The 115,343-nt window shown below is 37.1% G+C and carries 104 protein-coding genes, 6 pseudogenes and 2 riboswitches (1 of these 112 running past the window's edge); of the genes and pseudogenes, 44 read left to right on the top strand and 66 right to left on the bottom strand.

Annotated features, from left to right (window positions below):
- The first annotated feature begins 21 nt into the window (after positions 1–21).
- The 8 genes and pseudogenes from gyrA to radC all read left to right on the top strand — a co-directional run bounded on the left by gyrA (position 22) and on the right by radC (position 10,035).
- The gene (gyrA, locus tag NXS10_RS01405; RefSeq protein ID WP_259136851.1) at positions 22–2,466 is read left to right on the top strand and encodes a DNA gyrase subunit A; all 2,445 of its coding nucleotides are present in this window, start codon (positions 22–24) and stop codon (positions 2,464–2,466) included.
- 13 nt (positions 2,467–2,479) lie between these two features.
- A complete protein-coding gene (locus tag NXS10_RS01400; RefSeq protein WP_259136849.1) occupies positions 2,480–3,229 on the top strand; it encodes a class A sortase in 750 nt (249 codons plus the stop codon).
- A 37-nt stretch (positions 3,230–3,266) separates the two neighbouring features.
- The gene (gloA2, locus tag NXS10_RS01395) at positions 3,267–3,668 is read left to right on the top strand and encodes an SMU1112c/YaeR family gloxylase I-like metalloprotein (protein ID WP_259136847.1); all 402 of its coding nucleotides are present in this window, start codon (positions 3,267–3,269) and stop codon (positions 3,666–3,668) included.
- 101 nt (positions 3,669–3,769) lie between these two features.
- Positions 3,770–4,738 (top strand): DUF1002 domain-containing protein, encoded by a 969-nt coding sequence (locus NXS10_RS01390; protein WP_259136845.1) that lies wholly within the window; start codon positions 3,770–3,772, stop codon positions 4,736–4,738.
- A 143-nt stretch (positions 4,739–4,881) separates the two neighbouring features.
- Entirely contained in the window at positions 4,882–6,138 is a 1,257-nt protein-coding gene (locus NXS10_RS01385) for an NRAMP family divalent metal transporter (protein ID WP_259136843.1), read from the top strand.
- 128 nt (positions 6,139–6,266) lie between these two features.
- Positions 6,267–7,751, top strand: coding sequence for a glycoside hydrolase family 1 protein (locus tag NXS10_RS01380; protein WP_259136841.1), 1,485 nt, complete (start codon positions 6,267–6,269; stop codon positions 7,749–7,751).
- A 387-nt stretch (positions 7,752–8,138) separates the two neighbouring features.
- Positions 8,139–9,296: an AI-2E family transporter gene (locus NXS10_RS01375; RefSeq protein WP_259137332.1), complete on the top strand. Its 1,158-nt coding sequence runs from the start codon at positions 8,139–8,141 to the stop codon at positions 9,294–9,296.
- 52 nt (positions 9,297–9,348) lie between these two features.
- A pseudogene (gene radC / locus NXS10_RS01370) lies at positions 9,349–10,035 on the top strand (RadC family protein).
- On the opposite strand, the gene NXS10_RS01365 reads toward radC, so the two are convergent.
- The 6 genes from NXS10_RS01365 to NXS10_RS01340 all read right to left on the bottom strand — a co-directional run bounded on the left by NXS10_RS01365 (position 10,032) and on the right by NXS10_RS01340 (position 14,773).
- The gene (locus tag NXS10_RS01365) at positions 10,032–10,724 is read right to left on the bottom strand and encodes a gamma-glutamyl-gamma-aminobutyrate hydrolase family protein (protein ID WP_259136839.1); all 693 of its coding nucleotides are present in this window, start codon (positions 10,722–10,724) and stop codon (positions 10,032–10,034) included. The pseudogene radC and the gene NXS10_RS01365 overlap by 4 nt on opposite strands.
- Positions 10,721–11,404: a redox-sensing transcriptional repressor Rex gene (locus tag NXS10_RS01360; protein ID WP_259136837.1), complete on the bottom strand. Its 684-nt coding sequence runs from the start codon at positions 11,402–11,404 to the stop codon at positions 10,721–10,723. The genes NXS10_RS01365 and NXS10_RS01360 overlap by 4 nt, the downstream gene beginning before the upstream one ends.
- Before the next feature lie 153 nt (positions 11,405–11,557).
- Positions 11,558–11,905, bottom strand: a complete 348-nt coding sequence (locus NXS10_RS01355) for a DUF1831 domain-containing protein (protein ID WP_259136834.1) — start codon at positions 11,903–11,905, stop codon at positions 11,558–11,560.
- 2 nt (positions 11,906–11,907) lie between these two features.
- A complete protein-coding gene (locus NXS10_RS01350) occupies positions 11,908–13,035 on the bottom strand; it encodes a cysteine desulfurase family protein (protein WP_259137330.1) in 1,128 nt (375 codons plus the stop codon).
- A 29-nt stretch (positions 13,036–13,064) separates the two neighbouring features.
- Positions 13,065–14,030 carry a ribose-phosphate diphosphokinase gene (locus NXS10_RS01345; RefSeq protein WP_259136831.1) on the bottom strand — a complete coding sequence of 322 codons (966 nt, stop codon included), beginning with the start codon at positions 14,028–14,030 and terminating at the stop codon, positions 13,065–13,067.
- Positions 14,031–14,185: 155 nt separating this feature from the next.
- Positions 14,186–14,773, bottom strand: a complete 588-nt coding sequence (locus tag NXS10_RS01340) for a CYTH domain-containing protein (RefSeq protein WP_259136829.1) — start codon at positions 14,771–14,773, stop codon at positions 14,186–14,188.
- A 106-nt stretch (positions 14,774–14,879) separates the two neighbouring features.
- On the opposite strand from NXS10_RS01340, the gene yjbM reads away from it, so the two are divergent.
- The 5 genes from yjbM to NXS10_RS01315 are packed head-to-tail and all read left to right on the top strand — an operon-like array spanning position 14,880 to position 19,066.
- On the top strand, positions 14,880–15,551 hold the full coding sequence (gene yjbM, locus NXS10_RS01335; protein ID WP_259136827.1) for a GTP diphosphokinase: 672 nt from the start codon (positions 14,880–14,882) through the stop codon (positions 15,549–15,551).
- Positions 15,526–16,368 carry an NAD kinase gene (locus tag NXS10_RS01330; RefSeq protein WP_259136825.1) on the top strand — a complete coding sequence of 281 codons (843 nt, stop codon included), beginning with the start codon at positions 15,526–15,528 and terminating at the stop codon, positions 16,366–16,368. The genes yjbM and NXS10_RS01330 overlap by 26 nt, the downstream gene beginning before the upstream one ends.
- The gene (locus NXS10_RS01325; RefSeq protein ID WP_259136823.1) at positions 16,365–17,258 is read left to right on the top strand and encodes an RluA family pseudouridine synthase; all 894 of its coding nucleotides are present in this window, start codon (positions 16,365–16,367) and stop codon (positions 17,256–17,258) included. Before NXS10_RS01330 ends, NXS10_RS01325 begins: the two co-directional genes overlap by 4 nt.
- Before the next feature lie 11 nt (positions 17,259–17,269).
- Positions 17,270–18,262 carry a phosphate acetyltransferase gene (pta, locus tag NXS10_RS01320; protein ID WP_259136820.1) on the top strand — a complete coding sequence of 331 codons (993 nt, stop codon included), beginning with the start codon at positions 17,270–17,272 and terminating at the stop codon, positions 18,260–18,262.
- A 48-nt stretch (positions 18,263–18,310) separates the two neighbouring features.
- Positions 18,311–19,066: an SDR family NAD(P)-dependent oxidoreductase gene (locus NXS10_RS01315; RefSeq protein WP_259136817.1), complete on the top strand. Its 756-nt coding sequence runs from the start codon at positions 18,311–18,313 to the stop codon at positions 19,064–19,066.
- A gap of 606 nt (positions 19,067–19,672) precedes the next feature.
- On the opposite strand, the gene NXS10_RS01310 is transcribed toward NXS10_RS01315, so the two are convergent.
- Complete coding sequence (locus NXS10_RS01310) at positions 19,673–19,966, bottom strand: hypothetical protein (protein WP_259136815.1); 294 nt, start codon at positions 19,964–19,966, stop codon at positions 19,673–19,675.
- A 358-nt stretch (positions 19,967–20,324) separates the two neighbouring features.
- Here NXS10_RS01310 and NXS10_RS01305 point away from each other — a divergent pair, with 358 nt between their 5' ends.
- Entirely contained in the window at positions 20,325–20,909 is a 585-nt protein-coding gene (locus NXS10_RS01305; RefSeq protein WP_259136812.1) for a hypothetical protein, read from the top strand.
- A 263-nt stretch (positions 20,910–21,172) separates the two neighbouring features.
- Here the strand turns inward: NXS10_RS01305 and NXS10_RS01300 are convergent, their stop codons facing one another.
- Together NXS10_RS01300 and NXS10_RS01295 are read right to left on the bottom strand one after the other, a co-directional pair.
- A complete protein-coding gene (locus tag NXS10_RS01300) occupies positions 21,173–21,355 on the bottom strand; it encodes a protein rep (RefSeq protein ID WP_259136810.1) in 183 nt (60 codons plus the stop codon).
- Positions 21,356–21,399: 44 nt separating this feature from the next.
- A complete protein-coding gene (locus NXS10_RS01295; protein WP_259137328.1) occupies positions 21,400–21,630 on the bottom strand; it encodes a 4-oxalocrotonate tautomerase in 231 nt (76 codons plus the stop codon).
- A 235-nt stretch (positions 21,631–21,865) separates the two neighbouring features.
- Here NXS10_RS01295 and guaC point away from each other — a divergent pair, with 235 nt between their 5' ends.
- The 10 genes from guaC (at position 21,866) to NXS10_RS01245 (ending at position 30,950) form a co-directional block, all read left to right on the top strand.
- Positions 21,866–22,849, top strand: a complete 984-nt coding sequence (gene guaC / locus NXS10_RS01290) for a GMP reductase (protein ID WP_259136807.1) — start codon at positions 21,866–21,868, stop codon at positions 22,847–22,849.
- A riboswitch (purine riboswitch) is annotated at positions 22,839–22,935 on the top strand. (Overlaps the previous gene by 11 nt.)
- Before the next feature lie 57 nt (positions 22,936–22,992).
- A complete protein-coding gene (locus NXS10_RS01285) occupies positions 22,993–23,574 on the top strand; it encodes a xanthine phosphoribosyltransferase (protein ID WP_259136805.1) in 582 nt (193 codons plus the stop codon).
- A complete protein-coding gene (locus NXS10_RS01280; protein ID WP_259136803.1) occupies positions 23,567–24,847 on the top strand; it encodes a nucleobase:cation symporter-2 family protein in 1,281 nt (426 codons plus the stop codon). The genes NXS10_RS01285 and NXS10_RS01280 overlap by 8 nt, the downstream gene beginning before the upstream one ends.
- 110 nt (positions 24,848–24,957) lie before the next feature.
- Entirely contained in the window at positions 24,958–25,542 is a 585-nt protein-coding gene (locus NXS10_RS01275; RefSeq protein ID WP_259137326.1) for a thymidine kinase, read from the top strand.
- Positions 25,543–25,573: 31 nt separating this feature from the next.
- Positions 25,574–26,653: a peptide chain release factor 1 gene (gene prfA / locus NXS10_RS01270; protein ID WP_259136801.1), complete on the top strand. Its 1,080-nt coding sequence runs from the start codon at positions 25,574–25,576 to the stop codon at positions 26,651–26,653.
- A complete protein-coding gene (prmC, locus tag NXS10_RS01265) occupies positions 26,653–27,495 on the top strand; it encodes a peptide chain release factor N(5)-glutamine methyltransferase (RefSeq protein WP_259137324.1) in 843 nt (280 codons plus the stop codon). Before prfA ends, prmC begins: the two co-directional genes overlap by 1 nt.
- Positions 27,473–28,069 carry an L-threonylcarbamoyladenylate synthase gene (locus NXS10_RS01260; protein WP_259136799.1) on the top strand — a complete coding sequence of 199 codons (597 nt, stop codon included), beginning with the start codon at positions 27,473–27,475 and terminating at the stop codon, positions 28,067–28,069. The genes prmC and NXS10_RS01260 overlap by 23 nt, the downstream gene beginning before the upstream one ends.
- A gap of 40 nt (positions 28,070–28,109) precedes the next feature.
- Entirely contained in the window at positions 28,110–29,375 is a 1,266-nt protein-coding gene (gene glyA, locus NXS10_RS01255; RefSeq protein ID WP_259136796.1) for a serine hydroxymethyltransferase, read from the top strand.
- Positions 29,372–30,349 carry a nucleoid-associated protein gene (locus NXS10_RS01250; RefSeq protein WP_259136793.1) on the top strand — a complete coding sequence of 326 codons (978 nt, stop codon included), beginning with the start codon at positions 29,372–29,374 and terminating at the stop codon, positions 30,347–30,349. Before glyA ends, NXS10_RS01250 begins: the two co-directional genes overlap by 4 nt.
- A 1-nt stretch (position 30,350) precedes the next feature.
- Positions 30,351–30,950, top strand: a complete 600-nt coding sequence (locus NXS10_RS01245) for a lysozyme family protein (protein ID WP_259136791.1) — start codon at positions 30,351–30,353, stop codon at positions 30,948–30,950.
- A gap of 63 nt (positions 30,951–31,013) precedes the next feature.
- Here NXS10_RS01245 and NXS10_RS01240 read toward each other — a convergent pair whose 3' ends face one another.
- Positions 31,014–32,345: an alanine/glycine:cation symporter family protein gene (locus NXS10_RS01240; RefSeq protein WP_259136789.1), complete on the bottom strand. Its 1,332-nt coding sequence runs from the start codon at positions 32,343–32,345 to the stop codon at positions 31,014–31,016.
- Between the two features lie 130 nt (positions 32,346–32,475).
- Positions 32,476–32,570: riboswitch (glycine riboswitch) on the bottom strand.
- Between the two features lie 299 nt (positions 32,571–32,869).
- On the opposite strand from NXS10_RS01240, the gene NXS10_RS01235 reads away from it, so the two are divergent.
- The 7 genes from NXS10_RS01235 to NXS10_RS01205 all read left to right on the top strand — a co-directional run bounded on the left by NXS10_RS01235 (position 32,870) and on the right by NXS10_RS01205 (position 41,399).
- The gene (locus NXS10_RS01235; RefSeq protein ID WP_259136786.1) at positions 32,870–33,016 is read left to right on the top strand and encodes a hypothetical protein; all 147 of its coding nucleotides are present in this window, start codon (positions 32,870–32,872) and stop codon (positions 33,014–33,016) included.
- A gap of 135 nt (positions 33,017–33,151) precedes the next feature.
- Entirely contained in the window at positions 33,152–33,628 is a 477-nt protein-coding gene (locus NXS10_RS01230) for a YncE family protein (protein ID WP_259136783.1), read from the top strand.
- A complete protein-coding gene (locus NXS10_RS01225; RefSeq protein WP_259136781.1) occupies positions 33,628–34,860 on the top strand; it encodes an MFS transporter in 1,233 nt (410 codons plus the stop codon). Before NXS10_RS01230 ends, NXS10_RS01225 begins: the two co-directional genes overlap by 1 nt.
- 712 nt (positions 34,861–35,572) lie before the next feature.
- On the top strand, positions 35,573–36,892 hold the full coding sequence (locus NXS10_RS01220) for a uracil-xanthine permease family protein (protein WP_259136779.1): 1,320 nt from the start codon (positions 35,573–35,575) through the stop codon (positions 36,890–36,892).
- 100 nt (positions 36,893–36,992) lie between these two features.
- Positions 36,993–39,278 (top strand): DNA helicase PcrA, encoded by a 2,286-nt coding sequence (gene pcrA, locus NXS10_RS01215; protein WP_259136776.1) that lies wholly within the window; start codon positions 36,993–36,995, stop codon positions 39,276–39,278.
- Positions 39,279–39,372: 94 nt separating this feature from the next.
- The gene (locus tag NXS10_RS01210; protein ID WP_259136774.1) at positions 39,373–40,656 is read left to right on the top strand and encodes an O-acetylhomoserine aminocarboxypropyltransferase/cysteine synthase family protein; all 1,284 of its coding nucleotides are present in this window, start codon (positions 39,373–39,375) and stop codon (positions 40,654–40,656) included.
- An 8-nt stretch (positions 40,657–40,664) separates the two neighbouring features.
- Positions 40,665–41,399, top strand: a complete 735-nt coding sequence (locus tag NXS10_RS01205) for a cyclase family protein (RefSeq protein ID WP_259136771.1) — start codon at positions 40,665–40,667, stop codon at positions 41,397–41,399.
- Positions 41,400–41,652: 253 nt separating this feature from the next.
- On the opposite strand, the gene NXS10_RS01200 is transcribed toward NXS10_RS01205, so the two are convergent.
- The 3 genes from NXS10_RS01200 to NXS10_RS01190 form a co-directional block, all read right to left on the bottom strand.
- Positions 41,653–42,744 (bottom strand): HNH endonuclease family protein, encoded by a 1,092-nt coding sequence (locus tag NXS10_RS01200; protein ID WP_259136769.1) that lies wholly within the window; start codon positions 42,742–42,744, stop codon positions 41,653–41,655.
- On the bottom strand, positions 42,741–43,748 hold the full coding sequence (locus NXS10_RS01195; RefSeq protein WP_259136767.1) for an adenine-specific methyltransferase EcoRI family protein: 1,008 nt from the start codon (positions 43,746–43,748) through the stop codon (positions 42,741–42,743). Before NXS10_RS01195 ends, NXS10_RS01200 begins: the two co-directional genes overlap by 4 nt.
- Before the next feature lie 357 nt (positions 43,749–44,105).
- Positions 44,106–45,008 carry a helix-turn-helix transcriptional regulator gene (locus NXS10_RS01190; protein WP_259136765.1) on the bottom strand — a complete coding sequence of 301 codons (903 nt, stop codon included), beginning with the start codon at positions 45,006–45,008 and terminating at the stop codon, positions 44,106–44,108.
- Between the two features lie 213 nt (positions 45,009–45,221).
- Here NXS10_RS01190 and trmFO point away from each other — a divergent pair, with 213 nt between their 5' ends.
- The 9 genes from trmFO to NXS10_RS01145 all read left to right on the top strand — a co-directional run bounded on the left by trmFO (position 45,222) and on the right by NXS10_RS01145 (position 55,519).
- Positions 45,222–46,565, top strand: a complete 1,344-nt coding sequence (trmFO, locus tag NXS10_RS01185; RefSeq protein WP_259136763.1) for a methylenetetrahydrofolate--tRNA-(uracil(54)-C(5))-methyltransferase (FADH(2)-oxidizing) TrmFO — start codon at positions 45,222–45,224, stop codon at positions 46,563–46,565.
- A 105-nt stretch (positions 46,566–46,670) separates the two neighbouring features.
- The gene (locus tag NXS10_RS01180) at positions 46,671–46,859 is read left to right on the top strand and encodes a hypothetical protein (protein WP_259136761.1); all 189 of its coding nucleotides are present in this window, start codon (positions 46,671–46,673) and stop codon (positions 46,857–46,859) included.
- An 81-nt stretch (positions 46,860–46,940) separates the two neighbouring features.
- Positions 46,941–47,123: a hypothetical protein gene (locus NXS10_RS01175; protein WP_259136759.1), complete on the top strand. Its 183-nt coding sequence runs from the start codon at positions 46,941–46,943 to the stop codon at positions 47,121–47,123.
- A 339-nt stretch (positions 47,124–47,462) separates the two neighbouring features.
- Complete coding sequence (locus NXS10_RS01170) at positions 47,463–48,215, top strand: ABC transporter ATP-binding protein (RefSeq protein ID WP_259136757.1); 753 nt, start codon at positions 47,463–47,465, stop codon at positions 48,213–48,215.
- A gap of 1 nt (position 48,216) precedes the next feature.
- Positions 48,217–50,178, top strand: coding sequence for an ABC transporter permease (locus NXS10_RS01165; RefSeq protein ID WP_259136755.1), 1,962 nt, complete (start codon positions 48,217–48,219; stop codon positions 50,176–50,178).
- A 76-nt stretch (positions 50,179–50,254) separates the two neighbouring features.
- Positions 50,255–50,923, top strand: a complete 669-nt coding sequence (locus NXS10_RS01160; protein ID WP_259136753.1) for a response regulator transcription factor — start codon at positions 50,255–50,257, stop codon at positions 50,921–50,923.
- Positions 50,920–51,870, top strand: a complete 951-nt coding sequence (locus NXS10_RS01155) for a sensor histidine kinase (protein ID WP_259136752.1) — start codon at positions 50,920–50,922, stop codon at positions 51,868–51,870. Before NXS10_RS01160 ends, NXS10_RS01155 begins: the two co-directional genes overlap by 4 nt.
- Before the next feature lie 108 nt (positions 51,871–51,978).
- Complete coding sequence (locus NXS10_RS01150; RefSeq protein WP_259136750.1) at positions 51,979–52,899, top strand: metal ABC transporter solute-binding protein, Zn/Mn family; 921 nt, start codon at positions 51,979–51,981, stop codon at positions 52,897–52,899.
- A gap of 13 nt (positions 52,900–52,912) precedes the next feature.
- Positions 52,913–55,519, top strand: coding sequence for a pneumococcal-type histidine triad protein (locus NXS10_RS01145; RefSeq protein ID WP_259136748.1), 2,607 nt, complete (start codon positions 52,913–52,915; stop codon positions 55,517–55,519).
- Between the two features lie 68 nt (positions 55,520–55,587).
- On the opposite strand, the gene xerS is transcribed toward NXS10_RS01145, so the two are convergent.
- The 6 genes from xerS to NXS10_RS01115 form a co-directional block, all read right to left on the bottom strand.
- Positions 55,588–56,658 carry a tyrosine recombinase XerS gene (gene xerS, locus NXS10_RS01140; RefSeq protein ID WP_259136746.1) on the bottom strand — a complete coding sequence of 357 codons (1,071 nt, stop codon included), beginning with the start codon at positions 56,656–56,658 and terminating at the stop codon, positions 55,588–55,590.
- Between the two features lie 136 nt (positions 56,659–56,794).
- Complete coding sequence (locus tag NXS10_RS01135) at positions 56,795–58,144, bottom strand: 5-methylcytosine restriction system specificity protein McrC (RefSeq protein ID WP_259136744.1); 1,350 nt, start codon at positions 58,142–58,144, stop codon at positions 56,795–56,797.
- Between the two features lie 9 nt (positions 58,145–58,153).
- The gene (locus NXS10_RS01130; protein ID WP_259136741.1) at positions 58,154–59,386 is read right to left on the bottom strand and encodes an McrB family protein; all 1,233 of its coding nucleotides are present in this window, start codon (positions 59,384–59,386) and stop codon (positions 58,154–58,156) included.
- Between the two features lie 96 nt (positions 59,387–59,482).
- The gene (gene ffh, locus NXS10_RS01125) at positions 59,483–61,042 is read right to left on the bottom strand and encodes a signal recognition particle protein (RefSeq protein ID WP_259136738.1); all 1,560 of its coding nucleotides are present in this window, start codon (positions 61,040–61,042) and stop codon (positions 59,483–59,485) included.
- A 10-nt stretch (positions 61,043–61,052) separates the two neighbouring features.
- Positions 61,053–61,385 carry a putative DNA-binding protein gene (locus NXS10_RS01120; protein WP_259136736.1) on the bottom strand — a complete coding sequence of 111 codons (333 nt, stop codon included), beginning with the start codon at positions 61,383–61,385 and terminating at the stop codon, positions 61,053–61,055.
- A gap of 77 nt (positions 61,386–61,462) precedes the next feature.
- Complete coding sequence (locus NXS10_RS01115; RefSeq protein WP_259136733.1) at positions 61,463–62,167, bottom strand: GntR family transcriptional regulator; 705 nt, start codon at positions 62,165–62,167, stop codon at positions 61,463–61,465.
- Positions 62,168–62,308: 141 nt separating this feature from the next.
- Between NXS10_RS01115 and guaA the strand changes: the two genes are divergently transcribed.
- On the top strand, positions 62,309–63,874 hold the full coding sequence (gene guaA / locus NXS10_RS01110; protein WP_259136731.1) for a glutamine-hydrolyzing GMP synthase: 1,566 nt from the start codon (positions 62,309–62,311) through the stop codon (positions 63,872–63,874).
- An 80-nt stretch (positions 63,875–63,954) separates the two neighbouring features.
- Complete coding sequence (locus tag NXS10_RS01105) at positions 63,955–64,785, top strand: type II restriction endonuclease (protein WP_259136728.1); 831 nt, start codon at positions 63,955–63,957, stop codon at positions 64,783–64,785.
- A 44-nt stretch (positions 64,786–64,829) separates the two neighbouring features.
- Here the strand turns inward: NXS10_RS01105 and NXS10_RS01100 are convergent, their stop codons facing one another.
- From NXS10_RS01100 to NXS10_RS01050, 11 genes and pseudogenes are all read right to left on the bottom strand, one after another.
- Positions 64,830–65,717: a DNA adenine methylase gene (locus tag NXS10_RS01100; RefSeq protein ID WP_259136725.1), complete on the bottom strand. Its 888-nt coding sequence runs from the start codon at positions 65,715–65,717 to the stop codon at positions 64,830–64,832.
- A gap of 306 nt (positions 65,718–66,023) precedes the next feature.
- On the bottom strand, positions 66,024–66,164 hold the full coding sequence (locus tag NXS10_RS01095) for a hypothetical protein (RefSeq protein WP_259136723.1): 141 nt from the start codon (positions 66,162–66,164) through the stop codon (positions 66,024–66,026).
- Between the two features lie 99 nt (positions 66,165–66,263).
- The gene (gene topA / locus NXS10_RS01090; RefSeq protein ID WP_259136721.1) at positions 66,264–68,366 is read right to left on the bottom strand and encodes a type I DNA topoisomerase; all 2,103 of its coding nucleotides are present in this window, start codon (positions 68,364–68,366) and stop codon (positions 66,264–66,266) included.
- Between the two features lie 103 nt (positions 68,367–68,469).
- Complete coding sequence (dprA, locus tag NXS10_RS01085; RefSeq protein WP_259136719.1) at positions 68,470–69,315, bottom strand: DNA-processing protein DprA; 846 nt, start codon at positions 69,313–69,315, stop codon at positions 68,470–68,472.
- A gap of 62 nt (positions 69,316–69,377) precedes the next feature.
- Entirely contained in the window at positions 69,378–69,944 is a 567-nt protein-coding gene (locus NXS10_RS01080) for a sugar O-acetyltransferase (RefSeq protein ID WP_259136716.1), read from the bottom strand.
- 15 nt (positions 69,945–69,959) lie between these two features.
- Positions 69,960–70,964 (bottom strand): YdcF family protein, encoded by a 1,005-nt coding sequence (locus NXS10_RS01075; RefSeq protein WP_259136714.1) that lies wholly within the window; start codon positions 70,962–70,964, stop codon positions 69,960–69,962.
- Complete coding sequence (gene rnhB, locus NXS10_RS01070) at positions 70,961–71,737, bottom strand: ribonuclease HII (RefSeq protein ID WP_259136711.1); 777 nt, start codon at positions 71,735–71,737, stop codon at positions 70,961–70,963. The genes NXS10_RS01075 and rnhB overlap by 4 nt, the downstream gene beginning before the upstream one ends.
- Positions 71,724–72,575 (bottom strand): ribosome biogenesis GTPase YlqF, encoded by an 852-nt coding sequence (gene ylqF / locus NXS10_RS01065; RefSeq protein ID WP_259136708.1) that lies wholly within the window; start codon positions 72,573–72,575, stop codon positions 71,724–71,726. Before ylqF ends, rnhB begins: the two co-directional genes overlap by 14 nt.
- 91 nt (positions 72,576–72,666) lie before the next feature.
- A pseudogene (locus tag NXS10_RS01060) lies at positions 72,667–73,161 on the bottom strand (site-specific integrase); the annotation flags it as partial.
- Positions 73,162–73,271: 110 nt separating this feature from the next.
- Positions 73,272–73,505, bottom strand: a pseudogene (locus NXS10_RS01055) (DNA-binding protein).
- A 776-nt stretch (positions 73,506–74,281) separates the two neighbouring features.
- A complete protein-coding gene (locus tag NXS10_RS01050; protein WP_259137321.1) occupies positions 74,282–74,488 on the bottom strand; it encodes a bacteriocin immunity family protein in 207 nt (68 codons plus the stop codon).
- Between the two features lie 686 nt (positions 74,489–75,174).
- Here NXS10_RS01050 and NXS10_RS01045 point away from each other — a divergent pair.
- Positions 75,175–76,245 (top strand): endonuclease/exonuclease/phosphatase family protein, encoded by a 1,071-nt coding sequence (locus NXS10_RS01045; RefSeq protein WP_259136704.1) that lies wholly within the window; start codon positions 75,175–75,177, stop codon positions 76,243–76,245.
- A gap of 30 nt (positions 76,246–76,275) precedes the next feature.
- Entirely contained in the window at positions 76,276–77,469 is a 1,194-nt protein-coding gene (locus tag NXS10_RS01040; protein ID WP_259136703.1) for a cation diffusion facilitator family transporter, read from the top strand.
- Between the two features lie 26 nt (positions 77,470–77,495).
- Here the strand turns inward: NXS10_RS01040 and NXS10_RS01035 are convergent, their stop codons facing one another.
- From NXS10_RS01035 to NXS10_RS00860, 36 genes and pseudogenes are all read right to left on the bottom strand, one after another.
- Positions 77,496–78,329 carry an amino acid ABC transporter substrate-binding protein gene (locus NXS10_RS01035; RefSeq protein ID WP_259136702.1) on the bottom strand — a complete coding sequence of 278 codons (834 nt, stop codon included), beginning with the start codon at positions 78,327–78,329 and terminating at the stop codon, positions 77,496–77,498.
- Between the two features lie 18 nt (positions 78,330–78,347).
- Positions 78,348–78,977 carry an amino acid ABC transporter ATP-binding protein gene (locus NXS10_RS01030; protein WP_259136700.1) on the bottom strand — a complete coding sequence of 210 codons (630 nt, stop codon included), beginning with the start codon at positions 78,975–78,977 and terminating at the stop codon, positions 78,348–78,350.
- Positions 78,978–78,986: 9 nt separating this feature from the next.
- Entirely contained in the window at positions 78,987–79,628 is a 642-nt protein-coding gene (locus tag NXS10_RS01025) for an amino acid ABC transporter permease (RefSeq protein ID WP_259136699.1), read from the bottom strand.
- Positions 79,629–79,746: 118 nt separating this feature from the next.
- Positions 79,747–80,092: pseudogene (locus NXS10_RS01020) on the bottom strand (zinc ribbon domain-containing protein YjdM).
- 16 nt (positions 80,093–80,108) lie between these two features.
- Positions 80,109–81,923 carry a glutamine--fructose-6-phosphate transaminase (isomerizing) gene (gene glmS, locus NXS10_RS01015; RefSeq protein ID WP_259137319.1) on the bottom strand — a complete coding sequence of 605 codons (1,815 nt, stop codon included), beginning with the start codon at positions 81,921–81,923 and terminating at the stop codon, positions 80,109–80,111.
- A 175-nt stretch (positions 81,924–82,098) separates the two neighbouring features.
- The gene (gene lepB, locus NXS10_RS01010; protein WP_259136697.1) at positions 82,099–82,656 is read right to left on the bottom strand and encodes a signal peptidase I; all 558 of its coding nucleotides are present in this window, start codon (positions 82,654–82,656) and stop codon (positions 82,099–82,101) included.
- A 692-nt stretch (positions 82,657–83,348) separates the two neighbouring features.
- Positions 83,349–83,633, bottom strand: a complete 285-nt coding sequence (locus tag NXS10_RS01005) for a hypothetical protein (RefSeq protein ID WP_259136695.1) — start codon at positions 83,631–83,633, stop codon at positions 83,349–83,351.
- Between the two features lie 81 nt (positions 83,634–83,714).
- On the bottom strand, positions 83,715–86,981 hold the full coding sequence (locus tag NXS10_RS01000) for a DEAD/DEAH box helicase family protein (RefSeq protein ID WP_259137316.1): 3,267 nt from the start codon (positions 86,979–86,981) through the stop codon (positions 83,715–83,717).
- Positions 86,978–88,849, bottom strand: a complete 1,872-nt coding sequence (locus tag NXS10_RS00995) for an Eco57I restriction-modification methylase domain-containing protein (protein ID WP_259136693.1) — start codon at positions 88,847–88,849, stop codon at positions 86,978–86,980. The genes NXS10_RS01000 and NXS10_RS00995 overlap by 4 nt, the downstream gene beginning before the upstream one ends.
- A 278-nt stretch (positions 88,850–89,127) precedes the next feature.
- A complete protein-coding gene (gene abc-f / locus NXS10_RS00990; protein ID WP_259136691.1) occupies positions 89,128–90,582 on the bottom strand; it encodes a ribosomal protection-like ABC-F family protein in 1,455 nt (484 codons plus the stop codon).
- Between the two features lie 14 nt (positions 90,583–90,596).
- Positions 90,597–91,397: an ABC transporter permease gene (locus NXS10_RS00985; protein ID WP_259136689.1), complete on the bottom strand. Its 801-nt coding sequence runs from the start codon at positions 91,395–91,397 to the stop codon at positions 90,597–90,599.
- Positions 91,398–91,411: 14 nt separating this feature from the next.
- Entirely contained in the window at positions 91,412–92,290 is an 879-nt protein-coding gene (locus NXS10_RS00980) for a metal ABC transporter ATP-binding protein (RefSeq protein ID WP_259136687.1), read from the bottom strand.
- A gap of 39 nt (positions 92,291–92,329) precedes the next feature.
- A complete protein-coding gene (locus NXS10_RS00975) occupies positions 92,330–93,655 on the bottom strand; it encodes a class III lanthionine synthetase LanKC N-terminal domain-containing protein (protein WP_259136685.1) in 1,326 nt (441 codons plus the stop codon).
- Positions 93,633–93,911 carry a hypothetical protein gene (locus NXS10_RS00970; RefSeq protein ID WP_259136683.1) on the bottom strand — a complete coding sequence of 93 codons (279 nt, stop codon included), beginning with the start codon at positions 93,909–93,911 and terminating at the stop codon, positions 93,633–93,635. Before NXS10_RS00970 ends, NXS10_RS00975 begins: the two co-directional genes overlap by 23 nt.
- Before the next feature lie 19 nt (positions 93,912–93,930).
- Positions 93,931–95,391 carry an alpha/beta hydrolase family protein gene (locus tag NXS10_RS00965; protein WP_259136682.1) on the bottom strand — a complete coding sequence of 487 codons (1,461 nt, stop codon included), beginning with the start codon at positions 95,389–95,391 and terminating at the stop codon, positions 93,931–93,933.
- Positions 95,392–95,557: 166 nt separating this feature from the next.
- Complete coding sequence (locus NXS10_RS00960; RefSeq protein WP_259136680.1) at positions 95,558–95,794, bottom strand: hypothetical protein; 237 nt, start codon at positions 95,792–95,794, stop codon at positions 95,558–95,560.
- A 165-nt stretch (positions 95,795–95,959) separates the two neighbouring features.
- A complete protein-coding gene (locus tag NXS10_RS00955) occupies positions 95,960–96,619 on the bottom strand; it encodes a CpXC domain-containing protein (RefSeq protein ID WP_259136678.1) in 660 nt (219 codons plus the stop codon).
- A gap of 345 nt (positions 96,620–96,964) precedes the next feature.
- Positions 96,965–98,302, bottom strand: coding sequence for a hypothetical protein (locus NXS10_RS00950; RefSeq protein WP_259136676.1), 1,338 nt, complete (start codon positions 98,300–98,302; stop codon positions 96,965–96,967).
- 6 nt (positions 98,303–98,308) lie between these two features.
- Positions 98,309–98,464, bottom strand: a complete 156-nt coding sequence (locus NXS10_RS00945) for a hypothetical protein (protein WP_259136674.1) — start codon at positions 98,462–98,464, stop codon at positions 98,309–98,311.
- A gap of 160 nt (positions 98,465–98,624) precedes the next feature.
- Entirely contained in the window at positions 98,625–99,971 is a 1,347-nt protein-coding gene (locus NXS10_RS00940; RefSeq protein WP_444544871.1) for a recombinase family protein, read from the bottom strand.
- A complete protein-coding gene (locus NXS10_RS00935; RefSeq protein WP_259136673.1) occupies positions 99,874–101,115 on the bottom strand; it encodes a recombinase family protein in 1,242 nt (413 codons plus the stop codon). Before NXS10_RS00935 ends, NXS10_RS00940 begins: the two co-directional genes overlap by 98 nt.
- A gap of 223 nt (positions 101,116–101,338) precedes the next feature.
- Positions 101,339–102,808: a LysM peptidoglycan-binding domain-containing protein gene (locus tag NXS10_RS00930; RefSeq protein ID WP_259136671.1), complete on the bottom strand. Its 1,470-nt coding sequence runs from the start codon at positions 102,806–102,808 to the stop codon at positions 101,339–101,341.
- Between the two features lie 6 nt (positions 102,809–102,814).
- Positions 102,815–103,210, bottom strand: a complete 396-nt coding sequence (locus NXS10_RS00925; protein ID WP_259136669.1) for a phage holin family protein — start codon at positions 103,208–103,210, stop codon at positions 102,815–102,817.
- Positions 103,185–103,556 (bottom strand): hypothetical protein, encoded by a 372-nt coding sequence (locus tag NXS10_RS00920; RefSeq protein WP_259136667.1) that lies wholly within the window; start codon positions 103,554–103,556, stop codon positions 103,185–103,187. Before NXS10_RS00920 ends, NXS10_RS00925 begins: the two co-directional genes overlap by 26 nt.
- A gap of 5 nt (positions 103,557–103,561) precedes the next feature.
- The gene (locus NXS10_RS00915) at positions 103,562–103,768 is read right to left on the bottom strand and encodes a hypothetical protein (RefSeq protein WP_259136665.1); all 207 of its coding nucleotides are present in this window, start codon (positions 103,766–103,768) and stop codon (positions 103,562–103,564) included.
- A gap of 393 nt (positions 103,769–104,161) precedes the next feature.
- Positions 104,162–108,328, bottom strand: coding sequence for a phage tail spike protein (locus tag NXS10_RS00910; RefSeq protein ID WP_259136663.1), 4,167 nt, complete (start codon positions 108,326–108,328; stop codon positions 104,162–104,164).
- Positions 108,328–109,050: a phage tail protein gene (locus tag NXS10_RS00905; protein WP_259136661.1), complete on the bottom strand. Its 723-nt coding sequence runs from the start codon at positions 109,048–109,050 to the stop codon at positions 108,328–108,330. Before NXS10_RS00905 ends, NXS10_RS00910 begins: the two co-directional genes overlap by 1 nt.
- Positions 109,047–112,166, bottom strand: a complete 3,120-nt coding sequence (locus NXS10_RS00900) for a phage tail tape measure protein (RefSeq protein ID WP_259136659.1) — start codon at positions 112,164–112,166, stop codon at positions 109,047–109,049. The genes NXS10_RS00905 and NXS10_RS00900 overlap by 4 nt, the downstream gene beginning before the upstream one ends.
- 46 nt (positions 112,167–112,212) lie before the next feature.
- On the bottom strand, positions 112,213–112,344 hold the full coding sequence (locus tag NXS10_RS00895) for a hypothetical protein (protein ID WP_259136656.1): 132 nt from the start codon (positions 112,342–112,344) through the stop codon (positions 112,213–112,215).
- 32 nt (positions 112,345–112,376) lie between these two features.
- Positions 112,377–112,795 (bottom strand): annotated as a pseudogene (locus NXS10_RS00890) (hypothetical protein).
- 11 nt (positions 112,796–112,806) lie between these two features.
- On the bottom strand, positions 112,807–113,376 hold the full coding sequence (locus tag NXS10_RS00885; protein WP_259136654.1) for a major tail protein: 570 nt from the start codon (positions 113,374–113,376) through the stop codon (positions 112,807–112,809).
- A gap of 1 nt (position 113,377) precedes the next feature.
- A complete protein-coding gene (locus tag NXS10_RS00880; protein ID WP_259136652.1) occupies positions 113,378–113,704 on the bottom strand; it encodes a hypothetical protein in 327 nt (108 codons plus the stop codon).
- 8 nt (positions 113,705–113,712) lie between these two features.
- Positions 113,713–114,081: an HK97 gp10 family phage protein gene (locus tag NXS10_RS00875; protein WP_259136651.1), complete on the bottom strand. Its 369-nt coding sequence runs from the start codon at positions 114,079–114,081 to the stop codon at positions 113,713–113,715.
- Positions 114,059–114,412: a head-tail adaptor protein gene (locus NXS10_RS00870; RefSeq protein ID WP_259136650.1), complete on the bottom strand. Its 354-nt coding sequence runs from the start codon at positions 114,410–114,412 to the stop codon at positions 114,059–114,061. The genes NXS10_RS00875 and NXS10_RS00870 overlap by 23 nt, the downstream gene beginning before the upstream one ends.
- Positions 114,412–114,669 carry a head-tail connector protein gene (locus NXS10_RS00865; RefSeq protein WP_259136649.1) on the bottom strand — a complete coding sequence of 86 codons (258 nt, stop codon included), beginning with the start codon at positions 114,667–114,669 and terminating at the stop codon, positions 114,412–114,414. Before NXS10_RS00865 ends, NXS10_RS00870 begins: the two co-directional genes overlap by 1 nt.
- 2 nt (positions 114,670–114,671) lie before the next feature.
- Positions 114,672–115,343 (bottom strand): annotated as a pseudogene (locus NXS10_RS00860) (phage major capsid protein) (it continues 533 nt past the right edge of the window).

Raw genomic sequence — 115,343 nt, 5'->3', positions numbered from 1 at the left:
TAACATAAAGGATAGCTACTCATGGAAGATAAAAATTTAGTAAATGTCAATTTAACAAGTGAGATGAAGACGAGTTTCATTGACTATGCGATGAGTGTTATTGTCGCAAGGGCATTGCCAGATGTGAGAGATGGTCTAAAGCCTGTTCATCGTCGTATTCTCTATGGGATGAATGAATTAGGGGTAACGCCTGATAAACCACATAAAAAGTCAGCTCGTATCACAGGGGATGTCATGGGGAAATATCATCCACATGGAGATTCCTCGATTTATGAGGCAATGGTGCGTATGGCACAATGGTGGTCTTATCGTCACATGCTAGTTGATGGGCATGGCAACTTTGGTTCAATGGATGGTGATAGTCCCGCTGCTCAGCGTTATACCGAAGCTCGTATGAGCAAGATTGCGCTTGAGATGTTGCGTGATATCAATAAAAATACAGTTGATTTTCAAGATAACTATGACGGAAGTGAACGTGAGCCTTTGGTTTTACCAGCACGTTTTCCAAATCTTTTAGTCAACGGTGCGACTGGTATCGCTGTTGGGATGGCTACAAACATTCCACCACACAATTTGGCAGAGTCTATTGAAGCAGTCAAGCTGGTCATGGATAATCCAGATGCGACAACTCGTGATTTGATGGAAGTACTTCCTGGTCCTGATTTTCCTACAGGGGCTTTGGTTATGGGACGTTCTGGAATTTACAAAGCCTATGATACAGGAAAAGGTTCTATTGTTTTACGATCACGAACTGAGATTGAGATAACATCAACAGGTAGAGAGCGTATCGTTGTCACAGAGTTTCCTTATGGAGTTAATAAGATAAAAGTTCATCAGCATATTGTACGCTTGGTACAGGAAAAACGCATTGAAGGTATCACTGCAGTTCGAGATGAGTCTAATCGTGAGGGAGTTCGTTTGGTTATTGAAATTAGACGCGATGCTTCCGCCAGTGTCATCCTAAACAATTTGTTTAAACTGACACAGCTTCAAACAAATTTCAGTTTTAACATGTTGGCGATTGAAAAGGGTGTTCCTAAAATTTTGACACTTCGCCAAATTATTGATAACTATATCGAACACCAAAAAGAAGTTATTGTTCGTCGCACGGCGTTTGACAAAGCACGTGCTGAAGCTCGTGCCCATATCTTAGAGGGATTGCTGATTGCACTTGATCATCTTGATGAAGTCATTAGCATTATTCGCAACAGCAAGACGGACAATATCGCACAGGCTGAGTTGAGAACTCGTTTTGATTTGTCTGAACGTCAAAGCCAAGCGATTTTGGATATGCGTTTGCGTCGTTTAACAGGTTTGGAACGCAATAAGATTCAATCTGAATATAATGATTTGCTTGCGTTGATTGTAGATTTAGCCGATATTTTAGCAAAACCAGAGCGTGTGATTGCTATTATCAAAGACGAGATGGACGAGATTAAACGTAAGTATGCTGATGAACGCAGAACGGAACTCATGATTGGTGAGGTATTAACGCTTGAAGATGTGGATTTGATTGAAGAAGAAGATGTGTTGATTACGTTTTCTAATAAGGGATATATTAAACGTTTAGCACAAGATGAGTTTCGTGCGCAAAAACGTGGTGGTCGTGGTGTTCAAGGAACTGGTGTCAATGAAGACGACTTTGTCAAGGATTTAGTCTCAACTAATACTCATGACTCTCTGCTCTTTTTCACTAACTTTGGACGTGTTTACCACCTGAAAGCGTATGAAATACCTGAGTATGGTCGCAGTGCAAAAGGCATTCCAATTGTCAATCTATTGCATTTAGACGAAGGAGAAACTGTCCAGACTATGATTAATTTGGACAGTAGTGCAGACGAGTCGTATTTCTTCTTTACGACAAGACAGGGGCTTGTAAAACGTTCACCAGTCGCAGAGTTTCAACGTATCCGTCAAAATGGACTCAAAGCTCTGACACTCAAAGAAGGAGATGAGCTGATGAGTGTTGTCACAACAAGTGGTAGTGATGAGATTATTATTGGGACTCGTATGGCTTATGCTGTTCGTTTCAAAGAAGAGAATGTACGAGTAATGGGACGTATAGCAGCAGGTGTTAGAGGGATTAAGCTAAGAGAAAACGATCAAGTGATTGACGTTTCAACAATCCGAGATAATCAAGATGTCTTGATTGTGACTGAAAAAGGTTATGGAAAAAGGACACCAGCCGATGCTTACTCTACTAAAAATCGTGGCGGTCAAGGAGTCAAGACAGCTAATATTACTGAACGAAATGGCTTTTTGGCAGGTCTTGTTACCGTTTCTGGTGATGAAGACTTACTGGTGATTACAGATACAGGAGTGGTTATTCGTATGAGTGTCGCTACTATCTCTGAAACAGGTCGTAGTGCCCAAGGAGTCAAGTTGATGCGATTAGCAGACGATGCTAAGATTGTTACTTTTGCCCTAGTAGCAAGTGAGGAAGAAACAGAAGTTAGCGAGGAGTAAGAAAAAAACAAGTATGACAAAGCATAAAACGAAAAAAGTGAAAAAAATCATCAATGGGCTGAAGATTACTCTCTTTATTCTCCTTCTTCTTGTCGGACTAGCGTTGATTTTCAATAAACCAATCCGAAATTTTCTGATTGGAATGAATACAAACAAGTATCAGATTACTAAAATCAGTAAGAAAACAATTGAAAAAAATAAGAGAGCGAAGACAACCTATGATTTTGCTTCTGTACAGTCTATCAGTGCAGAGTCTATCTTAAAAGCACAAATGGATGCGCAGCAGTTGCCTGTTATAGGTGGTATTGCCATTCCTGATGTGGGAATCAATTTGCCGATTTTTAAAGGTGTCGGAAATACCGAACTTTCTTATGGTGCAGGTACAATGAAAGAGAATCAAGTGATGGGTGGGGAGAATAATTATGCTCTTGCGAGTCACCATGTTTTTGGGATAACAGGTTCAACAGATATGCTTTTTTCTCCTCTTGATAAAGCTAAAAAAGGCATGAAGATTTACCTCACAGATAAGGAAAAAGTTTATACCTATGTGATTACGGATATAACGACGGTAACCCCTGATCATATCGAAGTCATTGATGACGAAGCAGGAAAAAGTCAAGTTACTTTAGTCACCTGCACTGATGCAGAAGCTACTGAGCGTACCATTGTACATGGTGAGTTGAGTACAGCAGTTGATTATAATGAAGCCAGTCAAGAAATTCTAGATGCTTTTAGCAAATCTTACAACCAAATGACGCTGTAAATCATTTCTGATTTTCTACAAGAGAAAGGAGTTTAAAATGCAATGGAAGGCTGTTCATCATGTAGCTTTAATCGTTTCAGATTATACGACATCGCGTGATTTTTATGTAGATAAGCTAGGATTTGAGATTATTCGTGAACATCATAGATTAGATCGACAGGACTACAAATTAGATTTGAGATGTGGTTCGATTGAGCTAGAGATTTTTGGACAGAAAAGTACGGATATTACCTATAAGAAACCTCCACAACGTCTCAGCTATCCTGAAGCGTGTGGATTGAGGCATCTTGCTTTTAAAGTAGATGACATCGAAATACGTAAAAAAGAATTGGAGAATCTAGGGATTTTTGTAGAACCTATTCGCAAAGATACTTTTACAGATGAGAAGATGACTTTTTTCTTTGATCCAGATGGTTTGCCCTTAGAATTGCACGAATAAGAGTTTATGGCTGGATGGTATATCTTTCTTTAAGCAAAAAATGTTATAATGAATCGTAAGATTTTGAAAAAAGTTAGGAAAAAAGACAAACGAGGGTAATTATGCATTTGAAAAAAATTATTGTAGGTGTTGTCTTGGTCTTTGTGGCATTCTTTAGCGTATCAAGAGTAGATGCAGCGACTAGTAGTGTTCAAAAAGTCATTGATGAGTCTTACGTACAACCTGATTACGTGCTGGGCTATTCGCTTTCAGATAGTCAACGCACAGAAACGCTATCTCTTTTGGGATATGATTCATCAAAAGATACGAACGTTAAGACACTAACGACAAGTGCTTACGCTTTTATTATGGATGTGGCAGATGATAGCAGCTTGCAACTTTATTCATCTGTAAAAATCAAGAAATTAGGTGCTTCTAAAGGGTTGAGTGTCTCTATTGTGACACCAGAAAATATCACTAAAGTTACTCAAGATATGTATCGTAATGCAGCTATTACGTTAGGTATTGAACATGCTGAAATTACGGTTGCTTCTCCTATTCAAGTAACAGGTGAAAGTGCTCTTGCAGGAATTTATTACTCTTTAGAAAAAAATGGAGCTACTGTCTCTGCAGAAAGTAAAGCCCTTGCCCAAGAAGAGCTCAATGCTTTGTCTGATATTAATGCAGAAAATCAAAACAAAGCAGGCTATGATGCGGATAAATTGAATGTTGCTATGACTGACATCAAATCTGCTATCGCTGATGGTGGTTCTAGTTTATCCGAGTCTGATATACGGAAGATTGTCGAGGACACCTTATCTAATTATGGCCTAAAGGATACTATGACCAACAACCAAATTACTATTATCGTCAACTTTGCTGTTAATTTATCAAAAAGTTCTGTTATCAAAAACAGTAATTTTAAATCAACTTTGACAACTCTAAAAAATAGTATTGTCTCAAAAGCCAAATCAACTTTTAGCGGTATCAATCTGAACTTTGATGCTAACAGCGCTATTGAGTCAAGTAAAGGCTTCTTTGCTAATTTGTGGCAACAAATCGTCACTTTCTTTACGAATTTATTTTCATAAAGAATGAGGAGTAACTAGGAAATTCTTAGTTGCTTTTTTATTTTTCAAAAAAATTTCAGAAAGCATTGACAATTTTTCTATAAATTGATACAATCCCAGTATATTCAGAATTATCAGACGATGATTTAGTAAAGGAGTTTATTATGGATACTATAGATAGTCAAACAGTATGGAAGGCACGTCTTAGAGCAATGGGACCTGGAATTTTGATGGCATCCGCTGCTGTCGGTGGTTCACATATCGTCTCATCAACACAAGCTGGAGCTATTTATGGATGGCAACTAGCCATTATCATCTTACTAATCAATTTGTTTAAATATCCATTCTTTCGGTTTGGAACACAGTATACGATGACAACAGGAAAAAGCTTGATAGAAGGCTATAGCGAAAAAGGAAAAGGTTATCTTATTCTCTTTTTTGTAATGAATATCTTTTCTGCTTTGGTCAACACAGCAGCTGTCGGCATATTAGCAGCAGCTATTTTGTATAATGTTTTTCCAAATGGATTTGGACTATCTATTTCGCAGTTAACAACTATAATTATTGTAGTGACTTGGGCAATGCTTCTAATTGGTGGTTATCGCTTTATAGATGGATTATCTAAGTGGGTGATGATTGCTCTGACCTTAGCTACCAGCTTGGCAGTCATTATCGCTCTGTTCCAGCATAGAGAATATGTTCCAAACTTTAGTGCACCCAGCCCTTGGCAATTGTCCGCTTTACCTTTTATTGTTTCTTTGATGGGATGGATGCCGGCTCCTATTGAAATTTCAGCGATTAACTCGATGTGGAGTGTCGAAAAACAAAAGAGTATTAAGGTTTCTTATAAAGATGGGTTATTTGATTTTAATGTTGGTTATATTGGTACAGCTATTCTAGCTTTTATCTTTTTAGCCCTCGGTGCTCTCATCCAATTTGGAACTGGCGAAAAAGTGCAGGGAGCTAGTGCAGCTTATATCCACCAGTTTATCGGTATGTATGCTAAAGCTCTTGGTAATTGGTCTCGTCTCTTGATTGCTTTCATTGCTTTTTTATGCATATTTGGTACAGTTATCACCGTTATTGATGGGTATTCACGCGCTAATAACGAAACTTTGCGTTTACTGTTAGGAGAAAAAGAAGCGAAGCAAAAAAATCTAAACATTTGGATGACGGCGACCTCAGCTATTGCTATTATAATTATCTTTTTCTTCTCAGGAAATGTTGCTACCATGTTACGCTTTGCTATGATTGCTTCTTTCTTGACAACCCCATTTTTTGCATATCTTAATTATATTTTAGTCAATAATAAAGAACATCGTATTGCTAAATGGTTAAACATCTTATCAATTGTAGGATTGATTTATCTTTTTGGATTTGCCTTATTCTTCTTATACGCTATGCTAACAGGAGCTGTTTAAAGAAAAAGTCAGTTTTTTGAACTGGCTTTTTTATCGTAGAATAGTATCAGTATATCTGAGTATAGTGCAAGATATGAAATTTTGAAAACGCTATAATAAAGACAACTTAATGAAAGAGGTAAATAGATATGACAATACGATTTCCTGAAAATTTTTTATGGGGTGGAGCTATTGCAGCTAATCAAGCAGAAGGTGCATGGAACGAGGATGGTCGTGGCATGGCAAAGACTGATGTGACGACAGGTGGTAGTGTCGATAGTCCACGCTATGTGACTTACATTGATAAAAACGGTCAGCCTGGGAAAGTGCCAGCTATAGGACATAATGGCATCATTCCAGAAGGGGCAAGCTATGCAGTTTTAGAGGATGAGTACTATCCCAATCACCTAGGTGTTGATTTTTACCATCGTTATAAGGAGGATATTGCTTTACTTGCAGAGATGGGATTTAAAGTTTTTCGTCTTTCAATCTCTTGGTCACGTATCTTTCCAAGAGGAGACGAAAAAGAACCTAATCAAAAAGGGCTAGATTTTTACCGTCGTGTTTTTGAGGAATGCCATAGACATGGCATTGAACCTTTGGTATCTATATGGCATTTTGATACTCCGCTTTATCTAGAAGAACACTATGGTGGGTGGAACAATCGCAAGTTGATTGATTTATATGTACATTATGCTGAGACAATCTTTAAAGAATATCAAGATTTAGTGACTTATTGGTTGACTTTTAACGAAATCAATAATACCGTTATGTTTTTGGATATGTTTGGTGAAAAAGCTGATGACAAAGCTTTTCAGGAAGGTTTCCAACAGTTACACTATCAGTTTGTAGCCAGCGCTAGAGCAGTTAAGCTAGGACATCTTATTAATCCTAATTTTCAAATCGGTAATATGATTTGTGGCATTACTTTTTATCCAGCAACCTGTGATCCAAAAGATGTGCTTGCCAATCGTCATAAATGGGAACAAGGCATCTATTATTGTGGAGATGTTCAAGTGAAAGGAAAGTATCCAACTTTTGCTAAACGTCTATGGAAAGAACATGGTGTGGTACTTGACATGACAGTGCAAGATGAGAAAGACTTGGCAGAAGGTACAGTTGATATATATACTTTTTCTTACTACATGTCAAATAATGTTACTACGCATACAGGAGTAGAACAAGTATCTGGTAATTTTTCAATGGGTGCTAGAAATCCTTATTTGACTTATTCAGATTGGGGTTGGGGACTTGATCCATTAGGATTACAATACTATCTCGAAAAAATGTATGATCGCTACGAACTCCCTGTGATGGTTGTCGAAAATGGTTTAGGTGCTTTTGATACAGTTGAAGAAGATGGCAATATTCATGACCAATATCGTATTGATTACTATCGTCCGCACATTGAAGCGATGGCGGCAGCGATTGAAAATGGTGTGGATTTACGTGGTTATACAACTTGGGGTTGTATAGATCTCGTTTCGGCTGGTACTGGTGAAATTCGGAAACGCTATGGTTTCATCTATGTAGATATTGATGATAAAGGAAGAGGGAGTTTTAATCGTACGCCAAAAGATTCCTTTTACTGGTATCAAAAAGTCATTGCATCAAATGGGACGGACTTAGACTAAAATAGTATGTCAATACTAAATATAATTCTAAAGCTCTGATATGCAGGTAGTTTGATTATGGAAATCAATTCTTTATCTGATAAAGAATGAGATACTATGCTCAAATTATGATATGCTACTACAAATCTATCTAAATAAATGATGAGGAAAGCACCTCCTAAATGGAGGTGCTTTGTAATACTTTCAATATTTGATGAGCACTCGTATCAAAATGAAAAATCTGTTAATAGATTCTATTCTATTTATCATTAAAAAGGGTATTTTCACTTTAAATCGTGTATAATAAAATAAAGGATTTGTGTGCCTATTAGAGTGACATTAAACAAGTATATTGTCATTCTATGAGAGAATGTTAGATTAAAACTATAAATTGAGGTATGGAAAATGATGCATTTTGGAAAAAAACAAGTTTACTACTTGTTGATTTTGTTTGTACTTTTTATTGCTATTTTAAATTATTGGACAACGGCAGCCTCCATTATAAATACTATTTTTACTGCTTCGCAACCTTTCTTGATTGGAGCAGCAGTTGCTTATGTGGTCAATATCGTTATGTCCTTGTATGAGCTAGGCTATGATTGGCTTTTTAAAAACGTTAAATGGATGTATGGTTTCAAGCGTCCATTGTCGATGATTTTAGCCTATACTACCTTTGTGGTTATCATTATCTGGCTTTTTTCCATTATCTTGCCAGATCTGATTACGAGTATTAGCTCACTCATGACCATTGATACTTCTGTCATCACAGATTTCATCAAAAAAATCAATCAAAATCCACATATCTCAAGATTGATTAACTACATCGGATCGGACAAAGAGATTGTATCTCAAATCACAAATTTTGGACAACAGGTTTTAAAACAAGTGCTGGCAACTTTAGTTTCTCTTGTTACTTCTGTGACTTCCATTGCACAAACTTTTATCAATGTCTTTATGAGCGTGATTTTTTCTTTCTATGTTTTAGGAAATAAGGAAAAATTAGGGCGCCAGTTTAATCTTTTGATTGATACCTTTACGGGTAAACATGCTCCAAAATTGCATTATGTGATAGGTATACTTCACAAGCGATTTCATGGCTTTATCGTAGGTCAGACATTAGAAGCAATGATTTTAGGAACGTTGACAGCTACTGGTATGATGATACTTCGTTTTCCTTATGCCAGTACAATTGGGGTTTTAGTAGCTTTTACAGCACTTGTTCCTGTGATTGGAGCTTATATAGGTGTGACAATTGGTTTTTTTCTAATCGTCACTCAGTCTGTTCCCCAAGCATTTGCTTTTGTTATCTTTATGGTTATTTTACAGCAGTTTGAGGGAAATCTCATTTATCCTCGTGTAGTTGGTGGCTCCATTGGATTACCTGGTATGTGGGTATTAGTGGCGATTACCATTGGTGGTAGCTTATATGGCTTCTTAGGAATGCTTATGGCTGTACCAATTGCAGCAAGCATCTATCAAATTATTAAAGACCAAGTGGCAAAACGTCAATCAATGAATTTAGATAATCTGGATGAAAAAATATCATCTGAGATAATTGATGACTAAAAATTACCTCCACTTAGTCGTCCTTTTACGGATAAAATAGGTGGAGGTAGTTATGTATTCCATTCAAAATCAACCTGAAACATTAAGACCAAGAGAGCGATTACAAGCATTCGGTGCTGAAAAATTAAGTAATCAAGAATTGTTAGCTATTCTACTCCGCACAGGAACTAAGGAAATGCCAGTTCTTGATATCTCAACTCAAATCATTAGCCAAATGACCTCTCTTGCTGATTTTAAATAGCTATCTTTACAAGAGTTGCAGCAGATTAAAGGGATTGGAAAAGTCAAATCTATTGAGCTAAAGGCGATGATTGAATTAGCAAGGAGGATTCAAGATTCTGAGTACAAACGTGCTGATCAAATTTTGAGTAGTCAGCAATTAGCACGTCGTATGATGTTAGAATTAGCGGATGCTAAACAAGAACACTTGCTCGCTCTTTATCTGGATACTCAAAATCGTATTATCGAGCAAAAAACGATTTTTATTGGGACAGTGAGACGATCGGTAGCTGAACCGCGTGAAATTTTATACTACGCTTGTAAAAATATGGCAACGAGTCTTATTATTGTTCATAATCATCCATCAGGTAGCGCAAATCCCAGTCGAAATGATAAAAAGTTTACTGAAAAAATCCAAACAGCTTGTCAAATGCTTGGCATAGTCTGCTTGGATCACATTATTGTAGGACAAAAGGAATATTACAGTTTTCGAGAAGAAGGAGAGGTGATTTGCGATTAGAGTTCATTGACAAAATAGTCAAAAAGTGCCATATCTTTGACACTATCGTCAATAAGCAATTCAGGGTGCCATTGAACCCCTAAAAAAGTGATAGTCTTATCTATTGAAACCGCTGCTTCAATAATACCTGTATCAGGATCAAAAGCAATTGGTTTTAAAGATTTTGCCATTATTTTAATGCTTTGGCGGTGGAAAGAGTTAATCTGCGCATATGAACCATAGATTTTTGAGAGAACACATTCGTTTTTGATGATGACAGGATGTGTTCTGACATTTCCCTCTTCACGTTGCCAATGTCCTTTAATATTTTGGTTGAGTGTGCCACCAAGTGCTACATTCATCAGTTGTAGTCCACGACAAACACCAAATATAGGCTTTTTCTGATGTATAGCCTCTTTTATAACAGCTAATTCAAAGACATCGCGTTCCAAAAAGAAGTCATTGTCATCAGTGTGTCGATCCTCTTGATAAAATTGCGGATCGACATTTTGCCCACCAATCAGTAGCACTTTGTCCACCATAGAGATATAGGTTTTAGCATCTTCTTCACTGCTGATAGGTAAAATAAGTGGTAGTCCTCCGGATCGTTGAATTCCCTTGACAAAGCCTGTTGGAGCATATGACCAAGGAATGTTGATATCATTTTTAATGCGTTGATTTCCCATAATCCCAATAATTGGTTTCATCATGTTCTCTCCTTTTGATCTAAGTATTTATACGAACTGGTTTGGTCGTTTGATTGGCTCATAAAGTATAATAAGGTTTGTAACTCGCTAGTTAAATCTACATACTGGACAATGACGTCTTTTGGCACATTAAGATGAACTGGTGAAAAGCTCAAAATACCTTTAATGCCAGCATTAACGAGAAGATTAGCGACTTCTTGAGCTTGTAAGCTGGGAACTGTCAAAATAGCTGTTTCGATATATTGGTCTTTGAGATGTTCTTTTATGCTTGAAATACCATATATAGGGATGCCATCTTCAGTTGCAGTACCTACCAAGCTATTGTCATCACGGTCAAAAGCAAGAGTAATTTGCATTTTATTGCGGTCATGAAAGCGGTAGTGAAGTAATGCACGTCCAATATTACCACAACCAACTAGCATGACATTAGTTGTTGAGTGATCATTTAGAATATCGGCAAAGAAATTCATGAGTTTTTTCACATCATAACCGAATCCACGACGTCCCAACTCACCAAAATATGAAAAGTCACGACGCACTGTTGCTGAGTCAATACCGATAGCATCTGCAATCTGCTTTGAGCTGGCTTTTTCAAAATGGTTAGTATTGAAACGTTTAAAAATCCTGTAATAAAGTGGTAAACGTTTTGCTGTTGCTTTAGGGATAGACTTATCAATAGTCATGAAACCAACACCTCCCAAATCTAAGAGAATTTACTGTAAGAAATAATCGATTAATATTAGCACCTTTTATTGTACCAAAAAGCTTGTGAAAATAGCAACAAACAAATATTTTATCTAAAAAAATCTTATGTTTTCATAAGATTTTCAAGGCTATTAAGCTTCTCTTTTAATAAAGATACCACGTTCTATTAAGCTATCCATCAAAAAGTAGAATTTATTTTGTAAGATTTTAAAATCTTGACTTTTAAAAATATTAATTAAATGAAGTCCTGACTTGTCTGTAATGACAAGCTTAAAACTAGATAAGTTCTTGTTAATCGTGATTTTAAGAGGAAAGCCGTCACCAGAGTTAGGAACCTCCTCAAGTAAACGTGTTAATTCAAAATGACCGATTTTATTCTGCACAAACGTTGTATCACGAAGTGTATATTTTTTGATGTTTGGGCTGATTGTATAGACAAAAGGACAATCAGTGGGGTGAATTTCAGTTTCAAAAGCCATTGTTATCTCCCTATGATTTCTTTTAATGCTTGGGCAAGAAGTGTAACTTCCTCTGGGGTATTGAGGTCAGAAAAGCTGATGCGAATAGATTCTGATAATCTTTTAGAGTTAGCACCATAATAGCTTGTTAGGACGTGACTCGGCTCAATCGTTCCAGCAGTACAAGCAGACCCGATTGAGATAGCAAATCCTTTTAAATCAAGTAGTGTCATCAGCACATGATTAGATTGCTTGGGAAAACCGATATTTAAGACATATGGCATCGTCTTTTGGCTACCATTGATGTAATATGCTACATCTCCTAGCTCTGTTAGAAAAGTCTTTTTGAGATGTTCTACCTTGAGGTAGTTTTCCTCAAGGTGAAGAAGAGCATCACTTGTTGCCTGTGCCATACCAGCAATTCCCACCATATTTTCAGTGCTAGCACGACGCTTTTCCTCTTGCTCACCACCATGAAAAAGATTATCCATGTGATGAGATTTAGCAAACAATATGCCAACTCCTTTAGGACCATGATATTTATGGGCAGAAGCAGATAGAAAATCAATCTTAAGTTCACGGGGTCTCAAGGCAACTTTACCAAAAGCTTGCACAGCATCTACATGGAAAACGGCTTGATGATCTTTGAGTATTTCACCAATCTCTGCAATAGGGAGTAAATCCCCTGTCTCGTTATTTGCATACATGATACTGACTAAAATGGTATCATCACGCAAAGCTTCTTTGACCATCTTTGCTGTAATTTGACCTTCTTTAGGCTTGAGATAAGTCACTTCGAAACCAAAGCGCTTTTCCAAGTAGGCCATAGTATGAAGAACGGAATGGTGTTCAATTTCTGTCGTAATGAGATGCTTTCCTTTTACTTGGTTTGCAAGAGCATAACCTTTAATCGCATAATTGTTACTTTCTGTAGCACCGGAGGTAAAGATAATGTCATGAGCTGGAACACCTAGTGCCTCAGCCATTACTTGACGGTAAGCACGCAAATGTTGATTTGCTTGTCGACCAAAACTGTGGGTACTGGAGGGATTACCAAAGGATGTTGTCATCATTTTGGTCATAGTCTCAATGACGGAAGGTGTCATAGCGGTTGTAGCGGCATTGTCTAAGTAAATGTGTGAGTGTGTGATAGCGGTCAAATCCTTTCTTAAAGACTCCTTTAGTCTTTTTTATATGCAAACAGAGGGCTGAGTGGGCGACGTTCATGGATACGGACAATCGCTTTAGCAATCAACTCGGCAGCAGAGAGGTAGGTTACATTTTCTGGAACACGCTCTTTTGTGAGGACAGAGTCTGTTACTACAATGTCTTTGATTGGAGAAGCTTCTAAAATATCAGCCGCACCGCCAGCGAAAAGACCATGACTAGCAACGGCATAAATATCAGTAGCGCCACCACGTTCCAAAATTTTTGCCGATTCAGCAAACGTTTTTCCTGTATTTAAAATATCATCAATGATAATAGCTTTTTTACCTTTAACATCACCGATGATATATCCTTCTTCGCGATCAGCATCGTCTTGAGCGTAGTCAATGATAGCAATCGGAGCACCTAAGACCTCTGCGAGACTGCGAGCACGCTTTATTCCAGAGTTTTTAGGGCTGACAATAACGACTTCTTCACCAGTAAAGCCAAGCTGAGAGTAGTGTTCAGCAAAAAGTGGAACAGTAAAGAGATTATCCACTGGAATGTCAAAGAAACCTTGCACTTGGACAGCATGAAGGTCAAGTGTCAATAAGCGGTCAACGCCAGCCTTTACCAGCATATTGGCAACTAATTTCGCAGTGATTGGTTCACGAGAAGCAGCAATACGATCCTGTCTAGCGTATCCAAAGTAAGGAATGACAACATTGACAGAGTTAGCGCTAGCACGCTTACAAGCATCAATCATAATCAATAACTCCCACAGGTTGTCATTGACAGGAAAGCTAGTGGATTGAATAATGTAAATGTCGTCTCCACGGACGGTTTCTTCGATGTTAATCATAATTTCACCATCTGAAAATTGACGGCAAGATACTTTTCCAAGCGGAATTCCTGAGACTTTTGAAATTTTCTCAGCGATTGGGAGGTTGGAAGTAAGTGAAAACAACTTGATAACGTTATCGGCATATTGTTCAACCATTTTTTTGGGAAACTCCTTTGATTCTAAAGCTTATAAAACAACAACTTCATTCTACCAAAAAAGAGAAGAAAATTCACTTTTTAGTGTCAAAATACTGATTTTCATTATCGGATAAGTCTGATAAATATTCAAAAGACAGATAAAAACCTTTTACTTTAATTGTTTTTATCTGTCTTTTGGTGTTTAAGTGTTGCACTAAAACGGGCAACTTTGCTTTTGGCATATTTAAAATCAATGTTTTGATTGGTTAAAAAGGAATCAAAATCTTTTTTACCTTTTTTGGCATCAAGAACTTCTAACTCTAACTCATAATCTCTAATGCCAGCATATTGGTTGTCATCTAAAGCCATAAGACCAATAGAAGTTTGGCATTCGCGTCTAGTTGTTGTTAAGTAGCCAAAAACAGCGAGTTTACTTGGGATAACTCCTTGCTTTTGAATACGCTTTGTAATATCGTTTTCAGGTAATTTTCCTGTTTTAATCATCTTTTTTGCCTTATCAATAGGTAGCGCAATATTGTATTCCAAATTGCCGACTTCCTCAGGGATTTTTAGGGTTAATTCCGCAGTGTTTGAAATGGTACGGATACGTAGTGACATGCGGTTTGCTTTCATGTCAAATGTTTCTGTATCGAAATAGTAATTGGTTTGAGTGACAGGTGTCACGTGTGAAAACTGCGTCTTGAGACGATTAAATTCGTCTTTTGTCAGCATTGTTTTAAATTCTATCTCAAGATGGTTCATAGTTCGTGTCCTTTGAAAATTTTATGGTATAATAAACGTTAAGTTTATTTTATAAGAATTTAGCTCATTTGACAAGGTTTTGTCATGGGCTTGGAGGAGATAACATATGGGCATGGACTGGGAAACCTTTTTAGACCCTTATATCCAGACGGTTGGTGAGCTGAAAATCAAGCTAAGAAGTATTCGTAAGCAATTTCGTAAACAAAATAGACATTCACCAATCGAATTTGTGACAGGACGTGTTAAATCTGTTGAAAGCATCAAGGAAAAAATGGTCTTGCGCGACATTCGCTTTGAAAATTTAGCTAAGGATTTGCAAGATATTGCAGGACTTCGTATCATGGTACAATTTGTTGATGATATCGATGAGGTGCTGGAACTTTTGCGTAAGAGAAAGGATATGACTATCGTGCATGAACGAGATTATATCAATCACATGAAAGCTAGTGGTTATCGCTCTTATCATGTGATTGTAGAGTATCCTGTTGATACTATTCATGGGCAAAAAAAGATATTAGCTGAAATACAGATTAGAACATTAGCTATGAATTTTTGGGCAACTATCGAGCACTCACTCAATTACAAATATCAGGGGGAGTTCCCAGAAGAAATCAAGAAGCGTCTGGAAGTAACTGCAAAGATTGCTCTTGAATTAGACGAGGAAATGCGTAAAATTCGAGAGGATATTCGTGAAGCACAGATTTTATTTGACTCCGAGAGTAGAAAGTTAAGTGATGGTGTAGGAAATAGTGATGATACAGATGAATTATACCGATAAAAGAAACCCCACTCGTGTTGCTATTATTAGTAATAACAAATATCAAAGCAAGCGTATTGCCAGTAAATTATTTGCAATTTTTAAAGAGGCTGACGATTTTTATTTAACGAAGAGAGAGCCAGATGTGGTGATTAGTATCGGTGGAGATGGTATGTTGCTATCTGCTTTCCACATGTATGAAAAGACTCTAGATTATGTTCGTTTCGTTGGTATCCATACAGGACATTTGGGCTTTTATACAGACTATCGTGATTTTGAGGTAGACAAGCTGATTGAAAATCTTAGACAGGATAATGGAGCGAGCATTTCCTATCCGATTGTCAAGGTTAAGATTACTTTGGCAGATGGTCGCATTATTAAAGGAAAAGCACTCAACGAGTCAACAATCAAACGTATCGAAAAGACTATGGTAGCAGATGTTGTCATAAATAAGGTCAAATTTGAAAGATTTCGTGGAGATGGTCTGTCTGTTTCTACACCAACAGGAAGCACTGCTTACAATAAATCACTGGGTGGTGCAATCTTACACCCCACTATTGAGGCACTTCAATTAACAGAAATATCAAGTCTTAATAACCGTGTCTATCGTACCATCGGATCATCACTTATCATTCCTAAAAAAGATGCCATTGAAGTTGTACCAAAGCGCTTTGGGCTCTATACGATTTCTATTGATAATAAAACCATGCAATATCAGAATGTAAAAAAGATTGAATATAGCATCGACAGTAAAAAAATTCATTTTGTGGCTACACCTAGTCATACGAGTTTTTGGGAGCGTGTTATGGATGCTTTTATCGGAGAGCACAATTCATGAGATTTGAATTTGTAGCAGATAAGCAGGTAAAAGTTAAAACACTTCTCAAAAGTCACGATATTTCAAAAGGCTTATTAGCTAAAATTAAGTTTAAAGGCGGCAATATCTGGGTTAATGGGGTTGAACAGAATGCTATTTATCTCCTTGATATTGATGATAAGGTGACAATTGACATTCCTGATGAAAAGCCACATGAGACACTGGTTCCGATTGCTCATAAGCTTAATATCATATCTGAAGATGAACATTTTCTTATCCTTGATAAGCCTTATGGTATAGCGAGTATTCCAAGTAAAAATCATACAAATACAATTGCAAACTTCGTTAAGTATTATTATCAAGAAAAAGGGTATTCTAACCAGCAGGTGCATATCGTGACACGATTAGATAAAGATACAAGCGGGCTTATGCTTTTTGCTAAGCATGGTTATGCGCATGCTAGATTAGATAAGCAATTACAAGCAAAAGCAATTGAAAAACGTTATTACGCTTTGGTGTCTGGTAAAGGTGAGCTATCAGATTGTGGTGAGATTATTGCACCGATTGCAAGATCACAGGATAGCATTATTACGAGGTGTGTGCATTCGTCTGGCAAATACGCTCATACTAGCTATCAAGTCGTTGAACGTTTTGGGAATGTGGCTTTGGTAGATGTGTGGTTGCACACTGGGAGAACCCACCAGATACGTGTGCATTTTTCACATATTGGATTTCCTCTATTGGGGGATGATATGTATGGTGGTCGGATGGATCTTGGTATTACCCGTCAGGCTCTGCATTGTCACTCCTTAAAGTTTATAGATCCTTTTACAAAAAAACAACGTTATCAGACAATTGGCTTGACAGATGATTTTGATAGCGTTATCATAAAACTAAAAGAAAATAGATAGAGGATTTAAATATGCGCTCTTTGTTTGGAACCTTGCGTGAAAAAGTAGCCCGTGATTACGTTAAGATTGTATTTCCAGAAGGAAATGATGAACGTGTTCTGCGAGCTGCAGCACGCCTTAAATTTGAGGGATTGATTGATCCTGTTATTTTGGGAGAATATAATGAAGTTCATGATTCGCTAGCTAGACTAGGTTTTGTGGATCAAGAATACACGATAATCAATCCCAATGATTACTCTGATTTTGAGCAAATGAAAGAGACATTTGTTGAAATTCGAAAAGGTAAGGCGACTTTAGAAGATGCCGATCGCCTTTTACGTGATGTTAATTATTTTGGGGTAATGCTTGTGAAGCTAGGATTGGCAGCTGGTATGGTATCTGGCGCCATTCACTCCACGGCTGATACAGTGCGTCCGGCTCTTCAGATTATAAAGACAAGAACAGGTATTTCTAGAACTTCTGGTGTTTTTCTGATGAATCGTAAGTCCACCAACCAGCGCTTTATTTTTGCAGATTGCGCTATAAATATAAATCCTAGTGCTCAGGAATTGGCTGAAATTGCAGTCAATACAGCTGAGACAGCGACTATTTTTGGATTTGATCCCAAAGTAGCATTACTGAGTTTCTCAACTAAAGGTAGCGCAAAAGCACCGCAGGTAGATAAGGTACAAGAAGCTATTAAACTAGCAAAAGAGATGGCGCCTAAACTTGCTTTAGATGGTGAATTGCAATTTGATGCTGCTTTTGTTGCTGAGACAGCAGCTATTAAAGCACCTAATAGTCCTGTTGCTGGACAAGCTAATGTCTTTATATTTCCAGATTTGCAATCCGGAAATATCGGCTACAAGATTGCGCAACGCTTAGGTATGTTTGAAGCAATTGGTCCTATCTTGCAGGGTCTAAATGCACCTGTCAATGATTTGTCGCGTGGTTCTAGTGCTGAGGATATTTATAAATTATCTATTATCACAGCAGCGCAAGCTCTAGACAGACGAGAAAGGTAACAACAAGAAGCGAGAAAATGCAACTTGCTTTTCGGAAATGAGGTAAAAATGACAGATATAGCTTTAGTAACTGGAGCTTCGGCAGGCTTTGGTGTTGCTATTGTTGAACGATTAGTAGCAGATGGTTATAAAGTTATTGGTGCTGCAAGGCGTTTTGATAATTTGCAAAAATTGGCAGACAGATTGGGTGATGTTTTTTACCCATTGAAGATGGACGTTACCGATAGAGCTTCTGTTGATAAAGCACTAGAGACTTTACCGTTTTCTTGGCAACCCATCTCACTTTTGGTCAATAATGCAGGCCTAGCATTGGGACTTGATAAGGCTTATGAGGCAGATTTTGATGATTGGCTAACGATGATAGAGACCAACGTTATTGGCTTAGCTTATGTGACACGTCAGATTTTGCCTGATATGGTCACGCGCAATCACGGATTGATTATCAATATTGGCTCAACGGCGGGTACAGTTCCTTATCCAGGAGCTAATGTCTATGGTAGCACCAAGGCTTTTGTCAAGCAGTTCTCGCTCAATCTACGATCTGACCTTGCTGGGACACGCATTCGTGTCTCCAATATTGAACCAGGTCTTTGTGAGGGAACAGAGTTTTCAAATGTTCGTTTTAAAGGAGATGAGGAGAGAGTTGAAAAACTGTACGAGGGAGCACATGCCGTTCAACCCAAAGACATCGCTGAAATGGTCTCGTGGATAGCTGGTCAACCTGAGTATGTCAATATTAACCGCATAGAGGTCATGCCAACCTCACAAACCTTTGGATCGCAACCGGTATATCGTGATTTGTAAATAATTTGAATGATAAGCTCTTTCATTTAGGGCTTTTCTATTTGTCAGTTTGTACCATAGTGGTTTGGTTATAAAAAAATAAAGGTTGTAAATGCAGGTAGAATAGGCACAAGGATTTGCTTTTGATAAGGCGACAAAATCAGTTTTTTGTGACTCTAGAATTGTTTATAAAATCATGGGAATAAGTCAACTGTATGCGATGCAGTCTTTAGTTGATAATCAAGGAGGTTTCGCTCATATCAGTTAAGTGTTTATAATAGGGGCAATTCCATTGGTTATTCGGGCTGACACTGGTTATAATAATCAAATATATCTTGATTGCGTTAGAAGCAGATAATACATGAAAGAGTCTTTATACCTTGATTAGAAAATACATCCTTAGTTGATTATTCCATCTATGTATGACAGGGATATAACTTTGATTTTTGATGGTGTAATAGCATTTGCAATTATAGTTACAACAGCTATTGAAGGCTTACACGGTCTCTTTCTTTAGTTATTTTTATAGCAACCAGTGACATGTCATTGTGACAGCTTTCTGTATTTTGTTGATTCTTTTTAGCATTTAACGCTTTGGAATACACTTTATCGAACATATTTTGGGGTTCAATGATGTTGATTTGGTTGGCTACTTTGAGGCTTAGTTGGCTTTTGAATGGCTTTTCCTATATTATGCGCTTCGTTTTTCTTGGCATTATAGTCTGCCAAAGATGAACCAAATAATTTCTGGTAGACCTCTTTGAGATTTTCTTGCTTGATATAAATATTGTCTCCAGCTTTGCTTTGGTCAATATGCCGGTGCTGAACTTCCAGATACTCCTCCTCGGTTAAATCTCGGTTATTGTGTTTGACACTTGTTATCTTGGTACTCGTCTTAAACGAAATGCTCAACTCAACCATTTTTTTCCTCCCAGGCCTAGCTTCCGTGTTTGGGAGCTAAGCAAGCCGACTACGTCTATTGCTTGCCCAAAATCCTGTCCGACAAAGTCGGACTTTTGATATAATTTCTGTCTAGAAATGATATCAAATTTTTGTTACTTTTCCAAAAACGTTCCTTCCGAGGGACTCTTGTGCAGAGGGCAATACAAAAACTTTGATACATATGATAGACAAATCAATAAAAAAATAGTAAAATGAAAGCGATAACAAAAAATAGGATTAGAAAGGAAAAACAAAGAAGACTATAATATCCGATTTTTTCAATCAAATATTTTCGATAAATAACATTGTGGCTTTAAAGAAAGTAAAGGAATAAACTATGAAAAAACAAACAAAATTAATTTCAATTTTTTTAACCACACTTATAGTTGGAACAACAACCCTACCAAATATTTCAACGGTTTATGCTTTGGAAAATATATCCCAAAGTTACACAACTGAATCGTCATCTACTCTAATAACACCTCCCTCATCATTAAGTGAAAGTCAAATTGATTCTCTCGCGGATGAACTACAGGCATTACATCCAGATGTTTCAAAAGAATGGATTGAAGAAGTAATAAATAGACAGCTCCAAGGAGATTATTCATTACCAATAAACTACTCTCCATTTAGAGCAGCATGGCAAGGAATTACTGTTGGACAAATGGGAGTTGCGTTAGATACAGCTATCTCTTTAGCCTTAGGAGGAACTACTGCCGGTCTTGCTAGTTTAATAAAGGTTAAGGGGAAACATGCTGTAAAAAGCGCTATTCGTTCTGCAATTGCAAAATATTTAGGTAGTTGGTTTGTAAACGACGTTATCTTAGAAATTGCTATGAATGCACTATCTCCAAGGGCTTATTTGGCAAAATTATGGGATAAAAATGATGCAATACCTAACAATGGTCGAATTAACTTCTAACTATGAAATATATATTAAAATTAATTAGTTATAATATACTTTCACTAACTATAGTTTTTATATTTACAATAATATTAAGAACTCCTTTCAAATGGTGGAATGTTATAATAATGACATCTTCGTCTTATATTGTGTACAACTATTTGAAAAACAAAAAAAATTAGACAATATATTTTCAGTTAAAGGATTGAGCTCTGTTTAATACAGAGCTCAATCCTTTTTATGTGTTATAATAAAAGAGTTGGTGTTATATTTCCCAACTCTTACTTTATCAAATAATTTTGTTTCGTCGCATTCCAAATTGCGACGATTTTTGTTCCAACTGAAACATCTTTTTCATCTTCAGAAGTATGAATCAAATCCCCATTCTCGACATCAGACAGTCGCAATCTCTTTCGAATTTCTTTGAACAATCCACCATAACCCAACTGTCGCTTCCGATACAAACCATCTACAACCTAGGCATTTTTTAAATTCAATTCGATTGGCTTCATCGGATATTTTGCCGTCTCAAGGATTGCTCCTTTGAGACCTTTTCCTTGTTCTTTTTCATCTCGCCATGTGGATAGTAGGTACCCTCTGGCATATCATTGATAAAGACGTGGATAGCTTCTTTTGGCGCTTTAGCAACACGTGAGACGACTTCGGTCACTTCTCGTGCTAATTCTTCCTTTTGCTCTTTTGTGCGTCCTTCAAATAAATCAATTTTAATAAATGGCATTACCATACCAGCTTTCCCAAATAAGATACAGATAACTGTTCGGCTTATTATACCATAAATTGAGACAAAGCAATAGCAAAAAATGTTCGCTTTTTAGGAAATAATGAATGCGAAAGTATTCCCTGATATTGACAAAAAACAAATGATAGTCTACAATGAATATCAGAAAGGTAAGATTTTGCTCAGTACTGTTTTTTTACATAGGAAGGTCATGTTATGAATGTAGGAGTATTACATGTTAAATGATATCCCTGTTTTTGATTATGAGGATATCCAGCTTGTTCCCAATAAATGTATCGTTAAGAGTCGTATAGAGGCTGATACTAGTGTAGAACTTGGTAAGTATCGTTTTAAAATGCCTGTCGTTCCGGCTAATATGCAAACTATCATTGACGAGTCTATTGCAGAAAAATTGGCAACAGAAGGTTATTTTTATATCATGCATCGTTTTGATGAAAAAGTGCGTAAACCATTTATTAAGCGTATGCACAGTAAAGGGTTGGTTGCCTCTATTTCTGTTGGTGTCAAAGACTATGAATATGACTTTATTCGCTCACTAAAGGACGATGCTCCTGAGTTTATCACTATTGATATTGCTCACGGACATGCAGATAGTGTGATTCAAATGATTCAGCATATCAAGATGGAGCTACCTGAAACTTTTGTTATAGCAGGTAATGTTGGTACTCCTTCGGCGGTTCGTGATTTAGAAAATGCTGGTGCAGATGCAACGAAAGTGGGGATTGGTCCTGGAAAGGTCTGCATTACTAAGGTCAAAACTGGCTTTGGTACAGGTGGCTGGCAACTAGCAGCTTTGCGTTGGTGTGCTAAGGCTGCTAGGAAACCTATTATCGCCGATGGAGGAATTCGTACAAACGGTGATATTGCCAAATCTATTCGCTTTGGAGCGACAATGGTCATGATTGGATCTCTTTTTGCTGGACATTTGGAGAGTCCTGGAAAGTTAGTAAGAGTAGATGGTGAAGATTTCAAGGAATATTATGGTTCAGCATCTGAATATCAAAAAGGTGAGCATAAAAATGTTGAAGGTAAAAAAATCCTTCTTCCGATTAAGGGGCATCTCTCTGACACTTTGATTGAAATGCAACAAGATCTACAAAGCTCTATCTCCTATGCTGGGGGAAGAGATCTTGAAAGTCTACGTCATGTGGACTATGTTATCGTCAAAAATTCCATTTGGAATGGCGATTCTATCTAACAAAAAACCTTATTTATGTTGAGAATAGGCTCAACGTTTCTACAAGACACCGTAAATGTCTAACAATGAGGTAGCTTTGCTACTGGTAGAATGTAAGATGAGGTTAAGAAAGTTCTTAACCTTTTTAATTTTGTGGAGGAAAAATGAAATTATTAGAAGAACGTATCATCAAAGACGGTAGTGTTTTGAGTGACACTGTTTTAAAAGTAGACAGTTTTTTAACGCATCAAGTGGATACTGGCTTAATGAGAGAAATTGGAAAAGTTTTCTCAGAAGCTTACAAAAATGCTGGCATTACAAAGATTGTCACCATTGAAGCCTCAGGGATTGCCCCAGCGCTCTATACTGCGGAAGCCATGCAGGTGCCAATGATTTTTGCGAAAAAAGCTAAAAACATCACCATGACAGATGGTATTTTAAGTGCTGATGTTTATTCTTTTACCAAGCAAACAACCAGTCAGGTGTCTATTGCTAGCAAGTTTTTGAATCAAGATGATGTAGTCTTAATCGTGGATGATATTTTAGCAAATGGACAAGCAGCCAAGGGATTGATTAATATTATTGAACAAGCTGGCGCAAGGGTAGCTGGTATTGGAATTGTTATTGAGAAATCTTTCCAAGATGGGCGTCAATTCTTAGAAAAAGAAGGGATTAAAATTACTTCTCTTGTCCGTTTACAATCACTTGAACAAGGTCACATTACTTTTATGGAGGCGGATGCGTAAAATGGAATTAAACGAACAAAAACATTCTCAAGCTGCCATTTTGGGGCTTCAACATTTACTTGCTATGTACTCTGGCTCTATCCTAGTTCCTATCATGATAGCAACAGCGCTGAATTATTCATCAGAACAACTGACTTACCTCATCTCTACGGATATTTTCATGTGTGGGATAGCTACTTTTTTGCAGGTGCAGTTGCGTAAGCATTTTGGTGTTGGTCTACCAGTTGTTTTAGGAGTAGCTTTTCAATCGGTAGCGCCATTGTCTATAATTGGAGCAAAACATGGTAGTGGTACGATGTTTGGTGCTTTGATAGCTTCAGGTATTTTTGTAATCGCTATTGCTGGTGTTTTTTCAAAGATTGCTGTTTTTTTCCCACCTATTGTGACAGGATCAGTCATCACAACCATTGGTTTGACTCTTATCTCTGTTGCTATTGGCAATATGGGGGACAATGCAAAGTCCCCCACTAGCACTAGCTTAATCCTTTCTCTTCTGACGGTTGTCATTATTTTATTACTTCATAAGTTTACAACTGGTTTTGTCAAATCCATTTCTATTTTGATTGGATTAGTTGCAGGGACTGTTATTGCATCATTTATGGGATTGGTTGACTTTTCTGCAGTTGCACAAGCCCCTCTTATCCATGTGCCGACACCATTTTACTTTGGTTTACCAAAGTTTGAGTTATCTTCTATTATCATGATGTGTATCATTGCGATTGTCTCTTTGGTAGAGTCAACTGGAGTTTACCTCGCTCTAGCTGATATCACAGAAGAAACATTGGATAGCAAGCGTCTTAGAAATGGTTACCGTTCAGAAGGAATCGCTGTTTTGCTTGGTGGTCTTTTCAATACTTTTCCATACACAGGTTTTTCACAAAATGTTGGATTAGTGCAGTTATCGGGTATTCGTACACGGCGTCCTATTTATTATACTGCTTTATTTTTAATCATCTTAGGTTTGCTTCCAAAATTTGGAGCGCTAGCGCAAATGATTCCAAGTCCTGTGCTTGGGGGTGGTATGTTAGTCATGTTTGGTATGGTATCTACTCAAGGTATTCAGATTTTGCATACTGTTGATTTCAAGAAAAATGAGCATAATCTTATTGTTGCAGCGGTTTCAATTGCAGCCGGAGTAGGTTTTAACAGAACTAACCTTTTTGATAGTTTACCAACTAATGCACAAATGTTTTTGACAAATGGAATCGTTATTGCGACACTCTGTTCTATACTATTAAATTTACTCTTTAACGGAAAAGAACCGATTAAATAAGTGCAACCTCTTGACTTTTTGTTAAGAGGTTTTTGTTTGAATAGAGTAGCATGATAGTATCTTTTTTGATATAATAAGTAGGATTATATTAGAAGGTGAGATTGAGTGTTTTGGCACAACTCTACTACAAATACGGAACTATGAATTCTGGGAAGACCATTGAAATTTTAAAAGTAGCGCACAATTACGAAGAACAGGGAAAACCGATTGTTATTATGACGAGTGCTCTAGATACACGTGATGGTATTGGTGTTATCTCGAGTCGGATTGGTATGAGACGTGCGGCCATCCCAATCTCAAAGGAGACAGATATTATTGGTCTAGTGGGGCGATTGCCAGAAAAACCTTATTGTGTTTTGATTGATGAGTGTCAGTTTTTAAGCAAGCAAAATGTTTATGATTTTGCACGTTTGGTAGATGAGTATGACATCCCTGTCATGGCATTTGGACTAAAAAATGATTTTCAAAATGAACTTTTTGAAGGATCAAAACATTTGTTGCTTCTAGCAGATAAGATTGAGGAGATTAAGACTATCTGCCAATTTTGTTCTAAAAAAGCAACCATGGTCTTACGTACGGAAAATGGGAATCCGATTTATCATGGACAGCAAATTCAAATCGGTGGGAATGAAACCTATATTCCTGTTTGTCGTAGACATTATTTTCATCCCAATTTATCAAATCAATCTGCTTAAAATGACTAACAGCTAAGGAGACATAACCACTATGAATATCTATGATCAATTACAAGCCATTGAAGATCGCTATGAAGAGCTTGGTGAATTGTTAAGCGATCCTGAGATTGTTTTAGATACTAAGCGCTTTATGGTATTATCAAAAGAGGAAGCTAATACACGTGAGACCGTTGCCGTTTATCGTGATTATAAAAAGATATTACAAAATATCACGGATGCTGAAGAGATGATTAAGGATGCTTCTGGTGATAGCGAACTCGAAGAGATGGCAAAAGAAGAGCTCAAGGAAGCAAAGGAAGCAAAAGAAAAGTATGAAGAGAAGCTCAAGATTTTACTGCTTCCAAAAGATCCAAACGATGATAAAAATATCATTCTTGAAATTCGAGGAGCAGCAGGTGGAGATGAGGCGGCTTTGTTTGCAGGAGATTTGCTTAATATGTACCAAAAGTATGCCGAAAGTCAAGGTTGGCGCTTTGAGATTATGGAAACATCGGTTAACGGTGTCGGTGGAATCAAAGAAGTTGTTGCTATGGTATCGGGTCAATCTGTTTATTCTAAGTTAAAATATGAATCAGGTGCGCACCGTGTGCAACGTGTACCTGTGACAGAAAGCCAAGGTCGTGTCCACACTTCCACAGCGACAGTTCTTGTTATGCCAGAAATCGAAGAAGTAGAATATGATATTGATCCTAAAGATCTTCGGATTGACATCTACCATGCTTCTGGTGCTGGTGGGCAAAATGTCAATAAAGTTGCAACCGCTGTGCGTATCGTCCATTTGCCGACAAATATCAAAGTTGAAATGCAAGAAGAGAGAACACAGCAAAAAAATAGAGATAAGGCGATGAAAATTATTCGTGCTCGAGTGGCAGATCACTTTGCACAAATTGCTCAAGACGAGCAGGATGCGGAGCGTAAGTCAACCATCGGTACGGGTGACCGTTCAGAGCGTATTCGTACCTATAATTTCCCACAAAACCGTGTCACCGATCACCGTATCGGATTGACTTTGCAAAAGCTTGATAGCATTTTGTCTGGTAAGTTAGATGAGGTCATTGCTGCGCTTGTCCTCTACGATCAAACGCAAAAACTCGAAAAACTCAACCAATGATGAATTACGCACAAGCTTTTGAAACTTATCAACAAAAATTAATCGCTGTGGGAGAAGAAAGCGAGTCGCTAGTCTTTGTCTTTAGAGAGTTAAAAAAATGGACAACACTCGACTATCTTTTACATCAAAACCACCAAATAACTGCAGGTGATTTTTCTTTACTTGAGGATATTTACTATCAGCTAGCTCGTCATAAGCCGGCTCAGTATATTTTAGGTTATGCGTATTTTTGTGGTATAATACTTTGTGTGGATGAGCGAGTTCTTATTCCACGACCGGAAACTGAAGAGTTGGTTGATTTGATTATTAGCGAAAATTCTGCTAAAGCTTGTAAAGTTTTGGATATTGGTACAGGAAGTGGAGCGATTGCGTTAGCGCTCAAAAAACAATGTCCAAACTGGGATGTGATAGCAAGCGATTTCTCGCAAGAAGCACTTGATGTAGCGAAGAAAAATGCAGCTACTCTCGCACTTGATGTCTCCTTTATACAATCAGATGTTTTTCGTCATATTAGAGGAAAATTTGATATTATCGTATCAAATCCACCCTATATTGCAGAGAGTGATAAAGAAGAAGTTGATGTGAATGTTTTAACATCGGAGCCTCATAACGCTCTATTTGCTGCAGAAGACGGTTATGCTATTTATCGACAAATTATCAATGAAGTCAGCACTCACCTTACTTCAAAAGGAAAACTTTACTTTGAGATTGGTTATAAGCAGGGAGAACATCTTACGGAGTTATTGCAGACACAATTTCCCAAAGCCAGAGTGCGCATAATAAAAGATATGTTTGGCAAAGATAGGATGGTGGTACTAGATGAACTCACAATTGATTGCTGAGTTGAAAAAAAAGAAAGCTATTGTTTTGCCGACAGAAACGGTCTACGGTCTATTTGCTAAGGCGATGGAGGAAGAGGCTGTTGATTACGTTTATCGTTTAAAAAAGCGTCCACGTGACAAGGCAATGAACCTTAACGTCAGCTCTTTCGATGAAATTTTAGCCTATTCTTCTCAACAGCCCTTTTTTTTGAGAAAACTCTACGATGCTTTTTTACCGGGAGCTTTGACTATTATTCTGCGATCTAATGATAAAGTGCCTACTTGGATAAATTCTGGCTACGATACCGTTGGTTTTAGAGTTCCTAATCACCCTAAAACACTTGATATCATCCGATCCGAAGGACCCTTGATAGGACCGTCAGCCAATTTTTCAGGAAAAAAAAGTGGGACTGTTTTTGAGACTATTATGACAGAGTTTAACCATCAAGTCTTAGGCTATGAGGATGACTCGGTAATTACTGGTAGAGACTCTACTATTTTAGATATTTCACAAGTTAAGGCAAAAATTTTGCGACAAGGTATGATTACCCAGGAACAACTGATAAAAGCTGTTCCTGAACTAATTTTTGATTAAGAACATTTTGTTCTGTTGATATAACCATGGAGGTAATATAATGATTTTTGACAAAGAGGATTACAGAGCATTTGATCCCGAAGTATGGGAAGCTATTGCGAGAGAGGAGTTTCGCCAGCAAAATAATATTGAACTTATCGCATCTGAAAACGTCGTCTCAAAAGCTGTTATGGCAGCCCAAGGTACTGTTTTAACGAATAAATATGCCGAGGGATACCCTGGAAAGCGCTACTATGGTGGAACAGATTGTGTTGATGTAGTTGAAAACTTAGCCATTGAACGTGCCAAACGTTTGTTTGGTGCAGAGTTTGTCAATGTTCAACCACATTCTGGTAGTCAGGCTAATGCTGCGGCTTACATGGCTCTTATTAAGCCTGGTGATACTGTATTAGGAATGGATTTAGCAGCAGGTGGTCATTTAACACACGGTGCAGCGGTTAGCTTCTCAGGGCAGACTTATCGCTTTGTGCCTTACAATGTTGACAAAGAAACTGAATATCTTGATTATGATGCTATCTTTGATTTAGCAAAAAAAGAGAAACCGAAGTTGATAGTTGCTGGAGCTTCAGCATACTCTCGTATCATTGATTTCGCAAAATTCCGTGAAATTGCCGACAGCGTTGGAGCTTACCTCATGGTTGATATGGCACATATCGCAGGTTTGATTGCCTCAGGGCATCACCCAAGTCCTGTACCTTACGCTCACATCACAACGACTACAACACACAAAACTCTCCGTGGTCCTCGTGGTGGTATGCTCTTAACAAACGATGAAACACTTGCTAAAAAGATTAATTCAGCCGTTTTCCCAGGTCTTCAAGGAGGTCCGCTTGAGCATGTCATCGCTGCTAAAGCAGTTGCCTTTAAAGAAGCACTAGATTCATCTTTTAAGGAATATGGTCAGGCTGTTTTAGATAATGCTTGTGCAATGGCTGAGGTTTTTAATCAGCATGATTATTTTCGTGTTATCTCTGGCGGTACAGACAATCATCTCTTTTTAGTAGATGTAACCAAGGTCGTTGAAAATGGTAAGGTGGCACAAAATATATTAGAATCCGTCAATATCACACTCAATAAAAACTCCATTCCATTTGAAACGTTATCACCATTTAAAACTTCAGGTATCCGCATAGGTTCACCTGCAATCACCAGTCGTGGTATGGGTATCACAGAAGCACGTCAAATTGCCAATTTAATGGTTAGAGCGCTTGAAAATTATGATAATCAAAAGATACTTACTGAAGTACGTAGTGAGATTGATCAGTTGACTAATGCCTTTCCGCTTTACAAAGGACTAGGACGATGATTGACCTTTATATTAAGCAGATCATTATTCATCAGTTTTCGCCAAACGATACAGAACTCTATTTTTCAGATACACCTATTGCTATTACACCCAAACTAGATGAATATTTTCGGAAAAAATTATCTAAAGTATTTACTGAGGAAGCCAAACGAGGTAATTTTACTCCAGATAACGTCTTTTGGAGTTATTTGGAAAAGGATCTTATGGCCTCTTCGCAAAAAATTGCAAAGTTATGGCGAGAAGAATTTATTCTCTCAGAGGAACAAAAAACTAATGATTTGATTTTCATTCAGTTTGACAAAGATGGTGTTGAGCACTTTGCCTTTTTACGAGTGACTTTGCGTGAACATTTAGCACATATTGATATTGGCAGTGACACTCCTATCAAAATCACACAAAATAACCTCCCATCAGCTACGCATACACCTGATGAAGGGGTTGTTGTCAATCGTGTAACAAGAGATTATTATCTTATCGAAAAGCGCTTAAAACATAACGGCAGTTTTACGCACTATTTTTCAAAATATTTATTACAAGTAAAACCTAGACAATCTGTTAAAAAAGCTATTCAGCAGGTTGAAAAAACAGCACAAAAAATCGCTGAAAATTTTAATCAAGATGACTTTAATTTTCATAGTAAGATGAAGTCTACTCTCTACACGAACCTCGAAGAGGAGCAAGAGATTTCACCCGAAAAGCTTGCTAACCAACTCTTTGAGAATAATCTTACCGCTCGTTTGACTTTTGTAAATGAGTTGAAAGAAGAGATTCCAGATAGTATTTCTGTTTCTGATATTGATTATTCACGGCAGGCTAAAAAGCTAGAAAATCAGAAGCTGTCCTTGTCAAATGGTATTGAGCTAATTGTGCCTAATAATGTCTATGAAGATGCCGAATCCGTTGAGTTTATTCAAAATCAAGATGGTACTTACTCTATCCTTATCAAAAATGTTGAAGATATCAGAAGTAAATAGTATGTTTAAATGGTTTAAACGCCTCATTGTCCTTTTCGTCCTTATTTTTGTGAGCTATCGTATTTATCTTGTACACGAAAGTGTTAAAAAGGTCGAAACGTATAGGGGTATGGTAGCGAAAAGTTTAGCTGAAAATGGAACAAATGCCAATATTGATTTGATATTAGCTATCATCTATACAGAGACAAAAGGAACTGAACTTGATGTTATGCAATCTAGTGAAAGCATTGATGGTCAAGCAAATAGTATTATAGACTCTAAAGAAAGTATTAAACAGGGTGTAAAGTTGTTAACGGATAATCTTGTGCTAGCTAATAAAAAGAAGACGGACGCTTGGAGTGCTGTGCAGGCTTATAACTTTGGAACGGGTTATATTGATTATGTTTCAAAACACGGAAAGAAACATACGATTGGATTAGCTAAAGCTTATTCACGAGATATTGTAGCGCCTAGCCTTGGAAATAAAACAGGAGAGACTTACTTTTATCACCATCCTTTAGCAGTCATTTCTGGTGGACGTCTCTATAAAAATGGTGGTAATATCTACTATGCTAGAGAAGTGCATTTTAACCTCTGGCTGATGCATTTGTTCAATTGGTAATTAAAGAAATAAGTATGACTAAATCAGAAAACACCTCAATAACGATTTGAGGTGTTTTCTGATTTAGTTTTGTTTATTAAAATATTTTTTTGTTTCTTTAAAGATAATAGGAGAGAGTGCCAAAAGAGCAATAAGATTCGGAAGTGCCATGAGACCATTAACAATGTCTGCGATAATCCAGATGAGGTCAAGCTTGAGAAATCCTCCTGCAGCAACCATTAGGATGAAAATAGAGCGGTAAAACCAAATACCTTTCGTTCCAAAGAGAAATTCAAAGCAGCGCTCTCCATAATAACTCCATCCAAGAATCGTTGTGAAAGCGAAGAGAACGAGACAGAGTGTGAGTGTGATATTTCCAGCACTACCAAAGACAGTCGAAAAAGCTGCTTGTGTTAGTGGAGCGCCTTCCAACCCTTTGATAGTCCATTGACCTGTGACAATGATAGAAAGCCCCGTCAATGTACAAATGATGAGGGTATCGATGAAAGTTCCTGTCATAGAGATGAGTCCTTGTTCAACAGGTTCATTAGTCTTGGCAGCAGCTGCCGCAATAGGTGCAGATCCTAGACCAGATTCATTGGAGAAAACACCACGAGCGATACCTTTTTGGATAGCCTCTTTGACAGTAGCACCAGCAAATCCTCCGATAGCTGCAGTACCTGTAAAAGCACCTTTGAAAATCTGTGAAATAGCAGGAAGAATGTTATTATAGTGTGTAAAGATAACGGTTAACGTCGCAAGAATATAAAGAATTGCCATGAAAGGTACGATTCTTTCTGAAACTCTAGATATGGACTGAATACCTCCAAAAATGATAATAGCAACGATAATAGAAATGCTAACGCTGACTATCTCAGGTGAAAAACCAAAGCTATTTTGAAGAGAGGAAGTGATAGAATTAACTTGTGAGAAAGTTCCAATCCCTAAAAAAGCGACCAAAATACCAGCTAAAGCAAAGAAAATGGCGAGTGGTTTCCATTTTTTTCCCATACCATTGACGATATAGTACATAGGACCTCCAGAAATATCACCATTATCATCTTGTGAGCGGTATTTAATAGCGAGGAGTCCCTCAGCGTATTTTGTTGCCATACCAAAGAAAGCTGCAATCCACATCCAAAAGAGAGCACCTGGACCACCGGCTTTGATAGCGGTAGCGACTCCTACAATATTTCCTGTTCCGATAGTAGCAGCTAGTGCTGTTGCTAAAGCTGCAAAACTAGAAATATCACCTTCTCCCTCATCTTTGGAAAAAATTAACCTAAAAGCCTTTGGAAGACGAATAATCTGCAAGAAACCAAGGCGAATTGATAGATAAATACCAGTCCCTACAAGTAAAATAAGTAGTGGTGGTCCCCAGACGAGATTGTCCATAGCATTAAAAAAATCAAGCACAGTGTTTACCTTCTTTCAACTTTTTTTGACTCAAAGAAAGAGACAAAAACGATATAACACAAAAAAGAGAAGCTCCGACGGAACTTCTGCGACACAAAAGATAAGCTTAAAAAGCCTTACACTGGGCATTTACTTATCTTCTGTCCTTTTGCCTGAGAGATTGAGCATATGCTTTGCCCCTTCGGCGCCTGTCACTAATGGACAAGTCTCTCCAGAAGCCCGTCAATCAATCAGTCCTGTCTAGTTGACACCTGAGAGTGTGATTCCTTCGGCGAAAGCAGAGCTTTCTTCTCCTAATTGACGTCATTCGGTTTATGTAATTGTTTAATAGTTTAAAGGAAAAGTGGACAATTGTCAATAACCTTTTTGAAAAAAATTACGTTTAAAGTAAGTTTTTAGAGTTTTAGAAAACGAAAAATAAATAAGATGATTTATCTCAATAAACTACCGGGAGCTTTATCTGAGCTTCAAACAACTATTCTTTTATCAGAGGTGAGTCTTGAACTTCTATAAAAAGGGATGAATTGCCAAAAGAAATCAAAGAGTTACAATTTGAACGTGCTACTCTCAAAAAGAACAGAGATAATATTGTAAAAGATTATCTCTGTGATAAAGGGATGAAAGAAGAATGTGAGTATAAAAAAGAATCTAAGAATATATGCGTAATGTGACCAATTTCAGTATTTGCGGTGGAAAAATAAAGTGAGTAAATAATTTGATTATCAGATTGACTCTTGATATAATTAGATTATTCAGAAAAATATTGTTATTTTTCTGAATAATCAAAAAATTAAGGGAGAGGTTTTATGGGTAAATACGCTTTTATTACCAATACAGGTTCTAACACTATCTCAGTTGTTGACTTACAACTTAACAAAGAAGTTAAGCAAATTGCTATTGGCGATAGCCCTCGTGGTGCTATGGCGATTGACAGGAGTAGAGGTTTTGGATTTGTATCAAATTGTGCAGGGAACACAATTTCCGTTGTTAATCTAAAAACGGGCTTCGAGGAGAAAAAAATTGAAGTCGGACTTGCACCACGTGGTGTGGATATCTCACCAGATAACAATACTATTTTGATTACTGCCTTTCAACGTATGATGTTGACAGATATTGATCTAGCTTATGACCGAGTATCTGTGGTCTCTTTAGATAATCTTACAAGGGTTGGTGATGTTCCTTCTGGTTTGGGAGCATGCAGTTTGAACATTATTGACAGTGAAGAAATTGAAGAATTCTTTGTCAATAATCCTTATTACATGAACATGATTGCAATGGCGTAATGAAACAGTATAGTTTATTATTTAGAGAAAGAAATTTCTTAAAGTTTATAACGTCTATTAGTCTTATCTATTTAGCACAATCTATTGTGGATGTAGCTATCATTTGGTTGGTTTATGAAAAAACACAGCAACCATTATTTATTGCTCTATCCGTATTTATCACGCAGGTACCATCTCTAGTTTCTGCACCTTTCCTAGGAACTTTGATGGATAAGATGAAAGTTTCTCGAGCAATCTCATTAGCTAGTTCCATTAAAGCTGCTGTTTTTATTATTTTATGTATATTGTCAATCCATATAAATAATATTGTGCTAATAGTTATTGCTCTATTGCTTATTCTAAATAGTGCTGTTGCTCCACTTATTTCGGCTGGAAGTCTAACAATTGTTAAAGAAATTTTAGATGAGCAACAATTTCATTCTGCTAATGCTCTTGTCAATATTTCATTTGATGTTTGCTATTTGTTAGGAGCGTTTATTTCAGGGATTATTATTGACACTACTAATCATCAGGTCATTTTTCTTTTCGCAGCTGCTTTATTTATTGTTGCGACAATTCTTTTGCTGTTGATTAAACCTCAAGAGAATAATGAACAAGGTCAAGAAGAGGAAAACAGTACAAAAAATACGGTTCTTCAAGCTCTCCGATATTTGAAATCAAATCCAAAATTATTGTCATTAGTTCTGTTGACATCATTATGGAATTTATTGATATGGGGAGCATTTCCGATAATCTTTCCAATCTTTGTGAAGAATGTTCTTCATGAAGGTGCTGCAACTTATGGTATTATCAATGGTGTTCAATCATTTGGGATTATTATTGGTTCGTTGATTGTAGGAGGCATACCTAAATATAAAAATAGCTTTCATTTAACTTTTCTATTTTTGATTGCTCACTGTATATTTATTGCTGTCTTTTCTTTACAAAATAGTTTAATGCTATCGATTACTTTGCTGATTTTAGCAGGCATCATATCTTCACCTGTAATGATTTATAAATCAACCTTCTTTCAAGAAGAAATTCCTGGACAACTAAAAGGGAGAATTTTTAGCATTATTGGTTTGTTAGGAACTGTGACTTATCCTATAGGTAACTTTCTAACAGCATTGATCCTAAATTATATTCCCTCAGCAAGTGTTGGAATGTTACTATTTGCTTATGCAGTAATTTTATTAGTTCTTTGTTCTATCTTATTTGCCTTTTTATATCGCAAAGATATGACAAACGAATAATGCAACTTGAATGAAATAGTGCTTTTCTAGGCACTATTTTTGGGTTGATATGGTATGCTTGAAGAATAAAGAAAAAGGCGATTACATCTCTATGCAATCACTTCATGGGAAATTGAAAAATAAAATCTATTTAGGATTGATTAGGCTAAACAAATACTACGCAAGCCAATAGCTATAAAAGGGTAGATAGTAGTGAAAGAACCGTATTATTTACCTTTGATGAAATGATATTTTCAAGAAATTGTTGGACAAGAGGATAGGTTGGGGTTTCTAGGAAATCATGCTAATGATGATTCATTTCCATCACAGAAATTTTGAAAAGGAGCTAAAAAAATATATCGGTTATGATTGTCAATACTATAAATATGAATAGCCAAAAAAGGACTGGAGACGGATAACTCCTGATCACCAATTAAGGCAAGCTCTGACCTTACTTAATCAATCAGACAATATTGCAGCATAGAAAAGTTAATATCATCAATACTGAAGCAAGGAAAAAATTTATTTCAGCCTTTTTTCGATGATAAGAACTCCCAGAAAAAGACACATACTACGTTTAAAGCAAGACTAGATTTGATTTTTATATTGTTTTATGGTAAAATGCTACGAGACATAGGTTTTTAAACTCATACAGAGAGGTGAGAAAGACATAGTATATTTAGGAGTCTATGAGATTTAGAGGGCTTTTTTTGTGCCCGAAAGGAGTTTTTTCATGACTGCAATGACTCAATCGAATCAAGCAGAATTGCTTGATTCTGAATTGAAAACAGTTGATTTACTTTTGGATGTTAATCAAAAGCCTACCCCATTAAAAGGGTTATTGCTAAGTTTTCAGCATGTTTTTGCCATGTTTGGAGCAACTATCTTAGTACCTTTAACGCTTGGTATGCCTGTATCGGTGGCTCTTTTTGCTTCTGGTGTTGGAACGCTTATCTATCAAGTAGCGACCAAGTGTAAAGTACCTGTTTACTTGGGATCATCCTTTGCTTATATTACAGCTATGTCTCTGGCCATTAAACAACTGAATGGTAACCTATCAGCAGCGCAGACAGGTATTTTATTTGTTGGATTGATTTATGTAGTGATTGCGGCTTTGGTGAGATTGATGGGAACTAAGTGGATTGACACCTTATTGCCACCGATTGTTATCGGTCCTATGATTATCGTTATTGGACTAGGACTTGCCAATTCAGCAGTAACGAATGCTGGTTTTGTATCTGGTGGTAATTGGAAAAATATGCTAATAGCGAGTGTCACCTTTTTGATTGCTGCTTTTATCAATACAAAAGGCAAAGGATTTGTTAGAATCATTCCGTTTCTCTTTGCTATCATTGGTGGTTATTTAGTGGCTTTATGCCTTGGAATGGTGGATTTATCGCCAGTAGCCAAGGCAGCATGGTTGGAGTTACCAGGTTTTATTTTACCTTTTAAAACAGGTCTCTTTAAGCATTATAATCTTTACTTTGGATCAGAAATGCTTGCCATCTTGCCCATTTCAATCGTGACTGTAGCTGAGCATATTGGAGATCATACTGTTCTTAGTCAAATTTGTGGACGCCCTTTTCTGAAAAATCCCGGTCTCAATCGTACTCTGATTGGAGATGGAGTGGCAACTACTGTTTCTGCCTTTCTTGGTGGACCTGCTAATACGACTTACGGAGAGAATACAGGAGTTATTGGCATGACACGTATCGCCTCTGTCTCTGTTATTCGTCATGCTGCTTTGATTGCCATCGCCTTTTCCTTTCTTGGGAAGTTTACAGCAATTATCTCCACTATCCCAAGTGCTGTCCTAGGGGGAATGTCTATTTTGCTTTACGGTGTTATTGCTAGTAATGGGCTTAAAGTGTTAATCGAAAATCGTGTTAACTTTGGTCATATCAGAAATCTTATCATTGCAAGCTCTATGCTTGTACTTGGTTTGGGTGGTGCTGTGCTTGATTTACATGTTTTGACACTTTCTGGAACAGCGCTTAGTGCGATTGTTGGTGTAATATTGAACCTGATTTTACCAAAAGAAAGCCAAAACTAATCTTGGGAGACCTTAGGGTCTTTTTCTGATAACCAAAGCATTTTTAGAGAAAAAATGGTATAATTTCAAGGTTAGATATAAAGTAGAATGGAAGTTACAGATGAATCCTTTACTGAATGGAATGAACGATAAACAAGCCGAAGCTGTGCAAACAACAGAAGGACCACTACTCATCATGGCAGGAGCTGGTTCTGGAAAAACACGTGTGCTAACACATCGCATTGCCTACTTAATTGATGAAAAAATGGTTAATCCGTGGAATATCCTTGCTATTACTTTTACTAATAAGGCGGCAAGAGAAATGCGTGAACGAGCTATAGCTTTAAATCCTGCTACACAAGATACACTCATTGCGACTTTTCACTCGATGTGTGTAAGAATTTTACGCCGTGATGCGGATCATATTGGTTATAATCGCAATTTCACTATTGTTGCCCCAAGCGAGCAGAGGACATTGATGAAGCGTATCTTGAAGGAGCTTAATATCGACCTTAAAAAGTGGAGTGAACGTTCAATTTTAGGTACGATTTCTAATGCTAAAAATGATTTATTAGACGAGGTGGCTTATGAACAGCAAGCAGGAGATAGTTACACCCAGATAGTGTCACGTTGCTACAAAGCTTATCAAGCAGAGCTTCGCAAGTCAGAGTCCATGGATTTTGATGACCTGATTATGTTAACATTGAAACTGTTTGATAATAACCCTGATGTGTTAGCTTACTACCAACAGCGCTATCAATATATTCATGTGGATGAGTATCAAGATACCAACCATGCTCAATACCAATTGGTTACATTATTATCTTCTCGCTTTAAAAATATTTGTGTTGTTGGGGACGCAGATCAATCCATTTATGGCTGGCGCGGAGCTGATATGCAAAATATTTTGGATTTTGAAAAAGACTATCCAGAAGCTAAGGTTGTTTTGCTTGAAGAAAACTACCGCTCAACCAAAACTATCCTGCAAGCTGCCAATGATGTTATCAAAAATAATAAAAAACGTCGTCCCAAAAAGCTTTGGACGCAAAACGCAGATGGTGAGAAGATTGTTTATTACCGTGCTGATAATGAACAAGAGGAGGCTGTTTTTGTCGCTTCAACGATTGATAATATCACCTGCGAAACAGGTAAAAATTTCAAAGATTTTGCTGTGCTTTATCGCACCAATGCGCAGTCTCGTACCATTGAAGAAGCACTCTTAAAATCCAATATTCCTTATACCATGGTTGGTGGGACTAAGTTCTACAGTCGTAAGGAAATTCGAGATGTTATTGCTTATCTCAATGTCATCGCCAATCCAGCAGATAATCTCTCTTTTGAGCGTATTGTCAACGAACCAAAACGTGGTATTGGATCTGGAACGGTTGACAAACTCCGAGATTTTGCTGATAGCAATGAACAGTCACTCTTAGTTGCTGCCAGTAATCTTATGTTGCCCATTCGTGGAAAAGCTGCTACAGCTCTAACTGAGCTATCGACAATACTCTCTCAATTACGTCATCAGCTAGATAATCTGACTTTGACAGAGTTAGTAGAGACTATTTTGGATAAGACAGGTTATCTACAGGCACTGCAGGTGCAAAACACACTAGAAAGTCAGTCACGTATTGAAAATATTGAGGAATTTCTCTCTGTGACCAAAACATCAGATGAGGCTAACGCTAAAAAGGAAGAAAAGGAAAATGGATTAGAGCGCTTAGGGCATTTTTTAAACGATTTAGCGTTGATTGCCGATACAGATGATGGCGAGCGTGAGACAGCAGAGGTCACTCTCATGACGTTACATGCTGCTAAAGGACTTGAGTTTCCAGTCGTTTTCCTCATTGGTATGGAAGAAGGAGTGTTTCCACTATCACGAGCAAACGAAAATCAAGATGAGATAGAAGAAGAACGTCGTCTTGCCTACGTTGGTATCACACGAGCTGAAGAATTACTTTTTTTGACTAACGCTAACACAAGAACCTTGTATGGTCGTAGTTCACATAATCGTCCAACACGTTTCATTCGTGAGATTGATGAAAAGCTATTGCAATTTCAAGGCTACGCTCGTCCTGTTGAGTCGTCTTTTGGGGTTCGTTATTCAGGAGAGAAAGCAAAACGGTTTGGACAAGGAATGAGTCTTCAGCAGGCATTGAAAACTCGTAAGGCTAGCTATAGTCCCCAGTCAAAGTCTCCTTCTGTCTTACCATTTGGAGGCAAAGCTGTCTCTCCAATACCTGATATTGATTGGCAAGTCGGAGACAATGTCCATCACAAAAAATGGGGAGATGGTGTTGTCCTAGAAGTGTCTGGTAGTGGTCAAATACAAGAATTAAAAATTAATTTCCCAGATATTGGGCTTAAAAAAGTTCTAGCCAGTATCGCACCTATTGAAAAAAAGGTATAGTTTTAAACTATATCTTTTTGCTTTGAATAAGTATTAGTAAATGAGAGTTTAAAAGAGTACAATAAAGGCAAGTTTTTTAAGGAGGAGAAAGCAGATGACAAAAGAAGAACTTCATTTTGAAACTTTGCAATTACATGCAGGACAGAGCGTTGATGAATCTAGTAAGTCACGTGCGGTGCCTATTTATCAAACAACTTCTTATGTATTTGATAGTGCACAGGAGGCAGAGGAGATTTTTGCTCTTAGAAAGCCAGGAAATATCTATACACGTGTCACTAATCCGACAGTTGCCGTATTTGAGGAGAGGATTGCAGCACTTGAAAAAGGGGTTGGAGCCCTTGCGACAGCTTCAGGCATGGCAGCCATTACCAATACAATATTGTCCTTGGCACATGCTGGTGATCACGTGGTAGCGGCAACAACGCTTTACGGTGGTACGTTTAACTTATTAAAAGAAACTTTGCCACGTTATGGTATTACAACTTCGTTTGTAAATGTCGAAGATTTAGAAAGCTTGAAAAAGACCATTCGGGAAAATACAAAGCTTGTTTACATCGAAACACTTGGCAATCCATTGATTAACATTCCAGATATTGAACAAATTGCAACGATTGCGCATCAGCATAGGATTCCACTTGTTGCGGACAATACGTTTGCAACGCCTTATCTCATCAATGTCTTTTCATACGGTGTTGATATTGTTGTTCATTCGGCAACTAAATTTATCGGTGGTCACGGAACAACCATTGGTGGTGTCATTGTTGATAGTGGACAATTTGATTGGGAAGCAAGTGGTAAATTTCCTCAATTTGTAGAGGAAGATCCATCTTATCACCATCTCAGCTACACCCGTGATTTCGGAGAAGCTGCCTTTATCACAGCAGTCAGAACCCAGTTACTCCGCGATATGGGAGCTGCTCTCTCGCCGTTTAATGCTTTTTTGCTTTTGCAGGGACTTGAGACGCTGTCATTGCGCCTTGAGCGTCATATTGAAAATGCACAAAAAATTGTTGCCTTTTTGGACAATCATGACAAGGTAGAAAGCGTTAATTACCCAAGTCTACCATCAAGCCCTTATTACGCTTTATCTCAAAAATATTTTCCAAAAGGTGCAGGTTCTATCTTTACTTTCCATGTCAAAGGTGGAGCAGATGAGGCTAGGCGAGTGATTGATCATTTGAGTCTATTCTCAGACCTTGCTAATGTTGCAGACGCTAAATCATTAGTAGTACATCCAGCAACGTCAACACATGGGCAACTATCCCCAAGTGACTTAAAAGCTTGTGGTATTTCAGAAAATCAAATTCGTTTATCTATCGGTCTGGAAAACGTTGCAGATTTGATTGCAGATTTGGACAAAGCATTAGCTACAATTTAGGAGGTTTTATGGTTACATTAAGAGAAGCTTTTGAACGATTTAAAAAAGCGAAAGTTGTGGATTTGACTCATAGCATTAACGAAAATAGTCCACATTTTCCAGCACTTCCCCCTCTTGAGAAAAAAGATGTTTTCACATTAAAAGATGGCTTTCACGTTCAACAGTTTAGTTTTGTTGGGCAATACGGAACACATATCGATGCACCTATTCATTTTGTAGCAGGTGGTAAATGGCTAGATGAATTGCCACTTGATAATCTTTTTCTACCACTTTATGTGATTGATTTATCACAGGAAGTGGCTAAAAATCCCAACTATGAGTTGAAGATTGCAGATATTTTAGCTTTTGAAGAAAAATATGGAGAAATTGAGCCAAATGCCTTTGTAGCTTTTCGCAGTGACTGGTCTAAGCGTTGGCCAAGTCAAGAACAGTTTAGAAATCTCAATTCTAAAGGAGAACAGGAAACCCCTGGCTGGAGCTTCGAAGCTTTGGAGTTTCTCATTAAGGAAAGACAGGTTGCCGCTGTTGGTCATGAGACACTAGATACAGATAGTGGTCAAACAGTTGCTAAGAATGGTGCTCTTCTTAATGAATATTATTTGCTTGAACAAGGGATTTACCAGATAGAAGTACTAGCCCATCTGGATCAAGTTCCATCAACGGGTAGTTTTATCCATATTAGTTATCCGCATTTTGAAAGAGCAACAGGGTCACCTGCTAGAGTACTAGCTTATATAAATTAAAAAAACGTAGGATGTTTTCCTACGTTTTTATTATCTGTCTATAAGCGTTGCACAGTGATAGTATGATGGGGTAAGAGGTGAGGAAGTGAAATTTTTTAGTTGGTAAATCAGCTTGATTACCAAAGTATCTTGTTTAAGTGACTTTGTGTTTTGTGATGTTGTCCTAGCCATAGTAACATCCTCCTTCAACTAGATTGCCTTTCATTTTAGATGAGGAGGCTTAAGAAAATCTTACAATTTGAAAATGGTTTTTTCATTTATTTGACTTTCTGCGGTTACAGTTTTTACAAAGCATCTGAAGGTTTTCAAAATTGGTTTTGCCACCTTCGATCCAAGGCGTTATGTGGTCTCCCTCCATTTCTTTGTAATCAAAGTGATTGTGACAGATAGGGCATATTCCCTCTTGTTCTTCGTATTTTTTACGTTTTTGATTATCGGTAAAAGATCTTAGGTTTAGGTGTTTTTCTTGATGATCGAAAAGATAAGGGTAGATACCACTATGTTTTTGAACTTCATCATCTTGGATGAGTTGCTTAATTTCGGCTTCAAACTCTTCTGTGTCATAGCTATTTTTGTGATATCTATTGTATAGCTCACCCCATGGCTGCCCTTTCATTTCCTTGCGGTAGTATTTATTTGTAGGAAAAAGCATTTCAATCCAGTTAATGACAGTTTTATAGTAAGCCCATAGCTCGTTAGCATTTTTGTCATACTGATGTTGAGCCATGTAGCTTTCAATCTCGCCGTGATTAATCCATGATAGCGCTGTTTCAAGATATTCTTGGCGGTTTGGAGTGCCTTTTACTAGCTTATTACCTATGGAATAGGCTGGACCACTGGTCTTTGAAAAGTAGCGTTTAGCGTCTGCTAACCATGGACCAGTATAGACAGAGTTTCTCAATTCTTGGTCAGTCAGCTTTTCGCCTGCGATATTGATGGTCTTGAACCAGTCTAGCTTTTCGCTATCTGTTCCCTCGCAAATATAGATCATGAGTTCATAATCTAAGAATTGATTTTGTTTATCAATGGGGAGATTAGCAAATCCCATGAAATTCAGGGAAAACTCATTATTGAAATATTGGCAAATACTTAGAGTTCTTTGCTGACCGTCAAGGACTTCATAGGTATCTTCGCCAGTTTTGACCCAATACATGACATTTAGTGGGAATCCTTTCTGTACAGTATCAATCACGGCATCACGTTGTTTGTCTTTATAGACGAATTCACGCTGATAGGGAGGGCGAACGTCTAATCGTCCACCATAGGCTTTCACGCCATTTTCCTCATTATCTTCATAACCAGTGACAAGGTCACCGATTTTAATATGGTGTAGGTTGATTTTCATTTGCTAGCCTTTCTTTTGATAATGATTCTTTTATATTTTCCGTTTCCATTTATAATCGGTGCATCGTATCTTGAATGTGGCTTTTTGATTTTTTCTAGCTGTCCATCTCCTCCACGGTCAGTAGTCCATATTATTTCAAACTGTTCAGGGTTATACTTACACATGAAAGTAATCGGTACCCCCATAACACCATCATAATCAAAAGGAATTTCAGCGACTTTATCAATATTAATGGCGTGATAGTTGTCATACTCAGGATATTCTTCAGGTGTGTAGCTCTTGTATAGAATCAGCTCCTCGTGACGTTGTTTGAAATCAAGGTTGGTAAACCAGCAGATATTGCCTAAACTTCGCCATTTTTGCCCTGTTTCATCAATCCAAAACCGTGTTTTTCGTGGTTCATAGTGAGCTGGCACTTTGAAAGCCATATCGCCATAGTTTGCACCAAGCCACATTTGCTTACTCTGTAAATAACCAAAAATTTCTTTATAGGTTATAGCGTTTTGATTGCCAATGATGAGAAAGTCTTTTTGATATTTAAAGAGCTGGGCAATAAATTCACGAAAGAGACTAAAGGGTGGATTTGTGACCACGATGTCACACTCTTTCAGTATAGCGATACTCTCATCGCTTCGGAAATCGCCGTCCCCTTCTAGGTTGGTGATATATCCAAGAGGTAGGTCAATATTAGAACCCTCTAGAGTCAAAAATGTAGGCTTGTTTTTAGCTTCATCTGGAACATTTTTATAAATATCAAGACGATAAGACTGCCCATTTTCCATATAGTGGGTTGAGGTTAGACGAGATAAGCCAAGACGTTTGAAATTCAAAGTGAAGTAACGCCAAAAAGAGCTTTCTTCAGGGTCATCACAGTTACAAAAAACGTGTTTCCCCTTAAAATGACTTGTATAGTGTTTTAGCTCTTTTTCTATATCGCTGATTTGCGTGTAAAATTCATCCTCTTTATCTGCTTTTGCGCGTGTCAGTGAGTTATTTCCAGCCATTATGCCACCTCTTTTTTGAAAGCGAGATAGCAAAACAGACTTCCTCACAAAAATGTGAAAAAGCCTGTTTTAAAGCTTGACAAAAAACACGTCCGATTACATAATCAGCGTGAGCTGGTGAGCTGGTGAGCTGGTGAGCTGGTGAGCTGGTGAGCTGTGATTGCGTTCATAATACTCAATTTCCTTTATTTTTGATACTTCTATTATAGCAAATTTCGATAACTTTTTATAATGGAAAGTTAGATTTGAAAGTTTTTGGAGGAGGGCTAAAACGTGAGGTTATAAGCATTTATCACTCATCACTACTTTGATATTATCTATTATGGTTGGTGTATGCTGGTATATAATTTTCCACAATTAAAAAGGATTGATAAAGGATGGCTTGTTCTTGCCTTGTTTGAATTGTTTGCGGTATTGGCTAGGTGTTAGTTGGTGATAGCGCTTAAACAGTCGGTTAAAGTTAGACAAATTATTAAAACCAACAGCTGTAGCAATATCAATAACAGCCTTGTCAGTATTAATAAGTTCATCGCAAGCTTTACTCAGACGCACCTGAATGATAAATTCTACACAGGATGTGCCAGTATGTTGCTTAAAGAGAGTCATAAAGTGCGTTTTACTATAGCCCATAAAGTCTGCTAGATAGTCGATAGTCAGTTGTTTATGGTAGTTGTGATTGATATGGTCAATGATCTGTCTAATCTGGTCATTTTTGCGATAAATATCGTCAGACAATTTTCGAATGACATAGCGATGATAATAAAACAAATAAGTTAATTCATTCAGATAGGCCTTTAGCAGTAACTCAAAATGGCGGTCTTCCTCCTGAATGATACGAAAGATACGAAAAAGACAGTCTTTAATTTCCTCATAACCTATATCCTGTGGTTTAATAATAGGGACAAATTTGAAAGCACTAGACTGAAGTGGTTGGAGATACCTAAGGCTTACTTGATCAATGATAGAGTAGCCAATCATATCAAGGTGAAATTGGAGTGTGTCTGTGACATGACGTTCTTTTTGGATAGGGTGGATGGAGTGCATGCCATTGGGACGAATAAGGATAATATCACCTGCTTCGCTATTGAAAAAATCATAGTCAATATGATAACGAGCAGTCCCTTCTCTGATGTAGTTAATCTCTAACTCTGGATGCCAATGAAACAAGATATCAGGGCGACCATTTTCTACAGTCGTTTGATAGTATCGGTAAGGGAGCAAGTGATTATTTCCTTTATCACTATATCTACTAATAGTCATAAAAATCCATCTCTTTCCATAATCATATGATAGTATCATTCTATCATATGATGACCAAACTGTCAGGTTTTAGAATTTTGTTTCTGATGAGAATAAATTTCTCTTTTGCTACTAACAGTTAAGCTCTCATCTATGGTATAATACTACAAGTACTTATATATTATTTGCAATAGAAAGATTTGAGCCAGATAACTGGCAAAGAGGTAGAGTTTCATGTCTCAATCTTCAAAAGATTATATCAATGTTATTGGTGCAGGGCTTGCAGGATCTGAAGCTGCTTATCAGATTGCAAAGCGTGGTATTCCAGTACGTCTCTATGAAATGCGTGGTGTTACATCTACTCCACAACACAAGACAGAGCAGTTTGCAGAGTTAGTTTGCTCTAATTCCTTGCGTGGTGATAGCTTGACTAATGCAGTTGGGCTTCTAAAAGAAGAAATGCGTAGACTTGACTCTATCATTATGCGAGCAGCGGAGAGTACTCGTGTGCCAGCAGGTGGAGCACTAGCAGTTGACCGCGAGGGCTTTTCACAGACAGTGACTGATGAAGTGACCAATCACCCATTCATCACTGTCATGCGTAAGGAAATCACCGAAATCCCAACAGATGCTATTACTGTCATTGCGACGGGACCTTTGACAAGCGACGCCTTGGCAGAGAAAATTCACGATCTAAACGGTGGCGAAGGCTTTTATTTCTACGATGCAGCAGCGCCTATCGTAGATGTTAATACGATTGATATGAGCAAAGTTTATCTCAAATCTCGCTACGATAAAGGTGAAGCAGCTTATCTCAACGCACCTATGACCAAGGAAGAGTTTATAAACTTTTATGAGGCGCTAGTCAATGCAGAAGAAGCACCACTCAATAGTTTTGAAAAAGAGAAATATTTTGAAGGCTGTATGCCTATTGAGATTATGGCAAAGCGTGGTATTAAGACAATGCTTTATGGTCCGATGAAACCGGTGGGTTTAGAATATCCAGAGGACTATACAGGTCATCGTGACGGCGAATTTAAGACTCCTTACGCTGTAGTTCAACTGCGTCAGGACAATGCAACGGGTAGTCTTTACAATATCGTTGGTTTCCAGACACACCTTAAGTGGGGTGAACAAAGACGTGTCTTTCAGATGATACCAGGGCTTGAGAATGCCGAGTTCGTCCGATATGGTGTTATGCACCGCAATTCTTACATGGATTCGCCAAATCTCATCAAACAGACCTTCCAGTCCAAGCGTCAGGACAATCTCTTTTTTGCAGGGCAAATGACAGGTGTTGAGGGTTATGTCGAGTCTGCTGCCAGTGGATTGATAGCCGGTATCAACGCTGCACGTCTCTTCAAGGGTGAGAGCGAGATTATTTTTCCAGAGACGACAGCCATCGGTAGCCTTCCGCACTATATTACACATGCCGATAGCAAGCACTTCCAGCCTATGAATGTCAACTTCGGCATTATAAAAGAGCTGAATGGTTCACGTATCCGTGATAAGAAAGCCAGATATAAGAAAATCGCTGAGCGTGCTTTGGCTGACTTAGAGACTTATTTGTCTTATTAAAATCATACTAAACTTACAATTTTGTAAGTTTTGAGCGTCCAAGTGTAAGATTTGGGCGCCTTTTTTTGCGGTACAATGGTATCAGAAAGTCAAGGAGGAAAACATATGATGAAAAGGACCATCGGTTATGGAAGAGGTGTTTTATTTCTTCTTTTGGTTGCGGTATTTCTACTAACTGCTTGTCAAACAAAGGAGAAGCAGCAGGTGTCACTTGATACCAACAGCCAAACGCTAAAAATAAAAGGCGTAGACTACGACATCTCTAACAAAGAAGTTTCAGAAGACGCCATTTAAAAGCTGGCATATCGCTTTAAAGCCTATCTTGTCCTAGATAGTGACAATAAATTTTGCCAATCCAAGTCTATACGTGCTTTGATGGATTATGCTAAAGAGCAACTAGAAGATAAAAAAGCCACATCTAATACGCTACTTTTTATCGGAAATGTCTATCAGTCTGCAAATGGGCTTGCAGTGTTGGTCAAAGACAGTTACTATAAGCTTGAAAAAACAAGTATAAAAATCAACGATAAACTCGACTTGATATCGCTGATAAGGTAGGGAGATAGTGAGTCTAGAGAGATCCAGAACTCATCAATCGATGATTACAATAATACAGTAGATAAACAAGCCTACCACATTTCTGATATACTAGTGAGTGAGGACAATATCGACTCTTACGTTACAATTTTATCAGAGAGTTTGACTTTTGAGACCAAAATTGACAAGATTTTTGATAAAACAACATTAACCTTATCAAGCTAACCGACGTTAGTGCTACTGATAAGACGGACTGGGATTATAGTGACCTCTATCATATCAAGGAAAACGCCGACGACTTAGTCGTTGCTATCAATCATGACTATCATTTACTACAAAAGGAAAATTAAAGGAGTTATTATGTTTTTAGAAATCAATCACTTAGAGAAAATCTACCACACTCGCTTTTCAAAGGAACAAACTCGTGCCCTTCAAGATGTCAACTTTAAGGTTGACGGTGGTGAATTTATCGCTATCATGGGTGAGTCAGGATCTGGTAAGACAACATTATTGAATATTTTAGCAACACTAGAAAAACCAACTAAAGGTTCTGTCATTCTAGATAATCAGGATATTACAAAAATTAAGGACAATGAACGTGCTAGTTTTCGCCTGCATAATCTTGGCTTTGTCTTTCAAGATTTTAATCTTTTAGACACTCTGTCTATCAGAGACAATATTTTCTTACCTCTAGTGCTAGAGCGCAAAACTTACAAGGAAATGGCACAGCGTCTAGATGAAATAGCACCACAGTTGCGTATCGATAATTTGCTAGATAAACGTCCCTTTGAATTGTCAGGTGGGCAAAAACAAAGGGTTGCAATTGCCCGCAGTCTCATGACAAAGCCACAGTTACTTCTAGCAGATGAACCGACAGCTGCTCTGGATTACCGTAATTCAGAAGACCTTTTAGAACTCTTTGAAGCTATTAATCTCAACGGTCAAACTATTTTAATGGTTACTCATTCAGCTAATGCTGCAAGTCATGCAAGACGTGTTCTTTTTATCAAGGACGGTCGTATCTTCCACCAAGTTTATCGTGAAAACAAATCAACAAAAGCATTCAGCAAAGATATCTCACTTGCAATGTCTGCGCTTTTAGGAGGTGAATAGGATGTTTTACTTTAAGATGGCTTGGAATAACCTTAAAAATAGTTTTTCAAGCTATGTTCCTTTTATGTTGACCAGTTTTTTCCTTTATTTAGTAACCTGCTCGACTTTCCTTATCCTACTTAGTCCTATGGGGAAATCTATGGGGGCAGCTGCTACATCTATCGGTTTAGGGGCTATTGTTCTAAGTATTTTCTCGCTTATCATGGAACGCTATAGCTATCGCGTCCTCCTTAAACAGCGCAGTCGTGAATTTGGTCTATACAATATTTTGGGGATGAACAAACGCCAAGTAGGAATGGTTGCTACATTTGAGCTTATGATTATCTTTGCTATATTAGTCATCCTTGGAACACTCTTTAGTGGTATCTTTGCTAAATTTACCTATGTTATCTTTGTCAATCTAACAAACTATCATCTCCTTAATCTCAAGTTAGTAGCTCTCCCTTTTCTTGTCAATGCTCTTATTTTTGCAGGTATTTTCCTCATCTTATGGCTCAGTGCTTTGGCGCATATTAAATTATCATCACCGCTTAATCTCTTTCGTAGTCAACAACAAGGTGAAAAAGAACCACGTGGCAACGTTCTTCTTGCTTTACTGAGTGTTATTGCTATTAGCTATGCCTACTATATTGCTTTCACATCTGATAAATTATCTGCTATACAGGTTATTTACAAGTTTTTCTTTGCTGTACTGCTTGTTATTTTAGGGACTTACCTTTTCTATATTAGTTTTATGACTTGGTATCTCAAGCGTCGTAGAAAAAATAAAAACTATTATTATAAGCCAGAACATTTCGTATCAACCTCACAAATGATTTTTCGCATGAAGCAAAATGCAACAGGGCTGGCTAGTATTAGCCTACTAGCTGTTATGGCATTAGTAACAATCGGAACTACCGTCTCTCTATATGCTAACACACAAAATATGGTTAATGGTCTTTTTCTTAAAAATAGCCGCATTGAATACTATATACCTCAAAATAAAGAGATACAACCTGAAAAATATTTCCAAAAAGACGTCTTAGACAAGCTCCATCGCTCAACTAAAGAACTCATCACTTATCGAACAGCTATGATTGCACTTAATTACAATGGTGACAAAAAGGATATTATCATCAATGACAACAATATAGTAAACACCTCTATGTCAACAGGCTTTGTTTATATCATCACACAAAAAGATTTCAAGCATTTAGGAAATAGTATTAAAACACTAAAAGATAACGAAGTCCTCTTTTTGACACAAAAAGGGAACAGCTCTGTTAGCTCCTTTGACTTTTTTGGAAAGAAGTACAAGGTAAAAAAACTTAAACATGCGATTTTTCCAGATTTGCAAATCACCGTTAATAGTGCAGTTCTAGTGTTGCCAAGTAAAGCAGATTATCAAGAGATTTACAGACATTATCTCCCTTACGTTGATAAAGGTCTTGGAATCTCTGAAAACTATATCGCCAACTTAGATTTGTCTAAAACAGAGATAAGTAAAATTACAACAGCCAATCATACTGTTGGAGATGAGGAGTTTTCTGGCGTTCTTCGAACAAAATCAGAAAGTCTTAATCTGATGTATGAGTTTTACGGAGCTCTGCTCTTTACAGGTTTCCTTTTAGGTATTAGTTTTCTTCTCGGAGTTGCACTTATTGTTTATTACAAGCAGTACTCTGAGGGACATGAAGACAAGAAGTCTTATCATATCTTGCAGGAGGTCGGGATGAGTCAAAGGCAAATCAAAAAGACTATCAATTCACAAATCATTCTTTTCTTCTTTATGCCACTTGGTATTGCAACACTACATTATTTGATTGCCATACCTATGCTCAGACAACTCTTGCTGACTTTTGGTGTGACAGAGGCTAAGCTCGTCTATATTGTTAGTTTTATTACAATTGCTATTGTCGCAGTACTTTATTTTATTATCTATCGTATGACAAGCAAAACCTACTACAAAATTATCGAACACTGACGAGAAGACTGGATATGCCAGTCTTTTTTTGTAGAAGTAGTGTTCTTATGATAAAATAGAGAAAAAGGGGAAAGTTATGCTAGATAATCGTATCTTTATTATTGAGGATGATCCGACTATTATTCATCTGTTAAAAGACAGTTTGCAGGTGACCTACACTGTAGGGACTGTTCAAAATTTCCGTGATGTGAAGCATGAGGCAGAGAAGTTTCAACCAGACTTGATTTTGATGGATATTACTTTGCCTTATTATAATGGTTTTTATTGGACGACAGAAATTCGTAAAAAATTGTCTGCACCGATTATCTTTATCTCCTCAAGTAGTGATGAGATGGATATGGTCATGGCACTCAATATGGGCGGAGATGATTTTATCTCAAAGCCTTTTTCGTTAACTGTTTTGGAAGCTAAAATTGCAGCTTTTTTGAGGCGTTCTCAACAGCAACTCCAAACACCAAAGTATCACTTGGAGGGTTATCAACTCAATCGAGATGGCGTCTTTAGTACTCCATCTCATCAGCAAATACTTCTAACTCCGACCGAATCTAAGATGCTGAGAGTTCTTTTTGAGCATGTTGAACAGGTTGTGACTAAGGAAGAATTACTTGAGAGTCTTTGGGAAGATGAGAGCTTTATCGACCAAAATACGCTCAACGTCAATATGACACGGCTACGAAAAAAACTTACTCCGATTGGTTTTAATCGCATTCATACTGTGAGAGGAGTCGGTTATTTATTAAGATGATAAAACAATTTTTCAAAGAATACATTGTCTGGTATGCGACTTATCTTGGTGTAATGTTCTTATTTTTCCTCAATTTTTGGCTCTATCACTTGCCACTGATTTATTTTGCGAACACTCTAGCGCTTAATCTTGTCGTTCTCGTCATTATCAGTTTGTGGCGCTATTTTCTCTTTCGTCAAAAAATGCTGGTGCTTACGCACTTTGTCTATGATAGTGAACTTGAAGATTTTACTGATCCTAGCGATATAGCGTATCGTACTGTTATTTTTAAGTTACGTCATGCAGCTAACCAGAAAGAACTTGAAATCACCAGTCAAAAAGATAATCTAGAGAGTCTTGTCAAAATGTGGACTCATCAGATGAAAGTTCCCTTGTCCGCTATATCTCTCATGGCACAAACTGACCAGCTCACCCCAGAAGAAACCAAACGACAAGTTCTGCGCTTAGAAAACTATCTGGATACACTGATTAACTATATCAAGTTCAAGCAGCATCAAGATGACTTTCGCTTTGAGAGAGTTTCAGCTAGGAAAGTAGTAGCAGAGGTGGTTAAAAAATACTGTACTGCCTGCCTAGCCAAGCAGTTATCCGTAACCATCACAGGCGATACAACTTTCAAAACTGATAAAAAATGGCTGAGCTTTGCCCTTTCTCAAATCTTTGACAATGCTATCAAATACTCGCACAACAATGCTCAGATAAAAATCACTATTACAGAGACTCAAGTGACTATCTCTGATGATGGTATTGGCATATTAGATGAGGATTTGCCTCGTTTATTTGATGAAGGATTCACAGGTTTTAATGGGCATAAATATCAAAAAGCAACTGGCTTAGGTCTTTATATGACCAAGCAAGTGCTTGATAAACTTAACTTTTCAATCAAGGTGACTAGCCAGATTGCTAAAGGTACTGACGTCACCATCTCCTCTAAACAAAAACTCTAACTTCAAGAAAATTCTTGAAGATTTTTCATTTTCCTATTGACAAAAGCTTAAAACTTGCTAAAATTAAATTTAACCAGTTAATTAACTAGTTAATAAAAAGGAGGACTAATGAAATCAAAATACTATCAGCTTGTCCTAATAAGTCTAAGTCTGCTACTGTGTTTGGTGGGTTGTCATGCCAATACCAGCACTACAAAAGGAACAGGGCGACTCAAGATTGTCACAAGCTTTTACCCCATATATGCGCTGACAAAGACTGTCTCTGGTGACTTAAACGATGTCAAGATGATTCAGTCCAGTCAAGGTATTCATGACTTTGAACCATCAACGGCTGATGTAGAGGCTATTTATCGTGCTGATGCCTTTATTTATCACTCTCACACTTTAGAGTCATGGGCGGGAAGTCTAAATTCGAGCTTGCACGATTCAAAGGTTAAGATCATTGAAGCTGCCAAAAGACTCAAACTTAGCAGGGTACAGGGCTTAGAGGAGATGCCTGTGACTGACAATATAGACCCTGCAAGATTCTATGATCCTCATAGCTGGAACGACCCTATCTTGCTTGCTGATGAAGCGCAAAATATCGCAAATCAGTTGAAAAAGCTTGATTCTAAAAACGCTAAGACCTACCAAAAAAATGCAAATATCTTCAGAAAATCTGCCAAAAACTTGACTGTAAAATACCAGAAAATTTTTGCAAAGGCAAAATCAAAATATTTTGTCACCCAGCACACTGCTTTTTACTATCTGGCAAAACGATTTGGTCTCAAGCAGTTGGGCATATCAAGTGTGACAAACCAAGAACCTAGTGCAAGACAGCTAGCAGAAATAGAAGACTTTGTCAAGACTTACAAGGTTAAAACGATTTTTGTCGAAGACACTATCTCGACAAAGGTAGCAAAAGCCATAGCCCACAACACTGGAGCTAGTATTCAAGTACTAAGCCCACTTGAAGCCGATCCACAAAATAATCTTAGTTTACTTGAAAACATCGAGCAAAACCTCAAAGTACTGAGCCAACATTTATAAAAAAGGAGTTTTCATGAAGAAAAAATACTTTATCCCTACTATCACGACACTTTCTGTAGTTACTCTTAGTGTCTGTGCTTACCAGCTTGGTCGCTACCAAGCACAAGAAAATGACGTCAAAAACAATCGCATTTCTTATATCAATAGTGGTAAATCAAAGAAACAGAAAGTCGTCTCTGATACCAAAGGCAAGACACCTGATGAAGTTAGTAAGGAAGAGGGAATTTCAGCAGAGCAGATTGTCATTAAAATCACTGATGACGGCTATGTGACCTCTCATGGTGACCATTATCACTATTACAATGGTAAGGTGCCATACGATGCTATTATCAGCGAGGATCTGATAATGACTGATCCGTCCTATGTCTTTAAGCAAGAAGATGTGGTCAATGATGTTAAGGACGGTTATATTATCAAGGTAAATAGTAAATACTACCTTTATCTCAAGGAAGGTAGCAAGCGGATTAATGTCCGCACCAAAGCACAAATAGAAGAGCAACAAGAAAAAGCAAAAGCAGAAGTGGCTAGTAAAGGACACCACAAGCATAGCAGCAAATCCACACAACAAAGCCAAGCTGCCAAACAGGCAAAAGTGCAAGGGCGCTATACGACCGATGATGGTTACATCTTTAGTCCAACAGATGTTATTGATGACTTGGGAGACGCTTTTCTCGTGCCACATGGCAATCATTTTCACTATATTCCAAAGTCAGACTTATCTGCTAGTGAGCTGTCTGCTGCTCAAGCTTATTGGAATGGGCTTTCTAGACGGTCTAAGAAGAGACACCAAGCACAGACTATTTTTAGAAAAACAGAAAATTCCTCTAAAGCGACACCGCAATTACCTTCCTCAACAACGCACTTTACACCAACTATCTCGCAGGGTTATGTTTTACATACAAACCAAGCCACACAGACGACACATCATTCCAAAACAAGCTCACAATCTACGACCCACACAAGTACCCAAACGCAGAGTCAAAAAGAGCAGACACAGACTGACAGTTCAACATCTCTAACTGCCCTGCTCAATCAGCTCTACACTCAACCATTAAATTCACGTCACGTTGAAGCTGATGGTCTCATCTACGATCCTCAAAAGGTTACCCGCTTTACTTCAACAGGGGCGGTTATTCCACACGGTGACCACTATCATTTTATCCCTTATAGCCAAATGTCAGACCTAGAAGCGCAAATCACACGTCTTCTCGCCTATGGAGCAAAAGCGGATAGCAAGACAAACAACAATCAAACGCAAAACACCAAGACTGAAAGCCAAACTAATACATCTACAAATACCATCAAAAAAGATGACACACTTATCCCAGACAATATCAAAAAATCCGATCAGGGTAACGATGGCAAGCCTTATAAAACCTCTGATGGCTATACCTTTAGCATTGACTCTGTGACAGATGTTGTTGATCAAGCTGTGATTACAAAACACGGTAATCATCTACATTATATTCGCTGGGAAGATTTAGAAGACAGCGAGTTGGCTGCTATTCGTGAAAAATTTAAAGGTCAAAAGATTAGCAAGACCTCCCTTTATCCAGCTAATATCGAAGCTATCAAACCTGAGTTGAAGATACCTCTAAAAGATTTACCATATGGTTTATATTATGTCGTTGCAGCTACACAAAAAGGTTTTGTACAGCCACATTATGATCACTACCATATTATATCCTATTCTTGGTTAGACGAAGATGAAATTGCATCTATCAAATATTTGCTTGCACATCCTGAACTAAAGCCTACTCCAATTCGCAAAGTTTTACGAAAGCAAGCTGAAAACTACAATATGGACTTTAAAACTTTGGAGGATAAAATTAACGATATTTATGTGCGCTACGGTGTTAGCCCAGACCATATGACCTTTTTGAAAGATAAAAAACAGGTTCAATTAACTGATAAGAATGGCAAGGAACAGATTGTTGATATTGAGACAGGGCTTTTAATTAGTGATTTACAAGATGATACTGTAGCGTTTGCTGAAAAGAGTATGCCAGAGTTATACAATATTATAGATCGCTTTGCCAGCCAGTATGGAATGACGAGTGAGGTATTAAATGATAAATTATCAGATATAGCTTCACAGTATAAAGTCTCTTACAATGCTATGACTATTAGTACTGATGGTCACATCACTTTCCAAGCAAACGGTAAGAACATTAGTATCAACCTCAAATCAAACACAGAAAATAACACACCAAAATCAGTAGATACACCAATGGATAAAATCACTCAATTGGCACAACAATACGGCTACAGCTATAATGACATGTCATCAAAGATTAATCAGCTCATAAGTAAATACCAAGTTAACTTTGACACTATTCAATTTGGAATCAATAAACAAGCCACTTTCACACAGATAAATGGTAACAAGGTAACTGTTAATCTTGATACTCTAGCAGAGGTAACTTCAACGACTAAATCTGCTGACACTAAGACAAATACGCAAGTAACTGCAGACAGCCCTTCTAACAACAAAGTGAACTTCCCAATAGCAAAACCAAAACTATTTGAAGATACAGATGGTAGCGATACCGATAGCAACAGCCAAACAGTTAGCAGTAGTGAAGCAGAAGTGGTGAGTAAAGATAATTTACATAAATAAAAATATGTAATTAAAATTCATCAAATCACTAACAAAAAAAGACTTATAAGTAAAACTTATAAGTCTTTTTACAGCTTATCAAGAGCATTTTTCTGCTCATCATTTACAATATGGGTATAGAGGTCAGTGACCTGCGTAGAGGCATGCCCTAGCTGATGACTGACCAAGACTTGCGATTTCGTACTAGCATAAAGGCGTGTAGCTAATGTATGTCGGAGTTTGTGTGGTGTGATGCGAACCTTGAAGGATTGTGAATATTTGGCAACTAACTTTTCGATAGAAGAAGCATCAATACGATTAGGTTTGCCACGATACAAAGCTAAAAAGAGCGCTGTATCTGTCTTTTCAGCTTTGTATCGTTCTTTTCTAATAGTAAGATAATCTTCGAGATAAGAATGGGCAAAGTTAGCTATATGGACAGCATCCCTTTTTCCACCTTTTCGTGTAACTTCGACAACCATTGTGTTAAGATTGCAATCTTTAACATCCAGATTTACCGCTTCAGAAAGGCGAATACCAGATGCTAAAAGTAGTGAAATGATAGCCAAGTCACGTTCCTTATTTTTATTAAAGAAAAAGAGAGCACGTTTTGATAATGTTGTTGCATACTTCTTATCAATGTAGTCTAAAAATGCCTGTGTTTCCTCTCCTAAAAAGAGCTTTTGCTTGATGTTTTCAGCACGAGCTGCCAAAGTTTCTTTCTCTTTCTTAATGGACACTTTTTTCATGACATTACGATAAAAGTAAGGCTCTCCCTCATTGTTTTCCACCTCCTCTGTTAAATATTTATATAAACTAGAAAGTGCAGCCAATGTCCGATTGATGGTCGTTTGGGAAACACCTTGTTGAGTTGTATTGCTATTTAGTAAAGGACGTTCACGTAGATAAAGGATAAAAGCTTCCATATCTTTTTTGGATAGATGTTCCAATGTTGTAAGTTCAATATCAGCGATTTTTTGACAATGAACAATATCTGAATCTATCAACCATTCAAAAAAACGACGGTATTCTTTGAGATATTCGTACAGGGTCGTAAAACTGTAAGGAATAGTCAATTTTGACTGATAATAGTCCAACACGTACCAAGGCATGACCATCTTGAGCTTATCAATTTTTTCGAGCAGTAAATCGCGTCGCATAATTATCTCCCATAGCTATCATTTTTATCTTTAAAAGAAGTATATCACACTCACATCATATTTTCAAGAAAATTACAGTTTTTCGGAAAAATAATAAAGTCTAACCGATAACCAATTATCCTACGATTCAAAAATGTTATTCGATTAGCTTATCAAGAAGTTCTTTCTCACTTGCAGTGATTTGAAATACAAAATCATCATAAGATGTTGCAACTTTTGGAATAGTCAAACCACATTTAATTACAGTAATGTCCTCCTCATGAGGCATAACGTTATTTTGGTAAGATGTACCCTGATTCATCTTAAGTTGTGCATCGCTTCCTTTATTTTTATCGGGGTATACAAAATAACCTTTACTAGCATCAAATCTAAACATATAAGCTAAAACCTGTAAATAGTCTCTGTTCCCAATATTCTCAATCGGTTTATATTTTGCATCTGCGACTATTCTGTTTTTAACTTTTTTACTAATAAAATCTGGATAGACTAAACCAATCATCTTATTCTCATTATTCTTACTATCTTTAATTGAGGAGAATAGTTGTTGAGCTCCTTTTTTACTCTTATTCATTGGATGATAAAAATAATCTTTAATAACGGAGTTTATATACTCCTCCCAAAGCCAAGCGCCATCGAAGAGAATGCCATGAACTTGTCGTTTACCGCAACCAATTTGATGTTTTTCGTACTGCAAAATCAAAATGCATAATCTTTGCAACAACCTATATTCATGATAAAAAGCATGTACTATTGGTTGCTTTTTATTAATTTGAATTATTTTCTTTTTATTTTGAGGTGTGTATTCTTTAGTGGCAGCAACCACTGCTTTAATCTCAACTTTAACTGTTCTGAGCAAGGTCTCACCACAGGACTTGCGTTTTATGAATTCAATCGTGTGGCGGATCAATTCCATCAAATAATTGTCGTATGAAAATTCACGTTCATTGTATGACACATTACCAATAAAAGGAGTGTTTTCTTTTATATGACGAGGAATATCTATCGTTCCTTTGATATTTGCATCATTATATTTGTTGCAAATATAAGTTTTGATACTTCCTTTTCGCATTGCTATTTTTAAATAATATGGAAATAAAAATAAAAGTAAACTGAATAAATGATTTTCCTGAGTGGCATTTGTATTCCAATCTAACACGTTAGGAAAATCCATCACTTTTTTCAGCATATACTGTAAAAAATAATCTTGTTTATCTGAGCTAAATCTAGATCCGATAATTAATCGTTCATCTCCATATCCGAGAAACCCCATCACATTATTCAATTTATAGCGATTATCGACGCTTTTTATGATTATCTGATCTTTTGTAATATCTTCTGCATTTTTGACTAATTCTGGAAAGACAAAAATTCCTTCTTTTTCAAGTTGCTCCAATGTCTTATCAGCAACCCGTTCTACGATACCAGTAACAGGGACAAACTTATCTTTTGGCCATGATGTATTGTCTTCAACTCGTAACGTTTTCATCTACATCACCTATTTCTGGTGGATATCCCTGTATGCTTGCTCAAACTTTTTCAAAAGCTCCTCCTCATCATACATACCATGAACATAATCCCGTAACAGCGGAAGTAAATAGTCTGTCCATAATTGATCAAAAGTCAAAGTAGATAGTTTACGGAAGTAAGATGCGCCAACGTAGTAATTTTCATTTAGTTCATCTACTCTTGATATTTCATTATTAAGATTTTCCATTCGCTTGATAGCTTCTTCTTTTAACTCATCGCCTAAACAGTTCAACATCTCCAAATGGTCATTTGCTTTAATTTCGATAAAACGAAAACGACGACGCATCGCAAAATCAAAGCTATCAACGGAACGATCAATATCATTCATTGTTCCAATAATATACACATTTTCAGGAATTGAAAATTTCTTATCTGGGTTTTCGTGCAGATTCGCATACTGAGTTGAAACTTCTCCAGCACTTCCTCGATACTCTGGGTCAATGGAAAAGAAAAGCTCTCCAAACACTTTTGAGATTTCAGCTCTGTTCATTTCGTCAATCACAAAAATGAAAGGTTTGACGATTTTAGATTTTATGTCATTAAATATTGCAAAATAATAGGAATCCTTTTGATTATTACTTTTCTTTTTAAAAAAGGCTGTAAGATCTTTAACTTTTTCAAACTTTTTACCAGATTCAATCATTGATAAAAGTTTAGTTTTATTTAAATTCAATGTATTCTTTTGGTTATTAGGAATTGAAACACAAATGTACTTTTCATCAAAACTTTTAATATAAAATTTGTTCCTTGTAATAGTCTCAAATGTCTCAACACCAAGTTTTATTTCTGAGAGATATTCTTCCAAAATATCAGAAGCAGAAATCTGTCTTGCATCATCAAAGTCATCATCAAAGCTTCTCTGTGCTTTTTTAATAAATTTTGTAAAAATACCATCTTCGAGTTGAAAACTCATCGAACCATCAGCATTTACTCTTGGACGTAGACCTTCTACAAAGTCAGAATAATCATAACTTGGATGGAATTGAACAAATTCAACTTGTTTCTTTTGTTCATCCGTCAATAAAGTGTAGTCATCATGCTCTCCATTGCTGATAATGTCTGCAGCAACCCTTTTTGCCAAATATGTTTTACCTGTTCCTGGAGCCCCACGAAAAATTACATTTTTAGATTTAATGAGTTCATTAGAATAAGAGTTCAAATAAGTGATTGCAGTCTCGCATTTTTCTTGCTTTTCAATCATAGAATCTAGCTCCATTTCACTTATATCAAGATTTTAAACATTGGTAGGTTAATTATTCCTAAATTTTTAGCTTGGCTAAAACAATATTAAAACATTTTATTTACGTTTTTTCTTAGCTTTCTTTAGCTTCTTTGCCATACGTTTCATGGCTTGTTTAGTTGCAAACTCTCCGACTTTTCCTTTGAGCCCTCCTCCAAACATTTGGCTAATATCCATGTTGTTACCCAGTGCTGACATATCTGGCATACCTTGAGTTCCCATCATACCTTCCAAAGCTGACATATCTAGGTTATTTGCTTTATTTTTAGGAAGATTATTGGGATTTAGTCCTAGTTGTTTCATCATCTTATCCATATCACCAGACATAACACCTTGCATCATTTGCTTGGCTTGGTTAAAATCTTTGATAAACTTATTGACTTCAACAAAGCTATTTCCCGAACCTGCTGCGATACGTCTACGGCGGCTAGGATTGAGAAGAGCAGGGTTTTCACGTTCTTCGGGTGTCATGGAGGATACAATAGCACGTTTTCTAGCAATATCACGTTCATCTACTTTGATATTTTTTAATGCTGGATTGTTTGCCATACCGGGAATCATTTTCAGTAAATCTTCCATAGGTCCCATATTTTGAACTTGGTCGAGTTGGTCGATGAAATCATTAAAATCAAAAGTGTTTTCACGCATTTTCTCGGCAAGCTCTAATGATTTTTGTTCATCATACTCAGCAGAAGCTTTTTCGATAAGAGTTAACAAATCTCCCATACCGAGAATACGGCTTGACATGCGGTCGGGGTGGAAAGTTTCAATATCTGTAATCTTTTCACCAGTTCCGGTAAATTTAATAGGCTTACCGGTGATTTCTCGAACAGAAAGGGCAGCACCACCACGTGTATCTCCGTCAATCTTGGTAAGGACAACTCCCGTAATATCCAGTTGCTTGTTAAATTCATCAGCGACATTTGCTGCTTCTTGACCAATCATACTATCAATGACCAACAAAATCTCATTTGGTTGGGCTATAGACTTGACATCATGTAACTCTTGCATGAGCTTTTCATCAATTTGTAGACGTCCAGCTGTATCAATAATAACATAATCATTATGATTAGTTTGAGCTTGTACCAGCCCTTGACGAACAATATCAACCGCAGGATGTTCTATTCCCATGTCAAAAACAGGCACATTGATTTGTTGACCAAGTGTTTTTAATTGGTCGATTGCTGCTGGGCGGTAAATATCAGCAGCAATCATAAGTGGGCGTGCCTTTTCATCTTTAATGAGTTTATTGGCTAATTTACCAGCAAAAGTCGTTTTACCAGCTCCTTGGAGACCAACCATCATAATGATAGTTGGAATTTTTTGAGATTTTTCTAATTCAGCTGTTTGCGATCCTAAAATCTCAGTTAATTCTTCATTGACGATTTTAATGATTTGTTGAGTTGGATCAAGTGTATCAATAATTTCGTGACCAATAGCACGTTTGCGAACACGTTTGATAAAGGTTTTAACTACAGGTAGGGCAACGTCAGCTTCAAGAAGTGCTAATCGGATTTCTTTGGTGACTTCTTGAACTTCTTTTTCTGATAATTTCTTTTTACCGCGAATATTTTTAAAAACGTTTTGTAAACGTTCGGTTAAACTTTCAAATGCCATGATTTTCTCCTTAATCTCTATTGTCAATACTACTTAAGAGTTGTATTTTTTCTTGTAAATAGCTATCTTTGGGATATTTTTTCAAAATATCATCAAAAATTTGACTGCGCACGATATAATCCGAATACATATGCAATTTCATCTCATAGGCTTCTAAAATCTTTTCAGTACGTTTGATGTTATCATAAACAGCTTGACGACTTACCTTGAACTCCTCGGCAATCTCACCTAAACTATAGTCATCAGCGTAATAAAGCTCTATATAATTCATTTGTTTATCCGTTAATAGCGTTGCATAGAACTCAAAAAGCGCATTCATGCGATTGGTTTTTTCAATTTCCATAGATTTATTATACCAAAAAATACTAACCTTTTATAGTCTTTTTGAAAGGACAGTTTACATAAATAAAACAACGTAAACTATCCTTGGTTTTCCAAATAAAACTCAAAACGTTCACCGACATACTGACTATGAACATATTCAAAAGGTGTGCCATCTTTGAGATAGGAGATTTGCACCAAAGTCAGTAGAGCACTACCGCGCTTAGTGTGTAAAATTTCAGCAATACGCTCTGATGCATTACGTGCGGATATCGTTTGACTGCTCCTGCCGATTTCAAATCCATTATTGATTAAAGTTTTAAAAAACTGCTCTGCAATGTCCTTGCGATTAACATTTTTGATGAGTTCTTCAGGAATGGAGGTAATCTCGTATACCAAGGGAACACCATCAGCATAGCGTATCCGCTCCATCTGAATAACGTAGGCAGGCATGTTGGTGAGGTGGAGTTTTTCACACTCCGTCTTATCGGCTAATTTTCGCTTGTAAGATAGCAATTTGCTAGATGGGGTCTTGCCTTGGCTTATAATAATATCTGAAAAGCTAGTTGTACCTGACATTTTTTCTTGAACACGTTTACTAGCCACAAACGTACCGCTACCAATACGACGTTCAAGAATGCCCTCATCTACTAGAAGAGAAATAGCCTGTCTCAGCGTCATCCGACTTACTAAAAACATCTCTGCCAAATCACGCTCACTGGGCAGACGTTCACCAATTACCCAATGCTCTTTTTCTATTTCTTTTTTGATATAGTCATGTATTTTAATATAGGCTGGTACCATATTGACTCCTTTATCTGTTCTTTCTTTATTTTACCATTTTTTGAGACAGAAAAAAATATAAGCGAGTACTGCTATTTTCGCTAAAATATGCTAAAATGAAATTAAACTTGTTAGGTTTCTAACATAAAAGAAAGGAAACACATGATTGATAATGCAGAACAATTGAATGATGTTCAAAAAATCATCGTTTTGGATTACGGTAGTCAATATAATCAACTGATAGCTCGCCGTATTCGTGAATTTGGAGTATTTTCAGAATTGAAGAGTCATAAGATTTCTGCCAAAGAAGTCAAAGAACTAAACCCAATTGGAATTGTCCTTTCTGGGGGGCCAAATTCTGTTTATGCAGACAATGCTTTTGGAATTGATTCCGAGATTTTTGAGTTAGGTATTCCGATTCTTGGGATTTGTTATGGTATGCAGCTATTGACGAGTCAATTAGGTGGAAAAGTTGTTCCTGCCTCTGAAGCTGGAAATAGCGAGTACGGCCAGTCTACTTTACGTTTAAAAGTAGACTCTGAACTCTTTAAAGAGACACCTAAAGAGCAAACTGTATTGATGAGCCATGGCGATGCTGTCACAAAAATCCCAGAGTCTTTCCACCTCGTTGGAGACTCTGTTGATTGTCCTTACGCAGCCATTGAAAATACTGAAAAACACATTTACGGTATCCAGTTCCACCCAGAAGTACGTCATTCAGAGTTTGGTAATGCTATCTTACACAATTTTGCTTTTGCTATTTGCGGTGCAAAAGGAGATTGGTCAATGGAAAATTTCATTGACATGCAAATTGCAGCTATTCGTCAAAAAGTTGGTAATCGCAAGGTTCTTCTCGGTTTGTCTGGTGGGGTTGACTCATCTGTTGTTGGAGTTCTCTTGCAGAGAGCTATCGGCGATCAGTTGACTTCTATCTTTGTTGATCATGGACTTCTTCGAAAAGGAGAGAGTGATCAAGTTATGCACATGCTTGGTGGGAAATTTGGTCTCAATATCATTCGTGTTGATGCTTCAAAACGTTTTCTAGATTTACTCGCTGGTGTTGATGATCCAGAGAAAAAGCGTAAAATTATAGGAAATGAATTTGTCTATGTCTTTGATGATGAGGCAAGTAAACTAGAAGGTGTTGACTTTCTCGCACAAGGAACTCTCTACACAGACGTTATCGAATCTGGGACAGAAACAGCACAAACGATTAAATCACACCATAATGTTGGTGGTCTTCCAGAAGATATGCAGTTTGAACTCATTGAACCACTAAATACGCTCTTTAAAGATGAAGTTCGTGCTCTAGGGACAGCGCTTGGTATGCCAGATGAGATTGTATGGCGTCAACCATTCCCAGGTCCAGGACTCGCTATCCGTGTCATAGGGGATATCACTCCTGAAAAATTGGAAACAGTTCGTGAATCAGATGCTATTTTACGTGAAGAAATCGCCAGAGCTGGTCTTGAGCGTGATATTTGGCAATATTTCACAGTTAATACTGGCGTACGTTCTGTAGGTGTTATGGGAGATGGTCGTACCTATGACTATACCATTGCTATTCGTGCTATCACGTCTATCGATGGTATGACTGCTGACTTTGCCCACATTCCTTGGGAAGTTTTGCAAAAAATTTCTGTTCGGATTGTCAATGAAGTAGACCACGTCAACCGCGTTGTCTATGATATCACAAGTAAACCACCTGCAACCGTTGAATGGGAATAAACAAAAATGAATCAAAAAGGCTTTGAAACCAGTGTTTCAGAGCCTTTAATAGAGTAAATAAAAACAAAGGAAGTCAGTACATGCTACCTTATACAGATAAAATAATTGAGACTATTACTAAGTATCTTCCAAAAGATGAAAATGAGTGGGAGCTTGTTGGTTTTGTAAATAAACAGGAAGAAATCTACACGTTTGGTAGCGATTCAAAAATACTAGGCAGACTCTTTGAAGTTTTAACTTTTGAAGCTTTGAATAATACAGCCATTGAATTAGGCTATACTTTATATGAATCCGACCAGCAAACAGTATATCCAGATTTTTATTTCGTAAAGCCCAATGGAAGAAAAATAGCTGTTGATGTAAAAACGACATACAGGAGAAGCAAAAAAGCAAAATTTGGCTTTACTGGTGGTAGTTTTACAAGTTTTATGAGGAATGGAACAAAGAATATTGTAGGTAATTATTCTGATTATGACAGTCATTATATTTTAGGCGTTGTCTATACTCGTGAGACGAAACCAACTACTGGAAAAGTTGCTTTTGAGAATTTAAATTCTATAATTCCTGCTTATAAAAATATAGAAGTATTTGTTCAGGAAAAATATAGGATATGTGGTGATAAGAAGGGGAGTGGAAATACCGATAATATCGGAACAATTACTTCTGCTTCTATCAAACCTTTTGTATACGGTGCTGGACCATTTTCTGTTTTAGGAAAAGATACTTTCCATGATTATTGGGTAAATCATCCAAAATATACTGATAGCAAAGATATAAAGCAATCATTATATAATAATATCGATACTTATATTGATTGGGTCTCTAAAGCAGATAAAACTAAATCGCTAGAATTAAAAAAATTATATTTAGATTATCTATCCCAATATGATGAAACATTTAATAAAAAATAGAGCACTCAGCTCTATTTTTTATATTTCAAAAAGGGTAATTGCTCTTATTCAGTTTTCACTTCATCTGAGTTTAAGTTTGATTCACTTATTACTAGCGCTTCTATCATCTTATTCCTGTTAGACTCTTTTGCTCCTAAGTGGTAAAAATGTTCAGTAGTCAAAAGTTTTCCATCAGTCCATCTTTCCATGTGATCATTTTTTCTGTATTTATTTTCGTACCACATACTAAAAGCATATCCCGCTTTTCCTTTTTGAGTAAGTTCTGCAAGTAATACTGCGTATTCTTCACTCCAAGAATCATAATAACCATCATAACGGTTGATATAAGGTGGGTCTAAATACACGAAGTCATTTTTCTTCATCATTACAAATGCTTCCGTAAATGGCATACAGATAAATTGCCAATCTTTGTCCTCCATTATTCTTTCAACCCATGCAACTTGATTTACAATTTTTGTGATTAATGCTTTCTGAAATCTTTCTGGTTTTCGTCCAAAAGGAACATTATAGTTACCTTTATTATTAAAGCGCATCATGCCATTAAAATTGGAACGTTGTAAAAACAAAAAATCTAGTGAGTTATGTTCCTTATTAAATCTATTTCGCACTTCATAATAGTAAGATGTTTTATCAGCTAAAGTATTAGCTAACTTAATTGATTCTTTTTCTAAATAGTTTCTCACTATTTCTGATGTAATCTTTTTTGATTGAATGTCTTTATAAAATTGAATGATATAAGGGTTAGTATCGCTAAAAATAGCACGCTCAGGCTCTAGGTTAAATCCAACTACTCCAGAACCCATAAATGGTTCAAAATAGGTGCCTTTTCCGTCCCATTTAACAGATTCAGCGATGAAAGGAACTAACTTTGTTTTTATTCCCTGTATTTTAATAGGTGGTACTTTAGGGGTAATAATTTTTTTCGGTAACACTTCTAAACCTCTCTTACTTACTGTTTGTTTTCTATTATACTATTTTTTTATACTACTAACATGAAAATATCTTATTACTATTTTTTCTGCGTTTAATATTGGTTTTATCATAGTAAATTCTCCTCTTTAATAACGCTGCTCTAATAACTATTCTGATTATATAAGATAAAGATACAGTGATATAATTTGAGCTAATCTATATATGATTTAATATCATCATTCAATGTTAGAGTAGTTTTAAATGGTGTATCTCCTAGTTTACCAAATTTCTTCTGAACTAAAAGAGCGGTTTCTTGAATTATTTTTTCAATCAGCAGTCCCCATAGTTTCTCTAAAAGCTTGATTAACTGCAAAACCACTTGTTATCTTTAATTTTTCAAAATTTTCTTTAGTGATTATTTCTTTATTTTGTAAAATTTCTAAAGCTAATTTAACACCTAATTTCATTTTTCACCTCAAATATTTTACACGTTCTAATACATTTTAGAAAAGTTTTGCAAACAACACAAACTAAAAACTGCTTTTTTAGCAGTTTTTAGTTTGTGTTTATTTTACAATTTCTTCTCTATAGTCGCACTTTTCGTTTGAACAGATGACTTGTTTGCCACCACCACGGATTTTTTTCTCAATGAGAAAATCACCGGATTTGGGGCAGATACGCCCTACAGGTTTATCCCAAGAAGTGAATTCGCACTCTGGGTAGCGATTACAACCATAAAAAATACGATTGCGCTTAGTTTTGCGCTCAATGACTTGTCCTTTAAGGCACAATGGACAAGTCACACCAATTTCTTTGGTGATAGCTTTGGTATTGCGACACTCTGGAAAGTTACTACAAGCATAAAACTTACCGTAGCGTCCTAGTTTGATAACCATAGGTGAACCACAAACATCGCAGTCAAATCCTGCAGGTTCGTCTTTAATTTGAATTTTTTCTATCTCACTTTCTGCTTTCATAAGTTCTTTTTCAAAAGGCTTATAAAAGCGATCAATAACGTGTTGCCATTCTTCTTTGCCTATTTCAATTTCATCTAGTTTGTTTTCCAGTTCTGCTGTAAATGCTACATCAACAATATCTGGGAAAAATGCAACAATCAAGCTATTGACAATCATACCAAGCTCAGTCGGTTCAAAACGTTTAGCAGACAAGGTAACATAGTACCGTTTTTGAATCGTCTCAAGAGTCGGTGCATAGGTGGATGGACGACCAACTCCGTTTTCCTCAAGCGTCTTAATCAGTGTCGCTTCAGAATATCTAGCCGGTGGCTGGGTAAAATGTTGCTCTGGCTGAACAGTGATTTTCTTGACAGTATCTCCTTCTTTCATTTCAGGAAGCATTTTATTTTTATCAGAGTCATTATAGACTGCTAAATAGCCGTCAAATTTGATTTTACTACCATTAGCTGTGAAAACAACTCCATTTTGTGATAAGGTGACTTTCATCGTATCAAAAATAGCTGTTGTCATCTGACTGGCGACAAACCGATTCCAAATCAAGGTATAGAGTTTGAGCTGATCTTTGTCCAGATATTTAGCGATAGACTCAGGTGTTTGATTGACATTTGAGGGGCGAATAGCTTCATGTGCGTCTTGGGCGCTAGCACTATTTTTAATGCGACTACCGTGTTTTGAGTATTTTTCACCGTAACGCTCTGAGATAAAGTTAGCTGCATCGTTTTTAGCTAAGGGACTGATGCGTGTTGAATCAGTACGCATGTAAGTAATAAGTCCCTGAGTACCTCTTTTTCCTAAACTAATTCCTTCGTAGAGTTGCTGTGCCAGCATCATAGTCTTGCGAGTTCTAAAATTAATTTTATTGGCAGCATCCTGTTGAAGAGATGAAGTTGTATAAGGCAGTGGTGCATTTCTTCGGCGTTCTTTTTTTTCTACTTTATCAACGGTAAAGTCATTTCCTTGAATTCGTGAGAGAACTTCTTTGACATCATCGTTAGTTTTAAGTTTTTGCTTTTTACCGTCTAAGCCATAAAAAACTGCATTAAATTTGCGTGTGCCTTTTTTAAATGCACCATCAATAATCCAATATTCTTCAGGTTTAAAGGCTTTAATTTCATTTTCACGATCAATGATGAGTTTTAAAGCAACTGATTGCACGCGTCCAGCGGAAAGCCCCTTTTTGACTTTTTTCCATAGGATAGGTGAAATGGAGTATCCCACAATACGGTCAAGTACACGTCTCGCTTGTTGAGCATCAACCAAATTCATATCAATCTGACGAGGTTCAACAAAAGCATTTTTAACAGCATCCTTGGTAATTTCATTGAAGACGACACGATTTTTTTCCTTGAGATTAAGATTCAGAATATGTGCTAAATGCCAAGAAATTGCTTCTCCTTCTCGGTCTGGGTCACTTGCTAGAAAGACGCTTTTCGCTCTTTTGGCTTCTTGTTTTAAGTCGTTAATCAAAGATCCTTTACCACGGATATTGATATACTGTGGTTCATAGTTATTATCAAAATCAATAGACATACTTGACTTTTTCAAATCACGGATATGTCCAACAGAGGCTACTACTCGGTAATTGCGCCCTAAGTATTTTTCAATTGTTTTAGCCTTTGCAGGAGATTCAACGATAACTAAATTTTTTTTCGTCGTTGCTTTTTTCCTTTTCGTTTTGGTTGCTGTTGCCATACAGATTATAATTACACTTTCTCATTTGTTTAAACTGTCTGTATCATATCTTACTTTTACTAAGCTGTCAATAAAAAACTTTTTAGTTGCTATAGGAAAAACACTAAGTTGACGGATATTCTAAAAGAACATCAGAGCCTGATGTAATGCATTTTGCACCTTCTTGAATGAGATGGTGGCAACCATCTGAAATACCATCTAAGATATTACCAGGAATAGCAAAAACATCACGTCCTTCCTCAAGTGCACATTCACAAGTGATAAGACTACCTGAGCGAATACGTGCCTCACAAACGATAATGCCTTGACAAAGCCCAGCGATGATACGATTACGCTCAGGAAAGTGGTATTTGAGAGGTTGGCTTGTTGATTCATATTCAGATAAGATGAGATGATTCTTAGCTAGATAGTCTTGGAGTTTTTGGTTTTCTTTGGGATAGTAGACATCTAAACCACATCCGATAATGGCTATAGTTGAACCACCATTTTTGATGCTTGTCATATGTGCACTCGTATCAATCCCACGTGCTAAACCGCTAACAATGACGAAGTGATTGTTCAGTTCTTGAATAATTTTTTGCACAGACTTGACACCGATTGCACTTGCTTTTCTAGCACCTACTACAGCTATTTTAGGTTTTTTTAGTAATTCAAGATTACCTTTATAAAATAGCAAAACAGGCGAATTATAGATTTTTTTAAGAGCTAGAGGATATTCTTTGTCTAAGATAGAAAAAGAAGGAAATTGGCTAAACTGTTCACGTAGCAACTTCGTATCAAGAGAGTGATAGTTTTCCATGAAAGCAATAGGATTTTTACATTTTGATACCACTGCCATATCACGCAGACTAAGTGACTTTCCGATACGTTCTTGATAATCAAGGATATTGAGGATATTTAGATTGGTGAGACCTGCTTTTTTTAACTTAAATAATTCAAAATTGTTCATGTGATTACCTCCACCTGTTTATCCGTATTTTACTAGCAAAATAAAAAGTATGAGCCATTGGCTTATACTTTAGGTAATTCTAGGTATTTGATAATTCGAGCTGGATTACCCGCTAAGACAACATTATCACCAAAAGATTTGGTAACAACACTGCTAGCTCCCACAACAACGTTATCACCTAGTGTCACACCAGGTAAGATAGTTACTCCACTTGCTAACCAAACATTATTTCCAATAGTAATCGGAGCGCCATATTCCAAACCTAAAATACGTTTTTTAGCATCTAATGGATGGAGTGGCGTTAGCAGTTGACAATTTGGACCAATCATCGCATTATCACCGATACGAATCTCACAAACATCTAAGAAAGTTTGATTAAAATTAGCGTAAAAATTCTCCCCTACATGAATGTTATTACCATAATCGCAGACAAATCCAGTCTCCATGAAAATGTGTTCACCAGTGGTACCGAACAAATTTTTTAGCATATTTGAACGTTTCTTTTCATCTTGTTCAACATTAAAAGTCATCAGTTTCTGTCTTGTTTCTAGGCGTTGCCTTTTTAATTCTGTATCGCTAGCATCATAGAGCTGACCAGCTAGCATCTTATCACGTTCTGTTTTTACCATGCTATCTTTCCTCCTTTAATGCTGTCCTATATTTTCAATGATAATAAGGCTGATATACAGGAGAGTATAGAGGCTGATGAGTATGATATGGCGCTTTTTGGTCATCACCATATAGCCGATAAACTCTCGAATAAAAGCGTTTAAACTGAAATAAAATTTACTTTTAGCTCCATATCCGATACATTTAAAACCTTGGCTTTTGGCTAATAGCAGAGCTCTAAAGACGTGATAGTAATTCGTTACTAATGCAAATTGACTATTTTTTGCCATCAGTTCTTGTGAGAAGGAAATATTTTCATAGGTGTTTTTAGAACGGTTTTCTAGGATAATATTTTGCTTAGAAACGCCTTGTCGTATAGCGTAGTTTGCCATGGCTTGTGCTTCTGAGATAGCCTCATCTGGACCTTGTCCGCCAGAGACGATTAATTGACTGTCAGAGTGCTTTCTCAAGAGAGCAATACCTTTGTCCAAACGACTAGCTAAAAGCGGAGTCACTTCTTCGCCTACCAAACCAGCACCTAATACGACAATATAATCAAGATGGCGTTTTCCAATATTGATGACATTTAAAAAACTTGCTAGAGTGTAGAGTGCGACCTGCAAAAAGAGGTAGCTGACAATTCCTCCAAGATAAACGTATAGGATATGGATAAAAGCAGACGATCGAAAACTGGTAATAATGACGGGCAAGATAAAGAGATAAATCAAGATGCCAAGACCAAGTCCAAGCGATAGAAAATTAGTCATCTTTATTCCCTCGCGTCGAAGAAGCTTGCTACCGTTATAGAGACATACAACGATGAAAAGGAGTGGACCAGAAAAGGTGAGGAGAAAGACCAGAAAGGCAAGAATAGCCAGTATCATGTAGAGTATCGGATGATTTTCAAAGGAATAAAGAGATAATAAAAGGAATAATAAGCCAAATAAAAGACCTATAAAAGCAACACCAATCCAGAGATTACGCCTTTCTATTTTATAGCTAATCAAAAAGGTAAGTAACATTATGACAAAGATAATCATAAATTTTCCTCCCTCAACAGAGATTTGATAGGTTCAAAGGTCTTACGGTGGATGGGGGTGATGCCTATTTTTCTTAATCTTTCAAGGTGCAATGCTGTACCGTATCCAGCGTTACGAGCAAAGTCGTACCCTGGATAGTGCTTATCATAATTGGTCATTATGGCATCTCGTGTTACCTTGGCAACAATAGAAGCAGCTGCAATCGATAGAGAATTAGCATCTCCTTTGATAATAGATGTCTGTCCTATGTTATTATCCAGCGTCATAGCGTCAATCAACAGATGTTCTGGTGTTATTCTCATCTGATCGATGGCCTCTTGCATAGCGAGCTTAGTCGCCTGATAGATATTAACTGTATCAATGGCTGTATTGTCTTTAACGCCAATGCCAATGCCAATAGCTTTATCACAAATAGTTTGATAAAGCGCTTGATGTTTTCGCTTTGGAATTTTCTTAGAATCGTTGAGTCCGGCTATTTTGCAGTTTTGGGGCAATATCACTGCCGCTGCGACAACAGGACCTGCAAGCGGTCCTCTGCCCACTTCGTCAATACCTGCAATGAGTGTTTTTCCCTCTTGATAAAGCCCCCTTTCATATCGCAACATCTGTTCCAAACGTTCTTCTTCACGAAGCATCTTTTGAATAGCTTTTTGCCGTTGTCTAATCGCTGTCTTGACACCAGTACGACTATCAAGTAAATACTCCTGCCATCTAGGGTCATCAAGGCTAGTAAGGCGTGATAATTGTTCCTTTATCTCCTTAATAGTTGCCATCTGAATCTCCTAGAATATCAAGAGTATAACGTCCTAGCTTACCATCACGAACTTCTTTGACAAAAAGTGCATAAAAGCGGCCATAATCATCATGAAAGCCAAACTGTTCAGTGAGTGTCATAATCATCTCAGGAGTACTTTCATCGAGATTAGTCATCTTGAAGCGCTCTTTTAACCTATCTGGATAGTACTTTTTGAAATAGTTCAGTCCAAAAATAGTCACCTCATCCATAGGTAGAAGGTTATCCTTAATCGCACCTGTCAGAGCCAATTTTAAAGCAACGACTTCATCTTCAAACTTGGGCCAAAGAATTCCTGGGGTGTCTAAAATTTCCAAATCCTTATTAGACTTGAGCCACTGCTGTCCTTTTGTCACTCCCGGTTTATTGCCAACCACAGCAATTTTTTTCCCTGCTAAACGGTTCATGAGAGTTGATTTACCTGCATTAGGAATACCAATAATCATCGTTCGCAAGCTTTCAATCTGGATCCCCCGCTCCTTCTGGCGGGCAATCTTTTCTGCCATTAATTTCTTGGCTGCCTCAGTTACTTTTTTGACGGTAGATTGCTCCTTGGAATTGATGGTCAAGGTCGGAATACCTTGATTTTCAAAACATTCCCTCCACTCCTTGGTCAAGACAGGGTCTGCCAAGTCTGCTTTATTCAAAATTAAAAGCTTGGGCTTGTCTCCCACAATCTTAGTCAACATCGGATTTTGACTAGACAAGGGGAGCCTTGCGTCCACCAAAATCGTTACAAAATCCACGAATTTAATATTTTCCTGCACTTGCCGCCTAGCTTTCGACATGTGACCTGGAAACCACTGAATAGTAGCCATTACGTATAAATCCTTTCGTATCAAGAGTTTGAAGGTTTCAAACCTGCTTTTTTCGGCGATTTACCAAGAATTCACCATAATATCTGTTTTTTTACCAAACAAACTCATACCCAATAACTTTCTGTTTACTTTCTCTAATGCATATTATATCAAAATCTTTATAATACTTTAAAATATCTTTTTTTAATTTAGGTAAGATATTGGCTGTAATATGTCTTGGCGTGTATGTTTGTTTAACGCCAATAGTTTGTCTAAAATAGTCTAAAGACATCACGATTCTTTTTTCATCAATATTCTTTTCAATTATATCATTTATTGCTTTAGAATATTGATATGACCAATGTTTTAAATCCGAAAAATGAAATTCTTCAACTTTCAAGTCGTGATATTGTAAAGCTTTATCGATTCGAACAACTCCTGTTTCTGGATTAAAATCAGCTTCTGTAAAGGCAACTTCTCCAATCCTTAGACCAGAAAAGAGCAGAACAATTGCTAAATCATAGTAGTTTGGGTTTCGTCTCCTACTTAAGCAATCAAAAAAAGCTAACAATTCATGTATTTCTAGAAATTTAGCTTCTCTCCTTTTTTAGTTTTGATAGTTCTGTAGTACATATTTGACCTCTTTCTATTTTAAAAAGAAAATCAAAAATATACCTGTGTTAATAAATAACCTTCTTCTATTATATCACGATTTTTTTATTTTGAACGACGTTCTTTCCATTTCAGAAATTCTTCGAATCCTTCTAAATTAATAAAAACTAGTTTATATGTAGGATTAATAATATATTCTCTAAATTGTTTCGTCTCCCTCATTTCTCCAATCCATCGATTTAATGTATATTTATTGAGACCTTCCCAACGTTTTACAACACTTTTCTTATCGCTTCATTCAGCAATACTATTTTCAGCAGGGACATATTTTATTATCATATCAATTATTTTATTCTGCTCCTATTCAGTTTATTCCTAAGTGGGTTCGACTAGTGAAATCGATCATAGGAATTTCACCCGCTGTCCTTTACGCTGGCAGCCTGAACGTGCAGAAGTATCATTATCATTTATTTGTATCACGGCAAATAGAGGACTACTCTACTATTAGCTGACGGATTTCCGCTCATCTCCTCGCGCGCTGAATGCGTAAAGGAGATGAGCGGCAACTTGTTTTTGAGTCAGAACATGATTTCTCTCAAATCTCTTAAACGCTGATACATCATACCTTCTCCTAAAGATAGCATAAATGGGGCAGAACACAGCCTCGTCAGGTTAGGATTCTTTGCTAAGGGAAGCCACTACAAGTATAAATATTCTAACTGTCGACCTTTTCTCATTAATACGTCTCAATCTTGTATATAAATGTTTCCAAGCGAGAAGGGATTACCTAAAGAAGGATTTATCGTTCATACTACCAAGATTCACAATAAATATACTAGAGTATGATTTTGAGAATTATCTAAAAAGAAAAGAAGACATCAAAAGAGAGCTTGTCAATGATGCTCATTTCACAACTATTGAACAAGCTCAGCTTGAAACTTTTAATATAATAAGACTTACTATAGTCTCAAACATTTGCATTCCGCTTTATGATACTAACTAGCCTTACTATCCCATTCGTTTAAGTTATTGTCAAGCAATTCATAAGATTGGAATAAAAAACGACAAAGTTCGCACTCAACAAAATGAGAATAGCTCTTTTATCTAAAATAAACTCACAACCATTGTCCAATACTCATCAAACCGATTCCAAGTCCTTTATTCTTAAATTCATGACTAGTAATTGTCATATAGAGCAACTTTACACTATCTGATAACTTTTGATTAATTGCTAAAGGACGAAGGGAAAATTCCAAATCAGCTACAATTCGTGGAAAATAAGAACTATTTTTTTCTAAATCGCTTTTAGCTTTTTGTAAAATTACCCTTATAAGTGATCAACCTTTATACTAACATCATTATGGACGAGGAATCCACGGTCCATAATTTATTCAGCCTTTAACAACTGTGTCAACAGTTGCTTGAACATTTCCCTTGGTAACAACATAACGCCATTGATAAGTCTTAATCTTGACAACCATATCCATTTGCTCCATATAAAACAGGTCTACAAACGCCACCCTCAACAGTAGCTAATACGTCAATATTTAGACTTTCAAAGTTTTTAATAGTATTCATTACTGTTCTCTCCTTTTTGATTTTTACCTTAAGCTATTTCTTAAGATAAGTATAGCACAGGCTTTCTATCATTTTAACGTTTTGCCTAAAATGCCATAATTAGGTCTTGATTGACACTTTTTATTCCAACACTAAACTGGAAGCTACCAATAAACCAATCATTTTCACATACAAACTATTAGCGAGGAAAATCAGATGAATGAGACAAGCTTTTTGAAGTTCCTGTTTATGTAAGAGCATACTAGTTCCTTTCATACTATAAAATCATTTTTAATGAACAAAACTACTATATCGCAAGCCTGTTTAGAAAGCATTCATAACATGTAAAATAGTTGTAAAATCTTTTTATCTGTTTTTCTTCCTTTTCTGTCATATCTTTTTGCATCTATTTATGCTAAACTAATAAGTAAATGATATTGTGAGGGCAACGATGAAAAAGATATTGAAAATATTGTTGGTTCTGCTAACCCTTTTCTTTCTGCTTGTAGGAACTTATGGGGCTTATTTGATTTTTGATTACCGCCGTATCCCAGATAAGAAAACACTTACAGTTATGAAAAAGGCAACAAAAACTTCTCTTACAACCCATCATAATTACCGTATCTCAACTTATAATATCGGCTTTGGTGCTTACTTGCCAGATTTTTCTTTTTTTATGGATGGTGGTAAATCCTCTTGGGCAAAGAGTGAAAATAGTGTCCAGTATGCTGTTCGTTCTGCAGCGACAACTATCAGAAAAGATAATGTGGACTTTGCTTTATTCCAAGAGGTTGATTTAAATGGAACACGCTCTTATCACGTTAATGAGGCGAACCTTCTCACCAATCAATTATCGGAATACGATCACACTTTTGCCATCAATTATCATTCTAGCTTTCTCTTTTATCCGCTGACGCAACCACATGGTAAAAACACTTCTGGTCTTGCGACTTACAGTCGCTATCCTATCATTAGCGCTTTTCGACGTTCTCTCCCCATCTCAACAAGTCTTTCCAAATATCTAGATCTTGACCGTGCCTACGCTATTCACCATATTCCTGTCAAAAATGGTAAAGATCTGGTTCTGTTCAATGTTCACCTCTCCGCTTACGGTAATAGTGGCACTATCCGTAAAGCACAACTCTCTATGTTAAAAACTGATATGAATAAAGAGTTGCATAAGGGTAATTATGTTCTTGTCGGAGGCGATTTTAATCACAATCTAAAAGCAAGAGAGAAAGAGAAAAGCACTGTCACTTGGGCGCATCCTTTTCCACGCTCTAGTTTAGGAGATAATTTTTCCTTGGCTATGGATAACTTGACTCCAAAAGAACGTACTCACCTTGCCGATAGTGCTAGAAATACTAATACTGCTTATATCAAAGGTAAAACGTACACAGTCATGCTAGATGGCTTTATTATTTCTAAAAATATAAAAGTTACTCATTTTACTACCCAAAAAACAGGCTTTGCATACTCTGATCATGAGCCTGTTATCATGGATTTTCAACTTCTTGATTAAAATAGAAAAACAAAACATTTGGGAGATTTTATGACGACAAATTCCATTCAAAACTTAAAAAAGGCCATGCGTGGCCCTATTGTTAGTATTACAGCTTATCTGACTTTGACCATCGCAAAACTCATAGCAGGTTATACCATGAACGCCGAATCTTTAGTTGCTGATGGTTTCAATAACTTGTCTGATATTTTGGGAAATACTGCTCTTCTCATTGGATTATATCTAGCTAGTCAACCAGCAGATAATGACCACCGATTTGGGCACTGGAAATTTGAAGATTTAGCAAGTCTTAGCACGTCTTTTATTATGTTTGTCGTAGGTTTTCAGCTACTCTTTCAAACGATCCAAAAGATGATACAGCATACAGAAACGCAGGTTGATTTACTTGGTGCTTGGGTAGGAGTATTTTCTGCAGTTGTTATGCTTGGCGTCTACGCTTATAACAGGCACCTTTCTCATAAAGTAAAATCTAGCGCCCTAGTTGCTGCTTCAAAGGATAATCTCTCGGATGCTGTGACCTCACTAGGGACTTCACTCGCAATCGCAGCAGCTTCTCTACATCTGACCATTATCGACCGCTTAGCGGCTATTATCATTACTTGCTTTATCCTAAAAACTGCCTATGATATTTTTAGAGAAAGTGCTTTTAGTTTATCTGATGGTTTTGATGAGAAACAACTCAAAGCTTATGAAAAAGCTATCCTTGAAATTCCCAAAATCTCGGCTGTCAAGTCACAACGTGGCAGAAACTACGGTAGTAATATTTATCTCGATATCGTCCTTGAGATGAATCCTGATCTCTCTGTATATGAGAGCCACGCCATCACTGAACAAGTCGAAAAGATGCTCAGCCAACGCTTTTCTGTCTACGATATTGATATTCATGTTGAACCTGCCACTATACCTGAGGATGAAATTTTTGGTAATGTGACTCGCAAGCTTTTTCGCAATGAAAAAATAATTCTCTCCAAAATCCCAGACTATAAAAATTATATTGCACAAGATTTCATCATGATTGATGAGAAAGGTGATTTTCATACCAGAGAGGATTTTTTTGAAAAAGAAATCTTTCATCCTTGCAACTTTACTGATTTTACTATCCAATCTATTAGCCAAAAAACAAAGCTCATTACCTATGCTTTAGATGGTGCGCATCACGCTAGTCTTTGGCGACGACATGAAAAATGGTTTCTAATCTTTCACCAGATTACCCCTAAGAAATAACAAAAAAGCGAGTATTCATTCGCTTTTTAACGTTTTATCTCATCGGTTGCAACGTTTTCGCCGAACCATTTATCTGAAATTTTTTGAAAATCACCTGATTGGTAAAGTTTCCGTAGAGCAACATTAACTTTTTTGATTAAAATTTTATCTGCTTTGCGTGCACCTACTGCAAAGTTCTCACTCTCAAATGAACCAGTGATAATATTGTAATTGTCCAATTCTCCCTCTTGCTTGAGGTAGTAGTTAGCGTAAACACGATCAATCAAAAGTCCATCAATACGTTCATTCTTTAGATCAATAAGAGCTTGCGTAAATGTCTCGTATTGTGTTGCATCGTTGCCTTTGACAAGGTTCTTAAGCACCTTGGGCTGATCATTAAAAGCAGCGTATCCTGACGAACCAGATTGTGCGCCAAGTATTTTTCCTTTCATCCCCTCAAAACTTGTAATACCAGATGATTTTTTAGTGACCAATACTTGTTCATTTTTCATATAAGGGAGAGTAAAACTCACCTTTTTAAGGCGCTCATCTGTCACAGAGTAACCATTCCAAATCATATCAATTTTTCCATTAGTTAACTCTGTTTCTTTCAAATCCCAGTTAATTGGTTGCCATTTAACATGAATACCATATTGTTTGAAAACAGCATTGGCTAAATCAATATCAAAACCTACATTTTTTCCTTTTTTGTCCTTATATCCCATGGGAACAAAGGTATTGTCAAACCCAATGGTGATTGTTTTTTTTGACTGATAAGTATCCCATCTATCTTTTTTGGTATTGCTACTTGAAGAACACGCTATTAGCGATACCAAACCCAAAAACATCACAAAACCTACTAGCCATTTTTTGAAAGCCATTACAAAACCTCCGTTTTCTTATTTAGGATTGATTTTTATCATAACATCGGAAATATTTTCAGCAAATTGTAAATCATGAGTTACAACCACTTGAGTCATTCCCGCTTTGCGATTTTGCAAAATCAAATGCTCCACTTCCTGACGAAGCTCAGGATCAAGAGCGCTCGTTGGTTCATCGTAGCCAATAATTTGTGGGTCAATCATCATTGCACGAGCAAGGGCAACACGTTGTTTTTGCCCACCAGACAACGAATAAGGATAGGCATTTGCATGCTCACCAAGACCTAGACGCTCAAGAAGTTCTGTCGCTTTTTGAATAGCCTCTTCTTTGGGTATGCCAATCGTTTTCATAGGAGATAGGACGAGATTATCCATGACAGAAAGATGTGGAAAGAGTTGAAAATCTTGAAAAACAAATCCAAGTAAGTTTAACTTTTCTAGTTCTTTAACAGGAATAGATTGACCGTTGTAAACTACCTCTCCAGAATCTACAGTTTCTAAACCGGCCAACATACGTAATAACGTCGTTTTACCACCACCAGATGGACCAACTAGTGATACAATCTTGCCATCGTTAATTTGAAGGCTAAAATCTGTAAAAATCACTTTTTGTCCAAAACGTTTAGAAATATTTTTTAATTCTAACATTTGGCCTCCTTATTTATAGTAATCAAATTTCTTTTCAACTTGTTTTGAAAAGAGGGTAACAAGTCCAATCATAATGAGATAAATCGCTCCTGCAACAAACATTGGGGTAAGACTGGCATCACGGTTAGCTGCTGTTTTACTTGCAAGCAAAAGATCACCAACACCAATCACATAAACAAGCGATGTATCTTTCACCAGAGTAATGACTTCGTTAAATACGCTAGGCAATACTATTTTTATAACTTGCGGTAAAATAATATAGCGCACTGTTTGCACAGGTGTAAATTTCAATACTTTAGCCGCTTCGTATTGTCCTTTAGGGATAGAGGCAATTCCACCTCGGAAAATCTCTGCAAAATAGGCTGCATAATTAAGCGTAAAGGCAATAATCGCTGCTGGCATACGATCGACACTAACTCCAACACTCGGTAAAACATAGTAAATAAAGATTAACTGCAAGAGCAATGGAGTACCACGCATAATCCAAATGTAGATCGTCAGTAAATAACGTAACAGCTTAAAAGGAATTTGCATCAAAAAAGCGAACAACGCTCCTAGAGGAACAGACAAAATCAATACGACGAAAAAGACTTGTAACGAAACGACAGCACCATCTAAAAGACTAGGTAAAACCTGTGAAATGTAAGACATAACCCTTCCTTTAAACTAAATAATCTCCTTTATTGTATCAAAAATTCAGGTATTTGTGTATGTTTATTTAAAAAATATTTTGATAAAATAACAAAAGACTAGTCCAAGACCAGTCTTTTTAGGATAATTTTTTGACAAATTCTGATTTAAGTTCCATGACACCGAATCCATCAATCTTACAGTCGATATTGTGGTCACCCTAACAATATATATATATATTGTTTTTTTTTTTTTTTTTGATGCGCGTGCCTTGTTTGTTGTCTTTGGGTGCTTCCTTTGACTTTTAAGTCTTTGATAACAGTATCGCCATCCATGAGACGTGTACCGTTGCTATCCAAAACAATAAGTTCCTCTTCCGCTATTTCTTCTGGATTCTGCTCATAGGAACATTCTGGGCAAACCAAAAGTATACCATCTTCATAGATATATTCTGAGCTGCATTTTGGACAATTTGGTAAAGGCACAAATTCATCTTATGATTTATTCAACAGTGACAGCTTTAGCAAGATTGCGTGGTTTATCAACATCAAGACCACGCTGCAAGGATGCATAATAAGCAATCAACTGCGTTGGAACAACCATCGCAATGGCACTTAAGAACGGATGAACTTTATTGACAAGAATATCATCACCTTCACGCTCTAACCCCTCTTCGACGATTGTCAAAGCATTAGCGCCACGAGCGACAACTTCTTGGATATTACCACGTGTATGAGCCGATACAGCTTTGTTAGAAGACAATAAAGCAATAACTGGTGTATTATCTTCAATCAGTGATATAGTACCGTGCTTTAGCTCTCCTGCAGCAAATCCCTCACATTGAATGTAGGAAATTTCCTTTAATTTTAATGCTGCTTCCATCGTGACATAATAATCTGAACCACGTCCAATATAAAATGCATTACGTGTTGTGGATAAAAGTTTCTCAACTTTGTTTGCAATAAGCTCTTTTTCTGAGAGAGTCGCTTCAATAGCTTGAGCAACAATGGAAAGCTCATGTACCAAGTCAAATGCTTTAGCAACTGGATTGTTACTTGCTTCACCAACCGCTTTTGCTAGAAAAGCAAGTGTCGCAATCTGAGCGGTGTAGGCTTTTGTAGAAGCAACGGCAATTTCTGGTCCAGCATGGAGCAACATAGTATGTGTTGCTTCACGAGATAAAGTAGACCCTGGAACATTTGTGATAGTTAGGCTAGGAATACCCATTTGATTTGCTTTTACCAACACTTGGCGACTGTCAGCTGTTTCACCTGATTGACTAATAAAGATAAAAAGCGGTTTTTTGCTCAAAATAGGTGTATAGTAACCCCATTCAGAGGCAATTCCTAGCTCAACAGGTGTATCTGTCAACGCTTCTAAGAAATTCTTTGCTGCAAAGCCAGCATGATAAGACGTTCCAGCTGCAATGATATAAAGGCAATCTGCTTCTTGCACAGCTTTGATAATGGCCGCATCAACAGTCACATTGCCACTATCGTCAGCGTAAGTTGAGATAAGTTTACGCATCACAGTTGGTTGTTCATCAATTTCTTTCAACATATAAAAAGGGTAAGTTCCTTTTCCAATATCTGACAAATCTAGTTCTGCTGTGTAGCTATCACGCTCTATTTTGTTTCCGTCATAATCCATAACTTCTACGCTATCTTTCATAACAACTACCAATTCTTTGTCATGAATTTCCATATACTGGCTCGTTTCACGAATCATAGCCATAGCATCCGAACAAACCATGTTGTAACCATCGCCAAGTCCAATAAGAAGCGGTGATTTGTTTTTGGCGACATAAATAGTCTCACTGTCAGTAGTATCCATGAGAGCAAAAGCATAAGAACCTTCGATAATATGTAACGCCTTTTTGAAAGCTTCTAAAACAGACAAGCCGTCCTCTTCAACGAATTTACCAATGAGATGAACAGCAATTTCAGTATCTGTTTCTCCTTTCAAATCATGACTAGCTAAATAACTCTCTTTGATAAAGAGATAGTTTTCGATGACTCCATTGTGTACTAAGACAAATCGTCCCGTCTCTGAGGTATGCGGATGGGCATTGTCTTCGCTTGGCTTGCCGTGAGTTGCCCAGCGTGTATGACCGATACCAGCACTTCCTGACACTTTGCCCACTACTTTTTCTTCTAGTTTTGCAATTCTACCAACAGACTTCACTAGCTGAGTTTTCTCTTTATCTGCTACAAAAATACCTGCTGAATCATACCCTCGGTATTCTAATTTTTCAAGTCCTTGAAGTAAAATATCCGTTGCATTGGAATTTCCGACAACACCAACAATACCACACATAATCTTTATTGATGAGGTTAACCCCATCTCTCCTTATTCTTATTTAAAATTGGTATAGTTCTATTTCAATACCTCATTTAGTTATAATAGAAGTATATAACGTTTTATTATTCTTGTCAACCAAAAAATTGGTATAGTCTTATTACAACAAAAAAGAGATTATATTTTCTAATCTCTACTCTGTTTTAACGAAACCAAATTCATTGAATGGATAGATTTTAAAGCTAATAACACCTTTTATGTGTTTTTTTGTAATCAGCCCAAAACGACGACTATCATTGTCATTTTGACGGTTATCATTTAATACGAGATATTGTCCTTTGGGGATTGTTTCGTATTTTCCCTTGGTCAAACTACTGATAGACAAATCGGATGTGAAAGCTATTTGCTTGTCATTTGTAGATTGAAACTTAGCTTTCATACGCTCAATGTAAGGTTCTTCTTGATGAAGATTATTGATATACAGGATGTCATCCATCACTGTGACTTGTTGTCCAGGTGTCCCAATCACACGACTAATATAGTAAATCCCTTTTTCTTCATAAACGATAAAGTCCTTATACTGCGGTTCTTTATTTTTGTTAACCAGTACAATATCACCTGAAGATAAATAGGTATTTGCTGCATCATCATGTACTTTAAAACTTGAAAAGACAAAACGTTGCAATAAAAACAGCGCTAAAATAGCTATAATGACAACTATAATATTGCGAATAAAATCTCTTTTAACCATACCGTTCCCCACTTTTTAAGTATTATACCATGAAATCAAAAATAAAAAAAGAGAAGTCAGACCAAAAATCCAATTCATTTTCAGGTGTATTTTCATATTTTTAAATCCCACATCATACCAGCTAAACGGCAGTAAAATCCTTTAGAACTTGAATCACCTAAAAATGTATAATTATCTGTTTTCATATTTAAGTTTTTAGATTGTTGTGAATACTTTTAGCTACAAAGCAACTATACAAACTAGCTATTTTTAAAAGTTAGGGATCTATAACCTGTGTAATTATTTTTCATGTCTATATAAACAAGCAATAAATTATTAGTCCATGAAAAATAAATCTAATACAATGGTGACTATAATTAATTTTATTCCCACTTTTTTTCCTATCATAAAAATAGCTTATTGAGATTAATATCAAAAGGACCGATATTAATATTTTTAAAAAGTTATTAAAATAAAACAGACTAAATGAAGTTGAAAAACATAAAAATAGACTTATAAATAATGATATAACAGATACTCCAAGCTCTTTTTTATAGCCAAAATAAGCTGAAAATACTAATATAATAGAATAAGCAAAAACAATATACTTCATCGGTTCCTCCATAATTAAATAATAATTCTGATACCACTATATAAAATGTACATTAACCCAATTACAGAAGCAACAAAAAATAAATCCCATATATACGTCTTTAAGTTATTCTTATTAATTGCTTCTCTAAATTTTTCGTTATGACAGCATTTTGCAACTCTACATTTGTTTTAGATTTCGTCTTGATAATTAGTCTAACTTGTTGGCAATCTTCATAATAAGGTACCATTTTTATTTTTAAAATACTAGGCAAATATTTTGATTTAACTATCCAGTCTTCATCACTTTCTGAAGCCTTTTCTTTCAATTTTCCAATTACCCTAGTCTGAATTTCCGATATAATTTCTGGCAAGAAGCGACGCTTAATGTATTCTGTAATTGGCATTCAAATACCTCTTTGATATGTGATTTAACCTTTTATACCACAAAAGAAGTTTTTGTAAGTTTAAAAACTTACAAAAACTTCTTAACTAAAATATCTATCAACTACATCTTGTAATTTGCCTTCTTTGACAGCTGGAACAGTATCTTCCTGTACAAAATTTTTACGACTAATTGTATCGGGAAGAGTTCCAAAAATATAGTTTGTGCAAATGCGATAAATGATTTCTGTTGGTGCAAATCCAAAGACTTGATTCTCGAGGATATGTTTAATCCTAGCCTTCTCTTCAGGGAACGCACCTTTCAAACCTTCACTACGATAGAGACGTTTCACCAATTCAGTTATATAAAGACCTGACTTCATATAGGGATCTATAAACGTTTTACTTGGGTCATCAAATATACCAGGGTTCTCTCTTTCTAAGTCATCAACCATCCGTTTTACGACACGTTTTGGAGTAAAAATCTGATTTGTCTTCTGAGGTGGAATGTAATCAAAGATATCCTCTTTTGTATCTTCAAAATAGTTGGATAGTTCTACTTTCTTCCTCAAAAACTCTTGGATTGCTTCATCAAAGGTTGCCCTATCAAAAAGATGACCGTCAAAGTCTTGCCCCCCATCTCGAAGATAGCGGAACTGTCCAACACTTATTCCTGTTACTTCGATAAAAACAGACTCTGGCACATAAGTATCAAAATTATCTAAGGTCAGATTCTCATCACCATATGCCATGATAAAACTTGGTATGGTTCTTGCAAAGCCACGCAAATGCCCTCGAATTTCATCTTCAGCCCTATCTCTAACCTTTTCAACCTGTTTGGTTTCTATCTGTTCGATAAAGACTTCAGGCAATTTAGTCACAGTATTTCTCAGATTTTCTTCAAGTTTCGTATCATAGATTTGTTTGTTTTCTTCTAACTTTTTATCCAAGTCAGCTTTGAGAGCTTCTTTCTCGACCTTATCATTTGTTTGGTCAATCTTCTCTTGATAATTGTCTTGCAGGTGGGCTTCTGCAATCTTTCTCTCTGTCTCGTGACACTCGATTTGCTTCTTAATTGTCTCCTCGATTTGCTTCTCAATAGCTTCGGTTTCCTGAGTCTTAAGTCCATATTCGGCTCTAAACTCATCCACCATTACAGAAGCAATAGTTTTGGTTAATTGATTGACACTATCTTTAGAGGTATCTTTCATTTCTGAAATGACTGTTGAGACAGACTCGCCTAAACCATAGATTTTCTCTCCAAAGAGTTTCGTTTGTTGATTGATAACAATAGTTGGGTCAATGACAACCTCACCACTCTCATCAACGGTAACATCAGAGAAATCTAAAAAGTCGTTCTCTGAGGTCGTCACCTTACCATTTTCAACAACTGGTAACTGATCCAAAATGTCAAGAACGGTCTGTGTCGCTCTAAAGATTCCAGCAATATTGTCAAAGAGCAGATTTGACATAAAGCCACGTTTAAGGACTTCCTTAGCTTTAATCTGACGAGGAATGGTTAGAACAGATTTGGCATCAATTTCCACCATCTTACCTTCACGGTCTTCAGCAATTACTGGGAAGAAATTCAAGAGTTCACGAATATTGTCTTCTCGAGTTGCACTCGTTCCTCCTCCAGAAACCGTAGCTAAGGATAAGTTATTGGCAAACTCATCAAAGAGCATAAGGGTACGTTCGGGAGCAAAATCAAAGACATAAGCATTTTCCTTGCGGTAATGGTTACCCTTATCATCCGTCCAACTATATGGGTTTTGAGCACGAAAAGCAGCTTGCATGTATAGAGCTGGAGATTTGATATTCGACAACATTAAAACGGCAGACCACTCAGGAATAGTTACCCCAGTAGTCAATTGACCTACGGACAGAGTAATTGTCTTATTATCTGGTTTAATCGCTTTTCGTACTGCTTCCAATGATTTCAATTTAACACTGTCATCTTCTTCTGATATTTTTCCATCGCCAGCCGCCAAGATAATCTCGTAGTTTTCATAGATTGGGTGCTCTTCAAGCAAAGTTTTCAACGCCCTAGCTGATGCCACACGGTCTAACAGCCAGAAGGTGTGTTTTAATTCATTTCTCAGCTCCTTAGTTGAGAATGGATACTTCTCATTGGTAGACAAGGTTTCCAACCAATTTTTGACTGCCTGCTCATGGACGAAATTACCTGATTCATCGGTCGCAAAAAACTCATTAAGGTCAAAGGCATAGTCAACATTTCCACCATCCAGCTGAGCTCCATCTTCCAATTGTTCCCCAATCATATGAGACATCTGGTAAGTAAACATATTGAGTTGGGGTAAATTTTCGTAAGGATTCTCTGTTTCAGATTCCGTAGCCCAATTATGTTTTGCTTTCTGCTCATCAGCATAAGACCAGTTGAAAATTTGGCCAGCTGTGAAATCGCCTTTTGCCAAGGCTTTAAATGGTGTGCCTGATAAGTGTAGCGTAAAATTTCTCTTAATCTGCTTGAAGGCTATATCCGTCTTGAAGGTATCGACACCTTCATGAGCCTCATCAATGACCAATAAATCCCACTCTGTATCAGTAACCCACTTTAGTTTATTGTAGCTACCACCAAGGAAAATGGATCCCTTCAAATCTTGAAGACTCAAAAAGGCAATTTGCCCTAATTCATCTGTTTCGTCCAAATGCGACAGAAGATAATCCTTATAGCCTTTTCGGCTCAAGACTGGGCGGTCTTTTAAGCTATCGGATTCAGACACAAATTTATAGTTGGTTTTTTCAGCGATAAACTTATCAAAGTCATCATACCAAGAATTGGCAATAGCCGGTCGATTGGTAACAATCAGAACACTCTGAACCTTGGTACGACAAATCAAATCATAGGTCGCTAAGGTTTTACCAAAGCGGGGCTTAGCATTCCAAAGGTATTTGCCAGAAGGATTTTCAGCCATATAGGCTGCCGTCTGCAGAACTGCCTCTTCCTGCTCTTTTCTCAGAACGTAATCCTGCCCCTGACCAAGTTGATAGTCAGATACATCATGAACGACAAACTTATCGAATAATTGTTTTGACTTATCTGGATTCCCATTAAAATAGAACCATTCTGTTTTAGGGCGTCGTTTTACATCGTGAAATTTCAAAAAATTATGAAAGTCATGATCTTTGAAAGTTTTACCTTTATCAGGTTCCGCCAGATACTCAGCATTTTCTGACCAAAGGATGTCAGTCGTGACATTGGCTGTGTGCGTTTGTTCCTTTATCCTTTTCTCAACTTCACGCTCCGTGTAGCCAATTTTTATCCAACCTTCATTGTCGAGGTTTTTGGGCGTCGTGTAGGCATAAATTTTAGGTGCAATTGATTTTGATGTTTTGATTTCAACCATCAGTCCATCTCCCTTACATTGTTTTCAATAAAGGCGATTTCTTCAACCGATAATTTTTTGTACAATTGTCGGTCAATATCAGCCACTGATTGTGACCAATCAATGTCTGAATTGACCGTAAAGTCTTGGAGGGGGACTTTTGACCAAATAGGCGCAGGATTATCTTGAGTAGCCTTTAAAATACCTAGCATAACCCTTGCAAATTTAGTTTTTACATATTTTAAACATGCTTCTGCTTCATTTTTACTTGTAAAATTTCCAATAGAAATAAACGTTTGGGTATGCCCGATTAGGGGTGTAGATAAAACTTCACCAATCGCACCGCTACCATTTGATTTTGGAACAAAAACTTTATATCCCTCTATATTGTAAGGACCATTGATAAAATCTCGTCTGATGTATTTTATTGATCTTTGCTTTTTGTACAACCCTAAAATTTTCATGTATTCAAAACCATCATTTGGTTCTTCATCAAAAAATATAATATCATTCAACTTATCAAGCACATTCGAGCGTAAATCAAAGGTCTTGCTGGCAAGAGAAACTACATCAGGTCTAGTATCTCTTAATAAATTACTAAATTTGTGACTTAAAGGATTTGTAATAATTGTTGACATACTATTTTCAGCCTGTGTATCTACTTTTATAGCAATACTTCGTAGCTCATCAAACGGAATAAATAGTTTTATTGCACCAAAGTTTTTCTCCGTATCACGGTAACCCACTGCAACACCACCTTTAATATCTGTATTAGGAAAGACAAGTCCACTATTCTGCTCATAATACATTATTTTAAAGTGAGGATCCTTTAATATTTTTTTATGCCACTCTTTAGGGAGTCGCCCTCGAGAAAATAAGTATCTACTAGGTGTAATTAGACATACTTTACGTGCAACTTTAAACGATTCATCCATGAAAGCGTGATAAATTGCTGGTGCATAGCTTATATTGTCTCCTAGAGTATTATCCTGATACGGTGGGTTCCCAATGGCAACATCAAATTTCATATCTGATTCCTCGCTAGATAGGCGCTCAAAACCTATCATTTTATTTTTTTTCCAGTCCTTCAGTTTCGTTTTCTTAGGTTCCATTACTGGAATCTCTTCTTCCACTTCTCCGAATAAATCTAACTGAACAGCCTTCGGTACAGTCATCGAGTAGGGTGTGGTTTTTGCAATCCCATCCATCTGCATGACATTATAGGAGATGATAGTCGCAATCTCCATTTTCTGCTCCAAACTCGGATTTTTGTCAAAAGCTGCTCGATAATAGTCCTCAAAGCTAGCTAGGAGATTTTCTCTGGCTAAGAGAAGGCTGTCTCCTTGGTACTCATAGCCATAAGAAGCCTTATAGGCACGGACAGCTAGATTGAAAAACTCCGATTCATCTGAAACCTCTTGACTAATCCGCTGTAGCTTTCGGTCTACAAAACCAACACGGTCTGCAAGTTCTATCTCCTCGCCAGTTACTGTATCATATCGACTGACCATATAGGGTGCTTCACCACAGGTAATTTCCAGCCATTTGGTATCGACATAGGCTTCTAGTGGTAATGTACTCAGCTCATCTTCTACGAAACCATTTTGAAGTTTGACGAGCCAAGTCGGTGTAAACACTTCTGCATGAACCTTGGTTCGACCTTTTTGCTCTGCTTTTGACTTCTCTGACCGTGGTTGGATGAGATTAGCGTAAGCACCAGTAACCTTTCTTGGTGTGATACTATCTGCAACACCAAAACCTCTTCCCCAAAATTCATAGGAGTGTGTAGCCCAGACAATCGATTTATTTGTCGTTCTATCTTTTAGGAGAACCGATAACAAATCCTGTGATTCCTTAGCCAGTGCCTCTTCACTAATATCAATCCGTGCCATAGACACTCCTTTCTCAATCGGTCTCATAAACTTATTATATCACTTATATCAATTGTTATAAAGTTCCAGATTAATGGCTTCAATCAAAAAATGGCTGTACGCTACTTACCATTTCAATCAGCAAGAGAGTACCAGGATACAAAGATGCAAAAATGGATGGGCTTTTCCTATCTGAGCATACATCAAGCGTATAAAAACCGTATTGCTTGCGATTATAATCAGGATAAGACCCTAGAAAATGACTTTCAAGAATTTTGCCCTCAACCCGAATTAGAATTTTATCTAATTCTTTTTAATTGCCCCTCTGATATCTCGTAAATAACAGTGGCAATCCTATCAACAAAAAAGCGATCATGCGATGTAAATAGTATAGTCCCAGGGTATTGTTTCATTAACTCCTCTAAACCTTGAATCACTTCTAAATCTAAATAATTTGTAGGCTCATCTAAAATTAAAATGTTACTATCATTTAAAATTGAAGCAGTGAGTAGTGCACGTAATTGCTCACCTGCGCTAAATGTCTTGATTTTTCTTTCCAAATCGCTTTCATCAAATCCCATTCTCTCCAATATTTCCACAACAAAATCATATGGATACTCACTCTCTGTCAAAACGAAATCGATAAGGCTGTCCACTATTTGATTAGAAAGGAAATCTTGTTTTACATATGAAAACTTTACATTAGATGAGATTGTAATTGCTTCATCACGGTTAAATATGTGATTTAATAGAGTTGTTTTTCCCACTCCATTATTACCAATGAAAGCAACTTTTTCTCCTGATGCAATCTGAAACGAAATTTTATCTAGTAATAAATTATTTCCAATAGAGATAGTTAAATTATTAGTGTATATAGGCACTTTACTGTGTAAGGAATTTGATTTTATTAGAGGAAATTCTATTTTTCTTTCAGACACTATTTTTTCATCAGAGATATTGTCTAACCTTTTTTTAAGTGATTTAATTTGTCGAGAAATTCCTTTTTGGCTACTTCCCTTAGATTTAGATTGTGCTAACCTACCTGGATTTATTCTTCTGTTTCTTTTACTGATTGTGACATCAGAAATTCGCTTTAAAGATTCATTTTTATTTTTGATGGCAGATTCCAATTGTTGCTTTTGTAGCCTTATCTGCTCATTATTATTTTCAATGGTTGCTTTTTCAAGTTCTTTTTGTTCTATATAGTCTAACCACCCTCCTTTATATTCCTTCACCGTACGATTTTCAATAACCCAAATCTTTGTTGCAACTTCTTCTATTAATTCCCTGTTATGAGTAGAAAAAATAACCGTCCCTTGATGTTTTTTTAAATAGTGTATCAAAACTTGTGAACCTTTTAAGTCTAAATTTGTAGTTGGTTCATCTAGTATTAAATTCATATATTCATTTTTTATAACATTGGATAGATATAGTTTAATCTTTTCGCCACCACTAAACTCTTCCGAATGTTCGTAAAAAGGATCAACTCCTACTTTAGATAAAAATTCATAGTTCGTCTCATTCCCTATTTCAATCTCATTACCATTTTGCTTTAAATAGAAGAACTCTTGATTTCTTGTTATAGTTCCAGAATATTTTTGCAAATTACCGGAAATCAAATTTAAAAGTGTTGTTTTTCCACTTCCATTCGCTCCTATTACGGCAATTTTATCTCCTTCCACTACCTCTAATCTGTCAATGGATAGTACTTCTTTCCCTAAAAATTCAATATAGATGTTCTTTAAAATAGTCATATGCCATCCTCTCGTTATCTTTCATTTGTTGTTAATTCCGCATTCTTTACAGAATATACCGCAATAACTGAAATGAAGAATGTCAATACTAGAACAACTACTACATTTACTTGATTAGATATACCAAAACTTAAATCTCTTAACGCATTCAATTGATATGTTAATGGATTAAAATAAGATATTATTCTAATAAGTACAGGAGCCTTATCAAAACTAAAAAATATAGGAGCTGTAAAAGAAATTGGTAATAGTAAAGTATTTAATATTAAATCTCTTGTTTTATATGAGCTTACTTTTAAAGATATAATCGTACCTACCGAAAACCAAAAAATCATCATGACTATAGAACATATAACAATTACAACGAATTGGTTAACAGTAAAATAATCACCAAAAAAAATGGAAATAAGATATAACACAATCATTTGTATCAAGAAGTTAGATAATGGAAATGACATTTTTCCTATTATATATGCTACTGGCGTTACTCCTTTAAAATATTTAAAGGCTAAAAGCCCCCACTTTCTATCCAATATGATTCTATAGACTGATTGCGACATCTGACTATACACTACCAGACCTATAATTCCAATAAAAGAAAATTGTAAAAAAGAGACTTCTTTATTTGCATAATAAATCTTACCGAAAGTTGCAGATATTCCCGTTGAGTAAAATAGGAAATAAAGCACGGGTACAAGTATTTGAGTATAAATTAAATGCTTGTTGTTTACTAATGCTCGGTACTCAATATAGCTTACTCTGAGAATAGATTCTATAAAATTTGTTTTTTGATTTTTATAGTCCAGTCTTTTCATTTTCTGTCTCCCCCTTATCCATTCAACTGAATAATTTCTTTCAAACTACGATTATTTTGTTCGATGGAACGAACCACTATATCATGTTCAATAAATAATTTTAATATTGAATTAATAGATTGTTCATTATGGACTTCAATTGTCAACGGGTTCCAGTTTAACACTCTGAAGGAGTCATTTATATTTTTTTCTACTTCTTCTGGTATCTGATTATCATAAAAAATTTTATATTCACTTAGGTTATTATAGTGTTTTAAAAATCTATCAATTTCACCGAAAAATGTTACCTTACCGTTTTCAATATATAATACCTTGTTACAATATTTTTCTAACATATCCAAATCATGAGAAGATATTATACAAATTTTCCCATCTTGGGTTTGACTACTCAATTGATTTAAGATATTTTCAGACGTTATTACATCTAAACTAGATGTAGGTTCATCTAAAATCAAAATTTTTGCATTTGATACAAGTTGCCTTGCTAATTGTACACGTTGTAATTGTCCACCAGATAGATTAGTCGGATCCTCCTTTTCTTTTCCTCCTAAGCCAATTGTATTTAATACATTAATTGTTTCTGCCTTAGCATTTATACTTCCACTAAATAAAGCTTCCATATAGACATTGTCAAAAACGTTTAAATACCAATCAATTGCTTGATTTTGCGGACAAAACGAAATATCTTTAGGAGATAGTTCGTCATCTATTAAAACCTCACCTTCTTTTTTAGGTAAAATCCCTAGAATAGAATTAATTAATGTACTTTTGCCCGCTCCGCTTTTTCCTATAACAGCTAAGAAATCACCATATTCTAATTCGAAAGAAATATTTTTAATCCCTTCTCCATTTTCGTAAAAATAGGATAAATTATCAACTTTCAACATAACCATTATTCCCGATATCTCCTTGCTCTTTTTATCAACGTGTAATCAATATCTTTGAATTATATTCTCCAATATTTTTAATTTTGTCTCGTATGAATTCGTAAAAAAATCTTTCTCCTTCATTCCCAATATTTCATCTATATTTATGGCAATATCTTCTAGAAATCTTGGATTTTCATCTATTTTTTCTATGAAATCTTCTTTAGTCTCCTCTCTCAACTCCGAATAATGCGTACTGTGAAACGCAAAATAACAAATGCATATAAAGGAATATAAATCCTTGTCTCTATGACTATATTTTGCTTTAGTGAATCCTGGAGTTCCTACTAAATTCATTATATCAGTATACTCCCCTTCTTTCACAGGATACTCACCGTCAATAAAACGTATATAATTATTCTTGTCAACTATTATATTATCCGGAGATAAATCATTAATTATATACCCTTGTTTATGAATTTTTTTTACGTACTCTAAAATTCTCGATAAAATCACACTACTTATTTTTTTATTCACCTTACTTAAAAATATATCCGTTAATGAGTTTCCTTCAATATATTCTTCCACAATAAACAACGAATCAGCTTTATAAAACACATCATAAACAATAGGGAAAATCCTTAGCCCTTCTAAGCTTTTTAAAACTTTATATTCGTTATATACTTTATCGAGTCCATCCTCACCAGATAAACTTATTTCTCCTAAAAAATTCCCCTTTTTCACAACACACATATTTCTATTAGAAACATCAATAGCTAGGTAAACTGATGATTTCCCTCTAACTCGTAAGCACTTTAATGGTAAGTATTTTTCAGCAACATTTTCTAAACGCGGAATATAGTAGTCCGCAATCGGTATTTCTACAGTATCTGGTATAACCTTTTTTCTAAAATCAATAAATCCTGTATCATCTCCATCTTTATCTAGTTTTAATTCTCCATATCTGTAATATACAACACTGCTACACATATAAGGAAAGTCTGACGGTATAGATACAGAAGCAAATTTTTTAGTTTTCTTATAACATATATCTAATAGGGATAATAAATCTCCTATATTTTGAGGATATATAGTACACATTTTTCCAATCTGACTATATCCGTAATTTCCCATATTCAGAAAACCTAAGTGTGTTATAGATTTTATAAATTTAAATCTTATATTTTTATCAATTAACACAGGGAAAATTAATTCTGCTATATCCAAAACATTTTCTAAAGTAGCTGAAATGTGTATCTTAAATCCATAATTAGGTAAATCGTAATAATGTTCTGGTAAATAGTACGTCCATATACCTTCTTCATCAAATTTGCTATTTTTCATTTGAGGAAGCTTTTCACTCAGCACCTCAAATAATGAATCCATCTCCATAAATTTCTTCCCCTTCAAACATCGCTAAAGAATAAAGAACATGAATGTATGCTACAATTATTTCTCTTGTATTATCAACATTTCTACTTAATAAAAAATTACCTAAGTCTGATACTGAAAACCTTTTGTCTCTCTCTTGCTGGTAGGAAAGAATGCACCAGTTATAAAATTTTTTCCAAAAAACAGGGCTGTCATCTGTATTCCTACAAATGTCATTAAGAGCATCTATCAAATCTTCATTAATATTTCTTTTCATACGTTTTTCCTCCTTTAAGTTACGAAATAATTTCATTTATTAAAAACGAATAAAACTTTTCCATGACTCGAGGTAGCATACTATAATGCCCTTCTCCTTCAATTTTTATCATTCCAACTCCCGAATAACCCAATTGTTTTGATTTCTCTACGAATACCTCCACTTGCTTGATTGGACAATAGACATCTTTCATACCATGAATAAAAACTATAGGTGATATAGTTGAAACTTTATCTAATAAATCAATTGGATTGTTCTTTGATATACTTATATCAAAATACTTAGTAATAATCTGTCTAGCTACAGAAAATATATATTGGTATCTATAGTCAGTAAAACCATTTATAGCTATAGCTTTACGAATGATATGTGAAAATTTTATGGCTGATAATATCGCAAGATAACCTCCAAAACTCTCTCCCGTAATAAAAATTTGTGAATATTCTTGTTTAACTTCCGTTAATACAGATTCAATGTCCAAAAGAGCCTGTTCGCCATTGTTTTTTAAAAGTCTTTGATAAAATTCTATACCATAACTTATACTGCCTGAATAATCTACCAGAATAACCCGTATCCCATTTTGTATCAGCGGTTGTATAAAATCCATATATTCATTTTTAATATACGTATCTGGTCCACCATGTAAAAATAATACAGTTTTAAGTTTAAATTCTCTGGGCTCTATTATTACAGCAGGAACTTGTCTGTCTCCAAGTATATGTTTTTTTACATTTTTTAGGTAAAAGCAATTTCTTGAAATTTCTTCTCCAGACAGTTTTATGACAAAACATTCCCTTTGATCACTTAATATTAATTTATACAAACATCTAGGATTGAAAAAGTTTGTAAATGAAAAAAGTACATATCCATCAAAAATATAAGCTCGATCAACATAACCACTTCCGCTAAAACAAGTCTCGCCATTAACAATAATTGAACATTCCAATTCTTTATTTAAAACTATTAATTCATTTCCTTTCCACTTATCTGAAATAACATCTAACCCTACATCTAGGGTTGCAAAAATCTTTTGTTCATACTTATTGTAATAACTCTTGAACTTCTTATCATCAGATATATATACGGCATTCGATATTGTATTAACTGACATAATTTCTTCAGTTGTACCATCTAAAAAATAATACCTCTTCACTTCTATAGTATCGACTGTCAATTGAACAACGTAATCAAAATAAGTTTCACTACTTGTCAAGACTGTTCTTATTTTATCTTTTAAAAATACATTACTAGTCATATGACAAGCATTTGTATCATATGTCATCAATTCATGCTTCGTTTGAATCAATAGTATTGTTTTTGATAACCAACCCAAAAACAATACTTCCTTAACATTAATACTCTCGGTACTCTCATTACTTAGATTATATATTCTTAAGTACTCATTATGGTCTACCGCCTCTATGTAACTAATAATAGTTCTATCATTATTTATGGTTAATTGATATACTTGCGTAGTCATATCATCACCTCAAAAAAATAAAAACACAGAACAGACTAAGATAACATCAGCCGTTCTGTATTTTCGCATAAACTAATAACGTTTATTTTACCTTAGTAGAGTATTCAAAATATTTAAGGCTGTTTTTAGCAAAATTACGTTATGCTATAAGTAATTGTAAAATGTTTTACCATCTAGTAGTCATAGGACCACAAGTAGAACTATGGGCACCTGAAAGAACACCTGCAGCTAATTCTCCAGAAACACCCAAACTTATCAATCCATCAAAACTACCAGATAATAATACATCATGTTCTTCCGGAGTTAAATCATATTTTTCTAATACACTTGATGGATTTGAAATATATTCTGCAATTAAATTTGGATTACCTTGAAGATTCTTAACTAAATCATTGAATTTCATATTTTGTATCCCCTTTCACAGAAGAATAAATAAAAACAGATACTCAATATTTTGAAACTATACTGAAATCTCTACTTGCAGTGAGTATATCATATTTTATTGCTTTATTCAAGAGATAAATTACAAGAATAAACACAATATTTATTTGGATAAATTCTGTAAGTTTCAAATACCATTTCTTACAAATTCTTCAGCCCAAACTTCATTGATGTAGCATAAATCGATGTCAACATCTCGAATCTCTGAGTAGCATTCATCATAGAGTTCCCTATCAAATTCAAGTGAAGCCACAACATCTTGACTACGAACGAACATAAATTGATACCTAATATCACCAACTTTAGTAAATACCATGTAATCATATGTAAATTGAATATCATCAATCTCTTTTGGGCTCTTTAGATATTTCATTAACTCTATTGCTCTATCATCAAATCCTTCGCTAAAAATTTGAACCTTTTCAATAAATTCTTCCATATCAGAGACTACTCTAATCTGATATTTGCTGATATCAATTCCTTCTGAAATGAGCGAGAGAATCTGTGCTTTAATGATAGTACTATCTTTTTTAGGTGAGTATTGAACAATAACAAGATTATTCTCATCATGAAAAATTGTAGGATATTCAATCAGTGCCTGATTGCCACATTCACTACAACTAAACTTGAAGAACTCCCAATCTGAGATGGAAGAAATCAATTCAGGGGAATATACTGCATCAACTCTATCAATTCGCTCAAATAGCCCCATTGTATCACAGCAATTACATTTAATAGGGGCTAAATAAATATTTGTCATTTTCAATTTCTCTTTTCCATCGACCATGTTGGTGATATTCTAGTTCAAAAAAAAAGGGGGGGGACAAATCTATTCCCACAGATACCCTTTCTGCCAGAACAATTTGCACCCCCTATGCGTATATGGAAATAAATTTCCTATTTTACCTCCATCAGTCTTACTACCTCACATCGAGAATATGTGATTGATACTTCTATCAAATAGTCAAAAAAGGCTTGGTATCAAGCCTTTCATAAACTCTGAAACGATGGGTTTTAGTCCGTTTTCATGAGCAGAGCAACGCACTCCACGTGTGATGAGAGCTTGCTTCTATACTAATAGACGAAATATGGTCTTAAAATAATTGAGATTATACTATTGGACGAAACTATACTAAAGACCTAAACTTTTTTTAATTTTATCTTCAAAATCAACTTTAGATATATTTTGCCCCAACACAATACCAAGCATCATATCCCTACCTACATCAACAATTTCATTAAGATTATCGAAACTTTCAACATAAATGTTAGAATTATGTTTTATGAAAGCATTTTTGATTATCTCTGATAATTGACTAATGATGGGCTGAATTAAAAAAAGTGTATTATTTCTCATTACTAGCATATTATAACCATCCATTTTTACAATCGTAAACTCGACTCCATTAAAATATTTTTGTATATTGTGTACACTTGAAGTAATCGAAGTAGAAATCAAGATATAGCTATTATTTGGTAATGTACCCAATAAATCTTTCCAATTAGGATATTTAAAAATATAAAAATTATGGAATTGCAATATCGCCCTCTTTTCATTAACCAATTGTAGAGGTAGTAAAAATCCAGTATTTGATTCATCATCAACATACATCGAAGTATAACTTTGTCCGTTATTTAATGTAATATAAACAAATAAGAAACTACCACAATCTAATACATCGATATATTTTATATCTTCCAAATCAAATAATTCTTCTGGATTAGCGATGTACTTTATCTCTGGAGTATCATAGTTCTCTCCTTCAATTTCTAAAAAAGGAAAAGAATGTGCCACATCAGGTAAACCGAATGTATTTGAATTGTCTTCTTTTAAATAAAAACTAGTTAATCTGTTAGGTACCATGAAATTTGATGGAAAATTTTGTTCAACAATTTGGATATATTCATCAATTTCATATGATTCCAGAGTACTACACTCTATAACACTCTGATCATATACAAACTCATTATTAACCCACGATATCGTTTGTATTAATTTTCTAAATCGTCTATTGGGATTAAAGTCAAGGCGACAATCTATACTACAACTACACTTATTATATGAGTTGCATCTAGTACAACGCCCTTCTGACATTACAGTTTGTAACTGAGAAAGAGTTGTTATAGATTCTAACCCTAATTTAGTGACATCAATATTAAATGCATCTCTACCAATTAATAGTAAACAATTAATCAATAATTGAATTTTTTCCTTTGAATAATTAATAATCCGAAAATACCCCAGATGCTCGTTCTTATATGAGAGATTCTTATAATAATTGAAATACACCTTATTATTTTCTCTCATATATGTTACTTCATTTTTAAATGCTTCTACTCCAGATTTCTCAAGGAATCTCAACATTTCTATATATGTAGCAAGTTGCTCATGCATTCTCTTATAATACCTACTTAAACCATGTAAAATATCATCTTTAGAACTATCAACTTGTGAAACCTTTTCGCACATTAATAATCATAATCCTAACGAAGAGGTATGAAAAATTCGATGATGTACCGTCTCATGTTGAATGAGTGGCAAAATGTCTACAAGACTTTGATCTTGTAATCCTCCATTGATGAAAAATGAACTACCATTATCATAAAAACCTGATTCCTCTATTTTAAACATTTTACCTCCTAAAATGATAAATTTTAAATTATCAACACGATTTAATTTTTTATTCTAGATCACTTTCACATACTAATAAAAGTACTATTCTTAAATAATTTTACCACAAAAACACAAAAAAGGCTGTAAGACAATAGTAAAAACTACTGTCTTACAGCCTCTATAACTCTACTTCAGTTCCTTCGAGAAAAACTGCCATAATTTGCCCATCTTCTGAAATGCTGATGTGGTCGAGAACCTGATTCATCACTTTTCCATCAAACTGATCTAAATCCAGTAACTGATACATCTGCTTGGCATAGTGCTTATGGAGAAGATCATCTCCATTCTCTAGACCTTGCCACTTATCCACTACGTCCGTTCTATTTTCTTGCAATAACTCAACTGCCTTCATAAAGGCTTTCTCAAGCATTTCTTCGTCAATATGATTATTATGACAACCTATCACCCCTTTGAGCTTATAGCGGTTATTACACTGCCATACTTTGCGTTTGCCTCTACTGGTCGTCCAGTTCTTTCTGCCAAAGGCTGAACCACATTCCGCACAAAATACCTTAGTCGCAAAGGGATTATTGTCACCTTGCATGATGTAAGACTTAATCTGATGCTCTTTTCGGTAGGATTTTCGTCTAGCTATTTCTAATTGAACCATCTCCCATGTTTCCGAATCAATAATCGCATCATGACTATGTTCCACATAGTATTGATTCACTTGACCTTGATTGGCACTACGTTTCTTGGTTAGAAAGTCAACTGTATAGGTTTTCTGAAGAAGGGCATCACCTTTGTACTTCTCGTTCTGAAGCATTTTTAGAATTGAACTGGGATACCAGTTAGCTTTTCCAGACCAGCCTTTGACATGATTTTGGTTCAATTCTTTGGCAATACTTTCTGAGTTATACCCTTTGAGAAACTGATTATAGATGTACTTCACCACTTCTGCTTGCTCAGGATTAATGACTAATTTCCCGTTCTCATCCTTGTCATATCCCATGAACTTGGTCGTATTCACACGGACTTCACCACGTTCAAACTTCTTTCGAATACCCCAAGTCGCATTCTCTGAAATAGAGCGTGACTCATCTTGGGCAAGGGAAGATAAAATGGTGAGAAGTACCTCGCCTTTCGAGTCAAGGCTATCAATATTTTCTTTCTCAAAGGTAACTCCAATCCCCAGTTCTTTCAACTCACGGACATATTGGATACAGTCCAAGGTGTTTCTGGCAAATCGAGAAATGGACTTCACTAGGATACGGTCAATCTTGCCTTCCCTACAATCTTGTATCAGTCGATTAAAGGCATCACGCTTTTTAGTGTTGGTTGCTGAGATGCCTTCATCCGCATAGATATCAACTAACTCATAGTCTTCATGCTGTAAAATATAGTCTCGATAATATTGGACCTGGTTCTCATAACTTGATAGCTGTTCGTCTTGGTCGGTGGATACCCGACAGTAGGCTGCCACCTTGATTTTGGGTTGGGTCTTGTTCGTAATACTGACGTCCACCCTCTTGGCTGGAATAATCGTAATGTTTTTGACCATTCTCTCTCCTTTCTAAAACGGTGACTGGTTTGCGAAGTGTCCAATGTGCAATAGCCTTCTCTGCTACACGCATCCCCTGACAAGAACTTTTTCCTTCTTTGATGTATTTAGAACAACACCAAACAATCTGTTTCTTGTAAGATATTTGTCGCTTAAGCGTTGACCCACAATATTGGCATTTAAGCATACTCGTAAACGGATAGCATCGATTAGTATCACGATTCCAAGTTCCTCTGCCCATCCTATCTTGTACCTTTTGCCAATCCTCTATTGAGACAATTGCTTCATGATTGTCCTCAATCAAATATTGTGTCAATTGACCTTGGTTCAATCGTTTTGGGCCATGCACACCATCATGGAAATATTTTTGAAGAAGAGCTGATCCTTTATACTTTTCATTACTGAGGATATTTTTTATCGTCGTATCATGCCATCTACCACCTGTTACCGTCGGAACTCCCTCTTTATTGAAGAGTTTCGCAATCCGATGCATCCCCATACCGCTCAAATAAAGTTGATAGATTCTTCGAACAATCTCCGCTTCTCGCTCATTGATGATGAGCTCACCACTTTCGTTTACATCATATCCTAAAAATCGTTTAGTATTGATGATCAATTCGCCACGTTGAAACTTCTTCTGAAATGCCCAATGCTGATTGGCACTCATACTCCGCAATTCTTCCTCAGCTAAACTTGCTAGCACTGAAAGCATGACTTCACCCTCACTCGATAGTGTATGAATATTCTGCTCCTCAAAGAAAATATCCACACCAAGTGTTTTCAACTCTCGACTCACTTCAAGAACAGTCAGCGTATTTCTCGCAAAGCGTGAAATCGATTTGGTGTGAATAAGGTCGATATGCCCTTTCCGACATTCCTCAAGCATAGCTTGAAAATAAGGTCGTTCTTCTTTTGAACCTGAAATCCCTTTATCAGAGTAAACACCAAGGAAATCCACATCCTCACGATGACTATAAAGTCGCTCAAAAGCTACTTTCTGATTCCCAAGAGAATCCAACTGACGGCTATTCATCGTAGAAACCCGCACATAAGCACAAACTCGTTGCTTCTTCTGATTCGTTTTAGCCTGTATCACAGTAATACCCATGTCGTCTCCTTCCTATATTATATGTACACTATATATCACTCTAATCAAGAGATAAGTCAAGTTATCAGACCAACTATCTCGACCATAATGTAGTATGCCAATAGTGATTGGAATGCAAATTATTCTTCCTACCTTACCAAGTACATTTGAGCGCGATTTTTCTGCACTTTTAAGAAAAAAAGCAAAAAATAAAGCCTGATGTTTCCACCAGACTTAAGAACTATTATCCTAATCTGAACCAACCAATGACTTTACCCAGTTTGACCGTACCAGTTGAATCGTAGAGTGAGCCATCCGCCATCCAGACTCGTTTGACTCGTCGAGTAATACCTCCACCACCAAGCTCCAATTGGTCGTTAATGCCATTCTTGTTAAGATCTGAATAGCCATCGATATTCTGCTCTACCCCATCAATATCTTGCCCATCAGAGTCGGTCACACAGATACCAATATGACCAAAGGGGTGTCCGACTGTATCAATAACGTAGAAATCACCCGCTTTCGGATTTACTCCCCAAGCATCATAAATCACTGGAAAACCGTTTGATTTGGCTTTTTTCAAACAGTCAATCGCATTGGTGTAAGACAGATTCTTGTCCGTCAACTCTTGAACAATCTTATCCGCCAAAGCAACACACTGACCGCCATAAGGGTTACTTGGCACAGTTACTTTTTGACCAACCTTAGATAGAGCTGACGCAATCACACGTTGTGGCATACTGGTTGGAATAGCAGTTGTTGTCCTTGATGCCGCATTGACTTTTAGAGTTTGTCCAATTTTTAGAATATCTGTTTTCTTCAGACCATTTAAGGCTAATAAAGCATCAACAGGCTGCCCAAACTTTCTGGCAATTCCATAATAGGTATCCCCCTTTTGAGCCGTATAAGTTTGTTCGGAATCACCAAGACTTGTACCTTCCACATCCTGTTCTAACACCCACGACTGAATTCCTTCAAGGAGGTAGGCTCTCTTACTTCTTGATTGCTTTACCTCTTTGACTCGGAGGATTTTATAGACTTTTCCCCTGACCCAGTTAGAGATGACTTGACCCGTTTGATAATGAGTCGCATGAGGTAACACACGAACGCTATCCCCAACGCGATAGATAGGGCTGGTAGAAGAATTGGGCTGTCCTTCTTGATTACTGGGTGGTGCCGAAACAATGTTCTTCACCTCCTCTTGTGTAATAGCTGAAACGAGACCCTTCGCAATTTCCTCTTTCTTGCTTTCAAAAATCGCCATGTCCTCTTCATTATCGATAAAGGCAATCTCCACCAAACGATAAGTATAACCACGGCTAGCTGCTTCATTGGCATTATACAGCCAGTCAACTTTCTTAATTCCTCGATTTGGAAAATAGCGCCCAAGAGTAGATAGAATAGCCATGTCCTCCTTGTCTGCCGTCAAAGAAGATTGAATAAGGACTTCCGTCCCTCGTGCCGTACCATTAAAGGAATTGAAGTGCAGCTCAGTAATAGAGTCATAGCCTTTCCCAAGACTTGCCAACGACTTATAATCATAGACATTTTGGTCCGTGATGTAGTCGATGGTTTGACCGCTGTACTTGGACATGAGCTTAGCTAACTCACGTACTTTGCCAGCTTCTGTGATACCTAATTTGGTATTCACTGCTCCTGGGTCATAGACTGTCCGCCCTTGCCCATGACCACAAATAACTAAATGTTTACCCATATCTGTTTACCTCTCGTTGATTTGTTTTAAAATTTCTTGTAGTTTCTCTGGAATAGGCAAGCCAATTCGAACGGTATTCTCCAAAATACTGAATCCTTCATTGCTGAGGTAGAAGAAGATCACCATTGTCCGAATCGCCCCACCTTGTTTGATAATCGCTGTATCAATCAAATAACCAATGGAAACTAAACATAAAATGGCTATCTTTTTAAAGATGCCACGAAAACCGATACTACTTGATAGCTGTTTCTCAACAACTGCCGCAAAAATTCCTGTTAGATAGTCAATAACGATGAAGACAAGGAGGGCATATAAGATACCATCCAACTCCCCAAATAGACTTCCGACAAATCCCCCTATCGTAGAAAAAAGGAGTTTATTGAGGGTTACTAATTCCTTCATCTGCCACCTCTCTTTCTATTCGCTTTTCTTCTTCAACAGTTGGGTCTGACCAATCTGGTTGACCATTCTCATCAAACCGCATGAGATAGAAACAATCATGAAAGAGGTCAGAGATATTCAAGGTTAATGCAGTGCTGCCCCACTGATTAAATGCCCAAACTGTTTCAGTTGTAACCAACTGTCGCTTGCCATTTTTAATGGCAGGTCGTCGTGACTCTTCTAAGTACATGTAAAAGTCCTGTTCAAGCGTCTTACAACGGATAAACTCACCATTCTTTCGCATATACGATAGAGCGGTTCCTAAATCAAATGGTTCTGTTACTTTGTCAATATTGAGTAGTGCCATAGGACCTATTCTCCTTTCTCTTCTTCAGGTTTCGTCTGAACTTCTAACAGCTCCATCAATTCCTGTTTTTCTTTACGCAATAAGCTAAGCTCCTCATCTCTTTCCACCAATTGGATGGCAATGAGATTCTTAGCAGTGATTTCATCAGATAGCTTTGTGACAAGCTCTTGAATGGTTAGTTTTAAAGATTGGTTTATTTGTTCTAGATTCATGTAAAATCTCCTTTATTTGATGGTATCCCAAGTCAGAAGAACATCCCCTCGACCTGTGATATTGACTAAGTGTTTAAAATTGTGATTGAATTGATGAAGGACATCCTTCAAACTGACATAGGTGGATGTGTTTCGATACAGTCGAATATCGCCAATATTCATTACAGAGGTTGGTCTATCTGCTGCTCGATGGGCATCGATATTGAGTTGATTTGGAAGAGTGACAACGTCCCAACCGTCTGGATTGGTATAGGGTGAACTCGCTAACCTGACCTTATCACCAACAATATCAATTTGGTCATCATTTGCGCCATTCCAAGCACGAATACCGACAAAGCCACCGTCATTGGCATTCCAATTGTTCCAGCGGTTCGAACCGATAACGGTAACACCTCAGGGCTTGCCATTTGATGTTCCAGTCTCAAAAGAAACCCATTGATGGGGATATCCTGAGACCTCCCGTGATATGGAAGGAGAATTTGTGAAGAACTTGATATTCCCTTGGTTTAGATTAATCTTCATGGCTCCATTTGTAGCCGTTAGAATGCCTCCAGATAGTTTGTTGGCAGAAAGTGTCACTGCCTGTACTTGGGTGATAAAGACATTCTTCGCAAAGAGTTGTCGAAGATACGCATCATTGGCCATAAACTTGTTAAAGAAAGCTTGGTCAACTTTTAACTTATCAGCCGTAATGGCTTCTGCACCAATTCGAGCTGCGGAGATGATACCAGACGTAATCTTCCCTGCATCTAGACTTGCGATTTTGCTGGAGGATATCACGCTATCTTGAATATAAGTCGTACCGGTTATTTGGACTAATTTGCCATCAATCTTAACCGTTCCGTCTTTATTGAGATTAAGCTGATTTAGTATCGTTCCAGCACTAGTCAAATTGCGTACAGACCACGACCCTGCGAGTGTTGCAACCTGAGTTTGAATGGCATTAACAGCCGCAGTTGTTGCCCGACTGGTTTCTAAATTGCCAACTCGTGTCACAATCCCACTAGCTGTTTGAACAACTTGGCTGATTTGATTGGTGTGATCTCCAATTGTTCGAGTGTGACTACTTAAAGTATCCCGCACTTCATGAAAAGCTGTCACTGTCGTAAAGTCTTCTAACGATGGTGTCCAGTAGTCTGGAAAGATATCACCAGTTGATACCATCAAGGCTCTAAAGTGGAACTTTCCATCCTTAACACCATCAATTCTGACTTGGAGTTCAAAGCCTTTAGAATGTTGATACATCTCTTGAGTGATAGTGGTGGTCAGTTTTATCAACCGATAGTTGTTACCAGTTGTAAGATTGCTGCTCCATTTATTGTAGAAAGGGTGGTACAAATGCCAGTTGGTCCACGTCCAAGAATTCTGACTATCCAAAATTGGACCTTGGAGTCTCATAGAACGATTCGTCACTGCAGGGTCAAATGTAATCTCATCCGCTGAGATATGAACATATAAATGAACCTTTGACCCAACGTAAATGCCACTACTGTCTCCAAATTGAACTCTTCCCAATGATGCGATCCAGTTGCTATTGGTATTTATTGTCTGATAAGCACTCCATCTGTCGGATGTTCCAGCTATCAAGTTCCGATGCGAAACTGAAGTAGGGATTCTGCTTTCCGTCTGACTGATTCGCTGAGTAAAACTATCAGAGGTTGTTTTGACCAGATTCTGCACACTGGTTGTGGTCGCATAGGATTGTAGAGAACTAGTTGTAAGATAGCCACGACCAGTAATATTGGAATCAACCTGTGCTTTAGTTTGGTAGCCTTTTGAGTTAATAGCTGATTCAACTTGCGTACTCGTTAGCCGTTGTTCAATTTGCCCAGCCTGTGTTCGGATAGTAGTTTCTGCACTGGCTACTCGACCAGTTAAGGTATTAAAATCAGTCTTTGCCACTTTCTGTGAAATAGCGTCATTGGTAAGTCGTAAATCTGCCTTGGTTTGAGTGATCTGACTTGCGTTTGTATTTGCCTTCGCCAAGGCATTGCCTGCTGTCGTTTTAACACCTTCAAGTACAGTCTTATCTGCTTTAAGCAAAATCGATTGGTGCGTCTGTTGGATGGAGGTCGTATGTCCTTCGACAGTTTGTTTAATAGCATTGAAATCTGTTTGACTAACCTTTGAGGAAACATCTGAAACTAATTGCCGAATCTGAGTTTCTGCTCTCGAAAGCTTTCCACTTGCCTCGGTTAGTCTCGTAGAAACCTGCTCCACACCAACGGCTGTTTGCGTGATGAGTGTCCGTTGACTTGTCAATTCACCAGAAATATCTGCTGGATTTTCTGAATAGCCAGTATCTAATAAACTTTTAGCGACTTTCAAACCAGCTACGTAGAATCTATTCCCATTTGGAATCGAGCTACCATTGTATTCCGTCCGAAATTGAAGCGATCCATCGGATAGCACATGAACTGTTTTCCAGTATCGTGTCCAATCACTTGTGATAGATATCTTATCATCAGACTCTCTAACTCTTGCGACTGGTGCACGATAGACACTAGAGCCTGTCCAGCTCACTGAAACCTTGATAGAAGAAAGCGGCTGATTGGCTTTGGCATAAAAGCTAAAGGTAATGACATCTCCTGCTTTCACAAGGATATTCTGATGGCTACCATTGAATCCCGCTTGTGTCGAACGAACAACCAGCCCTCTGAAAGTCTCCGACTCAGTCGTCCAATGATTTCCTAAATGCCAAGCATTTCCTTTATTGGTCCAATCACGAGTACCCGTCATTAGATTCAATCCATCTAGATTCGTCGGTATCTTTGCGATAGTCTCACTGATTTCAGTTGTGATGCGATTCCCCAATTGCGTGATGGTTGATTCTGCAGTCGCTATCCTTTGTTTGGCTTGGTCAAAATCACTGGTTCGAACACGTTGGGCAATTTGGTCTGCCTGTAGCCGAATGCTTGATTCGGCACTCGTTATCCGCCCTGTCAAACTATCCACTAAGTGCTTACTGGCAAGAAGTTTAATATCTTCTTTGGTTTGTGAGAAATTGGTACTTACTGTAGCCAACTGGCCACTGAATAGAGTTTTTGTCGCTTCAATCAATCGGCTAGCTTCCGAAATCGCCTGAGATTTAGCCGTCGCAATCTTTGTCTCTGTTTGTGTTCGCTCTGTTAGAGTTAGGCGGCTAACTTCTTGAATGGCATCAAGCTTGGCTTGTTCTGCCCTTCTAAGGGCTTCAGTTGCCCCAGTTTGAGCCTGCTCTGCCTTCTGTTTGGCTTCTGTTACTAGGTTGGTGTTTGCCCCAGCCTTTGCCAATAAATCTCGAGTTGTTCGATTGTTTTCCTCTTCATGGGTTCGCATTCGTTGGTTAATGGCTGATAATTCCGTATCAATGCCCGCCTTTATTCGGTCCGCATAGACTTCTCCATGACTTTGAGCCTGTTCAATGGCATCTTCAATGGCTACTTTACGTTTGTCAAATTCTGCTTCAAAAGCTCTGTTGGCATTTTCAATCGCACGTTCAATAGCGACAGCTTCACTACGCTTGTTTCCATCAATGAGAGTATTTGCTAAAGTGGATAAGCTACCGCTTGATTTACTTGAACCAATACTTGCCTTATCATCAAAGGTAATGGTACGGTAACGCTTAGCCAGTGGATCATAGTCATAAGCGACAGCTTTCTTCCTCATATCAATTCCATGCAGTTTGCTTTTTAAGGTGACTGTATCACCTAGATGAACGGATTGACCATCCAACTCAAATGCTTCAATGACGATGGCATCTTTGGGCTGATCAATTCCCTCTAAGCGAAACTTGCTTCTAGCCCACTCGAGCAACTCCTGACGAGTTTTTAGGGTATTATTGGTATAAGTGACCTCATTGATGAAAGGATAGGAGTTAATCAAGGGACTATCTACTGTTACTTTAAGAACCATTTCACTATCCTGCCCCTCCTGTTTGAAGGTAGAAATCGCATGAATTCGAGTGATTATCTGGGAGCTTTCCTTGGTTCGTTGATACTTTTTCAGATTGTAGTGGGTTGAGATGACCACACCACGGTCTTGCCCTCGCTCTGCCTTTATAGCTAGGGCAAGATTATCTCGAACCAATTCTCCCTCCCAAGTACCAAGGATAGAATGTTTCCCATCAAGAAGAGCTGAATAAAGGGTTTGTTCTTCATCAGCTGTGTAGATCCTGTTCCTGACAATATCACTGGTAAAGGAAAAATCACCCAATGATGACTTGCTTGCCATGACCAAGCTCGATAGAGCTGTTGCACACGGCACTTGTTCACACCTAAAGGGTGCTACAAGCCTCGTCATGATGTCGTCTGAAATATGATAAGTCGTCACCTCAAGACTGGTATCTCCTTCAATAACTTTCTTTATTCGAAACAACTGATGCCCTAATACTGGAACTGGACTACGAATAAGATAGTCCTCTTTGAGGTCACGATACAAACCGCTATCCGTGATTGGATAAGTAAAGTTAAGAACAAAATCCCCATTCAAACTTTCTTTGACGCTGGCCTTAATGGTCTCAGGTAGTGGTTTCCCATGCCATTTTGCCGTTCGTACTGTTTTGTCTACTAATGATAGCACTAAGCCCACCCCCAATTCGTTTCTATGGTTAATGATGTGATGCCTGGACCAAGGACAACTCCAACTGAGTCATTTCTGCCTGCATCAATGGAAATAAAATCGCCAGCCCATTTGATAAGCTGACCTCTTTGTGTCTTAAAACTGGGCTTACTGGGATTATTGTCCATAATGAGCGTTTCCTGTAGTCTCTCCAAGCGAATGACATCATCCCCAATCGTAAAGCTAGTTTCATTACTTGAGTTACCACTTATGGTGATTTTAGGAAAAGCAATAGCTGAACCCTGACAACGTAAAGTACCACTAGTTCTAAATACCTGCGGGATTGTCGTTTTAAACCACTTGGTTGGGTGACAAGAAAAGGTAACCTTGGTTTCATATACTCCTAGCTTATCCTTCTGAACTGGAGTATGGTGAACCTTGTAGCACCAAAAGCGTATTGTCTTGAAACTAGCATTCTCAAGCCAGAATCCCTCCTTCAAAAACAACTTCAAAAAGGTATACAACTGCTCTTCACTCGGTTTTACCAAATAAAGAGTGTAGCTCAACTCCATGACACTTCGATGAGGATTGCTTTGAAGAACAGCTCCTGATAAGCCTTGGTGTTCTATCAATTGAGTTTTACTCTCACTCACTGTAATAGATGGGCTATCTCCCACGATAACCTTAAAAGGAAAACTTGCCGTGGATACTCCACCAATGGTTAATGCATTGTGTCGAATCATGGTCTCACTCCTCTCAATCCTTGTTGTCGCTCAAGCTCATACACTAGTTTCTCTCCAACCATCTCCGCAAGACGATGGAGGTCAGCCTCTTCTCTTACGGTATTTCCTGTAATGGTGATGTGAATGGTTGGTAGATTGCTTGTCATGGTCTTTGCGATTCCTCGACCAATAGCACCCAGTGTTTGTTCATTTAATGGAAGAACAGCTTCTTTTCCAGCTTCACCACCCACCATTAAACGATGACCAGTCATCCCAAAGGCGGTTGGCTTGGTTAAAATCCCACCTTTCGCATACCAGTCAATCCCAATGCTTGGAAGATTTCCCTTCAACCAATCAAGCGGATTGGCTGAACCACTCACTCGAAAATGAGGCAAAGGAATATGCGACCACCGAATCTGAAAGTTAAAGAGATTTTTGATAGCGTTGATGGCAGAGCTTACCGCATCTTTTGCCCCATTGATAGCGTTGGAAATAGTATTTTTCACGCCATTCCAAACGGACGAAACTGTATGTGATATCCCATTCAAGATACTAGACACAGTGTTTTTGATACCATTCCATATCGTTGAAACAATTGAACCAATCGTAGACAGGACACTGGATAGTGTCGTTTGAATAGCTGACCATATGGATGAGATGATAGAGCTAATGGCTGAGAGTAAAGTTGAAATCGTATTTTTGATACCTGTCCATGCGGTGGTTATATACTGGGCAATGAAGTTTAATGCTAGGGAAATAAGGGATGTAATTCCCTCCCATGCCGTAGATAAAACCTGCTTAATCGTTTCCCAGCTGCCAGCCCAATCACCAGTTATAATCTGCATGACTGCTTTAATGATGCCAAGAACCACATTGAGAGCAGTCTCAACCACTATCTTTATCATGTCCCAAACAGTTGTGATAATCAGTTGGATATTCTCCCAACCAGCTTGAATAAGAGATCCAAGAATGGTCATCACTGTTGTAATAACCGATGAAATGGCATTCCATACGGTAGTTGCAGCATCGAGTATCATCTCTTGGTTTTCTCTCCACCAAGAAGTGAGTAGCCCCCAAATGGACATAATAAAGCTGGAAATTTCCTGTATCACAGTTGAGATAAAGCTAGAAATAGCCGTCCAAATGTCTGTAACTGCCGTTCGGAAAACTTCGTTATGTTGCCAGAGTTGTTGGAGAGCAACAACAAGTAAAGCAATCACTGCAATGATACCAAGCACTATACCAATGATAGGAGCTGCAGCTGTCATCATCCCTACAATCGTTGTCCCCATTGCCATTGCGGCTGCTTGTAAAGCTAGAAAGACTGGTAAAAGTAAGCCTAATCCAGCAACTAAGCTTCCAACAATGACGATAAACTGTTTCACAGGTTCTGATAATCCAGAGAACCATGTTGCCACGGCTTGAAGTAAACTCGCAAGTACCTCTAGGATGGGAGCTAGAGTTGCGGCAATGGCATCCCCTATCTCAGCCATCGCTAACGTGGCAGAATTTTGAGCCGTTGTGAATTGATCAATAGGGTCTAGCGTTCCTTCATAGGTTTGAGTGACAATCCCCTTAGCTTTCTCAGCCGTACCTGCCAAGTCCTCAAAAGATAAAGCACCACGCTTGATGGCATCCACCATTCTTGGAGCAGCTTTGCTTCCGAAAATGTCAGAGGCAAGCGATAAGGATTCTGTTTCACTGGTAGACTGCTTGATTTGTTCAACAGTTCTTGCCAGCCCATCTTTTAAGGTTAATCCATCTTTGGCATAGGCAACCGCTGCTTTTGATAGAGAAGAGAGAGCCGCTGATGAATCAACACCAGCCTTCTCAAAACGCCCCATTAAGGTCACGCCATCATCAAAGGACAGTCCAAGAGATTTTATTTGTGGTGCTCCAGCCACTGCCTTATCCATCAATTCCTGAACACCAACACCAGTAGCTTGACTGGTATAGGTAACCGTATCGAGAACCCTTGTTAAATCAGTGGCTTCAAGACCATAAGCTTCAATGGCTTGTTTTGCGGAAATCGCAGAGCTTGAAACATCACTACCATTGATTTCAGAGAATTCGATGAGTTGAGTGGAAGCCGTTTTAAGGGCATCTCCTGTTAACCCAAACTGCGTATTCAACTCCCCTACGGCACTACCTGCAGTCTGAAAATCTGTTGGAATCTCCGTCGCTAGCCGCTTTGCGATAGCTGTCATCTCTTCCAAAGCTGAACCTGTTGCTCCAGTTTTTGTGACAATGATATCCATCCCCTCATCAACCTCTAAAAAGGCATCAAGGGTCTGTCCACCAAAGTCAATCAACTTCTGGGACACCTCTCCCAATCTATCCCCAAACTCCGCAAGAAGATCAGCTTTAAGAAGATTGTTGGTTTCTGATAGACTGTCTTGAACAGAATGAGAACTGGATGCCATTTCCTCCATTTCATGCTGGAGATTGTTATAGGCTATTTTTGTTTCGTTGAGTGTTTTTTCAAGTTTATTGGCTTCAACCGAATGTTCACTATACTCAGCCTTGGTGAGAGAAAGTTGTTGCTCCAGATTATGGATTTGTCTTTCAAGGATTTCTGAATTAGAAGCCATCTTTTTCTGCGCAAGACTCAGTTTATCCGATTCGCTGGCGGCTGAACCAAGGGCAGATTCTTGTAACTTGAAGGAACTATTGAGTTTTTCACTTTCAGATACCAACTGGGCTTGTTCACTTTGAAGAGCATTCAACTTGGACTTATTACTTTCAACCTGTGTACCATTTTCAGCTAAGGTTTTTGAAACGCTATCTAGTTGACCTTCATAACTGTTGAGAACATTCTGGGTGGTTTCAATCTCCCTTTGAAAAGCACGGTACTGGTCTGCGCCAATGTTTCCTGCTTTAAATTGAGCTTCTACTTGTGACTGAGCTTGACGAAGGGTAGCTAACTTTTCTTTTGTGGTCTCGACTTGTTTAGCCAAAACTTCCTGTTTTTGCATTAAAAGAGTGACATTACCTGTATCAAATTTCAGGGATTTATCAATCTGTCTTAATTCTTTAGTGGCTTCACTCGACGCCTTGTTCACTCCCTTTAAGGCATTTTGTAAGGGTTGGGTATCTCCGCCGATTTCAATGGTGATGCCCTTAATAGTTCCTGCCATCGTCTCTCCTCCTTTCACTAGGATTTTAGCCCGTATTTAATTCCTATCAAAAGTTATCAAAATCAGATTGAGTAGCCCTACGTTCACCAGTTTGGTCTTTGGTTCGCAACTCCACGTAATCGGTTTGGTAATCCAGTGCCATTCCAATAGAAATGTGTTTAAGGTCATCTATCGTCAAGCCTGTTTCCTTACAACAAGAAAAATAACTCTCTACCGTGAAGACTTCTTCACTCGCTGACTCTGTTTCATCTGCTTTTTTCGAGTGGACATCCCCTGATTCAACATCTCCATCAAAACCGGTGCTACTTCCTGAACTGGAAATTCCTCCATATCCATAAAGAAATCCATAAAAGGTTTAACACGAGGATTAGCAGATTTGGCAAATACCCAAAAGAGTCTATGAAAAAAGGTCATATCAAAATCAGATAAAATGGAGACATCAATTTGATTGACCTCTAGTTCTTCACCTTCTTCCAACTGTTCTAACTTATCCAATATGGCTTGACTATTGACCATCGAAAATAAATCCTGAAAATAGTCTTTCCCAAACTGTTCCTTATAAGCGATGGGGTGTAGGCATTGGTCGCCAATTCATACGTTTCTCCTGCAATCACCATATTTGTTCTCATTTTCTTCTCCCTTACTTATGGGGTTCAAAGACTGCCTTGAACCAATTTTGTCGGATTTCGTCACTTGTTTCTTCTGTGGTTCTACGACGCACCACTTTGTCTAGTGGACGTGGATTAGCCGTAAAGGAAAGTTCAACCTCATTGATGTCCGAGCCTGACTTTGTTTTTGAACCAACAGTTGGTCGTGAGGCATAACAATAATAAAGAACATGTAAGGTTTCCTTCTTATCGCCTTCAAATCGGAACATCAAAGCAAAATACTTCTTCTCGCTATTTGCAATCTCAGAGATGGTATTAGTCGTCTCATCCAATTTTTCGCCAAGAACCCGAGTCAGAAACTCCTGCGTGAGAAGAGCAACCTTTAACGTCCCCTCGTATCCGTCGTTGGATTCTGAGGTATAAAAGTTGATATTGTCTGCCTTGTAAGAACCCTTGTCCCCAGTTGGTTCAAGAGTTAATTCTGCCGCACCACGCAAGCGCTCAACAGTTCCATAGGTGAGAGCACCATCTGCGCCCTCGTTCGTTACTTCGGTCCAATGGACATCTTGCAGTCCAAAGGTAACCTTATTCTTTTCTGCCATCTTATCCTCCATATAGTGTGATGTGATAATTGATTTGGTAGAGTTTCTCACTAGCTATGTAAGTCTCTACCTTGTCAAAATACATAAGGTGGGCATCAAGGACTGCCTCCACCTTTGTTTCTGTTTCTAAATCTTTCTTACTTGTGTAAAGCTCAATCTGAAGGTTTACTTGTTTGTAATAAGCCCAATTGTCTGCCCCACGATTATCTGAATCAGTGACTAAATACACCATAAAGGGAGGAGGGGGACTATGTCCTTCCTCAAAGTGATGATAGGCTACTGGGAGTTTGGTCTCTTTAAGGGCATGATAGAGTTCTTGAATTGGCATTCGTCACCTCACAGTTTCTGTCTCAGCTTTTCTTCAAAAGACTGAATCGCCTTTTTTTCTACTGGTGCGATATGCTTTCGCCCTTCAACATGACCACCATTTTGCTTGGCATGCCCATCTTCTAGAAGATGAGTTAACCCTGGCCTTCGGTTATGAATGGTTTTGGTAAGAGCTGTGTTGGTATCAGTCGTTGCCTTACTTTTCCAGCCCTTGGCATAGCGCCCTGTCTTTTTAGGAGAGGTTGCTTTTAAGAGTTCAATCGCTTCAATCGTTACTTCTTCAACGATATCTCGCATAGTATCAGTGGTGTTGTTGGCATATTCTTCCAACTCTTTTGCGATAATCGTGCCGAATTCATCCAGTCCTATCTTGGTCATTGGTCTCCTCCTTAGTCGCCACAATATAAATCAAGTTCCGAGGACTACTATCCCCATTGATTGATTCAACAGAGTAAGTCTGACCTCGGAATGTAATTTGGGTTGTGAGTGAACACAAATCCAGTACCTTCTTTTCATACCGAAGGGTGAATTGAACCTTATTGTGAATCAGTTTTGTGACACTACCATCGCTTTCCGTCATGGCAAGTGGTCGACAGGAACACCAGCGGTCAAAAAGAGGGGACCAAGTAGATGATTCATTACCTATCTCATCCTGTACAAGCTGACGAATTTGAAAGGTCAAGCGTTCTCGTAATGGCGCAATCTTCATCAGAACACATCCTTTCGTTCTGCCAATAGTAAGTGATAAAGCGTCTCTTTCAAAGCTTTATGATTTGCATCTTCTCGGTGTTCATAAAGATAGGCAACCCCATAGAGGATTGCCGTCTTTAGAAGCACTGAGGTACTTGATTGACGCAAAATATCTTCGCAGAGTTGGTGACTGGTTTTAATCAACTGCTCAATCAAGTCATCCTCATCGTCATGTTCTACCTTGAGGTAGAGTTTCGCATTTTCTAGACTAACCATAACTACTTAGCCTTTATCGTCAACGTTTTCACTGCTTCTGGAAGAACCAATTTCCCATCCACACGTTGGCTGGCAAGAAAACCAATCTGACTATTATTGGCATAGAGCTCGTTGAGACGCTTGAATGTTCGACCTTGACGGTCTGCGATCCAGTAGTAAGAGAAATCACCGAAAGCAATGGCTTTATTGCCTGCTTCTGGAAGTGGGCAAAGGTCGAAGTATAGTAGGGACGGTTAAGAATCAAATCTGGTTGTCCAGCTTGGGTTGAAGGCTGCCAAATATAATTGCCGTTATTATCCTTGAGCTTGCGAATGGCTTTGACCGTTGTGTCATGTAAAATCCACACTGCGTTCTTACGATACGGTGCTGGTAGGGAATGATACAACTCAATCATATCATCAAAAGTGATATCTTTTGTAGCAGTTGTTGGTCCAGTCACATCGACTTGAGTAAAGATACCTGTGGGTTTCTTAGAGCCATCACCAATGAGAAAGGCTTTCTCTTCTTCTGTACCAATACGGCGAGCGAACTCTGTTGTCATGTAGGATTCAAGGTCAAAGACAGAATCATTTAACAACTCTTCAGAGACACGAATGGCAGTCCCAATCTTATGAGAATCCAGTGTCACTTGACCGAAGGTTTCGTCAGTTTCTGGATAGAGACCATTTTCATCC

Source organism: Streptococcus sciuri, assembly GCF_024814375.1.
GTDB lineage: Bacteria > Bacillota > Bacilli > Lactobacillales > Streptococcaceae > Streptococcus > Streptococcus sciuri.
The sequence above is the reverse complement of the archived record's forward strand: the minus strand, read 5'-3'. Positions and strand labels throughout refer to the sequence as shown.

What these genes read in the sequence shown, in the direction of transcription:
- NXS10_RS01120 (WP_259136736.1), bottom strand. Translation starts at nt 61,385, where the DNA reads ATGGAAATTGAAAAAACCAATCGCATGAATGCGCTTTTTGAGTTCTAT.
- ffh (WP_259136738.1), bottom strand. Translation starts at nt 61,042, where the DNA reads ATGGCATTTGAAAGTTTAACCGAACGTTTACAAAACGTTTTTAAAAAT.
- xerS (WP_259136746.1), bottom strand. Translation starts at nt 56,658, where the DNA reads ATGCGACGCGATTTACTGCTCGAAAAAATTGATAAGCTCAAGATGGTC.
- NXS10_RS01045 (WP_259136704.1), top strand. Translation starts at nt 75,175, where the DNA reads ATGAAAAAGATATTGAAAATATTGTTGGTTCTGCTAACCCTTTTCTTT.
- trmFO (WP_259136763.1), top strand. Translation starts at nt 45,222, where the DNA reads ATGTCTCAATCTTCAAAAGATTATATCAATGTTATTGGTGCAGGGCTT.
- prfA (WP_259136801.1), top strand. Translation starts at nt 25,574, where the DNA reads ATGAATATCTATGATCAATTACAAGCCATTGAAGATCGCTATGAAGAG.
- NXS10_RS00975 (WP_259136685.1), bottom strand. Translation starts at nt 93,655, where the DNA reads ATGGAGATGGATTCATTATTTGAGGTGCTGAGTGAAAAGCTTCCTCAA.
- pta (WP_259136820.1), top strand. Translation starts at nt 17,270, where the DNA reads ATGCGCTCTTTGTTTGGAACCTTGCGTGAAAAAGTAGCCCGTGATTAC.
- NXS10_RS00935 (WP_259136673.1), bottom strand. Translation starts at nt 101,115, where the DNA reads ATGGGTATTACTGTGATACAGGCTAAAACGAATCAGAAGAAGCAACGA.
- NXS10_RS00920 (WP_259136667.1), bottom strand. Translation starts at nt 103,556, where the DNA reads ATGGCACTACTCAATATTGACAAAGTAACAGAACCATTTGATTTAGGA.
- NXS10_RS01145 (WP_259136748.1), top strand. Translation starts at nt 52,913, where the DNA reads ATGAAGAAAAAATACTTTATCCCTACTATCACGACACTTTCTGTAGTT.
- NXS10_RS01205 (WP_259136771.1), top strand. Translation starts at nt 40,665, where the DNA reads ATGGTTACATTAAGAGAAGCTTTTGAACGATTTAAAAAAGCGAAAGTT.
- NXS10_RS00970 (WP_259136683.1), bottom strand. Translation starts at nt 93,911, where the DNA reads ATGAAAAGAAATATTAATGAAGATTTGATAGATGCTCTTAATGACATT.
- NXS10_RS00905 (WP_259136661.1), bottom strand. Translation starts at nt 109,050, where the DNA reads ATGATTCGACACAATGCATTAACCATTGGTGGAGTATCCACGGCAAGT.
- NXS10_RS01390 (WP_259136845.1), top strand. Translation starts at nt 3,770, where the DNA reads ATGCATTTGAAAAAAATTATTGTAGGTGTTGTCTTGGTCTTTGTGGCA.
- NXS10_RS00980 (WP_259136687.1), bottom strand. Translation starts at nt 92,290, where the DNA reads ATGGTTATGTTGAAAGTTGATAATTTATCCTATTTTTACGAAAATGGA.
- NXS10_RS00930 (WP_259136671.1), bottom strand. Translation starts at nt 102,808, where the DNA reads ATGGGTAAACATTTAGTTATTTGTGGTCATGGGCAAGGGCGGACAGTC.
- NXS10_RS01305 (WP_259136812.1), top strand. Translation starts at nt 20,325, where the DNA reads ATGAAAAAACAAACAAAATTAATTTCAATTTTTTTAACCACACTTATA.
- NXS10_RS01075 (WP_259136714.1), bottom strand. Translation starts at nt 70,964, where the DNA reads ATGATTATCTTTGTCATAATGTTACTTACCTTTTTGATTAGCTATAAA.
- NXS10_RS01030 (WP_259136700.1), bottom strand. Translation starts at nt 78,977, where the DNA reads ATGTTAGAATTAAAAAATATTTCTAAACGTTTTGGACAAAAAGTGATT.
- NXS10_RS01250 (WP_259136793.1), top strand. Translation starts at nt 29,372, where the DNA reads ATGATTGACCTTTATATTAAGCAGATCATTATTCATCAGTTTTCGCCA.
- NXS10_RS00985 (WP_259136689.1), bottom strand. Translation starts at nt 91,397, where the DNA reads ATGAAAAGACTGGACTATAAAAATCAAAAAACAAATTTTATAGAATCT.
- NXS10_RS01295 (WP_259137328.1), bottom strand. Translation starts at nt 21,630, where the DNA reads ATGCCATTTATTAAAATTGATTTATTTGAAGGACGCACAAAAGAGCAA.
- NXS10_RS01280 (WP_259136803.1), top strand. Translation starts at nt 23,567, where the DNA reads ATGCGTAAAATGGAATTAAACGAACAAAAACATTCTCAAGCTGCCATT.
- NXS10_RS00960 (WP_259136680.1), bottom strand. Translation starts at nt 95,794, where the DNA reads ATGAAATTCAATGATTTAGTTAAGAATCTTCAAGGTAATCCAAATTTA.
- glyA (WP_259136796.1), top strand. Translation starts at nt 28,110, where the DNA reads ATGATTTTTGACAAAGAGGATTACAGAGCATTTGATCCCGAAGTATGG.
- NXS10_RS00950 (WP_259136676.1), bottom strand. Translation starts at nt 98,302, where the DNA reads ATGTGCGAAAAGGTTTCACAAGTTGATAGTTCTAAAGATGATATTTTA.
- NXS10_RS01200 (WP_259136769.1), bottom strand. Translation starts at nt 42,744, where the DNA reads ATGAAAATCAACCTACACCATATTAAAATCGGTGACCTTGTCACTGGT.
- NXS10_RS01365 (WP_259136839.1), bottom strand. Translation starts at nt 10,724, where the DNA reads ATGATGAAACCAATTATTGGGATTATGGGAAATCAACGCATTAAAAAT.
- glmS (WP_259137319.1), bottom strand. Translation starts at nt 81,923, where the DNA reads ATGTGTGGTATTGTTGGTGTTGTCGGAAATTCCAATGCAACGGATATT.
- NXS10_RS00995 (WP_259136693.1), bottom strand. Translation starts at nt 88,849, where the DNA reads ATGGCACGGATTGATATTAGTGAAGAGGCACTGGCTAAGGAATCACAG.
- NXS10_RS01025 (WP_259136699.1), bottom strand. Translation starts at nt 79,628, where the DNA reads ATGTCTTACATTTCACAGGTTTTACCTAGTCTTTTAGATGGTGCTGTC.
- NXS10_RS00945 (WP_259136674.1), bottom strand. Translation starts at nt 98,464, where the DNA reads ATGTTTAAAATAGAGGAATCAGGTTTTTATGATAATGGTAGTTCATTT.
- NXS10_RS00915 (WP_259136665.1), bottom strand. Translation starts at nt 103,768, where the DNA reads ATGAATCTAGAACAAATAAACCAATCTTTAAAACTAACCATTCAAGAG.
- NXS10_RS00870 (WP_259136650.1), bottom strand. Translation starts at nt 114,412, where the DNA reads ATGAAGATTGCGCCATTACGAGAACGCTTGACCTTTCAAATTCGTCAG.
- abc-f (WP_259136691.1), bottom strand. Translation starts at nt 90,582, where the DNA reads ATGACTATTTTAAAGAACATCTATATTGAATTTTTAGGGAAAGAAGTA.
- NXS10_RS01345 (WP_259136831.1), bottom strand. Translation starts at nt 14,030, where the DNA reads ATGGTTGAACAATATGCCGATAACGTTATCAAGTTGTTTTCACTTACT.
- NXS10_RS01180 (WP_259136761.1), top strand. Translation starts at nt 46,671, where the DNA reads ATGATGAAAAGGACCATCGGTTATGGAAGAGGTGTTTTATTTCTTCTT.
- NXS10_RS01165 (WP_259136755.1), top strand. Translation starts at nt 48,217, where the DNA reads ATGTTTTACTTTAAGATGGCTTGGAATAACCTTAAAAATAGTTTTTCA.
- NXS10_RS01360 (WP_259136837.1), bottom strand. Translation starts at nt 11,404, where the DNA reads ATGACTATTGATAAGTCTATCCCTAAAGCAACAGCAAAACGTTTACCA.
- NXS10_RS01150 (WP_259136750.1), top strand. Translation starts at nt 51,979, where the DNA reads ATGAAATCAAAATACTATCAGCTTGTCCTAATAAGTCTAAGTCTGCTA.
- NXS10_RS00925 (WP_259136669.1), bottom strand. Translation starts at nt 103,210, where the DNA reads ATGAAGGAATTAGTAACCCTCAATAAACTCCTTTTTTCTACGATAGGG.
- ylqF (WP_259136708.1), bottom strand. Translation starts at nt 72,575, where the DNA reads ATGGCTACTATTCAGTGGTTTCCAGGTCACATGTCGAAAGCTAGGCGG.
- NXS10_RS01135 (WP_259136744.1), bottom strand. Translation starts at nt 58,144, where the DNA reads ATGAAAACGTTACGAGTTGAAGACAATACATCATGGCCAAAAGATAAG.
- NXS10_RS01210 (WP_259136774.1), top strand. Translation starts at nt 39,373, where the DNA reads ATGACAAAAGAAGAACTTCATTTTGAAACTTTGCAATTACATGCAGGA.
- yjbM (WP_259136827.1), top strand. Translation starts at nt 14,880, where the DNA reads ATGGGCATGGACTGGGAAACCTTTTTAGACCCTTATATCCAGACGGTT.
- NXS10_RS01155 (WP_259136752.1), top strand. Translation starts at nt 50,920, where the DNA reads ATGATAAAACAATTTTTCAAAGAATACATTGTCTGGTATGCGACTTAT.
- NXS10_RS00900 (WP_259136659.1), bottom strand. Translation starts at nt 112,166, where the DNA reads ATGGCAGGAACTATTAAGGGCATCACCATTGAAATCGGCGGAGATACC.
- NXS10_RS01330 (WP_259136825.1), top strand. Translation starts at nt 15,526, where the DNA reads ATGATACAGATGAATTATACCGATAAAAGAAACCCCACTCGTGTTGCT.
- NXS10_RS01175 (WP_259136759.1), top strand. Translation starts at nt 46,941, where the DNA reads ATGGATTATGCTAAAGAGCAACTAGAAGATAAAAAAGCCACATCTAAT.
- pcrA (WP_259136776.1), top strand. Translation starts at nt 36,993, where the DNA reads ATGAATCCTTTACTGAATGGAATGAACGATAAACAAGCCGAAGCTGTG.
- NXS10_RS01130 (WP_259136741.1), bottom strand. Translation starts at nt 59,386, where the DNA reads ATGATTGAAAAGCAAGAAAAATGCGAGACTGCAATCACTTATTTGAAC.
- NXS10_RS01115 (WP_259136733.1), bottom strand. Translation starts at nt 62,167, where the DNA reads ATGGTACCAGCCTATATTAAAATACATGACTATATCAAAAAAGAAATA.
- NXS10_RS01340 (WP_259136829.1), bottom strand. Translation starts at nt 14,773, where the DNA reads ATGAACCATCTTGAGATAGAATTTAAAACAATGCTGACAAAAGACGAA.
- topA (WP_259136721.1), bottom strand. Translation starts at nt 68,366, where the DNA reads ATGGCAACAGCAACCAAAACGAAAAGGAAAAAAGCAACGACGAAAAAA.
- lepB (WP_259136697.1), bottom strand. Translation starts at nt 82,656, where the DNA reads ATGGTTAAAAGAGATTTTATTCGCAATATTATAGTTGTCATTATAGCT.
- NXS10_RS01400 (WP_259136849.1), top strand. Translation starts at nt 2,480, where the DNA reads ATGACAAAGCATAAAACGAAAAAAGTGAAAAAAATCATCAATGGGCTG.
- NXS10_RS01195 (WP_259136767.1), bottom strand. Translation starts at nt 43,748, where the DNA reads ATGGCTGGAAATAACTCACTGACACGCGCAAAAGCAGATAAAGAGGAT.
- prmC (WP_259137324.1), top strand. Translation starts at nt 26,653, where the DNA reads ATGAATTACGCACAAGCTTTTGAAACTTATCAACAAAAATTAATCGCT.
- dprA (WP_259136719.1), bottom strand. Translation starts at nt 69,315, where the DNA reads ATGAACAATTTTGAATTATTTAAGTTAAAAAAAGCAGGTCTCACCAAT.
- NXS10_RS01310 (WP_259136815.1), bottom strand. Translation starts at nt 19,966, where the DNA reads ATGGTTGAGTTGAGCATTTCGTTTAAGACGAGTACCAAGATAACAAGT.
- NXS10_RS01380 (WP_259136841.1), top strand. Translation starts at nt 6,267, where the DNA reads ATGACAATACGATTTCCTGAAAATTTTTTATGGGGTGGAGCTATTGCA.
- gloA2 (WP_259136847.1), top strand. Translation starts at nt 3,267, where the DNA reads ATGCAATGGAAGGCTGTTCATCATGTAGCTTTAATCGTTTCAGATTAT.
- NXS10_RS00965 (WP_259136682.1), bottom strand. Translation starts at nt 95,391, where the DNA reads ATGACTACGCAAGTATATCAATTAACCATAAATAATGATAGAACTATT.
- NXS10_RS00880 (WP_259136652.1), bottom strand. Translation starts at nt 113,704, where the DNA reads ATGCCAATTCAAGAACTCTATCATGCCCTTAAAGAGACCAAACTCCCA.
- NXS10_RS01385 (WP_259136843.1), top strand. Translation starts at nt 4,882, where the DNA reads ATGGATACTATAGATAGTCAAACAGTATGGAAGGCACGTCTTAGAGCA.
- NXS10_RS01190 (WP_259136765.1), bottom strand. Translation starts at nt 45,008, where the DNA reads ATGACTATTAGTAGATATAGTGATAAAGGAAATAATCACTTGCTCCCT.
- NXS10_RS00885 (WP_259136654.1), bottom strand. Translation starts at nt 113,376, where the DNA reads ATGGCAGAAAAGAATAAGGTTACCTTTGGACTGCAAGATGTCCATTGG.
- gyrA (WP_259136851.1), top strand. Translation starts at nt 22, where the DNA reads ATGGAAGATAAAAATTTAGTAAATGTCAATTTAACAAGTGAGATGAAG.
- NXS10_RS00865 (WP_259136649.1), bottom strand. Translation starts at nt 114,669, where the DNA reads ATGGTTAGTCTAGAAAATGCGAAACTCTACCTCAAGGTAGAACATGAC.
- NXS10_RS01035 (WP_259136702.1), bottom strand. Translation starts at nt 78,329, where the DNA reads ATGGCTTTCAAAAAATGGCTAGTAGGTTTTGTGATGTTTTTGGGTTTG.
- NXS10_RS01225 (WP_259136781.1), top strand. Translation starts at nt 33,628, where the DNA reads ATGAAACAGTATAGTTTATTATTTAGAGAAAGAAATTTCTTAAAGTTT.
- NXS10_RS01095 (WP_259136723.1), bottom strand. Translation starts at nt 66,164, where the DNA reads ATGAAATTAGGTGTTAAATTAGCTTTAGAAATTTTACAAAATAAAGAA.
- guaA (WP_259136731.1), top strand. Translation starts at nt 62,309, where the DNA reads ATGATTGATAATGCAGAACAATTGAATGATGTTCAAAAAATCATCGTT.
- NXS10_RS01375 (WP_259137332.1), top strand. Translation starts at nt 8,139, where the DNA reads ATGCATTTTGGAAAAAAACAAGTTTACTACTTGTTGATTTTGTTTGTA.
- NXS10_RS01005 (WP_259136695.1), bottom strand. Translation starts at nt 83,633, where the DNA reads ATGCCAATTACAGAATACATTAAGCGTCGCTTCTTGCCAGAAATTATA.
- NXS10_RS01285 (WP_259136805.1), top strand. Translation starts at nt 22,993, where the DNA reads ATGAAATTATTAGAAGAACGTATCATCAAAGACGGTAGTGTTTTGAGT.
- NXS10_RS01260 (WP_259136799.1), top strand. Translation starts at nt 27,473, where the DNA reads ATGAACTCACAATTGATTGCTGAGTTGAAAAAAAAGAAAGCTATTGTT.
- NXS10_RS01355 (WP_259136834.1), bottom strand. Translation starts at nt 11,905, where the DNA reads ATGGCTTTTGAAACTGAAATTCACCCCACTGATTGTCCTTTTGTCTAT.
- NXS10_RS01040 (WP_259136703.1), top strand. Translation starts at nt 76,276, where the DNA reads ATGACGACAAATTCCATTCAAAACTTAAAAAAGGCCATGCGTGGCCCT.
- NXS10_RS00875 (WP_259136651.1), bottom strand. Translation starts at nt 114,081, where the DNA reads ATGACCAAGATAGGACTGGATGAATTCGGCACGATTATCGCAAAAGAG.
- NXS10_RS01160 (WP_259136753.1), top strand. Translation starts at nt 50,255, where the DNA reads ATGCTAGATAATCGTATCTTTATTATTGAGGATGATCCGACTATTATT.
- NXS10_RS01105 (WP_259136728.1), top strand. Translation starts at nt 63,955, where the DNA reads ATGCTACCTTATACAGATAAAATAATTGAGACTATTACTAAGTATCTT.
- rnhB (WP_259136711.1), bottom strand. Translation starts at nt 71,737, where the DNA reads ATGGCAACTATTAAGGAGATAAAGGAACAATTATCACGCCTTACTAGC.
- NXS10_RS01080 (WP_259136716.1), bottom strand. Translation starts at nt 69,944, where the DNA reads ATGGTAAAAACAGAACGTGATAAGATGCTAGCTGGTCAGCTCTATGAT.
- NXS10_RS01220 (WP_259136779.1), top strand. Translation starts at nt 35,573, where the DNA reads ATGACTGCAATGACTCAATCGAATCAAGCAGAATTGCTTGATTCTGAA.
- NXS10_RS01325 (WP_259136823.1), top strand. Translation starts at nt 16,365, where the DNA reads ATGAGATTTGAATTTGTAGCAGATAAGCAGGTAAAAGTTAAAACACTT.
- NXS10_RS01230 (WP_259136783.1), top strand. Translation starts at nt 33,152, where the DNA reads ATGGGTAAATACGCTTTTATTACCAATACAGGTTCTAACACTATCTCA.
- guaC (WP_259136807.1), top strand. Translation starts at nt 21,866, where the DNA reads ATGTTAAATGATATCCCTGTTTTTGATTATGAGGATATCCAGCTTGTT.
- NXS10_RS01170 (WP_259136757.1), top strand. Translation starts at nt 47,463, where the DNA reads ATGTTTTTAGAAATCAATCACTTAGAGAAAATCTACCACACTCGCTTT.
- NXS10_RS01315 (WP_259136817.1), top strand. Translation starts at nt 18,311, where the DNA reads ATGACAGATATAGCTTTAGTAACTGGAGCTTCGGCAGGCTTTGGTGTT.
- NXS10_RS01245 (WP_259136791.1), top strand. Translation starts at nt 30,351, where the DNA reads ATGTTTAAATGGTTTAAACGCCTCATTGTCCTTTTCGTCCTTATTTTT.
- NXS10_RS00955 (WP_259136678.1), bottom strand. Translation starts at nt 96,619, where the DNA reads ATGGTCGATGGAAAAGAGAAATTGAAAATGACAAATATTTATTTAGCC.